This window comes from Chryseobacterium sp. POL2, assembly GCF_011058315.1.
Lineage (GTDB): Bacteria > Bacteroidota > Bacteroidia > Flavobacteriales > Weeksellaceae > Soonwooa.
On sequence record NZ_CP049298.1, the window covers coordinates 2,075,991 to 2,191,333 of the forward strand.

At 36.3% G+C, this 115,343-nt stretch carries 104 protein-coding genes and 1 tRNA gene (1 of these 105 only partly in view); 43 read left to right on the top strand and 62 right to left on the bottom strand.

The features are described from left to right. The 5 genes in view from G6R40_RS09720 to G6R40_RS09740 are tightly spaced (at most 21 nt apart) and all read right to left on the bottom strand, a layout consistent with a single transcriptional unit that may run on beyond the window. Positions 1 to 193, bottom strand: partial view of a c-type cytochrome gene (locus G6R40_RS09720; protein WP_165134642.1) — the start only. The gene continues 503 nt to the left of window position 1, outside the view; 193 of the gene's 696 nt are visible here — the first part of the coding sequence; its start codon is at positions 191 to 193; its stop codon lies off the left edge, out of view. 1 nt (position 194) lies between these two features. Next, the gene (locus tag G6R40_RS09725; protein ID WP_165134645.1) at positions 195 to 716 is read right to left on the bottom strand and encodes a DUF3341 domain-containing protein; all 522 of its coding nucleotides are present in this window, start codon (positions 714 to 716) and stop codon (positions 195 to 197) included. After that, a complete protein-coding gene (gene nrfD, locus G6R40_RS09730; RefSeq protein WP_165134648.1) occupies positions 703 to 2,100 on the bottom strand; it encodes an NrfD/PsrC family molybdoenzyme membrane anchor subunit in 1,398 nt (465 codons plus the stop codon). Before nrfD ends, G6R40_RS09725 begins: the two co-directional genes overlap by 14 nt. Positions 2,101 to 2,118: 18 nt before the next feature. Further along, positions 2,119 to 5,181, bottom strand: a complete 3,063-nt coding sequence (locus tag G6R40_RS09735; protein ID WP_165134651.1) for a TAT-variant-translocated molybdopterin oxidoreductase — start codon at positions 5,179 to 5,181, stop codon at positions 2,119 to 2,121. Between the two features lie 21 nt (positions 5,182 to 5,202). Continuing rightward, the gene (locus G6R40_RS09740) at positions 5,203 to 6,561 is read right to left on the bottom strand and encodes a c-type cytochrome (protein WP_165134654.1); all 1,359 of its coding nucleotides are present in this window, start codon (positions 6,559 to 6,561) and stop codon (positions 5,203 to 5,205) included. 185 nt (positions 6,562 to 6,746) lie between these two features. On the opposite strand from G6R40_RS09740, the gene G6R40_RS09745 reads away from it, so the two are divergent. After that, complete coding sequence (locus G6R40_RS09745; protein ID WP_165134657.1) at positions 6,747 to 7,262, top strand: SPOR domain-containing protein; 516 nt, start codon at positions 6,747 to 6,749, stop codon at positions 7,260 to 7,262. Positions 7,263 to 7,314: 52 nt separating this feature from the next. Here G6R40_RS09745 and G6R40_RS09750 read toward each other — a convergent pair whose 3' ends face one another. From G6R40_RS09750 to G6R40_RS09770, 5 genes are read right to left on the bottom strand one after another with little or no spacing between them, the layout of a single operon-like run. After that, the gene (locus G6R40_RS09750; protein ID WP_228455837.1) at positions 7,315 to 8,589 is read right to left on the bottom strand and encodes a DUF6080 domain-containing protein; all 1,275 of its coding nucleotides are present in this window, start codon (positions 8,587 to 8,589) and stop codon (positions 7,315 to 7,317) included. A gap of 59 nt (positions 8,590 to 8,648) precedes the next feature. Then, positions 8,649 to 10,190 (bottom strand): protein adenylyltransferase SelO, encoded by a 1,542-nt coding sequence (locus G6R40_RS09755; protein ID WP_165134660.1) that lies wholly within the window; start codon positions 10,188 to 10,190, stop codon positions 8,649 to 8,651. 33 nt (positions 10,191 to 10,223) lie between these two features. After that, a complete protein-coding gene (locus G6R40_RS09760) occupies positions 10,224 to 12,593 on the bottom strand; it encodes a penicillin-binding protein 1A (RefSeq protein ID WP_165134663.1) in 2,370 nt (789 codons plus the stop codon). Between the two features lie 7 nt (positions 12,594 to 12,600). Beyond that, entirely contained in the window at positions 12,601 to 13,068 is a 468-nt protein-coding gene (locus G6R40_RS09765) for a gliding motility lipoprotein GldH (protein ID WP_165134666.1), read from the bottom strand. After that, a complete protein-coding gene (locus tag G6R40_RS09770; protein WP_165134669.1) occupies positions 13,061 to 14,431 on the bottom strand; it encodes a stage 0 sporulation family protein in 1,371 nt (456 codons plus the stop codon). Before G6R40_RS09770 ends, G6R40_RS09765 begins: the two co-directional genes overlap by 8 nt. Before the next feature lie 380 nt (positions 14,432 to 14,811). Between G6R40_RS09770 and G6R40_RS09775 the strand changes: the two genes are divergently transcribed. The 5 genes from G6R40_RS09775 to G6R40_RS09795 all read left to right on the top strand — a co-directional run bounded on the left by G6R40_RS09775 (position 14,812) and on the right by G6R40_RS09795 (position 20,957). After that, positions 14,812 to 16,047, top strand: coding sequence for an OmpP1/FadL family transporter (locus tag G6R40_RS09775; protein ID WP_165134672.1), 1,236 nt, complete (start codon positions 14,812 to 14,814; stop codon positions 16,045 to 16,047). A 14-nt stretch (positions 16,048 to 16,061) separates the two neighbouring features. Beyond that, positions 16,062 to 17,597: an SGNH/GDSL hydrolase family protein gene (locus G6R40_RS09780; RefSeq protein WP_165134675.1), complete on the top strand. Its 1,536-nt coding sequence runs from the start codon at positions 16,062 to 16,064 to the stop codon at positions 17,595 to 17,597. 92 nt (positions 17,598 to 17,689) lie between these two features. Next, positions 17,690 to 18,631: a ribose-phosphate pyrophosphokinase gene (locus tag G6R40_RS09785; RefSeq protein WP_165134678.1), complete on the top strand. Its 942-nt coding sequence runs from the start codon at positions 17,690 to 17,692 to the stop codon at positions 18,629 to 18,631. A gap of 64 nt (positions 18,632 to 18,695) precedes the next feature. Continuing rightward, entirely contained in the window at positions 18,696 to 19,310 is a 615-nt protein-coding gene (locus tag G6R40_RS09790; RefSeq protein WP_165134681.1) for a 50S ribosomal protein L25/general stress protein Ctc, read from the top strand. 120 nt (positions 19,311 to 19,430) lie between these two features. Next, positions 19,431 to 20,957: a GH3 auxin-responsive promoter family protein gene (locus tag G6R40_RS09795; protein WP_165134684.1), complete on the top strand. Its 1,527-nt coding sequence runs from the start codon at positions 19,431 to 19,433 to the stop codon at positions 20,955 to 20,957. Here G6R40_RS09795 and G6R40_RS09800 read toward each other — a convergent pair. Further along, on the bottom strand, positions 20,952 to 22,193 hold the full coding sequence (locus tag G6R40_RS09800) for a DUF445 domain-containing protein (RefSeq protein ID WP_165134687.1): 1,242 nt from the start codon (positions 22,191 to 22,193) through the stop codon (positions 20,952 to 20,954). The two genes, G6R40_RS09795 and G6R40_RS09800, sit on opposite strands and share 6 nt — an antisense overlap. Before the next feature lie 135 nt (positions 22,194 to 22,328). Between G6R40_RS09800 and G6R40_RS09805 the strand changes: the two genes are divergently transcribed. The 4 genes from G6R40_RS09805 (at position 22,329) to htpG (ending at position 28,868) form a co-directional block, all read left to right on the top strand. After that, positions 22,329 to 23,549 (top strand): aminotransferase class V-fold PLP-dependent enzyme, encoded by a 1,221-nt coding sequence (locus G6R40_RS09805; RefSeq protein WP_165134690.1) that lies wholly within the window; start codon positions 22,329 to 22,331, stop codon positions 23,547 to 23,549. 190 nt (positions 23,550 to 23,739) lie between these two features. Continuing rightward, complete coding sequence (lon, locus tag G6R40_RS09810; RefSeq protein ID WP_165134693.1) at positions 23,740 to 26,136, top strand: endopeptidase La; 2,397 nt, start codon at positions 23,740 to 23,742, stop codon at positions 26,134 to 26,136. Between the two features lie 229 nt (positions 26,137 to 26,365). Next, on the top strand, positions 26,366 to 26,974 hold the full coding sequence (locus G6R40_RS09815) for a class I SAM-dependent methyltransferase (RefSeq protein ID WP_165134696.1): 609 nt from the start codon (positions 26,366 to 26,368) through the stop codon (positions 26,972 to 26,974). Positions 26,975 to 26,987: 13 nt separating this feature from the next. Next, positions 26,988 to 28,868 carry a molecular chaperone HtpG gene (htpG, locus tag G6R40_RS09820; RefSeq protein ID WP_165134699.1) on the top strand — a complete coding sequence of 627 codons (1,881 nt, stop codon included), beginning with the start codon at positions 26,988 to 26,990 and terminating at the stop codon, positions 28,866 to 28,868. 85 nt (positions 28,869 to 28,953) lie between these two features. On the opposite strand, the gene G6R40_RS09825 is transcribed toward htpG, so the two are convergent. The 5 genes from G6R40_RS09825 to rsfS form a co-directional block, all read right to left on the bottom strand. Further along, the gene (locus tag G6R40_RS09825; RefSeq protein ID WP_165134702.1) at positions 28,954 to 29,607 is read right to left on the bottom strand and encodes a phosphatidylserine decarboxylase family protein; all 654 of its coding nucleotides are present in this window, start codon (positions 29,605 to 29,607) and stop codon (positions 28,954 to 28,956) included. A 21-nt stretch (positions 29,608 to 29,628) separates the two neighbouring features. Continuing rightward, the gene (locus G6R40_RS09830) at positions 29,629 to 30,507 is read right to left on the bottom strand and encodes a phosphatidate cytidylyltransferase (protein ID WP_165134705.1); all 879 of its coding nucleotides are present in this window, start codon (positions 30,505 to 30,507) and stop codon (positions 29,629 to 29,631) included. 17 nt (positions 30,508 to 30,524) lie between these two features. After that, complete coding sequence (locus tag G6R40_RS09835) at positions 30,525 to 31,106, bottom strand: LUD domain-containing protein (protein ID WP_165134708.1); 582 nt, start codon at positions 31,104 to 31,106, stop codon at positions 30,525 to 30,527. A 152-nt stretch (positions 31,107 to 31,258) separates the two neighbouring features. Next, positions 31,259 to 33,256 carry an ATP-dependent zinc metalloprotease FtsH gene (ftsH, locus tag G6R40_RS09840; RefSeq protein ID WP_165134711.1) on the bottom strand — a complete coding sequence of 666 codons (1,998 nt, stop codon included), beginning with the start codon at positions 33,254 to 33,256 and terminating at the stop codon, positions 31,259 to 31,261. Positions 33,257 to 33,289: 33 nt separating this feature from the next. Then, positions 33,290 to 33,667, bottom strand: a complete 378-nt coding sequence (gene rsfS / locus G6R40_RS09845) for a ribosome silencing factor (protein ID WP_165134714.1) — start codon at positions 33,665 to 33,667, stop codon at positions 33,290 to 33,292. An 86-nt stretch (positions 33,668 to 33,753) separates the two neighbouring features. Here rsfS and G6R40_RS09850 point away from each other — a divergent pair, with 86 nt between their 5' ends. Continuing rightward, positions 33,754 to 34,467 carry a biotin--[acetyl-CoA-carboxylase] ligase gene (locus tag G6R40_RS09850; protein WP_165134717.1) on the top strand — a complete coding sequence of 238 codons (714 nt, stop codon included), beginning with the start codon at positions 33,754 to 33,756 and terminating at the stop codon, positions 34,465 to 34,467. A 2-nt stretch (positions 34,468 to 34,469) separates the two neighbouring features. Here G6R40_RS09850 and G6R40_RS09855 read toward each other — a convergent pair whose 3' ends face one another. The 4 genes from G6R40_RS09855 to G6R40_RS09870 are packed head-to-tail and all read right to left on the bottom strand — an operon-like array spanning position 34,470 to position 37,808. Then, positions 34,470 to 35,564 carry an LptF/LptG family permease gene (locus G6R40_RS09855; RefSeq protein WP_165134719.1) on the bottom strand — a complete coding sequence of 365 codons (1,095 nt, stop codon included), beginning with the start codon at positions 35,562 to 35,564 and terminating at the stop codon, positions 34,470 to 34,472. 16 nt (positions 35,565 to 35,580) lie between these two features. Then, on the bottom strand, positions 35,581 to 36,714 hold the full coding sequence (gene tgt, locus G6R40_RS09860) for a tRNA guanosine(34) transglycosylase Tgt (RefSeq protein ID WP_165134721.1): 1,134 nt from the start codon (positions 36,712 to 36,714) through the stop codon (positions 35,581 to 35,583). A gap of 10 nt (positions 36,715 to 36,724) precedes the next feature. After that, on the bottom strand, positions 36,725 to 37,087 hold the full coding sequence (locus tag G6R40_RS09865; protein WP_165134723.1) for a DUF4296 domain-containing protein: 363 nt from the start codon (positions 37,085 to 37,087) through the stop codon (positions 36,725 to 36,727). A gap of 4 nt (positions 37,088 to 37,091) precedes the next feature. Next, a complete protein-coding gene (locus G6R40_RS09870; protein ID WP_165134725.1) occupies positions 37,092 to 37,808 on the bottom strand; it encodes a polyprenol monophosphomannose synthase in 717 nt (238 codons plus the stop codon). Between the two features lie 117 nt (positions 37,809 to 37,925). On the opposite strand from G6R40_RS09870, the gene G6R40_RS09875 reads away from it, so the two are divergent. The 6 genes from G6R40_RS09875 to G6R40_RS09900 all read left to right on the top strand — a co-directional run bounded on the left by G6R40_RS09875 (position 37,926) and on the right by G6R40_RS09900 (position 44,236). Further along, positions 37,926 to 38,567, top strand: coding sequence for a DUF4271 domain-containing protein (locus G6R40_RS09875; protein WP_228455838.1), 642 nt, complete (start codon positions 37,926 to 37,928; stop codon positions 38,565 to 38,567). Between the two features lie 23 nt (positions 38,568 to 38,590). Further along, on the top strand, positions 38,591 to 39,331 hold the full coding sequence (locus G6R40_RS09880) for a uroporphyrinogen-III synthase (protein ID WP_165134727.1): 741 nt from the start codon (positions 38,591 to 38,593) through the stop codon (positions 39,329 to 39,331). Between the two features lie 83 nt (positions 39,332 to 39,414). Then, complete coding sequence (locus G6R40_RS09885) at positions 39,415 to 41,451, top strand: S9 family peptidase (RefSeq protein ID WP_165134729.1); 2,037 nt, start codon at positions 39,415 to 39,417, stop codon at positions 41,449 to 41,451. Position 41,452: 1 nt separating this feature from the next. After that, positions 41,453 to 41,797 (top strand): hypothetical protein, encoded by a 345-nt coding sequence (locus tag G6R40_RS09890; RefSeq protein WP_165134731.1) that lies wholly within the window; start codon positions 41,453 to 41,455, stop codon positions 41,795 to 41,797. A 155-nt stretch (positions 41,798 to 41,952) separates the two neighbouring features. Continuing rightward, positions 41,953 to 43,491, top strand: coding sequence for a sensor histidine kinase (locus G6R40_RS09895; protein ID WP_165134733.1), 1,539 nt, complete (start codon positions 41,953 to 41,955; stop codon positions 43,489 to 43,491). Positions 43,492 to 43,549: 58 nt separating this feature from the next. Further along, on the top strand, positions 43,550 to 44,236 hold the full coding sequence (locus G6R40_RS09900) for a response regulator transcription factor (protein WP_165134735.1): 687 nt from the start codon (positions 43,550 to 43,552) through the stop codon (positions 44,234 to 44,236). Between the two features lie 78 nt (positions 44,237 to 44,314). Here G6R40_RS09900 and G6R40_RS09905 read toward each other — a convergent pair whose 3' ends face one another. Further along, entirely contained in the window at positions 44,315 to 45,505 is a 1,191-nt protein-coding gene (locus tag G6R40_RS09905) for an endonuclease (protein WP_165134738.1), read from the bottom strand. Between the two features lie 244 nt (positions 45,506 to 45,749). Here G6R40_RS09905 and G6R40_RS09910 point away from each other — a divergent pair, with 244 nt between their 5' ends. The 3 genes from G6R40_RS09910 (at position 45,750) to G6R40_RS09920 (ending at position 52,176) form a co-directional block, all read left to right on the top strand. Further along, a complete protein-coding gene (locus tag G6R40_RS09910) occupies positions 45,750 to 48,485 on the top strand; it encodes a TonB-dependent receptor (protein WP_165134741.1) in 2,736 nt (911 codons plus the stop codon). Between the two features lie 12 nt (positions 48,486 to 48,497). Continuing rightward, positions 48,498 to 50,582 carry a DUF5689 domain-containing protein gene (locus tag G6R40_RS09915; protein WP_165134744.1) on the top strand — a complete coding sequence of 695 codons (2,085 nt, stop codon included), beginning with the start codon at positions 48,498 to 48,500 and terminating at the stop codon, positions 50,580 to 50,582. 145 nt (positions 50,583 to 50,727) lie between these two features. Further along, positions 50,728 to 52,176, top strand: a complete 1,449-nt coding sequence (locus G6R40_RS09920) for an IS1182 family transposase (protein WP_165137643.1) — start codon at positions 50,728 to 50,730, stop codon at positions 52,174 to 52,176. A 185-nt stretch (positions 52,177 to 52,361) separates the two neighbouring features. Here the strand turns inward: G6R40_RS09920 and G6R40_RS09925 are convergent, their stop codons facing one another. The 4 genes from G6R40_RS09925 to G6R40_RS09940 are packed head-to-tail and all read right to left on the bottom strand — an operon-like array spanning position 52,362 to position 54,734. Next, entirely contained in the window at positions 52,362 to 52,970 is a 609-nt protein-coding gene (locus tag G6R40_RS09925; protein ID WP_165134747.1) for a DUF4126 domain-containing protein, read from the bottom strand. 53 nt (positions 52,971 to 53,023) lie between these two features. Continuing rightward, positions 53,024 to 53,386, bottom strand: a complete 363-nt coding sequence (gene rnpA / locus G6R40_RS09930) for a ribonuclease P protein component (protein ID WP_165134750.1) — start codon at positions 53,384 to 53,386, stop codon at positions 53,024 to 53,026. A 3-nt stretch (positions 53,387 to 53,389) separates the two neighbouring features. Next, entirely contained in the window at positions 53,390 to 54,115 is a 726-nt protein-coding gene (locus G6R40_RS09935; RefSeq protein WP_165134752.1) for a ThiF family adenylyltransferase, read from the bottom strand. Next, positions 54,108 to 54,734 carry a TatD family hydrolase gene (locus G6R40_RS09940; RefSeq protein ID WP_165134754.1) on the bottom strand — a complete coding sequence of 209 codons (627 nt, stop codon included), beginning with the start codon at positions 54,732 to 54,734 and terminating at the stop codon, positions 54,108 to 54,110. The genes G6R40_RS09935 and G6R40_RS09940 overlap by 8 nt, the downstream gene beginning before the upstream one ends. 74 nt (positions 54,735 to 54,808) lie before the next feature. On the opposite strand from G6R40_RS09940, the gene G6R40_RS09945 reads away from it, so the two are divergent. The 6 genes from G6R40_RS09945 to recN all read left to right on the top strand — a co-directional run bounded on the left by G6R40_RS09945 (position 54,809) and on the right by recN (position 60,901). Further along, the gene (locus G6R40_RS09945; RefSeq protein WP_165134755.1) at positions 54,809 to 55,444 is read left to right on the top strand and encodes a TetR/AcrR family transcriptional regulator; all 636 of its coding nucleotides are present in this window, start codon (positions 54,809 to 54,811) and stop codon (positions 55,442 to 55,444) included. Between the two features lie 144 nt (positions 55,445 to 55,588). Next, complete coding sequence (locus G6R40_RS09950; protein ID WP_165134757.1) at positions 55,589 to 56,578, top strand: outer membrane protein assembly factor BamD; 990 nt, start codon at positions 55,589 to 55,591, stop codon at positions 56,576 to 56,578. A 34-nt stretch (positions 56,579 to 56,612) separates the two neighbouring features. Beyond that, positions 56,613 to 56,936 carry a DNA-directed RNA polymerase subunit omega gene (locus G6R40_RS09955; RefSeq protein ID WP_165134759.1) on the top strand — a complete coding sequence of 108 codons (324 nt, stop codon included), beginning with the start codon at positions 56,613 to 56,615 and terminating at the stop codon, positions 56,934 to 56,936. A 94-nt stretch (positions 56,937 to 57,030) separates the two neighbouring features. Next, positions 57,031 to 58,236 carry a bifunctional phosphopantothenoylcysteine decarboxylase/phosphopantothenate--cysteine ligase CoaBC gene (gene coaBC / locus G6R40_RS09960; RefSeq protein WP_165134761.1) on the top strand — a complete coding sequence of 402 codons (1,206 nt, stop codon included), beginning with the start codon at positions 57,031 to 57,033 and terminating at the stop codon, positions 58,234 to 58,236. An 85-nt stretch (positions 58,237 to 58,321) separates the two neighbouring features. Next, positions 58,322 to 59,224, top strand: coding sequence for a DUF4835 family protein (locus tag G6R40_RS09965; RefSeq protein ID WP_165134763.1), 903 nt, complete (start codon positions 58,322 to 58,324; stop codon positions 59,222 to 59,224). A 24-nt stretch (positions 59,225 to 59,248) separates the two neighbouring features. Next, on the top strand, positions 59,249 to 60,901 hold the full coding sequence (gene recN / locus G6R40_RS09970; protein ID WP_165134765.1) for a DNA repair protein RecN: 1,653 nt from the start codon (positions 59,249 to 59,251) through the stop codon (positions 60,899 to 60,901). Between the two features lie 63 nt (positions 60,902 to 60,964). Here the strand turns inward: recN and G6R40_RS09975 are convergent, their stop codons facing one another. The 15 genes from G6R40_RS09975 to G6R40_RS10045 all read right to left on the bottom strand — a co-directional run bounded on the left by G6R40_RS09975 (position 60,965) and on the right by G6R40_RS10045 (position 77,976). Next, positions 60,965 to 61,375: a BrxA/BrxB family bacilliredoxin gene (locus G6R40_RS09975; RefSeq protein WP_165134768.1), complete on the bottom strand. Its 411-nt coding sequence runs from the start codon at positions 61,373 to 61,375 to the stop codon at positions 60,965 to 60,967. A 229-nt stretch (positions 61,376 to 61,604) separates the two neighbouring features. Continuing rightward, positions 61,605 to 62,051 (bottom strand): GatB/YqeY domain-containing protein, encoded by a 447-nt coding sequence (locus G6R40_RS09980; protein WP_165134771.1) that lies wholly within the window; start codon positions 62,049 to 62,051, stop codon positions 61,605 to 61,607. Positions 62,052 to 62,061: 10 nt separating this feature from the next. After that, positions 62,062 to 63,972: a cell division protein FtsZ gene (ftsZ, locus tag G6R40_RS09985; protein ID WP_165134774.1), complete on the bottom strand. Its 1,911-nt coding sequence runs from the start codon at positions 63,970 to 63,972 to the stop codon at positions 62,062 to 62,064. A gap of 58 nt (positions 63,973 to 64,030) precedes the next feature. Next, positions 64,031 to 65,398: a cell division protein FtsA gene (gene ftsA, locus G6R40_RS09990; RefSeq protein ID WP_165134777.1), complete on the bottom strand. Its 1,368-nt coding sequence runs from the start codon at positions 65,396 to 65,398 to the stop codon at positions 64,031 to 64,033. 23 nt (positions 65,399 to 65,421) lie between these two features. Then, the gene (locus G6R40_RS09995; RefSeq protein WP_165134780.1) at positions 65,422 to 66,366 is read right to left on the bottom strand and encodes a cell division protein FtsQ/DivIB; all 945 of its coding nucleotides are present in this window, start codon (positions 66,364 to 66,366) and stop codon (positions 65,422 to 65,424) included. 27 nt (positions 66,367 to 66,393) lie between these two features. Then, positions 66,394 to 67,758 (bottom strand): UDP-N-acetylmuramate--L-alanine ligase, encoded by a 1,365-nt coding sequence (murC, locus tag G6R40_RS10000; RefSeq protein WP_165134783.1) that lies wholly within the window; start codon positions 67,756 to 67,758, stop codon positions 66,394 to 66,396. Between the two features lie 19 nt (positions 67,759 to 67,777). Further along, complete coding sequence (gene murG, locus G6R40_RS10005) at positions 67,778 to 68,884, bottom strand: undecaprenyldiphospho-muramoylpentapeptide beta-N-acetylglucosaminyltransferase (RefSeq protein ID WP_165134786.1); 1,107 nt, start codon at positions 68,882 to 68,884, stop codon at positions 67,778 to 67,780. Further along, positions 68,871 to 70,106 carry an FtsW/RodA/SpoVE family cell cycle protein gene (locus G6R40_RS10010; RefSeq protein WP_165134789.1) on the bottom strand — a complete coding sequence of 412 codons (1,236 nt, stop codon included), beginning with the start codon at positions 70,104 to 70,106 and terminating at the stop codon, positions 68,871 to 68,873. The genes murG and G6R40_RS10010 overlap by 14 nt, the downstream gene beginning before the upstream one ends. 20 nt (positions 70,107 to 70,126) lie before the next feature. Continuing rightward, positions 70,127 to 71,461 carry a UDP-N-acetylmuramoyl-L-alanine--D-glutamate ligase gene (murD, locus tag G6R40_RS10015; RefSeq protein WP_165134792.1) on the bottom strand — a complete coding sequence of 445 codons (1,335 nt, stop codon included), beginning with the start codon at positions 71,459 to 71,461 and terminating at the stop codon, positions 70,127 to 70,129. Between the two features lie 58 nt (positions 71,462 to 71,519). Further along, positions 71,520 to 72,761 (bottom strand): phospho-N-acetylmuramoyl-pentapeptide-transferase, encoded by a 1,242-nt coding sequence (gene mraY / locus G6R40_RS10020; RefSeq protein WP_165134795.1) that lies wholly within the window; start codon positions 72,759 to 72,761, stop codon positions 71,520 to 71,522. Between the two features lie 29 nt (positions 72,762 to 72,790). Then, positions 72,791 to 74,251: a UDP-N-acetylmuramoyl-L-alanyl-D-glutamate--2,6-diaminopimelate ligase gene (locus G6R40_RS10025; RefSeq protein ID WP_165134798.1), complete on the bottom strand. Its 1,461-nt coding sequence runs from the start codon at positions 74,249 to 74,251 to the stop codon at positions 72,791 to 72,793. A gap of 9 nt (positions 74,252 to 74,260) precedes the next feature. Next, entirely contained in the window at positions 74,261 to 76,255 is a 1,995-nt protein-coding gene (locus G6R40_RS10030) for a penicillin-binding transpeptidase domain-containing protein (RefSeq protein WP_165134801.1), read from the bottom strand. Then, entirely contained in the window at positions 76,236 to 76,604 is a 369-nt protein-coding gene (locus G6R40_RS10035) for an FtsL-like putative cell division protein (protein WP_165134804.1), read from the bottom strand. Before G6R40_RS10035 ends, G6R40_RS10030 begins: the two co-directional genes overlap by 20 nt. 21 nt (positions 76,605 to 76,625) lie before the next feature. Further along, positions 76,626 to 77,519, bottom strand: coding sequence for a 16S rRNA (cytosine(1402)-N(4))-methyltransferase RsmH (gene rsmH, locus G6R40_RS10040; RefSeq protein ID WP_165134807.1), 894 nt, complete (start codon positions 77,517 to 77,519; stop codon positions 76,626 to 76,628). Further along, positions 77,509 to 77,976, bottom strand: coding sequence for a division/cell wall cluster transcriptional repressor MraZ (locus tag G6R40_RS10045; protein ID WP_165134810.1), 468 nt, complete (start codon positions 77,974 to 77,976; stop codon positions 77,509 to 77,511). Before G6R40_RS10045 ends, rsmH begins: the two co-directional genes overlap by 11 nt. Positions 77,977 to 78,284: 308 nt before the next feature. Between G6R40_RS10045 and G6R40_RS10050 the strand changes: the two genes are divergently transcribed. From G6R40_RS10050 to G6R40_RS10060, 3 genes are read left to right on the top strand one after another with little or no spacing between them, the layout of a single operon-like run. Further along, on the top strand, positions 78,285 to 79,046 hold the full coding sequence (locus G6R40_RS10050) for an alpha/beta fold hydrolase (RefSeq protein WP_165134813.1): 762 nt from the start codon (positions 78,285 to 78,287) through the stop codon (positions 79,044 to 79,046). 60 nt (positions 79,047 to 79,106) lie between these two features. Beyond that, a complete protein-coding gene (yihA, locus tag G6R40_RS10055; protein WP_165134816.1) occupies positions 79,107 to 79,724 on the top strand; it encodes a ribosome biogenesis GTP-binding protein YihA/YsxC in 618 nt (205 codons plus the stop codon). A gap of 3 nt (positions 79,725 to 79,727) precedes the next feature. Further along, a complete protein-coding gene (locus tag G6R40_RS10060) occupies positions 79,728 to 80,171 on the top strand; it encodes a GNAT family N-acetyltransferase (RefSeq protein WP_165134819.1) in 444 nt (147 codons plus the stop codon). Positions 80,172 to 80,339: 168 nt separating this feature from the next. Here the strand turns inward: G6R40_RS10060 and G6R40_RS10065 are convergent, their stop codons facing one another. Beyond that, positions 80,340 to 81,005, bottom strand: coding sequence for a response regulator transcription factor (locus G6R40_RS10065; protein WP_165134822.1), 666 nt, complete (start codon positions 81,003 to 81,005; stop codon positions 80,340 to 80,342). Positions 81,006 to 81,014: 9 nt separating this feature from the next. After that, a complete protein-coding gene (locus G6R40_RS10070) occupies positions 81,015 to 82,703 on the bottom strand; it encodes a tetratricopeptide repeat-containing sensor histidine kinase (protein WP_165134825.1) in 1,689 nt (562 codons plus the stop codon). 85 nt (positions 82,704 to 82,788) lie between these two features. Between G6R40_RS10070 and G6R40_RS10075 the strand changes: the two genes are divergently transcribed. From G6R40_RS10075 to G6R40_RS10085, 3 genes are all read left to right on the top strand, one after another. After that, on the top strand, positions 82,789 to 83,376 hold the full coding sequence (locus G6R40_RS10075) for a SprT-like domain-containing protein (RefSeq protein ID WP_165134828.1): 588 nt from the start codon (positions 82,789 to 82,791) through the stop codon (positions 83,374 to 83,376). A gap of 3 nt (positions 83,377 to 83,379) precedes the next feature. After that, entirely contained in the window at positions 83,380 to 84,456 is a 1,077-nt protein-coding gene (locus G6R40_RS10080; protein ID WP_228455839.1) for a mannose-1-phosphate guanylyltransferase, read from the top strand. A gap of 107 nt (positions 84,457 to 84,563) precedes the next feature. Continuing rightward, positions 84,564 to 86,096: a YifB family Mg chelatase-like AAA ATPase gene (locus tag G6R40_RS10085; protein WP_165134831.1), complete on the top strand. Its 1,533-nt coding sequence runs from the start codon at positions 84,564 to 84,566 to the stop codon at positions 86,094 to 86,096. On the opposite strand, the gene G6R40_RS10090 is transcribed toward G6R40_RS10085, so the two are convergent. The 8 genes from G6R40_RS10090 to G6R40_RS10120 all read right to left on the bottom strand — a co-directional run bounded on the left by G6R40_RS10090 (position 86,093) and on the right by G6R40_RS10120 (position 92,968). Then, a complete protein-coding gene (locus G6R40_RS10090; RefSeq protein ID WP_165134833.1) occupies positions 86,093 to 86,488 on the bottom strand; it encodes a hypothetical protein in 396 nt (131 codons plus the stop codon). The genes G6R40_RS10085 and G6R40_RS10090 overlap by 4 nt on opposite strands. A gap of 2 nt (positions 86,489 to 86,490) precedes the next feature. Next, complete coding sequence (locus tag G6R40_RS10095; RefSeq protein ID WP_165134835.1) at positions 86,491 to 87,891, bottom strand: nucleoside recognition domain-containing protein; 1,401 nt, start codon at positions 87,889 to 87,891, stop codon at positions 86,491 to 86,493. Positions 87,892 to 87,958: 67 nt separating this feature from the next. Then, positions 87,959 to 88,471 (bottom strand): DUF6973 domain-containing protein, encoded by a 513-nt coding sequence (locus G6R40_RS10100; RefSeq protein ID WP_165134837.1) that lies wholly within the window; start codon positions 88,469 to 88,471, stop codon positions 87,959 to 87,961. A gap of 33 nt (positions 88,472 to 88,504) precedes the next feature. Further along, positions 88,505 to 89,356, bottom strand: coding sequence for an acetyl-CoA carboxylase, carboxyltransferase subunit beta (gene accD, locus G6R40_RS10105; RefSeq protein WP_165134839.1), 852 nt, complete (start codon positions 89,354 to 89,356; stop codon positions 88,505 to 88,507). Between the two features lie 88 nt (positions 89,357 to 89,444). Further along, positions 89,445 to 90,512 (bottom strand): class II fructose-bisphosphate aldolase, encoded by a 1,068-nt coding sequence (gene fbaA / locus G6R40_RS10110; protein WP_165134841.1) that lies wholly within the window; start codon positions 90,510 to 90,512, stop codon positions 89,445 to 89,447. 220 nt (positions 90,513 to 90,732) lie between these two features. Continuing rightward, positions 90,733 to 91,602: an NAD kinase gene (locus tag G6R40_RS15055; RefSeq protein WP_185670481.1), complete on the bottom strand. Its 870-nt coding sequence runs from the start codon at positions 91,600 to 91,602 to the stop codon at positions 90,733 to 90,735. 3 nt (positions 91,603 to 91,605) lie between these two features. Then, a complete protein-coding gene (locus G6R40_RS15060; RefSeq protein ID WP_185670482.1) occupies positions 91,606 to 92,259 on the bottom strand; it encodes a CBS domain-containing protein in 654 nt (217 codons plus the stop codon). A 175-nt stretch (positions 92,260 to 92,434) separates the two neighbouring features. After that, a complete protein-coding gene (locus G6R40_RS10120; protein ID WP_165134843.1) occupies positions 92,435 to 92,968 on the bottom strand; it encodes an RNA methyltransferase in 534 nt (177 codons plus the stop codon). 193 nt (positions 92,969 to 93,161) lie between these two features. Here G6R40_RS10120 and mutS point away from each other — a divergent pair, with 193 nt between their 5' ends. Genes mutS through G6R40_RS10135 form a run of 3 tightly spaced genes read left to right on the top strand, consistent with a single transcriptional unit; the run spans position 93,162 to position 96,909 of the window. Next, positions 93,162 to 95,750 carry a DNA mismatch repair protein MutS gene (gene mutS / locus G6R40_RS10125; RefSeq protein ID WP_165134845.1) on the top strand — a complete coding sequence of 863 codons (2,589 nt, stop codon included), beginning with the start codon at positions 93,162 to 93,164 and terminating at the stop codon, positions 95,748 to 95,750. A gap of 28 nt (positions 95,751 to 95,778) precedes the next feature. Then, on the top strand, positions 95,779 to 96,273 hold the full coding sequence (locus G6R40_RS10130; protein ID WP_165134847.1) for a TlpA disulfide reductase family protein: 495 nt from the start codon (positions 95,779 to 95,781) through the stop codon (positions 96,271 to 96,273). Positions 96,274 to 96,282: 9 nt separating this feature from the next. Further along, entirely contained in the window at positions 96,283 to 96,909 is a 627-nt protein-coding gene (locus G6R40_RS10135; protein WP_165134850.1) for a thioredoxin family protein, read from the top strand. Positions 96,910 to 96,965: 56 nt separating this feature from the next. On the opposite strand, the gene G6R40_RS10140 is transcribed toward G6R40_RS10135, so the two are convergent. From G6R40_RS10140 to G6R40_RS10155, 4 genes are read right to left on the bottom strand one after another with little or no spacing between them, the layout of a single operon-like run. After that, entirely contained in the window at positions 96,966 to 97,298 is a 333-nt protein-coding gene (locus tag G6R40_RS10140; protein ID WP_165134853.1) for a bacteriophage spanin2 family protein, read from the bottom strand. 36 nt (positions 97,299 to 97,334) lie between these two features. Next, positions 97,335 to 98,240: a YARHG domain-containing protein gene (locus G6R40_RS10145; RefSeq protein WP_165134856.1), complete on the bottom strand. Its 906-nt coding sequence runs from the start codon at positions 98,238 to 98,240 to the stop codon at positions 97,335 to 97,337. Positions 98,241 to 98,247: 7 nt separating this feature from the next. Beyond that, positions 98,248 to 98,883 (bottom strand): DUF2306 domain-containing protein, encoded by a 636-nt coding sequence (locus G6R40_RS10150; RefSeq protein ID WP_165134859.1) that lies wholly within the window; start codon positions 98,881 to 98,883, stop codon positions 98,248 to 98,250. Position 98,884: 1 nt separating this feature from the next. Then, positions 98,885 to 100,087, bottom strand: a complete 1,203-nt coding sequence (locus G6R40_RS10155) for an NAD(P)/FAD-dependent oxidoreductase (protein ID WP_165137649.1) — start codon at positions 100,085 to 100,087, stop codon at positions 98,885 to 98,887. A gap of 229 nt (positions 100,088 to 100,316) precedes the next feature. Between G6R40_RS10155 and G6R40_RS10160 the strand changes: the two genes are divergently transcribed. Together G6R40_RS10160 and thiL are read left to right on the top strand one after the other, a co-directional pair. Further along, positions 100,317 to 100,814, top strand: a complete 498-nt coding sequence (locus G6R40_RS10160; protein ID WP_165134862.1) for an acyl-CoA thioesterase — start codon at positions 100,317 to 100,319, stop codon at positions 100,812 to 100,814. A 4-nt stretch (positions 100,815 to 100,818) separates the two neighbouring features. Next, a complete protein-coding gene (gene thiL / locus G6R40_RS10165) occupies positions 100,819 to 101,880 on the top strand; it encodes a thiamine-phosphate kinase (protein WP_165134865.1) in 1,062 nt (353 codons plus the stop codon). Positions 101,881 to 101,904: 24 nt separating this feature from the next. On the opposite strand, the gene G6R40_RS10170 is transcribed toward thiL, so the two are convergent. Together G6R40_RS10170 and G6R40_RS10175 are read right to left on the bottom strand one after the other, a co-directional pair. Continuing rightward, positions 101,905 to 102,999: a glycosyltransferase gene (locus G6R40_RS10170; RefSeq protein WP_165134868.1), complete on the bottom strand. Its 1,095-nt coding sequence runs from the start codon at positions 102,997 to 102,999 to the stop codon at positions 101,905 to 101,907. Continuing rightward, entirely contained in the window at positions 102,999 to 103,223 is a 225-nt protein-coding gene (locus G6R40_RS10175) for a uroporphyrinogen decarboxylase (RefSeq protein WP_165134871.1), read from the bottom strand. Before G6R40_RS10175 ends, G6R40_RS10170 begins: the two co-directional genes overlap by 1 nt. 163 nt (positions 103,224 to 103,386) lie before the next feature. Between G6R40_RS10175 and G6R40_RS10180 the strand changes: the two genes are divergently transcribed. Beyond that, positions 103,387 to 105,915: an ATP-dependent Clp protease ATP-binding subunit gene (locus G6R40_RS10180; protein WP_165134874.1), complete on the top strand. Its 2,529-nt coding sequence runs from the start codon at positions 103,387 to 103,389 to the stop codon at positions 105,913 to 105,915. An 84-nt stretch (positions 105,916 to 105,999) separates the two neighbouring features. Here G6R40_RS10180 and G6R40_RS10185 read toward each other — a convergent pair whose 3' ends face one another. After that, entirely contained in the window at positions 106,000 to 106,803 is an 804-nt protein-coding gene (locus tag G6R40_RS10185) for a M48 family metallopeptidase (RefSeq protein WP_165134877.1), read from the bottom strand. Between the two features lie 106 nt (positions 106,804 to 106,909). On the opposite strand from G6R40_RS10185, the gene G6R40_RS10190 reads away from it, so the two are divergent. After that, positions 106,910 to 107,440, top strand: coding sequence for a DUF4251 domain-containing protein (locus tag G6R40_RS10190; protein ID WP_165134880.1), 531 nt, complete (start codon positions 106,910 to 106,912; stop codon positions 107,438 to 107,440). A gap of 2 nt (positions 107,441 to 107,442) precedes the next feature. Here G6R40_RS10190 and meaB read toward each other — a convergent pair whose 3' ends face one another. Next, complete coding sequence (gene meaB, locus G6R40_RS10195) at positions 107,443 to 108,429, bottom strand: methylmalonyl Co-A mutase-associated GTPase MeaB (RefSeq protein WP_165134883.1); 987 nt, start codon at positions 108,427 to 108,429, stop codon at positions 107,443 to 107,445. Positions 108,430 to 108,521: 92 nt separating this feature from the next. On the opposite strand from meaB, the gene G6R40_RS10200 reads away from it, so the two are divergent. The 3 genes from G6R40_RS10200 to G6R40_RS10205 all read left to right on the top strand — a co-directional run bounded on the left by G6R40_RS10200 (position 108,522) and on the right by G6R40_RS10205 (position 110,224). Continuing rightward, the gene (locus G6R40_RS10200) at positions 108,522 to 108,815 is read left to right on the top strand and encodes a hypothetical protein (RefSeq protein WP_165134886.1); all 294 of its coding nucleotides are present in this window, start codon (positions 108,522 to 108,524) and stop codon (positions 108,813 to 108,815) included. A 120-nt stretch (positions 108,816 to 108,935) separates the two neighbouring features. Further along, positions 108,936 to 109,364: a hypothetical protein gene (locus tag G6R40_RS15190; protein ID WP_228455840.1), complete on the top strand. Its 429-nt coding sequence runs from the start codon at positions 108,936 to 108,938 to the stop codon at positions 109,362 to 109,364. Positions 109,365 to 109,378: 14 nt separating this feature from the next. After that, the gene (locus tag G6R40_RS10205; RefSeq protein WP_262887643.1) at positions 109,379 to 110,224 is read left to right on the top strand and encodes an IS3 family transposase; all 846 of its coding nucleotides are present in this window, start codon (positions 109,379 to 109,381) and stop codon (positions 110,222 to 110,224) included. Between the two features lie 59 nt (positions 110,225 to 110,283). Here the strand turns inward: G6R40_RS10205 and scpA are convergent, their stop codons facing one another. After that, positions 110,284 to 112,404: a methylmalonyl-CoA mutase gene (gene scpA / locus G6R40_RS10210; RefSeq protein ID WP_165134889.1), complete on the bottom strand. Its 2,121-nt coding sequence runs from the start codon at positions 112,402 to 112,404 to the stop codon at positions 110,284 to 110,286. An 85-nt stretch (positions 112,405 to 112,489) separates the two neighbouring features. Continuing rightward, positions 112,490 to 112,720: a putative signal transducing protein gene (locus G6R40_RS10215; RefSeq protein ID WP_165134892.1), complete on the bottom strand. Its 231-nt coding sequence runs from the start codon at positions 112,718 to 112,720 to the stop codon at positions 112,490 to 112,492. 246 nt (positions 112,721 to 112,966) lie between these two features. Between G6R40_RS10215 and G6R40_RS10220 the strand changes: the two genes are divergently transcribed. Then, positions 112,967 to 113,040: transfer RNA gene (locus G6R40_RS10220), tRNA-Asn, on the top strand. 105 nt (positions 113,041 to 113,145) lie between these two features. Here the strand turns inward: G6R40_RS10220 and G6R40_RS10225 are convergent. Together G6R40_RS10225 and G6R40_RS10230 are read right to left on the bottom strand one after the other, a co-directional pair. Then, a complete protein-coding gene (locus G6R40_RS10225; RefSeq protein ID WP_165134895.1) occupies positions 113,146 to 114,183 on the bottom strand; it encodes a quinone-dependent dihydroorotate dehydrogenase in 1,038 nt (345 codons plus the stop codon). Between the two features lie 71 nt (positions 114,184 to 114,254). Beyond that, the gene (locus G6R40_RS10230) at positions 114,255 to 114,956 is read right to left on the bottom strand and encodes a pseudouridine synthase (protein ID WP_165134898.1); all 702 of its coding nucleotides are present in this window, start codon (positions 114,954 to 114,956) and stop codon (positions 114,255 to 114,257) included. Positions 114,957 to 115,343 lie beyond the last annotated feature (387 nt).

The window sequence follows — 115,343 nt, forward strand, 5'->3', positions numbered from 1 at the left end:
TGTTAGCAACAAAAGCTGGGATTTCGTTTTCGTGTTTAGAATAAGCGTCTTCTGCCTTCATCAATGGATCATAAGCCACTGGGAAGTACATATCAGGGAAATACACCAAAGGTGGATTCTCTTTACTACAAGAAGTTAAAAGAACACTTGCAAAACCTAAAACGGCAGTAATTTTAATAATATTCTTTTTCATCTTAAGCGTCTTTTACTGTTATTTCTTCAACACCAGTATCTACAAGAATCTGTTTGATCGTTTCAACATCATCTGATACAAATTCCATCAGGAACTTATCATCCGTTGTTCTTGGATCTGGATTCTGAGGTTTTGCCCCTGGATACATTTTATTTCTAACTAAATAAGTTAATGACATAAGGTGCGCCGCACAGAATACCATTAGCTCAAACATTGGCACCACGAAAGCTGGCATATTGTGTCCCCAGTCAAAAGCGGGTTTACCACCAATATTCTGAGGCCAGTCACGAATCATAGTATAATACGTTACTAAAGCTCCAATTGAAACACCATAAACAGCGTAGAAGAAAGCAGCATCAGAAATTCTAGTTTTCTTTAAACCTAAAGCTTTATCTAGTCCGTGAACTGGAAATGGAGTATAAACTTCGTTAATCTTGATACCTTTATCAGTGAAGGCTTTAACGCCGTGCATTAAATCATCGTCGTCGCCGTAAAGTCCGTAAATAATTTTAGTGGTGCTCATCTCCTTCTTTTGCTTTATAAGTTTCACCTGAAATTTTCAAAATACTCTTCAATTCTGCCTGTGCAATTACAGGGAATGTTCTTGCATATAATAAGAACAATACAGAGAAGAAGCCTATCGTACCAAGGTATACACCAACGTCAATAATTGTCGGCATAAACATTGTCCATGATGATGGTAAGTAGTCTCTTGATAAGTTGATAACAATAATATCAAAACGCTCGAACCACATACCAATGTTAATAATCAATGCAATAATAAATGTTGCGAAGATGTTTGTTCTAACTTTTTTGAACCAGAACGCAGCTGGCACCACCAAGTTACAAATGATCAACGCCCAGAATGCCCACCAATAAGGTCCTGTTGCTGCACCTGGAGAAAGATATACGAAATCTTCAAATCTAGATCCAGAATACCAAGCGATAAAATATTCGCAAGCATAAGCCACTGTTACCATACCACCTGTTAAGATGATTACGATGTTCATAATCTCAATGTGATACATTGTGATATAATCTTCTAAGTGACAAACTTTTCTTGCAACCAACAACAGCGTTTGTACCATTGCAAATCCTGAGAAAATCGCCCCAGCAACGAAATAAGGAGGATAGATTGTTGAGTGCCATCCCTTAATAACCGACGTTGCAAAGTCAAATGATACCGTGGTGTGTACAGAGAATACAAGCGGTGTTGCTAAACCTGCAAGAACCAAAGATAGCTCTTCGAATCTTTGCCAATGTTTTGCTTTACCGCCCCATCCAAATGAAAGAATTGTATAAATCTTTTTGTTGAATGGTGTTTTAGCTCTATCTCGAATCATTGCAAAATCCGGAATAAGTCCCATGAACCAGAATACAACTGATACTGAGAAATAAGTAGAGATCGCAAATACGTCCCAAAGTAGTGGTGAGTTAAAGTTAGTCCATAAAGACCCGAATTGGTTTGGCAATGGGAATACCCAATAACCTACCCAAACTCTACCCATGTGGATAACCGGGAAAATCGCTGCTTGACAAACGGCGAAAATCGTCATCGCCTCGGCAGAACGGTTAACCGACATTCTCCATCGTTGTCTAAATAATAATAGTACAGCGGAAATAAGTGTACCGGCGTGACCAATACCTACCCACCATACGAAGTTGGTAATATCCCAACCCCAGTTAATGGTTTTGTTTAATCCCCAAGCACCTATCCCCGTTCCGATTGTGTATGCAATACAACCAAATCCGTAGATAAACAGTACTAATGCAGCGTATAGTGATGCCCACCATAGTTTTCCTGCACGTTCCTCGATAGGTCTTGCGATATCTTCCGTAATATCGTGATAAGTCTTATGACCAATAATTAAAGGTTCCCTTATCGGAGCTTCGTAATGTCCTGACATCTTTTACCTATTTATTATTTAAACGTTATTTTCTTTTCTATTTCTAATCTTCGTGTGGTAGAACACGTTTGGCTTGGTACCGATTTCTTCAAGTAAAATATACTTTCTCTTATCGGTGAACAATGTTCTAACTTCTGAGTTGACATCGTTCATATCACCAAATTTCATTGCGCCTGTAGAACAAGCTTTAGAACAAGCCGTTTGGAATTCTCCATCAGCGACTCTTCTTCCTTCCTTCTTAGCTTCAAGGATAACATTCTGTGTCATTTGGATACACATAGAACATTTCTCCATAACCCCTCTTGTTCTTACAACAACGTCCGGATTAAGAACCATTCTTCCTAAATCATTATTTTGATTAAAATCAAACTTATCGTTTAGGTTATATGTAAACCAGTTGAAACGTCTTACTTTATATGGACAGTTGTTCGCACAATATCTTGTTCCAATACATCTGTTATAAGCCATTTGGTTTTGACCTTGTTTACCATGTGATGTTGCCGCTACTGGACAAACAGTTTCACAAGGAGCATGGTTACAATGTTGACACATTACTGGCTGGAAGATAACATCTGGCGTTTCGTTTGGTTCAATTAGAATGTTGTACATTCCTGGAACGTCTAATCCACCATCAACAGCTTCTTGTTGTGATAATTTACCGTCTTGTTTTACTTTATCAAACTCTTTTGGAAGTTTAGAAGTATAGTAACGGTCAATTCTCAACCAATACATATCACGAGACATTCTCACCTCTTCTTTTCCAACAACAGGAACGTTATTTTCTGCTTGACATGCGATAACACACGCGCCACAACCAGTACAAGAGTTAAGATCTACTGACAAGTTAAAGTGTGGTCCATCTGTATCGTCAAAAGCATCCCAAAGGTCAATCTTTCCAATTGGAAGAGCGCCACCAATAGTGTGCATTTCTAATGGTTTATTCCACTCATTAACATCACCTAGGAATTCTGTAAGCGTTGCTTCTTTAGCAATCTCATATCGTCCCATAAGTGTATTTTGAAGCTGTACTCCAGCAAACTCATGCTCTTCTCCAGCATCTTTGATACTTACGTTTGATAAAATCGTATTGTAACCATCAAATAATGGATAAGCATTAATTCCTGTTTCCGCTACTTTACCAGAATCTTTTTTACCATAACCTAAGGCTAAACCTAAAGATCCATCAGCCTGACCTGGCTGAATAAATACGGGAAGAGATTTCAGTTCAACACCGTTAACAGTCAAGTCAACTGTAGAACCATCAAGTTGCATTCTTCCGTTAAGCTCATTTTTGATACCTAAACGCTCTGCATCTTTAGGAGAAATCGTTAAGTAATTATCCCAAGACAATCTTGTGATTGGATCTGGAAGCTCTTGTAACCAAGGGTTATTAGCTTGTGTACCATCACCGATTGCTGTATTAAGATATAATTGCAATTCTAAATCTGAAGCTTTGAAAGCGTTCAATTCAGCAACTGCTTGACCAGCGTTTCCACCAGCATAAGACAATGTACTACCAACCGCAGCAGCATTGAAACCATTATATAAAGCTTTGTTGAACGATGTTCCGCCTAATAATGTCACAGCATTGGCTTTCAAATAAGTATAATAATCATTAGCAGGACTTCCTTTACCGTTGATCCAAACTAATAATGATTCTTCAATTTGTCTTGATTTATAAATCTTTTGAATCGTTGGCTGCATTAGCGCGTAAGATCCAGTTTCTGGAGCGATGTCACCCCAAGATTCTAACCAATGTGCTGCAGGGATAATTGCTTTCGAAGCTTTGAAGATTTCGTTCTTCTTATCTGTAATAGCAATTGTACAAGCTACTTTTGCCATAGCGCTTTTGAAAGCTTCCGCTTTAGCAAAAGAATATAAAGGATTCGTTCTATTTGAAATTAAAACCCCAACTTGACCAGCATTCATTGAAGCGATAAGCTCATTGAATTTTGCATTGTCATAATCCTTAAGAAGATTCGCTTTCCCAGTGAAAGCAACTGAACCTAATTTTTGATTGATTAAATGCGCTAAAACGTAAGCCGCTTTTGATCCATCAGCAAAAACAACCGCTTTGTTTCCTTTAGCTTGAAGTTCTTTAACGATTTCAGCAGCTACTTTATCAGAAGTACCGCCGTTAAGACCATTGTATACTTCAACTAAAGTTTTGTTAACTGCACTTGGTTTAAGTCTAATTCTTGAGTCTGCGTTAGCACCTGTCAAAGACATGTTAGATTCCACTTGGATGTGTCTCAACATATTCTCTCCTGGTTTTCTTGCAGCGGCATAAGAGGTTTCTAAACTACCAGCATTATAATCTGCTAAGAAATCTGCTTGGAAAGACACTACCAATTCTGAACTTGAAAGATCATAAACTGGTAAAGCTCTTTGTCCAAATACTTCTGTTGCGGCATCCAAAGCTGCTGCATAAGGATAAGTATCATAAGTTACTAATTCCGCAGAAGGATATTTTGTTTTAAAATCAGCAAACAACTTTTTGAAAGTTGGACTTGGCATTGAGTGTGACAAGATAACAATCTTTTTACCCGCTGCCTGTGCTTCGTTAAGACCTTTGATAGCATAGTCATCAAGCTGATCGAAAGAAACATCGCTTCCATTAAGTTTTGGCTGCTTTAGTTTATCATTGTCATAAAGGGACAATACACTTGCCTGTGCTCTAGCATTAGTTTTACCCAAGTTACCAGCAGTTGGATTTGGTTCAATTTTGATAGGGCGACCTTCTCTTGTTTTAACTAAAACACTTGAGAAATCGAAACCATCGAAATAAGCTGAAGCATAATAATTAGGAACTCCAGGAATGATGTCATGCGGTTTCACCACATAAGGAATCGTCTTAATAACTGGTGCCTCACAAGCTGCTAAAGTAACAGCTGCAGTCGAGAATCCTAATAATTTAAGGAAATCTCTTCTGGAAGTACCGGAATTATTCATTTTTTCCGCATCTCCTAAGAATTCATCAACTGGAATTTCATTCTGAAACTCCTTTTGAGCCAATTTCGCGTTAAGCGATTGGTCTTTTAGTTCGTGAATACTTCTGAATTGTATTTTATTTGAAGCCATTGATACTTCTAATTTTTGTTATTAATAATGACACTTACCACACTCTAGACCACCGATAGCATCAACCGTAATCTTTGTTCCCTCGCCGTATTGTTTTTTCAACTTATCGTGAAGGTTTTTGAAATACTCTTGGTTGTAACCGTTTGACATATCAACTTCTGTAGTACGGTGACATTCGATACACCATCCCATAGTAAAGTCGTTTGCCATCTGCACAACATTCATCGTATCTACTTTACCGTGACAAGCTTTACAAACAACATCGATTTGGTTGTTAGGATTCTTCTTGTTAAATGCTGAGATAATCGCTTTTTCACCAGCTACAACGTGTTGAGAGTGGTTAAAGTAAACGAAATCTGGCATATTGTGAATTCTTGTCCATTCAATTGGAGTTGTTTTCCCAGTGTACTGTTGCTTGGCTGGGTCCCAACCTGCTGCTGCATAAATCTTCTGAATTTCTCCGTCGTAGAATGCCTTGTCTTTTCCTGGCTCCATGTAAGCACCATTGTATTCGGAGATACTTCTGTGACAGTTCATACAAACGTTAACAGACGGGATTTCTGACACTTTACCATACTTAGCTCCAGAGTGACAAAGTTGACAATCAATCTTGTTATCTCCAGCGTGGATTTTGTGAGAGAAATGAATTGGCTGCTCAGGCGCATAACCTTTGTAAACCCCAATCCACATTAATGAATTCCAAACACCATACAAAGCAAGCATCGCCAAAATTGCTATAACACCCTTACCAACATAGTTGTACTTTTTGTATAACTCGGAGAAAGAATTAATTCTTGTAGAATTAAGATCCGACAATTCTGGTGTCTGCTGAAGCTTCACCAACTGTCTTATCTTCACTAATAACCAAAGTAACAAACCTGCAATAACAACAAAAGCTGCTAAAATCGCCTGCGAGTTAAGTTGACTTTCTTGGGCTTTTTGCGCACCAGCAAGATCACCTCCCGTGGCTGCTGCCGCATCAGCCTTTGGTTCTTCTTTTGGCGGATCTGTCGTATAGGCTAAGATATCATCGATATCCTGATCTGACAAATTCGGGAATGCCAACATTTCTACTTTGTTGAATTCCTCATAGATTTGGTTAGCGTACTTATCACCAGAAGCTCTAAGTGCTTTGTTATCCTTAATCCATTTGTGTAACCAGTCTGTTTCCAGACCTTGCTCCTTTTTCAGTTTATCAACAACTCCTCCCAAAGCAGGTCCAATCATCTGTTTGTCTAAGGCGTGACAAGCCGTACAATTGGCCTTAAAAAGGTCAAGACCTTTCTTTGGATCTCCTTGTGCATTAATAGAAGCGCTAGTCAATAATAGCAAACCGAGTGCTATCAGACTTTTTTTGTAATGCTTTCTCCAACTAATCATTTAATTAATCTTGGGTTAGTAAAAAATATTGAGTATACATTCAATTGCGCAAAAATAAGACTTTAACATAAATTTATGAGAACCTTTATTCTGCTTTTTCTCATTTGCAAACAATTTGTAATGTTTCTAAATAAGAAAGTTTGGCATTTTTTTTATTTATCCTAAATTTGCGAAAAATAAAATAAATGAAAATCCTTTCAAAAGTTTTGTGCTTATTAGTTTTTATAACAGCTTACAACATTGATGCTCAATACATTGTTAAAAAAGACACCATTTCTGGAACTCCAGTTACGATAACTATGGATACGAGAATTGATAACCTTATAACTAAACAAGAAGAAACTTGTGCCCGTCCAAAAGAAAATATTTCTGACAACAACAAGCCAACAAAAATTGTTGTACCAAGCAGAGAACTAACAAATACTGAAATTTGTCGCCAAAATCCTAAAATCATGGGATACAAGATACAAGTTGCCGTTGTTAAAAGCAATGACGAAGCTCGAAAAATTGGCGCAGATTTTAGAAAAAACTTCCCTTCTCTTAAAGTAGAAATCGACGCTTCATTGAGACCGAATTACAAAATTTTAGCCGGAAGTTATTTTAACAAACAAAGTGCATCATCTGACCTCAGCCGCGTAAAATCCGTCTATAGTACGGCCACACCAGTGCAGTACAGAATTTTCTGTGTCGAGGCAAAATAGAAAAAACATCACTTTCAAGAACCATAAAATCCCGAAGCTTTTCGGGATTATTTTATTTGTAGAAAAGGTTTAAAAATTCTATAAATTCTCCTAAACGCCAAACATTATTAATGCCAATATACATCGTAAGAACAATCAAAACACTGGTTAACGCGGAAATTATTTTCGCTTGTTTTCGATAGGCATAAAAAAGCCAGCCGATCATCAATGGGAAAACAAAAACAAAATGTCCTCCATAAATGTAAGACGTATGCAAGCCAAATTTGAGAACACAATGTATTATAACATCGATCATTAAAGACCAAAACAGAATCTGAACAAGTCTGTTTCTAAAATTTTTAATAAAACTCCAAAGAATTAAAACAACAATAATTCCGACAATGATGTAGGAAAAAACACTCGAATACACATCCATGAAAATAGCTTTGTAGTCGAAGCCTTTTTTGTTGTGGTAATCACGTAAAATAAAAGATGGAAACATTATATTTCCTCCAAAAAACCAAGAATAAATCATATCCCAAAGCGGCGTAACTTTCGGGTTAGAAAACTTCTCGTATTGCTCTCCGGTTTTATCAAAAAAATTTTGAAATTTAAAATCAATTCGGTTTAAAAATAATAACGTAAAAACAGCGACGGAAACGAAAACTTTAGAAATTTCTATACTTATTTTTTTCAGATTCCAATACAGTTTTGGTTGGAAAAGCATTGGTAAATAGACTTTAATAATATTTGTAATCGTCAAACCGCCCACACCAACACCAAATAATGTAATCGCTGTAAAAGACAAATCTTTGTCCGCCTGATATTGTCGCGCCACATAATAATTAAACAAACACAGCAAAAACAAGGTGTAGGTATAATTTTCTGGCGTGAAAGACAGCAAAATATTAGTTGTAAACAACGAAAAGAAAAGTGTTATCAGCAGAGCTAAAAACAAAGGAAGCTTGATAATTTCTTTTAAATATTTAAAAATCTGAACGATGCTAAGGCTAATGATAAAACTAGAGCATAACGCCAACACCACTCTAAAATCGGCATTCAGTCTTCCGTTGGAAATCCAAAGTGCAAAATCCCGAATCATATCGAAGAAATAATTGGAAAGCGGATGCCTCTCAAACCCGCCGCCAGTCATAACAATCGCGCGATTATCGAAACTAAAATACGCATCCCAAGGAATTCGATCGTCAAAAACAATTCGGAAATTCTTAGCAATAAAATATGCAAAACTAGAATAACTGATAAACACGATAGAAAAAACAATCCACTCCCATTTTTGGGAAGGGAAAACTAACTTCAAAGTGTTAAAAAAAGTCGTTTTAAATTTCAACTGAAAATTTTTTGCAAAAATAAGAATTCAGAGTAGAAATTGCTTTAGAATTTTAAAAATTACGAACTACACGATAATTGCGAGCAGCCATAGACCATATTATATTTTTGCGGGCGTTTTGCCAAAAGCGCATCATCATGATTTCCATAAGGCGTTTGCAAAGCTTTCCACAACGCATTGAATTTAGTATTATCGCCGTTTTCTAAATCCTGAATCGCTTCATACAACAAATAATTTCGAAGAATAAATTTAGGATTGTTCTGGGACATCAATTGTTGAATTTCTGGACGCGATATAAGATTTTGATTTAGTCGTTTTTGATAATTTTTAATAAAATCAGAAATTCGGGCGACATCTTCGACACTTGGTTGGTGATAAAAACAATTATTAAAATCTTTTGCATCAAGATTTTCTTTTAAAACCAAATCCGTTAAAGTGTTAAAAAATAAAGTATGATCCAATTTTAAATCCTGCATCATTTGTTGCCAAGTTGTAAAAAACGGCTCATCGATTTTTAATAAAGTATCAAAACCAAATTTTTTACACAACATCTCATCATGCAACTTCCAAAAATCAGAAGCGTAATGTTCTAAAATCTCTTGTAAAGCGGTTTCATTTTTAATTACTGGAAACAGCGCATTTGCGAGTTGCAAAAGATTCCAATGTGCGATTTGTCCTTGTTTTCCATAAGCGTATCGACGTCCTGGCAAATCTGTGGTATTGGGAGTGAATTCCAAATCATATTCGTCCAACATCGAGTATGGCCCGTAATCTATCGTTAAACCGAGAATCGACATATTATCGGTATTCATCACCCCATGCACAAATCCAACACGATACCATTCGATAATCATTCTGGCGGTGCGATCCGCGACAGCTTGGAAGAAATCCAAATTTTTTGTTTCTGAGTTGACATCCACTTCTTCAAAATAATTTTCGATGGCAAAATCAATTAATTTTTGAAGCGTATCAACCTCTTTTCGTGCAGCCAACAATTCAAAATGCCCAAACCTCAAAAAAGATTCCGCCACGCGAAGAACAGTAGCGCCTTGTTCTTGTTTTGGGTTTCCATCATAAGCAATATCTCGGGTTACCCATTCGCCAGTTTTCACAAGACTCAAAGCTCTCGTTGTTGGCACACCAAGATAATACATCGCTTCACTCATCAAAAACTCACGGACTGAAGATCTGAGAACTGCACGTCCATCAGCAAAACGGGAATAAGGCGTCGCGCCGACACCTTTCCATTGCAATTCGGAAGTTTGGTTTTTTTCATTTTTAATTTCGCCTGCATAAATGGCGCGTCCATCACCTAATTGTCCAGCCCAATTTCCAAATTGATGTCCCGCGTAAGCTGTTGCATAAGTTTCGATATTTTTTGGTAAATCTTGGGCTGCAAGAAATTTTAAATCATAATCTAAACTCCCAAGTCCAATTTCTTGACTTAACTTTTCATTAAAAGCAATTAATTCTAAATTTTCAAAATGTGCTGCAGAAACTGTTGTAAACAAAAATCCTGGTGTTTGTCTTTGATGTAAATCCCCTGAGAAATCTCCTGGAAACCTATCAACAAAGTTATGTGTAATGTTATGAATATTCATTGTTAAAAAAAGCCCACAAAAAGTGGGCTGTAATTATTTGTTAAAATCTATTTCGTCTCCAGAATTTAGTTTCTCGTTGAGACTCTCTTCTTTCTTGGGACTATTGTTGTTATTGCTTGGCGGTGGCGTTGGGTTTTTAATTTCATCCATCGTTCGGAGTCCGCCTTCGTCACCGTAGCCGCCGCGCAAACCACTCAGATCCGAGCAGCTTCCTGTCCAATCTGTTGGTTTTATAAATTTATCTTCTGGTGAAATCCCTAACGATTTATCAGCATAAACTTTCTTCATAAAAATCGCCCAAATAGGAAGCGCCATTTTGGCACCTTGGCCTTCGCCAGTACTTCTAAAGTGGGTGGCACGGTCTTCCCAACCAACCCATACTCCAGTTGCTAATTTAGGTGTAATACCCATAAACCAACCATCGGAGTTTTTCTGCGTTGTACCTGTTTTACCTGCAATTTCGGCAGCCACGACACCACGACGTTTCAGTTCTCCAGAAGCAGTACCAAATTCGGTTACACCTTTCATTAGGTCAATCATGGTGTAAGCATACATTTCGTTCATCACTTCTTTCACAAGAGGTTTCACTTCTTTAATAACGCGACCATTAGCATCTTCAATACGCCAAATCATCTCTGGTTTGGTATAATTACCGAAGTTAGCAAAAGTACTATAAGCGCCTAACATTTCGTAAATCGTAATATCTGATGTTCCTAATGCCATTGGCAAATGTGTATCAATAGGATCGGTTACACCCAAATCGCGAGCTGTCTGAATAACATTCTTGGTACCAACCATTTCGGCCAAACGAATAGCAACTGGGTTTTTGGAATGTGCAATGGCATCTCTCAAAGTTAACATTGCACCATTACCTGGTACAGACCAATTTCCTTTAGTATAAGTCGCATTAGAAACTTGCGAACAAGGCGTCATCCCCAAATGCATAATTGCTGTTGCATATACAAAAGGTTTAAAAGTTGATCCAACTTGACGTTTTCCTTGTTTTACGTGGTCGTATTGGAAATGCTGCCAATTGATACCACCAACCCAAGCTTTGATATCACCTGTTAATGGATCCATAGACATTAGCCCTGCTTGTGCAATTTGCTTATGATAACGGATAGAATCCCAAGGCGACATTTCTATTTCTTCTTCGCCAGCCCACGTGAAACGTGTCATCTTCGTTGGTGTTTTGAAATCCAGCATAATAGAATCTTCTGGCATACCTTCGGCTTTCATTTGCTTATAACGTCCTGTACGTCTTACTGCAGACATCATAAGGTCATTAATTTGCGTCTTGCTCAAGTTGTAATAGGGCCTATTCGCATTGTATTTCATTTCGTTATCGAAATTTTTCTGCAAACTTGTCAAATGTTCCTTAATGGCTTCTTCTGCATACACTTGCATTTTAGAATCTAAGGTTACATAGATTTTCAAACCATTTTTATAAAGATTTAGCTCTTTACCGGTTTGTTTTTCGTATTCGTCTAAATATTGCTGAATTTCTTTTCTTAAATAAAATTTATAATAAGCAGAATAACCTTCTTCCACCCTTTCAATTGGATGAAAGTCCACAACTATTGGTTCCTGAATTGCTTGCTCATAAGTTTGCTGATCCAGATAACCTGTATCCAGCATTTGTTTTAGAACAACGTTTCGTCTTTCTTTTGCTTTTTCAGGCTTGCGATAAGGATTATTTTTACGCGGGTTTTCTAGCATTGCTACAAAAGTCGCTGCTTCTGGAAGTGTTAAATCCTTTGTTGATTTATTAAAATAGACTTTAGAAGCCATCTCTACACCTTTTGCATTGAACAAGAAATCGAACTTATTAAAATACAAAGTCACGATTTCTTCTTTGGTATAGCGTTTTTCCAAACTAACAGCCACGCACCATTCTTTAAGTTTCTGGAAAGCACGCTGAAATTTGTTTTGAGAAGCCTGACCTGTGAACAAAAGCTTTGCTAACTGCTGAGAAATCGTAGAACCTCCACCTCTATCTCCACCGAAATATATGGCTCTTGCAACCGACTTAAGATCTATCCCAGAATGTTCTTTAAAACGTTCATCTTCTTTAGCTTGCAATGCATAAACTAAATAAGGCGGCAATTGTTTATAAGTAACTGGAATTGTCTTTTCTTTCTCAAACTTCCCAAGCAACTGATTGTCAGAAGAATAAATTTCTGAAGCAACGTAGATATCTGGATTATCCAACTCTTTTACTTCGGGCATATCGCCCAAAAAACCTTGAGAAACTGCAAAAAACAAAGCAGAAATCCCTAAAACGACTGCAATAAGACCTATCCAAATAAATTTAATCCATTTTCTAGTTCCTGAAGAGTTTTTTTTCTTTTTTGGTGGCAATGGAAATCCAGTGGTAGGTTTTGATTTTTTATTGTTTTCCATATTATATTTATGGCTTTACATTTACAATTTTAACTCCGACGTCTTCAATTCCTGCGAGTTGGTCATTTCGCATAGCTTGTATTACGCCAATGCTGTATTTGCCATCTTTTGGAAATTTGAAATCTGTTTTGTATTGGAACATGATTTCTTTAGTATCACCAAAACCACTTCCTAACCATTGTCCATTAGGTTTTGCCAAAACATAGTTAAGAGTATCTTTTGATAAGACTTTGTTGGTGTCATCAAAAATCGTCCCAATTAATCTCAAATTACTATAAGGATAGCTGTCGTTATTTCTAATAACAAAGATAATATTTTTCGGAGTTTGATGATTTTGAACATCAAAACTTAATTCGTACATTTTGTTTTTAGCCCAAGTAGCCTTATCTAAAGACTGCATTGCAATAACCTCATCCGGATTACTACAACTAAAGACAATAAGCACCAAAGTCATTATTCCTAAAAACTTACGCATTGTTGGAATTATTGGAATTAGGATTTGTTGGTTTTTTATTAAATTTCTTCTTATTGTTAAATGGCTTTCTCGGCTTTTTTTGTTCATTAGAGTTACCATCAACATTTTCTTGAGATTTAACTTCTTTTTTTACCTCTCCTTTAGGATTGTTTTGAGATGTTTTTTGATTATTAGCTCTTGCATTCTGCGGATTAGGATGATTAGCATTTCTATTATCCTTTTTATTATCGCGCTCATTACGAGGTCGGTTGTTATTCTTTCTATTATTTGGTCTAGATTTTTTTTCAAATCGATCCAAACTACTTTCCTGAATCAAATCCACCTTAACACTTGGTGAGGTTTGTGCTTTAAAATCTTCAAGCGCTGGCGCAGGTTTTCCTTCGTTATTGATGGCAATCATCTTCTTGACATCGTCAATATCAATATCATACCACGCCATCGAATTTTCCACGTAAGCAAACCACATTTTGCGTTTGAAAACATCTATTTTAATGCAAAAAGCTTTTCCTTTTTCAGTATTTAAAACCGTATTGGTTGCTGGAAAATCCTTCAAAGTATCCACATAACTGTCGAGCTCGTAATTAAGACAACATTTCAGTTTGCCACATTGTCCTGCTAATTTTTGAGGATTGATGCTCAACTGCTGATACCGCGCCGCATTGGTATTAACCGAGCGAAAATCTGTCAACCAAGTAGAACAACACAACTCTCGACCACATGATCCGATACCTCCAACTTTGGCAGATTCTTGACGGAAACCTATTTGTTTCATATCAATTTTGGTACGGAACGCGCCAGCAAAATCTTTAATCAATTGTCGAAAATCGACGCGACTATCTGCTGTGTAATAAAATGTGATTTTGGATCCGTCGCCTTGGTACTCAACATCTGTAATCTTCATTTCCAGATTAAGCGCATAAGCCAATTTTCGGGCTTGGACTTTTATATCGTTTTCTTTTTTACGAAGTTCTTGCCAAACTTCTACATCTTTTTGGGAAGCATGTCTATAGACTTTAAGAAGAACATCTGTAGGGACTTTTTTCTTTTTCATCTGGATTTTCACCAGTTCGCCTGTTAAACTAACTACACCAATATCGTGACCGGGATTCGCTTCTAGTGTAACAATGTTGCCTACCGAAAGGGGCAAGTTATTTGTGTTTTTGAAAAAATATTTTCGGTCGTTTTTAAAACGCACTTCAACAAATTCGTTGGAAGTATTGCCAGGATTTTTAACATCTGACAACCAATCGAAAACACTTAATTTATAGCTATTTCCACAAGTATCTACACTGCTACATCCATTCGAGGATTTTGTTCCACATGAATGTCCTGAATCTCCGGATGTTTTACATCCACAACTCATATTAAAAAATATATTATTCTCGCAAAGTTAACATATTTTTGATTAAAGTCATCTTGAAGACTCTTTAAATGTGAAATATCTTTAATTTTTAAGATTTTACTAAAAAACAAACACTTTTAATAAAGATAAAGCAAAATATCCATGAAAACACAAATGCAATTCATAGGTAATTATTATGGTTCGCATTGCAATGTTTAATATTAAACATTTTTAAAATACAACTTTTAAAAGCTTAAAAAACAGCTATAAAATCAGATTTAAATACATTTATAAAAATTAAACAGATTAAAATATTAAATGATTGTTTAACAAAATTTACAAAATTTTAACATTGATAATAAAATTAATTTTATATTTGAGCATAATATAACATTACTTCTATGAAAAAATTACTTATAACAACGGCTTTAGCAGCAGGTGTTTTATCATACGCAGGTGGATTCCGTGTTTCTTTACAAGGAGTTAAACAACTTGCGATGGCACACACAAGTGCACATGCTGAAGACGCAAGTGTAACATTCTTCAATCCTGCGGGGATGTCTTTCATCCCGGCTAAACTAAGTATTGTTGCAGGTGGTTTCGGAGCATCCAATAAAGTGACATTCCAAAACTTGTCAACCTTAGAATCTACACAAACTGACAATCCACTAGGAACGCCTCTGTACGCAGCGATCGCCTATAAAGTAACCAATGACTTTTCTGTTGGTTTCAATTTCTCAACGCCTTTTGGTAGTACAATCCAATGGCCTGAAACCTGGGAAGGCGCGGAGCTTGTGCAAAAGATGGAACTTAAGAGTTTCTATTTCCAACCTATGGTTTCTGTAAAACTTGCACCTTGGGCTTCATTCGGCGCCAGCTACATCTACGCTAAAGGAAAAGTTGATTGGGACAAAGCGGTTACACAATTTGGCGGAACGCTTAACATCAATGATGAAAAAGCTTCTGGACATGGATTTGGATTTGGTTTTTATTTCCAACCCAATGAAAAATTAGATGTAAGTGTTGCTTATCGCGCACCTATTGACATGAAAGCTAAAAATGGAACGGCTACTTTTAACATTCCTAAATCTCTATATCCAAATCTAGGAGTTGACGCAAATGGTCAGGATAAATTCAAAGCAACATTACCATTGGTTGACGAATACACCGTTGGTGCAACTTTCAAAATTACGCCGAAATGGTTGGTATCTGCAGATTTCAACTACACCGGATGGTCTAGATACGAGCGTTTAACATTAGACTTCGAAAATGCGCCTGTCGGCAACCAACCAACAGACCCAACAATTTTGGTTACACCAAAGAACTTTAAAAACACTAAAACTTTCAGACTTGGTACGCAATATATGATTAACGATATGATTGCTGGTCGCCTAGGTGCATATTATGATGAGTCGCCTTATTCTAATGACTATTTTATCCCAGAAACACCATCATTTAACTCGTATGTTATTACTGCTGGTCTTGGATTCAAATTCAATAAATTGGGCGTAGACATCGCAGGTGCTTACGCAATGCCACAAAGTCGTCAGGTTAATAACACGTATTATAACTTTATTGGACAAGCTAAAGCTAAGGCTTATTACTTTGGACTTGGACTATCTTATAACGCGTTCTAAAATTTTAAACTATTATGAAAAAGATATTATTTTCAATATTTAGCATTTCAGCTTTATTTGTAACACAAAGTTGTAATACAGATTTCGACAACGATGTAACAGATATAAAAGTAACCAACGGAGAAGTAGATTTTACCAGATATGTTGCTTTAGGAAACTCGTTAACATCTGGCTACAGAGACAACGCACTCTATATAGATGGTCAAAACGAATCTTATCCATCGATGCTTGCCCAACAAATGAAATTAGCTGGTGGCGGCGAATTCTTACAACCATTAATGGCTGATAATAATGGTGGTCTTTTATTGGGACCTAACAAAATAGCGGATACAAAACAATACATTAGCGCAATGGTTAATGGTGTGCCTGATATTAAAAACGCTAACGACAACAAACCAACAACTAATGTTCTTAACAAATTAACAGGCAAATTCAATAACATGGGGGTTCCTGGTGCAAAAGTAGCACACCTATTAGCTCCTGGTTACGGAAACCCTTCTGGTATTGGAACAACCGCCAACCCCTATTTTGTAAGATTTGCATCTACTCCAGAAGCATCTGTTATCGGCGACTTCTTATCCCAAAAACCGACATTCTTTTCTTTGTGGATCGGAAACAACGACGCTTTATTATATGCATTGGCTGGAGCTGACAGCAACTTAGAAACACTAACACCGACTGACCAGTTCAAAACATATTACAACTTATTGGTTAGCCAAATTGCAACAACAAAAGCAAAAGGCGTTATTGCAAACATCCCAGATGTCACAACTATCCCTAACCTTACAACTGTACCTTACAATCCTTTAACTGCAGCAGTTTTAGGACAAGGCAATGCGACTATAGGGAATGCAACTATCGATCAATTGAATGCAAATCTTTACGGACCATTAACCCAAATTCTAAAAGCGGTTGGTGCTGGAGACAGAATTCAATTATTAAGCAAAACAGCAGCTAATCCACTTTTAATAAAAGACGAAAGCCTTACAGACCTAAAACAAGCTATTACTTTTGCTGCAGCTAATTCTGGCAATCCAACTTTAGCCGCACTAGCAAATTACCTAGGTGCAACCTATGGACAAGCGAGACAAGCCAAAAAGGGCGACCTTGTCCCATTAACAGCAAAAGCAGCAATTGGGACAATAGAAACTTTGCCTCCTGGTGTTCCTGCTGAATTAGGCGCAAGAGGTATTGCCTATCCATTTGCTGATAGGTATGTTTTGACAAGTGCAGAAGTTACAGAGGTAAACGCAGCGATTGCCAGTTATAACGAAACGATAAAAGCTGCTGCTGCTGCAAACGGCTATGCATTTGTAGATGCCAATGCAAAAATGAAAGAACTAACGCAAAAATCTGGCATCCAATGGAATGGTGTAAAATATACCGCAACTTATGTGACGGGAGGCGCATTCTCATTGGACGGTGTCCACCTAACAGGTAGAGGTTACGCCATCGTAGCCAACGAATTCATGAAAGCCATAAACACCAAATACAAATCAACATTACCAATGGTAGATGTCAACAAGTATTCTGGCGTAACATTTCCTTAATTAAAGAAACACCAATTATTCTTTATAAAAATAAACCACTTGAATTTCGAGTGGTTTATTTTTTATTAAATTTGCACAAAATAAAAAGTAAAATGCTAGATCAACAACCCAGCTATCTATTTTCAACTAGAACAAGTAGAGTTTTAGCTGAAAAAATTGCTGAAAACTACGGCCAAGAATTAGGGAAAATCATTATCCAAGATTTTAGTGATGGCGAATTCGAACCTATTTTAGAACAATCTGTCAGAGGTGGACGTGTATTTTTAATCGGGTCAACTTTCCCTCCTGCAGATAATCTTTTAGAATTACTTTTAATGATTGACGCAGCGAAAAGAGCTTCTGCCAAAAACATTACTGTTGTACTTCCTTATTATGGGCTTGCAAGACAAGATAGAAAAGACAAGCCAAGAGCACCAATTGGAGCAAAACTAGTGGCCAATCTTCTTACCGCCGCAGGCGCTACAAGAATTATGACAATGGATCTACATGCGGATCAGATACAAGGTTTCTTCGAAATTCCAGTAGATCATCTTTATGCTTCAACTATTTTTGTTGATTACATCCAACAACTTAATCTTGAAGATTTAACAATTGCCTCACCAGACATGGGAGGCGCCAAAAGAGCAAAAAATTATGCAAGCCACTTGGGTGCAGAAGTTGTAATCTGCTATAAAGAACGAAAAAAAGCCAATGTTGTTGAGGAGATGCTTTTGATTGGTGATGTTACCAACAAAAATGTTATTCTTATCGATGATATGATAGACACAGCAGGAACATTGTGTAAAGCAGCTGACATCCTTATGGAAAAAGGTGCAAAATCTGTAAGAGCCATTGCAACACACCCTGTGTTATCAGGAAAAGCTTATGACAATATTCAAAATTCAAAAATTTCTGAAGTTATTGTAACTGACTCTATTCCTATCAAACAAGGATTGTCTCCAAAAATAAAAGTATTGACTTGTGCGCCTCTTTTTGCTGACGTTATGAAGAGCGTACACGAGCATCATTCTATAAGCGATAAGTTTATCATATAAATTAAATTTTACAGAACAAAATTTTTCTGTATATTTGCACACTTAAAATTTAAACATTTTTAAAATGAAATCTATTACAATTCAAGGTACAAAAAGAGAAAACGTGGGCAAAAAGTCTACTAAAGCTTTGCGTGATGCTGAATTAGTCCCTTGTGTTGTTTATGGAGGTGCTGAGACTTTGAACTTCTCTACTGAAGAGAAATCATTCAAAAACTTAGTATATACTCCTGAAGCACACACGGTATCTATTGAGGTTGATGGTCAAACAATTGCTGCTGTACTTCAGGACATCCAGTTCCACCCAATTACTGACAAAATTTTACACGTTGACTTCTATCAATTATCTGATGACAAGCCAGTTATCATGGAAGTTCCTGTAAGAATCACAGGTCGTTCTAAAGGTGTTGTTGCTGGTGGTGTATTAAGACAAACTTACCGTAAGTTAAAAGTTAAAGCTATCCCAGCTAACTTACCAGACGAAATCGTTGTTGACGTTACACCTCTTAGAATCGGCAACAAACTTTATGTTGGCGCATTGAAAAACGATAATTACACTTTCATGCACCCAGACAACGCAGTTATCGTAGCTGTTAAGATGTCTAGAAATGCAATGAAAGCTGGCGCATCTGCAGTGCAAGATGATGATGACGATGAAGAAACTTCTGAAGCAGCAGAATAATATTTGCATAACAATATTTATAAAACCTAGAGCATTAGCTTTAGGTTTTTTTGTTTTTAAAACTTAAAAATTGGCAAAACAACTTAGCACAATCTATTCAAAATTATTATATTTGTTGACATGGCAACCAAGGCATTGTTCAACACTGTAGTCAATTGGTTTATTCGACAACGAATAGACCAAATCACCAATTTCATAGACCATCCTATCGAAACCCAAGAAGGTGTTTTGTTTTCACAACTTTTTCATGCGGAAAACACAGTCTATGGAAAATGCCACGGCTTCAAAGATATCTCCAGCTATAGAGATTTCCAAAATAATGTCCCGATTGTTACCTATGAAGATTATGAGCCTTATATAGAAAAATCCCGTCAAGGGATGAAAGACATTATCTGGCCAGGGCAAATTCGACATTTTGCAAAATCTTCGGGAACAACCAATGCGAAAAGCAAATTCATTCCCATTTCTGATGAAAGCTTAGAAGAATGCCACTACAAAGCGGGAAAGGATTTAATTTCTATTTACGTTAATAATCATCCAGATAGCGGCTTATTTCAGCATAAAAACCTAAGACTCGGCGGCAGTGCAGAGATGTATGAAAATTTTAACACCAAATTCGGTGACCTTTCTGCAATATTAATTGAGAACCTTCCTTTTTGGGTAGAAATCATCAATACGCCTAGTAAAAAAGTGTCTTTGATGTCCGAGTGGGAAAGCAAACTAAAAGCAATTGTCGAAGAGGTTACAAAACAAGATGTTGGCAGTTTAACTGGTGTCCCAAGTTGGATGATGGTATTGCTACGCCGCGTTCTTCAAGAATCCAATAAAGAATTAATTACTGACCTTTGGCCTAACTTGGAAGTATTTTTCCATGGCGGAATTAGTTTTAAACCTTACCGCGATCAATACAACCAAATCACAGGAAACAAAATTCGTTACTACGAAATCTACAATGCGTCCGAAGGCTTTTTCGGCATCCAAGATCGTTCTGACAGCGACGAGATGTTGCTGATGTTGGACTATGGAATTTTCTATGAATTTATCCCGATGGACACTTTTGGAACAAGCCACCAAAAGGCTATTCCGCTTTCCGAAGTAGAACTCGGAAAAAGTTACGCCATGGTGATTACGACCAATGGTGGACTTTGGCGTTACATGATTGGCGACACCGTTAAATTCACTTCCCTAAGTCCATTCAGAATTAAAATTTCTGGAAGAACCAAACATTACATCAATGCTTTTGGAGAAGAATTAATGATTGATAATGTGGAGTTTGCAATTGCCAAAGCCTGTCGCGAAACCAATGCTTTTGTATCAGATTTTACAGGTGCCCCAGTTTTCATGACAGATAAAGAAACTGGCGCTCACGAATGGATTTTTGAATTCACATCAAAACCCGAATGCCTGGACAGCTTTGTCAATATTTTTGATGAAACGCTAAAAACACTAAACTCCGACTACGAAGCAAAACGCTACAACAACATCACGCTAAAACGACCTGTTGTTCATGTGGCTAAACCTAAATTGTTCTATCAATGGATGGCAAATCGTGGTAAATTGGGTGGCCAAAATAAAGTGCCACGACTTAGTAATGACCGAGAATATATTGATCCTTTGTTATTATTAAACCAAGAGATGTCATTATAAAAATTGGGCAATGCTATAAATGATTAACCCGACTAATCCACCAACAATTGTCCCGTTAATCCTGATAAACTGAAGATCTTTCCCCACTTCCAATTCTAGTTTTCGACTAAGCTCTTTACCTTCCCAATTTCCGACTGTGCTGGAGATAAGATTACCGGCTTCTTTGGTATTTTTCAAAATATATTTGTAAGCTGTCACACGTATCCAATGGTCAATTTTCTTCTGAAGGCCTTCATCATTTTGAAGATTGGTCGAAAGTTCGTTTAGGTTTTTAAGTATATATTTTTTAAGTCCCGAATTTTCTTCCATCAATTCGGTTTTCAAGGTTTCTTTTATAGAGAACCAAATATCGGCCGCATACTCATTCAGTTTATCAGCATTCAAAAACTCATTTTTTATTGTCTTAAATTCGTTTTCCCACTTAACTTCTGTTTTAATTTCGTCTGCAAAAACCAAGAGTTTCGAAGTAATTTCTTTACGCAAAGGATGATTAGCGTCTTGTTCTATTTCTTCAAAATAATGGCTCAAACCCGATACAATTTTTTCGGAAATTCGTCTATCAACAGATTTAGGAACAAAAAAATAACTTTCTTTTTCGACACGTTCTTCGACCATTTGCTGATTTTCAAGAATATAATTTTTTATTTGACCACTCAGATTTGTCATTAATTGCTGATGATCATTTTTTTCTATTAAATACTCGAGTCCATTTCCAAGAAACTTATTGACTTTAATATTCCCAGTCATTTCTTGAAGTTTTCGTGACACAAAATCAACAACTTCTTTGTCATCCAATTTCAACAAAATATCCAAAGCCATATTGGAAGCTTCGTTCACAAATAGGTTTTGATTTTTCTCTTTCCCAATCCATTCACCAACAAATCCCGATATTTTTAATTTCAAAATATAAGGCCGAATATTTTCTGGCGCTAGAAAATTATCAACTACAAAATTGCCAAGATTGTCCCCAATTTTTTCTTTACTTCTTTCAATAAGATTGGTATGTGGAATTTTAATACCCATCGGATGATGAAACAAAGCTGTAACCGCAAACCAATCTGCCAAAGCCCCAACCATAGCTGCTTCCGAGAACGCCCGAATGTAACCTACCCAATGTGTGGGATTCGTTTTTTGAACATAAGTCATGATTACAAATGTTATCGCCATCAAAATAAATAATCCTGTGGCAAGCATTTTATAGTTACGAAGTTGTATTTTTTTCTCAGAATCTGTCATAGTTTTGATGCATCAAATAGCTTTCCAAACAAATGTAAACCAATTTTCTATTACTATTTTTAAATATGATTTAAAACCAATTTTAAGTTCATTAATAATATTTGCCGTAACTTTGAAACATTCTAAATAAACAAAATGCTAGACATTCAAAATATACGTACACAGTTCCCAATTTTGGCTCAAGAAATCAACGGAAAACCCCTTGTCTATCTGGACAACGCCGCTTCATCACAAAAGCCGATTTCTGTTATAGAAACTTGGGAAAACTATTATAAAACAATTAATGCGAACGTACATCGCGGCATCCATACTTTAAGCCAATTGGCAACAGAAGAAATGGAATTGGCGCGAAAAAAGGTACAGAAATTCATTAATGCCAAACACGATTACGAAATCATTTTTACCAAAGGCACCACCGAAGGCATCAATCTTATAGCCTACGCCATTACGAATTTGATTAAAAAAGACGATGAAATCATCATTTCGTATCTTGAGCACCATTCGAATATCGTTCCGTGGCAAATGCTTTGTGAAAGAACTGGCGCGAAGCTTCGTGTGATTCCTATGGACGACCAAGGTATTTTGCAAATTGATGTTTTGAACACTTGGCTTAACGAAAAAACAAAAATTGTTTCGGTTAACCAAATATCTAACGCGTTGGGCGTTATAAATCCTATTGATGAGATTATTGCTAAAACGCGTCAATTATCCAATGCTTTTGTGATGATAGACGCTGCACAATCTTCACCACATTTAAAACTAGATGTTCAAAAAATGGATTGTGACTTCTTAGTATTTTCAGGTCACAAAATGTATGCGCCGATGGGGACGGGCATTCTTTACGGAAAACAGGAATCTCTTAAGCAATTACACCCCTTCCACGGCGGTGGCGAGATGATTGCGACTTGCAGTTTTGAAAAAACAACTTACGCCGACTTGCCATTTAAATTCGAAGCAGGAACACCAAATGTCGGCGGCAATATTGCTTTGGGAGCCGCTATAGATTTCATGGAAAATATTAGATTGGACAACATCCAGCAACACGAACATGCTTTGATGGAATATGCGACAAGACATCTTTCAGAGATTGAAGGATTAAGAATTTATGCTGAAAAAGCCAATCGTGCAGGTGCCATTTCATTTAATTTGGAAGGCGTTGGCATTGCATCTGATGTTGGAATGATCCTTGACAAAATGGGAGTTGCCGTGAGAACGGGTCATCATTGCACACAACCTATTATGGCTTATTTTGATATCGCAGGAACTGTACGCGCGAGTTTTGCCATTTACAATACTTTTGAAGATATAGACAAATTGGTGGAAGCTGTGCAAAAAGCACAAAGAATGCTTTCTTAAAATTAAAAAATACTACAATTCAAGTCCTCTGATTTTTCAGGGGATTTTTCTTTTTCATGACAAAATTTCGTATGGCATAAGAATTGAGAATTCTAAAGCCACAACTTATAAAACGCTTGTTTTCTGCAATTTAATTCTAGAAAACATTTTTAAACTTAAATCAAATGACAATTTGTCATTCCTATACATTATGACAGAATTCGAAGATATAAATATTGACGCCATTTTAGAAGATGGATTTGGAATCGTTGCCGAAGAAATCAATCTTTCTGAGCCAGAAGAAAAGGATTTTGAACAACCAAGTTACCCCATCTTGCCCGTTCGCAATATGGTGATGTTTCCAAAAGTTGTAACGCCCATAACTGCAGGACGCGAAAAGTCTAAAAAACTTCTGGAAGATGCACAAAAAAATAACCAGTTAATCGGGATTATTGCACAAAAAAACCCTAACGAAGATAATCCAAAAGAAAAGGATCTATACAGCATCGGAACTTTGTCTAAGATTATTAAAATCATCAAACTACCAGAAGGTAATATTACAGCCATTACACGAGGCGTTGCAAGATTCAAGGTTAAAAACTTCCTTGATCATAACGCGTATCTTTCCGCTGAAATTACGATGCTAAAAGACACCAAAACGCGCAATAAAGAAGAATTTTCAGCTTTGATGGAGAACATCAAAGATCTTGCAGGAAAAATTATTGAGCTAGATCCCAATATTCCAAATGCTGCCGGATTTGCACTTAGCAATATTCCAGAAAACGAAGATTTATTAAACTTCATCGCTGCCAATGGCAACTTCTCATATAATCGCAAACAAAATCTTCTTGAGGAAAAAAGTTTGGGCAAACGCGCTGAGCTTCTGTATGAAATGATGCATGAGGATTTCCGTTTATTGGAGTTAAAAAATCAAATTCATCAAAAAACATCACGTGATCTTGACAAGCAACAACGTGAATATTTTTTAAATCAACAAATCCGTACCATTCAGGAGGAATTAGGAGGTGGTCCAGATTCTGACGTTGACGAATTTAAGAAAAAAGCAACCAAACTGAAATGGCCTGCCGAAGTAGAAACGCATTTCCAAAAAGAATTGCAGCGTCTGCAACGTCAACATCCTAATTCACCAGATTACAATGTGCAAAGAAATTATCTTGATTTCTTCACAGATTTACCTTGGCAGAATTATTCCAAAGATGTTTTTGACCTTAAAAAAGCTGAGAAAATTTTAGATAAAGAACATTTCGGATTAGAAGATATTAAAAAAAGAATTTTGGAACACATCGCTGTTCTCAAACTTAAAAGCGATATGAAATCGCCGATACTTTGTCTTTCTGGTCCTCCGGGAGTCGGCAAAACCTCTTTAGGGAAATCTATTGCTGATGCATTGGGAAGAAAATACGTTCGTGTATCTTTGGGCGGCCTTCATGACGAGTCCGAAATACGTGGCCATCGCAAAACCTACATTGGCGCCATGGCGGGACGAATTCTTCAATCTATCAAAAAATCTGGTACGTCAAACCCTGTAATTATTTTAGATGAAATCGACAAACTAGGAAAAGGTATGCATGGCGATCCGAGTTCTGCAATGCTTGAAGTTTTGGATCCAGAACAAAACAGCAATTTCTATGATAATTTCTTAGAAATGGGTTACGACTTATCCAAAGTGATGTTTATTGCTACAGCCAATAATCTTAGCGAAATCCAGCGTCCTTTGCTAGACCGTATGGAGCTTATCAGCATTGCTGGCTATACTTTAGAAGAAAAGATCGAAATCGCAAAACGTCATTTAATAAAAAAACAAATTTCGGAAACTGGTTTAGATGCAAAATCGTTTAAACTTGGAAACGCTGAAATAAAACATATCATCGATGCGCATACGTCAGAAAGTGGCGTAAGAACTTTGGAAAAACGTATCGCTTCCATCGCGCGTTGGGTAGCATTACAAATCGCTATGGAGAACGATTATGATCCCAAAATTTCTATAGAAAAAATTGACGATATACTGGGCGTTCCACGTCCAAGCACTTTATCAGAAGTCAGCAATGTTCCAGGTGTGGTAACAGGCTTGGCATGGACCAGCGTTGGTGGCGATATCTTGTTTATCGAAAGTATTTTATCGAAAGGTAAAGGCACATTAACCATGACTGGTAATCTTGGGAATGTGATGAAAGAGTCCGCCACAATTGCTCTGGAATACATCAAAGCGCATTACGAAGAACTGGGCATCAGTCTGGAAGATTTAGAAACTAAAAACATCCACGTACACGTACCTGAAGGCGCTACGCCAAAAGATGGCCCTTCTGCGGGAATCGCCATGTTGACATCGATGATTTCGAGTTACAAAAACAAAGCTGTAAAACCGCATTTGGCCATGACGGGCGAGATTACACTTCGGGGAAAAGTGCTTCCTGTTGGCGGTATCAAAGAGAAATTGCTGGCTGCTACACGTGCGGGTATCAAAGAAGTCATCCTTTGCGAAGCCAACCGAAAAGATGTTGAAGAAATCAACAAAGACTATCTCAAAAATCTAAAAGTTAACTATGTTTCCCAAATGAGTGAAGTCGTTAACATCGCATTAGATTAAATTTTTCACTATTATATTAAAGAAGGATTCTAAAATTTTTAGAGTCCTTTTTTCTAGGGCGCCATTTCCGCCTTCGTCTCCCACTCTTTTGCTAGGCATAGCCTCTCGCAAAAGGAGTTCCGCCTACGTCGGGGCGCACCCATTTTAGAGATTCTTAGCATTCAAAAGACAAATTGTCACTTTATCTTCGATGGTATTTTTTTTGAGTTTTTAAACCCAAACAAAAGATATGAGTCAACAACATTGGGAGAAGATCTATGAAAACAAAACACCAGATCAAATGAGTTGGACACAAGATGAATATACAAGTTCACTACAACTCCTCCAGTCGATTAATGCTGATAAGAATTCAAAAATAATTGATGTCGGTGGCGGCGATGGAAATTTTGTGAAAAGACTTTTAGAATTAGGATATCAAGACATTACTGTCCTTAACATTTCCAAAACGGCCATCGAAAATGCTAAAAAAAATTTGGGAAAAGATGCTTCAAAAATAAAATGGATAGTTTCAGACATCAAACAATTTCAGCCAACAGAAACTTATGACATCTGGCACGACCGAGCAACTTTTCATTTTTTAACAACAGAAAAAGATATACAGACTTATATTAATTTGCTAAAGAACAATCTCAAAGGCAATCTAATTATTGGAACTTTTTCTACCAATGGTCCATTAAAATGTAGCGGGCTAGACATCACACAATATAGCGAAAATAGTATGCAACATCTTTTGAAAAACGATTTCGAAAAAGTCGAATGTTTTACAGAAGACCATACCACACCGTTTGACTCAACTCAAAATTTTTTGTTTTGCAACTTCAAAAAAATTAACTCATAAAATAAACACAATTATGTCAACAGGAAAGATTAATGTATCTGTGGAAAACATTTTCCCACTTATTAAAAAATTTCTTTATAGCGATCACGAAATATTTCTACGAGAACTTATTTCTAACGCAACCGACGCTACAACCAAACTAAAGCATCTTATTAACATTGGTGAAGCCAAAGTAGAATATGGTAATCCAAAGATTGAAGTTAAAATTGATAAGGATGCAAAAACTATTAGCATAAAAGATCAAGGTCTTGGGATGACAGCTGAGGAAGTGGAAAAATACATCAACCAAGTAGCTTTTTCTGGTGCAGAAGAATTCTTAGAAAAATATAAAGACGCTGCGAAAGACGCTGGAATTATTGGACATTTTGGACTCGGTTTTTATTCTGCTTTTATGGTTGCTGATAAAGTAGAAATTTTCACCAAATCTTTCAAAGACGAGCCTGCCGTACATTGGACTTGTGACGGAAGCCCAGAATTTACATTAGAACAAACCGACAAAACAGACCGCGGAACAGAAATTATTCTTCATATTGCTGAAGATTCAACAGAGTTTTTGGATGATTTCAAAATCCGTGAGTTGCTTTTAAAATACAATCGTTTCAACCAAATTCCAATTAAGTTCGGTACAAAAACTGAAACTTTAGCTTTGCCTGAAGATGCTGCTGAAGATGCTAAACCAGAAACTGTTGAAGTTGACGACATCATTAACAATCCCAATCCAGCATGGACCAAAAGTCCATCTTCTTTAACGGATGAAGATTATAAAAAGTTCTACAGCGAGTTGTATCCAATGCAATTCGAAGAACCATTGTTCAATATTCATTTGAATGTAGATTATCCTTTCAATTTGACGGGCATATTGTTCTTCCCAAAACTGTCGAACAATCTTAATATCGAAAAAGATAAAATTCAGTTATACCAAAATCAAGTTTTCGTAACCGATGAAGTTAAAGGTATTGTTCCCGATTTCTTGATGTTATTGAGAGGCGTCATTGATTCTCCAGATATTCCGTTAAATGTTTCTCGTTCGTATCTTCAAGCTGATGGCGCGGTGAAGAAAATTTCTTCTTACATCACCAAAAAAGTTGGGGACAAGATGGTGGAACTTATCCGTGATAATCGTGAAGATTACGAACAAAAATGGAACGACATCAAAGTTGTTATCGAATACGGAATGGTTACAGAAGATAAGTTTTATGAAAAATCGGATAAGTTTATGCTATATCCAACAACGGATGGCAAGTATCTACTTTGGGACGAACTCATCGAAAATATCAAGGATAAACAAACCGACAAAAACGGAAAAAGGGTTATTCTTTATGCTTCCAATACAGATTTGCAAGACTCATACATTCAAACCGCAAAAGCCAAAGATTATGAAGTTTTGTTATTAGACTCTCCATTGGTTCCGCATTTAATTCAAAAAATAGAAAGCACAAAAGAGAATATTTCGTTGGCAAGAGTGGATGCGGATCATATTAATAAATTAATCGAAAAAGACGAGCCGATTATTTCAAAATTAAATGATGGCGAAAAAGAAAATCTCAAGAAATCTATTGAAGAAGCTGTTAATTCGCAAACTTACACAGTGCAATTAGAAGATTTGGATAGCGAAGATGCGCCGTTTAGCATAACGCAGCCAGAATTTATGCGCCGTATGAAAGATATGCAACAAATGGGTGGACCATCGATGTTTGGAAACTTTCCAGAGATGTACAATCTCGTGGTTAATGCCAATAGCCATCTTGCTTCTGACATTTTAAAAACAGAAAACTCTGACGCTAAAACAGCGAAAATTCAGCAAGCCTTAGACCTAGCAAAACTCTCTCAAAACCTCTTAAAAGGTAAAGACCTTACTGATTTTATCAAACGAAGTTTTGAGCAGTTAAAATAAATTTTCACTTCATATCAACAAAACACCACTTTGGATTTTCAAAGTGGTGTTTTATATTATTTTTTAAATATAATATTTTAAATAATCAATCTCTCAATCTTGCAATAACGTCAAGACCGCCTTTGGTTTTGTCGCCAATTTTACAAAGAATCTCGGTATCGAGTGGCAAGAATACATCCATTCTGGATCCGAATTTTATGAAACCAAACTCATGTCCCGCTTTGGCTTTATCTTCGATATTACAATAGAAAACGATTCTTCTAGCAACATAACCTGCAATCTGGCGGAATACCACAAGATGATTGGTTTCTGACTTAACTGCAACGGTCGTTCTTTCGTTCTCTGTGGAAGATTTTTCATGCCAAGCTACCAAATATTTTCCTGGATGATACTTTTTGTAAGTGACATCACCAGAAACTGGATAACGACAAATATGAACGTTAAGTGGCGACATAAATATCGAAACTTGAATACACTTTTCTCTAAGAACTTCGTCTTCAAAAACTTCTTTTATCATAACCACTTTCCCGTCAACTGGGGCTATCACATTTTCGACATGATCCAGAATATTTCTGTTTGGTACGCGGAAAAACCAAAATACCAAGCCCAAAATAACCAACAACGGAATGATGATGATCAACGACCAGATTTTTAAAAAGTAAATAGAAATACCTCCTATAATAAGGATTGCAAGCAAAGCTACCGTTAAAGTGCCTTTAGATTCTTTGTGAAGTTTCATAGTATTTGGAACTAAAAGTTCTTAAATAAATTTTTCTAAAATAAAATACAAATATACAACAGGCGCGCAAATAATAAAACTGTCTAATCTGTCTAGTACACCGCCGTGCCCTGGAATTATATTGCCGCTATCTTTAACCCCAAAACTTCGCTTAAGCTGGCTTTCCACCAAATCGCCTAAAGGTGCAAATACAGACACCAAAAAGCCTACAATAATCCAATTGCCTCTTAGCTCTGGAAAATATTTCTCAACGAAAAAACCAAGAATCAAAGTAAAAAATACGCCACCAGCAAAGCCTTCCCATGTTTTTTTGGGACTAATTTTGGGTGCCATTTTATGTTTTCCAAAAAACTTCCCTGTGAAATAAGCGAAACTATCGCTGCTCCATATTAAAATAAAAAGCATCATAATTTCTAAAGTGAAAGGCTTATTCTCGGGATCTAAGCTGCTAAAACTCGGTAATCCTAATGCAAAACCAAACGGTAAAGCCGTATAAATTACAGTGAAAATAAATTTTCCATTTTCTTGATAAAGTTCTTTTGGGAATTTGAACAGCGTAATGCACGCAATGAGAATTAAACTCAATGCTAAAATCTCTGATAAATTAAAATTAAAGAAAAAACCGTGGTAGAAAAAACGTTTTGAAAATTGATAATAAATAAAAACCACCAAAGGCAATACCAACCATTTGAAAATTCCATTCTCGAATTTCATAATACGTATACATTCCCAAACGCCGACTAATAAAAAGAAAGACATCAAGCCATAAAACAAATATTGTTGCTGAACTTGTGGAATAATAGGTTTTAACCAAGATTCGCCCAAAGGTGTTGTGCACAAAATAATTACTAAGCCGTAGATAGCTCCAGAAATTAAACGCTGAATGAGATTTTTATCCAAAATTTGAATTTATAAAATTAATCTTCCAGCAAAAGTAAGAAAAGTTTGGTATTGTCTTTATTAGGCGTATCCAATTTGGAACTACTTCCGCTAATTGACGTAAGATTTTTAAGATTTCCGGCACGTTTCACCTTCATCATAGCTTCCCCTAGATTATTAACAATCTGGGAAACATTCGCAATAATAATAATTTTCTCAGGCAAGCGTGACGAGTGATAATGCTGGATATTATTGTGAGATAGCATTATTCTACCATCGAAAGCGATAAGATATTCGCAAGTGATAAAAGCGGCATCGTTGGATTCTATCAGTTGTGGTGTGTATGTCGTTTTCACAACATCTAAAAACTTCTGGAGTTGTTCGTCACAACAAAAAACTGAATTAATACCTTCGATTTTAAGAATCTGATTTAAAGTTTGTAGTGCTTCGCTCTCGTCCGCACAATAATTAAAATACCCACCAGAATGCGTGAACAACTGGGCAAATTTGTAGTCCAAATCCGCATCGCGCAATTCATCAGCCAACTTCGTAATATTAGAGTTTTCGTCCTCTTCGGGCTGATTAAGTATTTTATTTACAATTCTCTTAAAAAGACTCAATTTTTATCAAAATTTTGATACAAATACAAATGTAAAAAATTAATGTAATATTTAAAATTTTACATACTAAAAAATATGAAAAATCCTGATTAAAACACAAACTGCATATTTAATCAGGATTAATTCATTCAATTATTTTAAAAACTCAGAAATTAATGTTGCACTTCTGGAGTTTCGTTGGTTGTATTAACTTCTTCTTCAACCTGTGTTGCTGGCAGTTCTTCTGCATTGCTAACAGGCTTCTCGGTTAATTCGGGATCCCAAGCTCTTTTCCCAAAAATATCTTCAAGATCTTCCCGGAAAATAACTTCTTTTTCCAATAGTTTTTGCGCTAGAGCCTCTAGCTTATCTCTATTGGTAATCAAAATGTCGATAGCTCGTTGATATTGTGTTTCTATCAAAGTAGAAATCTCTTCGTCAACTACTTTCGCAGTTTGCTCAGAATATGGTTTTCCAAAGTTATACTCTTGTTGACCAGAGCTGTCGTAATAAGAAATATTTCCTAATTTTTCGCTCAAACCATAGATTGTAACCATCGCTTGTGCACGTTTTGTAACTTTTTCAAGATCAGATAACGCACCTGTAGAAATGTTATTAAAAATAACCTGTTCTGCTGCACGGCCACCCAAAGTTGCACACATCTCATCCAACATCTGTTCGGTTGTTGTCAACTGTCTTTCTTCTGGAAGATACCAGGCTGCCCCCAAAGAACGTCCTCTCGGGACAATCGTTACTTTTAATAATGGCGAAGCGTGTTCCACCAACCAAGAAATCGTTGCATGTCCTGCTTCGTGGTAAGCCACTCTTTTTTTCTCAGATGGTTTGATGGCCATATTTTTCTTCTCAAGACCGCCGATAATTCTATCAACTGCGTCCAAGAAATCTTGCTTGGTTACCGTTTCGTGGTTATTTCTTGCTGCAATAAGCGCGGCTTCGTTACAAACATTGGCGATATCTGCACCACTAAATCCTGGCGTTTGTTTTGCTAGGAAATCTCGGTCAACACTCGGATCTAATTTGATTTTAGCCAAATGAACATCAAAAATTTGACGTCTTTCATGAAGTTCTGGAAGGTCAACATAAATCGATCTGTCAAAACGTCCCGCTCTCATCAAGGCTTTATCCAAAATATCTGCGCGGTTGGTTGCTGCCATTACGATAACATTGGTATCTGTGCCAAAACCATCCATTTCTGTCAAGAGCTGATTAAGTGTATTTTCTCTTTCATCATTACCACCAGAGAAATTATTTTTTCCTCTTGCGCGGCCAATAGCATCAATCTCATCGATGAAGATAATTGCGGGTGATTTTGCTTTAGCCTGAGCAAACAAATCTCTCACTCTAGAAGCACCAACACCTACAAACATCTCAACGAAATCCGAACCAGACAACGAAAAGAAAGGCACTTTGGCTTCACCTGCAACGGCTTTTGCCAATAGAGTTTTACCAGTTCCTGGAGGACCAACAAGCAATACACCTTTCGGGATTTTTCCGCCCAGTTTGGTATATTTTTCAGAATTTTTAAGGAAATCCACAACCTCCTGTACTTCTTCTTTGGCACCTTCTAATCCAGCAACATCTTTAAAAGTCACATTGATTTTATCTTTATCATCAAAAACTTTGGCTTTTGATTTTCCAATGCTAAAAATTTGTCCTCCTGGACCGCCACCGCCGCCCATTCTTCTGAATAAGAAAAAATAGAAAAGCGCCATAATTGCTATCCAGAATAAAGCTGTTACCAATAAATCTGAGAAAGGACTTTTGCTCGTCCCAAATTCCATTTTTGCTTTTTTATCGGACGGAGCCTCAGCATTGATTTGGTTAAATCTTTCTTGAAAATATCTAAGATCTCCATAGGTCAAAGAATAGTCTGGACCGGGTTTCATGTCCAACATTGACAATGGATTTTCATCTTTTTTTGCAGTGGTTTTCAATTCTGATTTTGCGGCTTTATTCAAAAAAACCTCAGCTTTATAAGAATCTCTAAACACCATAACTTCTCCAACTTTACCAGACTGGACAAGCTTGTAGAAGTCATTCTCATCAATATTTTTAGCATTAGAATCTCCGAAAAGACCAGGTACCAAAAATAGCACCATCACCAAAATTATAATGGGAATAAACCAATTAAAACCTTTATTGTTATTCATTTAATTTAATTTGAAAAATTTGGAAATAATATCTTAGAAGTTGGGCTGTGCATCTTCTATTCTTGTAACTTTTGCATCACCCCAAAGTGTTTCGATATCGTAGTATTCTCTAACTTCTTTTTGGAAAACGTGGACAACCACAGAAACATAATCTAATAACACCCACATATTGTTTTCGCTACCTTCTACGTGCCAAGGACGATCTTTCAATTCGTTTCTGACTTTTTTTTCAACATTACCTGCAATAGAAGAAACTTGCGTGTTTGAACTTCCACTGCAAATGATGAACGTCTCTGCAACAGCATTTTCAATATTGGAAAGGTCGAACACTAAAACGTCTTCGCCTTTTGTATCTTGGATTGCTTCTATTATTTTCTCTACTAATAGTTGTTTTTCTGTATTTTTACTCATTCAAAAATTATATATCTGCAAATTTATTGATTTTAATCTATTTAAGCTTTGTCTTATGAGCTTAGGATGTCTTAAAGTTTTCTTAAATGACCGATTTAATATACAAATCTGAAGTTACCTCAACCAATGAAGTGATTTTGGAACTTCTAAATACCAAACCCGAAATCTTGGCTCTGTACAGTTTTAATCAAACTAAAGGTCGAGGCCAATACGGAAATGTATGGAACATACACGCCGACCAAAATCTCGCCTACACCATCGCTATAAAAGCTGGGATTATCAATCTTGACGATGTGAGCTTCAATTATCATACCGCGTTAATAACAAGTAGTTTTATAGCCAAAATGACCCAAAATGATGTCAAAATAAAATGGCCGAACGATCTTATTATTAATCAAAAAAAAATATGCGGCATTCTTCTCGAGAAGAAAAAAATAAATAACGAAACCTACTACATTATTGGCATCGGTATTAATATTTTACAAGAAAATTACGCCGACCTACCAAAGGCTGGATCTATCCTAACAACGACTGGACAAGCTTTTGACCTAAAAAACTTCGTTCTAGAATTTCATAGTTATTTTAAAAATGAAATTTTAAAACGTGTTTCTAAAAATGAAATTTTGAAACAGTTCAATGACAATTTATTTAGAAAGAACGAAATTTCTGTGTTTGTAAAATCCGACACAAGACAAAATGGCATAATAAAGCAGGCCGATGACGAAGGTTATCTTTGGATAGATTTTGAAAACGACGGCTTACAACGTGTTTTCCACAAGCAAGTTGAATTGCTTTACTAAAATTATTGATTGGCTCTTTTAAGGTACAAATAAATAGCAATTGGTCCAAACACGATATTCGGCAGCCACATCGCAAGAAGTGGTGACATGGTTTTGTTCTCGGAAACCACGCTTAAAGCCTGGAACGAAAACACGAAAACAAACGCCAAAGCAATACCAATGGCCAAGTTAATTCCCAAACCGCCACGTTTTTTTTCAGAAGAAAGTGACAGTGCTAAAAATGTTAAAATAACAATGGATATAGGCATCGAAGTTCTCTGGTGAAGCTCGTTGTAAAAAGTGTTCACATTACTATTTCCTTTTATCTTTTCGCGTTCAATAAGCTTGATAAGTTCTGGCGTCATTTTATTTTGTCCCACCAATTTATCTGGAAAAAGTTCTTCTGGAGGCAAGCCAAAACTTTGTTTCTTTTGCTCGCCGTTCGCTATTTTTTCTGAGTCATCTTTTTGAGGCCAACGTTCTACATAACTTGTTAACAAGAATGATTTTGATTTTGGTTCCCACACAACATCATTCGCAATAATCTGATAAGTCAGCTTTTTGTCTTTATCAAATTTTTGATACATATAGCCAAAACCTTTTTTTTGCTCTCGGTTATAATTATTTATAAAAATATATTCGAAAGGATTAAGATTGGTCGCAATCGTCGTATTACCTAGAAGCGCTTCTTTATTAACTTGATTATAAGTATAGGCTTCGAGTTTATTCTTTTTGATATTAGCCCAAGGCAGAACAAAATGATTGGTCAACAGCGCAAATCCCGCAATAATAAGCGACGCTATTAAATATGGTTTTGCAAATCTATGAAAACTAGCACCACTACTAACAATGGCAACGATTTCGGTATTATTAGCGAGTCTCGATGTGAAGAAAATCACCGATATAAAGACCAAAATGGACATAAAAGTGATGACAAGGTTAAGAATCCAAAATGGATAAAAATTGACTAAAAAATAGCCCACCGTAAAACCATTGTTCTCAATACGAGGCGTTTTACTTTGCACATCAATCACCAAGACAATTATCGACAAAAGCCCTAACATAAAGAAAAGGGTTCCCAAATATTTTTTGATGATATATTTGTCAATAATCTTCATAAATCCAACCGAAGTTTTAAAGTCTTTGTTTTAATTGCGGAATGACAGAATCTTTCCATTCGTAAAAATCACCAGCAATAATATGTTCGCGCGCAACTTTCACTAAATCTAAATAAAATGCTAAGTTATGAATTGATGCAATTTGTTTTGCCAAATATTCTTTTGCTACAAACAAATGTCGAACGTAAGCTTTGCTGTATTCTTGATCTACAAAACTCGTCCCGAATTCGTCCAAAACAGAAAAATCATTTTTCCATTTTTCATTTTTCATATTGATAACACCTTGCCAAGTGAACAACATGGCATTACGTGCATTTCTGGTTGGCATAACACAATCCATCATATCCACACCAAGACCAATACTTTCCAAAATATTCCAAGGGGTACCAACCCCCATTAAATATCGAGGCTTATCGGTTGGTAGTATGTCGGTAACTTCGTTAGTAATACGGTACATTTCTTCCTCTGGTTCCCCAACAGAAAGTCCGCCAATAGCATTACCTTCGGCTCCAGCTTCTGAAATAACTTCAGCCGAAATTTTTCTTAAATCCGAATAAGTAGATCCTTGAACAATTGGAAACAAACGTTGCTTGTGTCCGTACAATTCTTCGTTTTCTTTGGTATAATCCACACAACGTTTTAGCCAACGATGCGTCAGCTCCATGGATAATTTGGCTTGATTATAATCGCAAGGATAAGGCGTACATTCATCAAAAGCCATAAAAATATCTGCGCCTATTTGGCGTTGAATTTCCATTGATTTTTCAGGAGAAATAAAATGATAACTCCCATCGATATGCGACTTGAATTTAACACCTTCTTCGTTCATTTTTCTACTTTTAGAAAGCGAAAAAACCTGATAACCGCCGCTATCTGTCAAGATCGGAAGTTCCCAGTTCATGAATTTATGAAGACCGCCCGCCTGTTGCATAACCTCCATACCTGGACGCAACATCAAGTGGTATGTATTTCCTAGAATAATTTGGGCTTTTATATCGTCGCGTAATTCGCGTTGATGTATCGTTTTGACACTGGCCACTGTACCAACAGGCATGAAAATAGGTGTCTGAATATCACCATGATCTGTATGTAAAACACCTGCTCTAGCTTTGCTTTGGGATGTTTTTTCGATTTCAAAAAACTTCGACATTGTATTTCTTCTAATTCGTCTTTTCTGATTGCGTTACAGGCTGTTCTTTTTTCTTAATATAAGCTTCTAATTTAGGATCTTTAGAAAGTAAAACTTTTTGTGCACGGTCAATAATATTGTCTAGCTCGCCTGTCGCCGTGTAATATGTATAACTATTGTTAAAAGTCTTTGCTGAGACTTTATACTTTTGTAGAATAAATTTGGTTTCGCCTTCTTTATTATCTTTATGATTAACCATATAGCTTTGGTCATTAACGGCAAAGTCTGCCATGATAGCCGCCATATTGTCTTTAGAAATAAGATCTTCTGGCTTATCTATTAATTTAGAACAAGCCATCAAAGTCAACAATAAAAAAAACGCCCATTTTTTCATAAGATTATAACTTATTGAAAATGCTTTTTAATTTTAAATCCAAAACCCCGAAAATGGCTTCTTTGATAATACCACCATTCATTTTGCTTTCGCCTTCGGTACGATCTGTGAAAATAATGGGAACTTCTTTGATTTTGAATCCTTTTTTGAAAGCACGGAATTTCATTTCTACCTGAAAGCCATAGCCTTTTAATTTCACATTATCTAAACCAATACCTTCCAAAACGCGTCTTGAAAAACAAACAAATCCCGCTGTGGTATCATGCACGGGAATCCCTAAAATAAACCGGACATATTTTGACGCAAAATAAGAGAGCAACACGCGTGACATTGGCCAATTAACCACATTAACACCTTTGCTATAACGCGAGCCTATCGTCATATCGGCCTCGAGGCAAGCTTCATATAAACGCGGCAAATCCTTTGGATTGTGTGAGAAATCGGCATCCATCTCAAAGATATAATCGTAGCCATTTTCTAATGCCCATCGAAAACCATGTATGTAGGCTTTGCCTAAGCCATCTTTAACTTTTCTAACACTAAGATGTAATCTATCAAGATATTGCACTTGTAAAGATTTAACAATATCCGCCGTTGCATCTGGTGAAGAATCGTCCACAACCAAAACTTCAAAATCGCCTTCCAAAGCCATAACTGCCGCAATGATGCGCGCTATATTTTCTTTCTCGTTATAAGTTGGGATGATGACAAGTTTCTTCATTAAAAAAAATCAATGTGCAAAGATAGTATTTTCGACGCATACAATAATCTTATGCGACCAAAATCAATTAGCAGTATTTGGCTTTGATTATTTCCTTATTTTTGCAAAAAATCTGCTGTGGTAAGATTGTATGAACAACATGACTGGGTTATATTTTGCATTTTAGGTTGTGTTTTTATCTTCATTTTCAGTTTTATATTCCTGCATCGCGATGCTACGATTAAGGAGTTTTTGCTTTTGAAACAAGATGAAAGCAGCAATATTGTATTGTCTTGGCTGATGACTTCTGTTGCTTTTTCGATAATGGTAAGTGTGACGCTTTCGCAGTTTCTACCTGTTATTCCACAATTTATCGCGGATTTACAACTTGGCGGTTATACTTTAAATAAATTCGGGCTTACACTAATAAGTATATGTTTGTTTTTTACTACTAAAAGTATTCTGACTTACTTTTTCTACACCAGTTTGGGCTACAACAAGTTGTTAGTTAACCTTTATATGTTAGCAAATAAGTTCTATTTTTTGGGAACAATAATCCTAATTATCACCTCTTTTACATTTTTTTATTTCCCAATTGACGGCTTAAAATTTCTTTATATCACAATTATTTCTGGAATATTTTTATTTATTTTAAAATTATTCTTGTATTGGTTTAACAAACCTCAAATAATGCCAAACGAATGGTATTATAAAATTTTGTATATTTGCACCCTCCAAATTGCACCCCTAGTTGTGCTTTGGAAATTTCTTTTTAACTAATTATTAAAAGACTTCAAAAACACATGAAAATTAAGTCTATTTTGGTTTCGCAGCCAGCTCCAAAAGAATCATCCCCTTATTTGGAAATTGCGAAAAAAGAGAAAATAAAAATTGATTTTCGTCCATTTATTCACATTGAAGGCGTTGATGCTAAAGATTTACGAACTCAAAAAATTGACCTTTCTCAATATACGGGTGTTATTTTCACGAGTAAAAATGCGATTGACAACTATTTTCGTCTAGCACAAGATATGCGTTTCACTGTACCAGACAGCATGCGTTACATTTGCCAATCAGAGGCAATTGCTAATTTTATGCAAAAACACATTGTCTATAGAAAACGAAAAATCAGCTTTGGCGAGAAAACATTCTCTGATCTTTTACCATTACTTAAAAAACACAGTACAGAAAAATACCTTCTTCCTTCTTCAGACGTTCTTAACGACGACATCCCAAGAACATTGGACAGCGCAGGTGTAGAATGGACACGTGCTATTATGTACAGAACTGTGTGTAGTGATTTGACAGATATTGATATTAACGACTACGATATGTTGGTGTTTTTCAGCCCACAAGGTATAAAGTCTTTGAAGCAAAATTTCCCCAACTACGAGCAAGGCGACAAAAAGATCGCGGTTTTTGGAACAACCACACAAGCTTCTGCGGAAGAGCACGGCTTTAGAGTAGACGTTATGGCCCCTACGAAGGAAGCACCTTCAATGACGATGGCTATCGAAAAATATATTAGAAGTTTGAATAAATAACAACAAACTTATTTTGAAATCTATAACCACTTGTCCTATTTTGGAAGGTGGTTTTTTTATTAATTTAGAACTTTATTTTCTCTATGAAAGCACCTATAGCAAAGAAAATTAATCATAACATTGAAAAACATCAAGACCAACGTAATGACGTTTATTACTGGATGAATCAGCGTGAAAATCCCGAAGTCATACAATATTTGGAGGACGAAAACAAATATGCGGATTTCATAATGGACGATACGCAGAGCTTCCAAACTGAATTATTCGAAGAGATGAAGGCGCGCTACAAAAAAGATGATGAGTCGTTGCCATATTTTTTCAACGACTATTGGTATATTGTTCGATACGAAGAAGGCAAAGAGTATCCTATTTTCACAAGAAAAAAAGAAAGCCTGGACAATGCCGAAGAAATTCTTTTGGATGCTAATCTTCTTGCAGAAGGTTTAGAATATTTTGAAATCGCAAGCTTAACAGTTAGTCCAAACAACAAACTCCTCGCTTATTCTTTTGATAAAGTTGGTCGCAGAATTTATGAGATTAATTTTAAAAATCTTGAAACTGGTAAAACTTTTGGTGATAAAATTGATAACAATACAGGGAAAATTGTTTGGGCAAACGACAACCAACATGTTTTTTACATCACCAAAGATGAAAGCCTAAGAGCTGATAAAGTTTTCCGTCATCAATTAGGCAACAACAATGATGTTTTGGTTTATCATGAACAAGATGACACTTTTGATGTTGGCCTGTTCAAGACCAAATCTTTAGACTATATTTTCATAGCAACCTCTAGCACCAACGAGGACGAACAACGCTTTATCCCAGCAAACAATGTACACGCAGAATGGACCATTGTACAACCAAGAACAGAGGATTTAGAATACTCGGTGGAGCATTATGGCGATTTGTTTTACATCATCACCAATGCTGATGATGCTACCAATTTTAAAATCGTAACAACCTCAGTTACAAAACCCAGTATCGAAAATTGGGAAGATTACATTCCGCATCGTGAAGAAGTTTTATTGGAGGGTTTTGAAATTTTTAAAAACTTTTTCGTTATTGAGGAAAGGGAGCAAGGTCTTTTACAAATCAAAATCATCGATCATAGCAATAACACATCCCATTATTTAGAATTTTCGGATCCCACATATACGGCTTACATCGGAATCAACCTTGAGTTTGATACCAAAATTTTAAGATATGGTTATACCTCTTTGACCAAGCCCAATTCCACATTCGAATATAATATGGAAACACAAACTTCGACTTTACTAAAGCAACAAGAAGTTTTGGGCGGAACATTTAATTCTGAAAATTATATTTCTGAACGACTTTGGGCAACCGCACGCGACGGCAAGAAAATTCCGATATCGCTAGTATATCATAAAGACACCAAAAAATCCGAAAAAACCCCTCTATTATTATACGGTTATGGAAGTTACGGCGTAACCATCGATGCTAGTTTTTCGAATGTAAGATTATCGCTTTTGGACAGAGGTTTCATCTATGCAATTGCCCATATCCGCGGTGGCGAATATCTTGGTCGCGAATGGTACGAAGACGGAAAAATGCTCCAAAAGATGAACACCTTCACCGACTTTATCGATGCTGGACAATATTTAACCAATATTAATTACACTTCTCCAAAACATCTATATGCCATGGGCGGAAGCGCTGGAGGACTTTTGATTGGCGCTGTGATTAACATGCAAAGCGATCTTTTCCACGGTGTTGTGGCGCAAGTACCTTTTGTTGACGTGGTTACCACCATGTTGGACGACAGCATTCCTTTAACAACGGGAGAATATGACGAATGGGGTAATCCAAACGATGAAGAATATTACCAGTATATGAAGTCTTATTCGCCTTATGATAATGTTGCGGCACAAGATTATCCGCATTGCCTTATCACCACAGGATTTCACGACTCGCAAGTACAATATTGGGAACCTGCAAAATGGACGGCCAAACTACGCGACATGAAAACCGACAACAATATTTTAATCTTCAAAACCGATATGTCGTCTGGTCATGGCGGCGCCAGTGGAAGATTCGAAAGCTTAAAGGAAATTGCATTAGAATATGCTTTTCTACTAAAAATTGATAAAATGAACTAATATGAATGAAGCAGAATATTGGAAAAAAATAGAATCATTTTTCGAGACCCAATTTGATACCGAAAAACATCCACCTATAGAAACCATGCTTTTTTTAATTGGCGTGCAAGAACTTGGCAGTGGGCAACAGAAGTACACCAAAGACGACAAGCTTAACCTTATCCATATCGCGGTTTGCAGACTTTTGGAACCTTTTGGTTATTTTAAGTTCACGCATTACATAGATGGTTGGCCACAATATGACATTTTGGATGATCTTCCAGAGTTAAAACCCAATGAGCAAAGCATTTTAATGAAAAAAGCAATCATACAATATTTCCAAGATGAGGAAATTTTGAATGACTAAGTCACAGTTTTTCAACTCATTCTAATTCGATACATTTACAATTCACGAAAAAATGTTAAAAAAATAAGATTTAAGAAACAAAATTTATTTTTTTAGCACAATATTTGTTATGTCTGTATGGAATCGTTTAATTTTAACTTTTCAAAAACAATTCAATGAACAATAAATTCATTCCGATTATCTCTGTATTTATGACGATTTCTTTAATAGTTTTCGTCTCTTTACAATTGTATTGGATTAAAGAATTATATGGTGCGTTAGAGCAAGATTTTTCCAACAAAGTATATTCGGCTTTAGAAACCTCTTCCCAAAAAGTACAAGAAATCGAGGTTGACAAATATTACAACCAGAATTTCGCCAATTTAAAAAGCGAGATTGTAAGCAGCAACCAACCCACGCAGACCTACATCCAACAGACCAAAGACTCAGCTAACAGAACCTCTATATTGTTCCAAAAAAGCATTATCGAAAAACAGCAAATTCCGATTTCGAAACACGGTGACTCACTTAATATCACCAAGTTGTACAAAGACGAAGGACTTTATAAAATTAAAAAACAAACGCCAGAACCACTGACTTCACAAATTAGTAAAGACCTGGACAACAGCACTTTTCAATTAAAAGAATTTGCAAAACTCAATGGTAATAATCTTCCGATTGAAAAACGAGTTGATAACAAAACAATAGATTCTGTCCTGACAAAAGAACTAAAATTAAAAGGTATCGACACCAAATTTGGTTTCGGTATTATTGACAAAACCAACAAGTTAACAAGCCTTAGTAACAACACCTATCTGGATCAAAAGGACAAAACCAATTACACTTATCCACTTTTTACAGACAGCAAAGATCATACGTTGTACACCTTGGCATTGGTATTTCCAAGAAAAGATTACTCTTTGGTAAGACATAATCTACCGATGTTGGTGGGGACTTTTGTTTCGTTATTAACAATTTTGGGCATTTATATTATTTCCATTAATTATATGATGCGTCAGAAAAAAATTGCAGACATCAAAACAGATTTCATCAACAATATGTCGCATGAGTTCAAAACCCCATTAGCAACGATTTCTGTGGCAACAGACTCTTTATCAAACGACAAAATAGCAACGGATGCCGACAAAGTTAAATACTATGCAGGCTTGATAAAGCAGGAAAATCTAAGAATGAAAAAGCAAGTAGAAAACGTTCTAAACATGTCAAAACTAGAACGCAACGAAATGCAATTGTTTTTAAAAGAAACCAATGTGCGTGAGTTGATAAAAAAAATTACAGAATCTTTTAGGCTAATTGTTGAAGAGAGAAACGGAATTTTGAGCACCAACTTTACCGCCGAACAATATAATTTTAAAATTGATGAATTCCATATTTCTAATGCTTTGATTAATCTCCTAGACAACGCGAACAAATATTCGCCAGATACTCCGAAAATCAACATCAAAACCAGAAACGAAGGCAACTGGTATGTTATCGAAATTTCCGACAAAGGCATGGGAATGGATGCGGAAAATAAAGCTCGAATTTTTGAAAAATTCTTCCGCGAAGAAACCGGAAATATCCACAACGTAAAAGGACAAGGTCTTGGTTTGTCCTATGTTAAAAAGATTATAGAAATCCACAAAGGACAAATCCTAGTGGATTCGCAAAAAGATAAAGGCAGCACTTTCACCGTAAAACTGCCAATGGGTTAAAGAAATAAACAATACAATAAAGGAATTAGTTTTCCAATAACCATTAAATAATAAAGCTATGAGCAACAGAATATTATTAGTAGAAGACGATCAAAGTTTTGGTGCAGTATTAAAAGATTATCTTAGCATCAACAACTTCGAAGTTACATTAGCCACAGACGGCGAGATGGGCCTAAAAGAATTCACAGAAAAAGAATTCGACATTTGCATCTTTGATGTGATGATGCCTAAAAAAGATGGTTTCTCATTAGCAGAAGATGTCAAAAAAATAGATAAAAACACACCAATTATTTTCTTAACGGCACGTAATATGCGCGAAGATATCCTGAAAGGTTATCAGATTGGGGCGGATGATTATATCACAAAACCTTTTGATACGGAGCTTCTTTTATACAAGATTAAAGCAATTCTGCAACGCAGTGCTGTTTTGGAAAACGAAGATCAGGAACAGTTCAAAATCAGTGATATTTTCTTCGATTCTATGTTAAGACAATTGCGTGTAGGCGATAAAGAATACAAACTTTCTCCAAAAGAAAACGAACTTCTTAAACTACTTTGTCTTCACAGAAACGACTTTATGCCAAGAGATTTAGCACTTCGTAAAATTTGGAAAAAGGAAAACTATTTCACCGCCAGAAGTATGGATGTGTATATCGCTAAACTGAGAAAACTTCTTAAAGATGATGAAGGTTTAGAAATCATCAACGTGCATGGTGAAGGTTTCCGATTGCTAGTTAAAAACTAAATCTTTGAAAAAGATATAAAATATAAAAGCCCTATTAAATAATTGGGCTTTTATATTTTTGACATTTATACTAAACTATTAAAGTTCTTTTTGCAATACAACAAATGCGGGGAAGTGGTCACTATAACCGCCTGTAAATCTATCGCCATCCCAAGATCTCAAAGGGTAACCTTTCCATTGTCCTTCGGTAGTGATTAAGTATGAAGGCGCATAAACTTCTGTTTTGAAAATTGAGTAAGTTTTTGTAAACTTCTCTGGTGAATAAACATTTCTTGAAACAATAATCTGGTCAAACAAGTTAGGAGCATCACGATATGCCAAAGATGCTACACCTGCTTTGTAAAGTCTATACATCAAGTTATAATAAGGCTTGCTTTCTGAAAGATCGCTTGGATTTTCAACAGCGCCTAAGTGTTTTTTCAAACTTGGGCTAACAGGATCATCATTAAAGTCACCCATCGCAAACAATTTAATTCCTGGATTTTCTGCTGCAACTTTATCCATTTCTGCTTTTAAGGTTTGTGCTGCTGCGTTTCTTTTTGCCTGAGAAGCCGCTTCACCACCACTTCTTGATGGCCAGTGATTCATAAAAACGGCGATTTGCTCACCATCAAGATAACCAATAGCTACAACTATATCACGGGTGTACTGACGACTTCCATTATCGTTATAAGCTTTTATCTCTCTTTTATAAGAATTGCTTAATGTAAATCTATTTTTCTGATAAATAATAGCAACATCAATACCTCTGGCATCGTAAGAATTATAATGCACAATTTGATAATTGTCTTTAGCTAAAGCTGGTTCTTTAATAAGATCTTCGATAACTTGTCTATTTTCCACCTCAATAAGTCCAACAATGGCAGGGTTGGTATTGGTAAACTTACGACCAAGCTCAGAAATGACTTTTGCTTCGTTGGCTAATTTTTGTTTGTAAAACTTAGTTCCCCAATTTTTGGAACTTTTCGGTGTGAAATCATCTGACAAAATCTGGTTACGAACAACCTTTTTCCCTTTTAATAACTCATCACTCCATTCACCTTTATAAACTTCTGTCGTTTCAAGATGTTTGATGGAATCAATTGGTATACTTCTATGGAATGCAGGATTGGATTCTGCTAATGTTCCATTTATGTAATCAGCAGATTGGATGGTATCCCAAAGGTTTTCCACATTTAGGAATCCTATTGCTGCTCTTTTAACTTGTTTCTGTTGCGCATAATTTAAAACAAAACAAAATAGAGTTGTAACGAATAAAAACTTTCTCATTTTTTCAAAAAATTTTGGGAGGTAAAAATAGATATTATTTTTTATATAAAAATTATATTCCGTTAATATCGACACAAAATGGTGAATTTATCATGTTTTGAAAAAGCTTCCCTACCTCTTCGAAACAATTGATTATGAATTTATTAACAATTAAAAGTTAAAATGGTTAAATTTGTCAAAAATAAGATTAAATTTGTTGCCCCTTTTAAAATTATCAAAATAGGGAAGAATTAAATAGTTTGCTATGATAAAAAAATTATCCTTAATCTCATTGTTTACATTGCTTCCTGCATCTTTTTACTATGCCCAAACAACGGTTTTTGCATACGTAAAAGACCAGGACGGAAAACCACTTGAGAGAGCAGATGTTGATCTTGCGCAGTCTTCTGATGACTTGACAGCTGATAAAATTGGATATTTCCAATTTGTTGATCTTCAACCAGGCCATTATCAAATTACAGTTTCAAAATCAAGCTACGAAACTAGAGTAATCACTTTTGATGTGGCATCTGGAGAAAAAAGAAAGGACCTTGGTGTTATAAAATTAAACTATGCGCCTAGCAGTGATGCGGGTATTATGGTTATTGATGATTCTGCAGGTGATTCTGATGACAGCGGATCGTCTATGCAACCCACTGTTGGTTTGCTTAATTCTGGTAGAGATGCTTTCCAAAGTGTTTCTGCATTTGAGCTTGGTGCATATTGGTTCCGCCCGAGAGGTGTAGATAACCGTTATGAAGACATCTACTTCAACGGTGTTTCTATGTCAAAAAACGACGATGGTAAAATTGATTTTAGCAACTGGGGAGGTCTTAATGATGTAACAAGATATCCTTACGAAAATGCCGATAATATTACGCCTTCAGAATATACATTTGGTAATTTGGGCGGTGTTGTATATTATAACACAAGAGCAAGTTCGTATAGAAAACAAACATCATTAGCTTATTCTTTCACTAACAGAAGTTACCTTCATAGAGCAATGGCAACTTATTCGTCTGGACTTTCAAAAAGCGGATGGGCATTTACCTTCTCTGGAAGTAGAAGATGGGCGGAAGAAGGCTCTATTGATGGCACACAACAAGATGCTTACGCATACTTCGGATCCATCGAGAAGAGATTCTCTGACAGACATGCTATTAACTTAACGGCATTCGGCGCGCCTACAATGCGTGCTTCTAATGCTCCAAACACGCAGGAAGTCTATGATCTTATGGGTAAAGATTACAACTCGTATTGGGGATGGCAAGATGGTGAAAAAAGAAATTCTAGAATTAGAAAAGTATTTGAACCAATGTTTATGTTAACCGATTATTTAAAAATTGGCAAAAATTCAAATTGGGTTAATACAGTATCTTACCAAATTGGTAGCGATGCTAGAGGGCGTCTGGACTGGTTCCGTGCCGCTGACCCTAACCCAACTTATTATAGAAAATTACCAAGTTATGGTGTCTATACAGCAGACGAGTTCAGAAATAACGCTCAGATAGATTGGATGTCTTTATACAGTGCCAACTACCTTAACCGTCAAGACATGGCAGGTGTTGATAGAGGAGCTGTATACTCAATCGTTGAGGACGTTAACAAAGACAAAACGTTTAACTTCGCATCACACTTTGACACCAAATTATCTGGAAACTGGAAACTGAATGTTAACTTCAATTATCAAAATTTAAGATCTGATAATTTTAGAAGAGTTAAAGATTTATTAGGTGCTAACTATGCTAATAATCTTAATGCTTTTGATAACGATGTAAGATATAATATTGATAATGAAAACACCCAAGTTAAAGAAGGTGAAAGAACTCAATATTCTTATAAATTACTAAGAGATTCATACGCGTTGAATATTTCTTCTGAAGTTGACTTTACAAAGTGGAACGTGGTAGCTTCAATATTCTCTTCATATAACGAATCTCAAAGAGATGGTGATTACAGAAGTAATAGATTCCAAAATAATTCTAAAGGAAAAAGTGCAAAGTACACTTCTTTAGATGCTGGTATCAAAGCTAAGATTACTTACAAAATCAATGGTAAAAACTTTATCGTTTACAACGGAGCATTCTTTAGTTTAGCACCAACGCTTAACGAAATATACATCAACCCAAGAGTTGTAGACTTCCTTACGCCAGGTGTAGAAAATCAAATGATCAACTCTAATGATTTGAGTTATATTTTGAGAGGTCAAATTCTTAAACTTAGATTGTCTGCTTATCATACAACGATTAATAACGCAACTGAAATCTCTAGATATTATGCCGACGTTAATAGTGGTACGGGTACATCGCTTAGTACACTTGTAAACGAAGCCATGACTGGTGTTAACAAACGCTATATGGGTGCAGAACTTGGTTTTGATGTTAAAATCACACCAACCCTTAATGCATTAGGTGTTGCCAGTGTAGGAGAATACAAATACACGAACAATCCGAATGTTGCGACATTTGACGATATTAACGAATTTAGAGGTCGTTCGGTTTGGGGACAAGCAAATGTTAAAGACTATAAAGTTGCTGGCACACCACAAAAGGCCTTCTCTTTTGGTCTAAAATATAACTCACCAAAATTTTGGTGGATTGGTGCATCCGCGAATTATCTAATGGATCAATACCTTGATTTCTCTGCGCTTAACAAAACGCCTTACATGTACACAAACCCAGAAACGGGTGACAATTATGAAGGTGTAACACCAGAGAGCATCCAATTAATCACAGCACAAAAGAAATTTGACAATCAGTTTATGTTAAATGCTAATGCAGGAAAATCGTTCCGTTTTGGAAAATACAGAATGGGATTAAGTGTTTCTGTTAACAACATTCTTAATAACAGAAACTATGTAACTGGAGGTTTTGAGCAAGGTAGAAACGTTAACTTCGTAGACGCACTACAAGATACACAAAGAACAACACCTTTCTTCGGTCCAAAATTATGGTATGATAGAGGAAGAACTTTCTTTGCTAACGTATATTTAAGATTTTAATAAGATTTAGATATGAAAACAAGTACTAAATACATAAAACACATATTCTTCATGGTTTTTGCAACGTTCATACTTGCAAGTTGTGTCCATGATGATAAATATGACAATCCTGACATGTCAAATTACCAATGTCAAGATTTAACAAAGACCATGACTTTAGCAGAACTGAAAGCTAAATTCACAGGAAACGCTAATAAAACCTATTATTTCCCTAAGGATTCAAAAGACATTATCGAAGGCTATGTATCTTCAACTGATGAGACGGGTAATATTTATAAAACCATCTACATTCAGGACGCACCAGAAAACCCAACTCATGGTTTTACAATTAGCGTGAATGCAGTAAGTACATATACCAACTATCCTCAGGGCTCTAAAATTTATATTAAACTAGCAGGTTTAGCTGTAGGAACTTACGGTGGCGTGGTACAGCTAGGTGTTAAAGATGCAACTGTTGCAGATCCAGCCAATACAAACATTGTAGCAAGAATTCCTGAAACAAGTGTTCCAAAAAGCATTATAAGATCTTGCGCAGCCAAAGTTAACATCGTACCGAAAGTGATAAAATTCACAGACATGAAGGCGGATAACGACAACTTAATCGGTTGTTTGATCCAAGCAGACAATGTAGAATTTGACAGTAAAGCCTTATGTACAAGCTTTGCCCCAAATGGACAAACTGTTGACAAAGCGATCAATCAAAAAGATGGCAATACAGTTACATCAAGAATTGTTAGAAACAGTGGTTACGCATCATTTGCCAACTTAACAATCCCTGCAGGTAACGGTAAATTCGTGGGTATTTTAAGTAAATACAATACGACCTATCAAATGTATATCAACAAGGTTACTGATTTAAAAGAGATGACCGAATTCCCTCGCATTGACGGGATGACTTCTGATCCTTGTCAATTCAACCCAACCAACTTAACTGCAAAAACTGTTGCAGAAGTTAAAAGACTTATTTCCGGAAATGCACTTACAGAAATTAAAGATGATATTTATCTTAAAGCTAAAGTAACGACAAGTGATGCTACAGGTAACTTCTTTAAATATATTTATGTTGAAGATGCTACAGGAGGTATTAGAGTTAACATTGACAAATCAAATATATACCTTGATCCAAGATTCTACATCGGCAAAGATGTTATTATTAAACTAAAAGGTCTTTATATTGGAGATATTTCTGGAGAACTACAACTAGGCTCACCGTTTGATGGAAAAGTTGGTAGAGTTGCAGAAGTTGATATTTACAAATATTTCTTCGATTCTAAAGAGCAAGCAACTGCTGTAACACCCACAGAAAGAACAATTACACAATTAACAGCTGCAGATGTTGGTAAATGGGTTAAATTAAAAAATCTTGAATTTATAGACGCAGATTTAGGTAATACTTATGCAGCGGGTTCTGTAACCAATAGAACACTTCAAGATTGTAATGGCAATAAAATCTTATTAAGAACAAGTAATTTTGCAGATTTCGCTGGTGTTCCTTTAGATGAAGGTAAAGGTGACGTTTATGCAATTGTAAGTGTTTTCAATGGTGTGTATCAATTATGGATCAACAATCTTTTGGGAGCTGACCTAGACGACCCACGTTGCGACGGAACTGTCCCAGTGAAGTATAACACGGTTTTCGCAGACGGTTTCGACACTTTAGCTAACTGGACTGCGGTTAACGTAACAGGAAGCCAAGTTTGGACAACAACAACTTTTGGAAACCCAAGACCAAGTGCTTATATGGATGGAAACAGACAACTTAACGAAGACTGGTTAATTTCTAAAGCAATTGCAATTGATAATTTCAGTGATGTTTTCTTCACCTTTGAAACAGATGGTAGGTTTTCTGGTAATCCTCTGGAAGTATATGTAACAGAAAACTACACAGGTGATGTTGGTACAACAACTTGGACAAAATATCCAGGAGCAGTCTTTGATACAGATCTTAGCAACTTCTCTGGTTTTGTAAATTCTGGAAGATTAAGTTTGAACGACTTTAAAGGTAAACAAATCAGAATTGCATTCAAATACACCTCAATTAGTGGTTCTTCTACAACTTGGGAACTAGACAATGTAGCAGTTAAAGGTACAAAGTAAGTTTTTGAATCCTTAAATTCTAATAAATAAAAACTCCCTCGAAAATTCGAGGGCACTGAAAAAGTTCAGTAAAAAAAGAGTAAAAACTATAATGTTTTTGCTCTTTTTTTTTTGTATCTTAAATGAGTATTTCAAGAGTTAAATGATGTTATTACAGCAACAAAAAATGCAATTGAGTTCCTATACTGAGTTGTATGATCTAGTCGTTCCAAAGGAAAATCTACTTCGTAAAATTAATGAACTGATTGATTTTTCCTTTATCTATGAAGAGCTTTTGAATAAATATTGTTTAAACAATGGGCGCAATGCAGAAAGTCCAGTTCGGATGTTCAAATATCTGCTTTTGAAAAGCATTTACACCGTTTCTGATATGGATGTGGTGGAGCGATCTAGATATGATATGTCGTTCAAATATTTTTTGGAAATGACGCCCGAAGAAGATGTTATTAATCCCAGTTCTCTTACAAAATTCAGAAAATTACGCTTGAAAGACACCGATTTATTGAACCTTTTGATTGGTAAAACCGTAGCGATTGCTATCGAAAAAGGCATCATCAAATCCAAATCCATTATTGTAGATGCTACGCATACTTTGTCGAGAAGCAACCCATTTTCTAGGATAGAAGTGCTTCGGGAGCGCTCCAAACTGCTTCGCAAAACCGTTTATCAGTTTGATGAAGAATTTAAAACCAAAATGCCCTCAAAAAATATTGAAAATGATGTAAAGAAAGAATTGGAGTATTGCCGAGAACTTGAAAAGCGCATTAAAAATGAAGCCTCTATCAGTGAAATCCCTGCAGTAAAGGAAAAATTAAATCTTTTGAAAGAATTAGTGGAAGATACTGATGAGCAAATGATTTATTCAAAAGATGCAGATGCTAAAACAGGTCATAAATCTGCTGACAGTTCATTTTTCGGTTACAAAACACATATTGCAATGAGTGAAGAGCGGATTATTACGGCAGCTGTGGTAACTTCAGGAGAAAAAGGTGATGGTCCAGAATTGCCACAATTGCTAGAAATAAGTCAAGAAAACGGAATGGAAGTGGATACGGTTATTGGAGATTCTGCCTATTCTGGAAAAGAAAATCTGAAAATAGCCAGTGCGCAAAACATCAAAGTAGTCGCTAAATTAAATCCCTCTATTACTCAAGGTTTTCGAAAAGATGAGGATAAATTTGATTATAATAAAGATGCGGACAGATTTGTATGTCCTGCAGGGCATTTGGCGATACGAAAAGCCCGACAGAACAGAAAAAATGTAGGCAAAAACCAGGTTGACACCTATTATTTTGATACCGAAAAATGTAAAGTTTGTCCTCTAAAAGAGGCTTGTTACAAAGAAGGAGCAAAATTCAAAACCTACTCGGTTTCCATTAAATCAGACTTGCATCAAGACCAAATGCTTTTTCAAGAAAGCGATGAATACAAGGAAAAATCGAAACATCGCTATAAAATAGAAGCCAAAAACAGCGAGCTGAAAAATGTACATGGTTACAATAGAGCCATTGCATATGGCATCGAAAATATGCAAATGCAGGGAGCAATGACTATTTTCGCCGTTAATTTGAAGAGAATACTAAAATTAATGTAGAGCAATGGTCTCTTAATGCTGTCATTTTATTATAGATCATCATCGCATTGAAATTAGCGGTAAAAAAATTCCAAAGATTTGAAATCGAAAAAAAATAAAAGAGTTTATTGCGCCGCAATAAACTCTTTTATTTAACTCAAATTAATGAGGTTTTTCAGTGCCCTCAAAAATTCGAGGGAGTTTTTTTATATATAATCAGCATCTTCAAGATTAGGCGCTTTCTTTCGAAATTTATTCCATATTTTCCTACCATAAATGATGACTAAAATAACCAAACCAATCGCGAAAATAAATGCTAAAACAGGTAAGGCCAAAGCAAATATCGACATCACACTTGCACCTGCGGTTTCTGTCGTAGCAACTAGGTGATTTCCTACACCACCCGTTGTTGCGGTCGAAGCGACACGCGTGCCAGCAAACCCAGAAGCTATCGTGGCCGCCGTTCCCCCACCTGCTATCAAAGCCAAAGCCCATTCTGAAACACCTCCAATTTCCATGAACTGCGAAGCAAACAATACCGAACCTGCAACAGTCGCCAACGGTATGGAAATACTATCCAAAACATTATCAATATAAGGAATGTAATAAGCCAATATTTCAACTATTGTGGCTACGCCAGTCGTGATAAGCGCAGGCAAAGAAGCCAACCATTCAAAATTATCGTTGGCAGGAATCCAATGAAAATAAGATGCTAAACTTACAGCAAACATCGGTAGAAAAACCCGGAACCCCGTTGCTGCAGCCAAACCAACGCCCACAAAAGCACTGATGATATAAGGGAAAATGTCGGACATAGTTTTATTTTTAAGATTCTAAATCTACAAAAACTATGCAAAGTTTTTCAAAATTATTTTTTGGAATTGAGTAAAGTATTTAACTCTTGTTCAAGCGATTGGTATTTATCTGGCATATTTCTAGACACCCAAAACAACATAATAGAAGCTTTCTCTCCGAACAATTCTACAAACAGACTTTTGTTATGGCGGTAGTATTCTCGCAATAATCTTTTTAGTCTATTGCGGTCAACTGCACTTTTAAAAAACTTTTTTGAAACAGAAACACCAACTTTAGTGTTAGAAAAATCGGCGTTAGATTTTAACACAATTAACCTTACACTTCCAGAAGATATCCATTTACCTTTATTAAAAAGTGAATCGATTTCGGATTTCGATTTTAATTTCTCCGATTTTGGATATTGGAAGTTTGTCATATATTATTTTCGTCCTGTTAAACTGTTGATTACTTCTGCGGCTGCATAGAGTCCAAACAACGCTGGAATATAACTTATGGTGCCATAAAAAGATTTTTTAAAATTGCTTCCGTCTGTTAGTTTTAGGCTGTTTTCATCCTGAATTTCTGTCGAGAAAACACATCGAAAACCTTTGGTAACACCTTCTTTTTTTAAGCGTTTTCTAACTTGCTTGGCGAGAAGACAATTATTGGTTTTGCTGATATCGCGCACCATGACTTTGCTGGGATCCACCTTACCTCCAGCACCCATCGCAGAGACTAATTTAATTTTATTTCGGCGACAGGTTTTTATTAAACTCAATTTAGGTGTCAGCGAGTCGATGCAATCCAATACATAATCAAATTTCTCCGAAACAACAAGCTCTTCCATTCGTTCTGGACTAAGAAACTCGTTGATACGAACTAAATCCAGTTTTGGGTTAATATCCATAAGTCGGTCGCCTACAACATCTATCTTGTGCTTCCCAACTGTCGAATGCAGAGCTGGCAATTGCCGGTTAACATTTGTAATATCAACAGTATCGCCGTCTGCAATATGCAAATGTCCAACACCCGCTCTGGCTAAAAACTCCGCTGCAAAAGACCCTACGCCTCCTAATCCTACAATCAATATTTTTGCATTATTCAGAAGATGGAGACCTTCCTCTTTCAATAAAAGTTCTGTCCGTTCTAGCCAAATTTCACTCATTTTTAAAAATAAAATTTAAATTCTTCTGTATTAGATTTTGTAATTCTGAAATCTCAATATTTTTCAGCAAAGCGGCTTGTTGAAAAATTTCAGAAATACCGATATCCGAAATATCCGTTTCAAGAAAAAAACGATCCGCGGGACAATCTCTAAAAACAGATTGCAAAGATAGGTTTTCCAACAAAGATTTTCCAAAACTTAGATAAAAACCATGAGTTAATAATGATTTAGCGATATTTTCTTTTTTATTAAACCCATGGACAATCATTGGTACTTTTGCATATTTTGAAAACCGCAACAATTCGGCATGTTTTCGAACACAATGGATAATGACGGGTTTTTTAATATCATTTGCAATCTGTATCTGAGTTTTAAAAACCTTTTGTTGCAACTCCTCATCAATCTTTACCAAAGCATCTAGCCCACATTCGCCAATCGCAAGACAATTTTTATCTTTTGCTTTTTCTTTTATCCAGTCCAACAATTTGGGATAATCTTTGTCAATGTCTTTGGGATGAAGTCCTACGGAAAAACATTTGAAATCGTCATTAGAAAACAAATCCAAATTATAAATCCCGAAGCGCCCCGAATGATGGTGATGAAAATCAAAAAAATCCATAATTCAAAGATAATTTAATGAATTGAAACCGAACTTGTTCCAATCAAAAAAAATAACTTATTTTTACAATCAATATGGTTAAGAAGAAATTCACGGATAAGCAGAAAAAAATCTTGGATGTCGCAGAAGAACTTATCGCGATAAAAGGTTTTGACGCCACTTCTGTGCGTGACATATGCAGCAAGGCAAACATCAATGTGGCGATGATTTCGTATTACTTTGGGTCCAAAGAAAAAATGATGTCTTTTTTATATCAGTACCGCGTGCAACGATCCAAAGAAAATTTCTCAGAATTTGCCGAAACCATCAAAGATGGTAAAGCGGAAATGCAAATGAAGGAGATCATTAATTATATTGTCGGATTATTTTTCAAATACAATTATTTCCACGGTTTCGTAACACAAGAGATTCGCGTCAACGATTTAATAAAAGACGACTTATTAGACTTTTATAACATTTGTGTCACTCGATTTGAAGACATTATAAAAAAAGGTATTGTGACAGGAGTTTTCCATAATGCACCAAAATCCGAAGACATTCTTACAAACATTATCGGCTCCACACTTTTTGTGATTCGTAATAAAAATTTTTATGAGTTATATTTACCTAGCACCACAGAAAAAAACTATTTAATTGAAGCAGAAAAAAAAGTAAAATCCAATCTTTTGCAAACAACTTTTGCACTTCTAGGCTATGAGTTGTATGCATAATTATTTTTAATCTAAAAAATTCTGTAAATAAAGATAATTTCTGAGCGTCAAACGTTAATATTATCATAATAATAAATCCTGTTATCAAAAAAGTTTTATTTTTGCAAATCGTAACGTTGAACTTGTCAACATTACATCATCCTTATGAAGAAATTAATTATTGTTGCGCTAGCATCAAGCCTTATATTATCATGTAATCGCGAAATGGATCGTGCGCTAAAAAGTGCCGACAAAGATTACATCTTGAAAACTGCAAATGAAAAATTTGCAAAGAAAAAATGGAGCGATGCTATTGCTTTATACGAGAGGGTTTCTAACCTTGTCGCTGGTACAGACGAATTCCCGAATGTAGGATTCAACACCGCATTTGCTAATTATTACGACAAAAATTACAAATTGGCTGGACATCAGTTCAAAAACTTTGCCGTATCTTTCCCACAAGACCCACGTCGTGAAGAAGCCGCTTACATGTCCGCAATATGCTACTATCAGGGCTCTTACGACTACAACTTGGACCAAACCAATACGCAATCAGCAATTAATGAACTTCAGGAATTCTTGAATAATTATCCAGATTCTGAACGTTCTAAAAACATCCAAACCATGTTGGACGAATTAGGCTATAAGTTAGAGTTCAAAGCTTATGAAAATGCACGTCAGTATTTCAAAATGGGAGAATATCTTGCTGCAGACGTTGCATTTGACAATGTTTTGGAAGATTTTCCAGCAACAAAACTTAGAGCAAAAATTTTAGATTTTAAAATGAAGTCTAAATATGAACTGGCCTTGTTTTCAATGCCAGAAAAAAAGAAAGATCGTTTAGACAATGCAATTGCCTATACCAAAACAATTGAAAAAGAACTTCCCAATACCGATTATGCTAAAACAGCTTTAGCTTTTAGACCAAAATTGGAGGAAGAAAAAGTAAAATTCGAAAAATTGGTTGCAGATGCTGAAAAAAGACAAGCAGAATTCGCGGCCAAACAAAAAGCTGAAGAAGAAAAAAATGCCGCTAAAGACCAACTGAAAAAAGAAGAAAAAGAACAAGATGCTACCCAAAGAAGCATCGAAAAAGCGAGAAAAGACAGCGCTACAGTTAGTGATCCTAACTCGACTTTCAGAATAAGAAGATAATTCGTATATTTGCAAATCTAAATAATTTCGCACAATGAGTGTAAAAGATACTAATGCGCAGGTTAATACCATTACCTACGACAGAAACAAAATCGAAAACAAAGTAGGCAGCATCTACGAAGCCATCGTTATTATGGGCAAAAGAGCGGAGCAAATAAATGCTGAAATCCGCACGGAGCTTCACAATAAACTGGATGAATTTGCAGTGCACAACTCTACTTTGGAAGAAGTTTTTGAAAATAGAGAACAAATCGAAATCTCTAAACATTACGAAAAACTTCCGAAACCTACATCTATCGCTATTCAAGAATGGCTAGATGATGAAATCTACTTCAGAGAAACTGGAGAGAAAAACTAAAAGAATACATCTTTAGATAAACAAAAACCACAGAATATTCTGTGGTTTTGCTATTTTATTTTTTGATATTTTTGTTAAGTTAAAAATCACGGATATGACTCTTTCTGGAAAGAAAATTTTACTCGGAATTACTGGTGGCATCGCAGCCTACAAAATGAATTATCTTGTAAGAGAACTCCTAAAAAAAGGAGCAGAAGTACAAGTTGTTTTAAGCCAAGCCGCAACAGATTTTGTAAGCCCTTTGACACTTTCCACACTTTCCCAAAAGCCAGCATTGGTCGATTTTTACAACCAAGATAAAACATGGAATAATCATGTTGATTTAGCACTTTGGGCAGATCTTCTTTTAATTGCGCCTTGTACAGCCAACACAATGGCGAAGATGACAACTGGCCTTTGCGACAATCTTCTCATGGCGATTTATATGTCCGCAAAATGCCCTGTAATGATAGCACCTGCTATGGATTTGGATATGTATCAACATCCTTCTACGCTTAAAAATATGGCAACATTAGAAAGTTTTAATCATACAATTATTCCTGCTGAATTTGGTGAATTGGCGAGCGGTCTAGTTGGACAAGGCCGTTTGGCAGAAAACGATACAATTTTAAAACATATTCAATCTATTATTGAAAAAGAATCTGAAGATCAAAAATTAAAAGGAAAGATTGTCCTTATCACCGCTGGTCCAACTTACGAAAACATTGATCCAGTCCGTTTCATCGGAAACCACTCATCAGGGAAAATGGGTTATGCCCTGGCCGAAGAAGCGGCTTCCCGTGGTGCAAAAGTGATTTTAGTTTCGGGACCATCCCAACTAAAACCACAACACGACAATATAGAACTGCATCGTATAACGTCGGCTCAACAGATGTACGACGAAGTTTTCAAATATTACGAAAAAGTCGATATTGCCATTGCCAGCGCTGCCGTTGCAGACTATGCGCCAAAAACTATTGCTAAAGAAAAAATCAAAAAAAGCGACTCGGAATTTAGTATTGAATTGGTCAAAAATAAAGATATTCTTTTGCAAATGGGAAAAGAAAAACACCATCAGTTTTTGGTTGGTTTTGCTTTAGAAACTCAGAATGAAGAGGAAAATGCTTTAGCAAAACTGGAGAAAAAAAATCTGGATATGATTGTTCTTAACTCATTAAGAGATGAAGGTGCAGGTTTCCAAAACGACACCAACAAAGTCAAAATTTTTACAAAAGATGAAAAAAAGGTATTCGATCTCAAATCTAAAGAAGATGTTGCGGTCGATATTCTCAACTTGGTGGAAGAAAAATTAAAACTTTAAGCTTTTTACATAAGAAAGCCTTGTTTTCAGCGTTTTTTATTCAATCTAAAAGTGTATTTTTACGTTTCAAAGTTTAATTATCAGAATGAAAAAGTTATTCAGCATATTTATTTTATTAATATTTTCAAGTTACGGACAATCTCAGGAGTTATTAGCCAACGTGCAAATCAACTATCAACAAATAGGAGGAAGTAACGTACAGACCTATAAAACATTAGAAAAATCTTTAAAAGATTTCATCAACAATACCTCTTGGACTGGAAAAAGACTTCAAAATTTTGAAAAAATAAAATCAAATTTTGCAATTGTAATTTCGGAAAGAGCAGGAAGTACTTTTAAAGGAAGTATCGTTGTACAAGCGACACGCCCTATTTTTAACTCACAATACGACTCACCGCTTATTAACTTTAATGATACCAATTTCGGGTTTGAATATAACGAAAACGAAAACCTGGTGTTCAATGAAAGACAGTTTTCTGGGAAAAATTTAATTGACGTAGTAAGTTTTTATGTGTATGTAATTTTGGGTTATGATGGTGATAGTTTTAAAGTAAAAGGCGGTCAACCATGGTTTGATAAAGCTTTGAAAATCTCCCAAAATTCGATGAATAACAACTATGCAGGTTGGTCGCAAGTTGAAGGTCTTAGATCTCGTGGCGCATTGATTGATGCCATCCAAAACGAGAACAACTCTACTTTGAGAAATGCATTCTATACCTATCACAGAATTGGTCTTGATAATTTGGCTAAAACCGACCAAACGCCCGCTAAGAAGAATATTGCTGATGCGTTGCTGACGTTGAAAGTTTATGAAAACAACTTCCAAATGAATCCTGCTTTCAACCTTTTTATCGATACCAAGAAAAACGAAATATTCAGCATTTTTGACAGCAACAACAACGGCTCTGTCAATATGAATGATCTAAAACAATTGATGTCGATGTTCGCACCAAATGAAATTGACACAAAATGGAATAAGTGGAAATAAGCGTTCACAGACGAAAATTATTTTATGCTTTCAAGAATTATAATTCAGAATTTTGCGCTGATTGACCATCTTGACATCCAGCTTCACAAAGCAATGGAAGTCATAACAGGAGAAACTGGTGCGGGAAAATCTATTATACTGGGTGCTTTGCGCCTTATTATGGGCGAACGCGCCGATCTAAAATCCATTAGCAACACCGACAAAAAATGTCTTGTAGAAGCACATTTCAGCATTAAGGAAGATTTTAAAAGCTTTTTTGATGAACAAGATTTGGACTTCGATGTTGACACCATTATTCGTCGTGAGATTTTGGCAAGTGGAAAATCACGCGCTTTTGTCAACGACGTTCCTGTAACGTTGGATATTTTGAAAGACTTATCTTCGAAACTTATTGACATCCATTCTCAGTTCGAAACGTCGCAATTATTTACCGAAGATTATCAGTTTCAAATATTAGATTCGGTATCAAAGAATCAAAAAGAGCTAGAAATTTATCAATCAAATTTCAGTCAATATCAAGCATTAAAACGTCAACTTCAAACGCTGAAACAGCAATTTGCGGAGGCACACAAAGAGGCAGATTATAAAAATTTCTTACTCAATGAGCTGAACGAATTGCAGTTGGATCAAATTGATTTTAAACAACTTCAAGATGAATTAAGCCTGCAAGAAAATGCAGAATTTATATCGGAAAATTTAGGTCAAATCATCCAGAAGTTCCATCAGGAAGAACTTGGTGTACTTTCACATTTTTTGGAAGCGAAACAAAAACTTCAAAAAATAAGCGATGTTTCACCAAAGTTTGAAGAACTACAAAAACGTTTTGACGAATCTTATTTTGAAATTAAAGATATTCTTCAAGACTTAGAATCAGAGCTTGAAAAAGTTGAGATAGATCCTGCAGCTTTGGCAGAAATGCTACAACAAACCAATCTGATAAACGCTTTATTTCTAAAACATCAGGTTACAGAGGTCGAAGCTTTGGTAGGAGTCCGAAACCAATTGGAAAAAGAGCAATCGGGTTTTCAGCATTTGGAGGAAGAAATCGCAGAAATAGAATCCAAGATTTTAAAACTCGAAAAAACTTTAGAAAAAGAAGCTAAAGAACTTTCGAAACTGCGGGAAAAAGGCACCCCGAATTTGGTTGAACAAATCGAAACTTTATTAAAACAATTAGGTCTGGAAAAGGCGAAAATCGGCATCGAATTAACTGAATCTTCCCAATATAATGTTTTCGGAAAGGAACATATCCAAATCCTTTTCCAAGCCAACTCTGGTTTTCCTATGAAGCCTATCCATACGGCCATTTCTGGTGGAGAACGTTCTCGCGTGATGTTAGCCATTAAGAAAGTCCTGGCAGAACATAGCAATTTACCAACTTTAATTCTTGATGAAATTGATACGGGTGTTTCTGGACGTGTTGCGGAAGAAATTGGAAAAGTAATGTACGATATGGGTAAAAATATGCAACTAATTGTCATAACACACCTTGCACAAGTAGCGGCAAAAGCCGACCACCATTATAAAGTCACCAAAATGGATGTTGACGGATTGACGCGTTCTAACATCATACCACTTAGCGATGACGAACGTCTGCATGAAATTGCACAACTACTTTCTGGAAGTACTGTAACGCAAGCGGCTATTTCCCAAGCCAAAGAATTAATGAATATCTAAATTTATTCACAATAAAAGCTTCCAAAATTTGGAAGCTTTTTTATGTTACTATAGCTTTTATTCTTAACAATATTCGTTATAAGCAGCTTGCAAGTTAGCAGCAATTGCTCCTGCTGGATTACCTTCGATATGGTGACGCTCTAACATGTGTACCAGTTCTCCATCTTTAAACAATGCGATGCATGGTGACGATGGTGGAAATGGTGCTAACAATTTTCTAGCTTCTGCAACAGCTTCTGTATCGAAACCTGCAAAAGCAGTTACCAAATGATCGGGCTTTTTGTCACCTGTTAAAGAATAAACTGCTCCTGGTCTTGCTGCTCCTGCTGCACAACCACAAACAGAATTAATCATTAATAATGTTGTCCCCGACTGCTTAAGCGCTTGGTCAACTTGTTCTGGTGTTGTTAAATCTTCAAAGCCTTTATCGGTAAGCTCTGCCTTCATTGGCATTACTAAATCTGCTGGATACATAATATTTATATTTTAGTTTAACAAAGATATTGATTAATATCGAATTTTAATATTGACTTAGGTTATCAAAATAATGCCAAAAATCTATTGCGACAAAATGGCGTAAAAAACCCAATTCTAAGATTTAGAATTGGGTTCCATTAATCAAATCGATATGCAAAATTTGGATATCCTTATTTTAGTTGTTGGTTGATAATTCTGTTAATTACCAATAAACCAACAAGGCTTTTTAGGAAAGTAATTTTTTAGCCATAGTCGAGATGCTTTTCCCATCTGACTTTCCGGCTAGCTCTTTGGATGCAACACCCATTACTTTTCCTAAGTCTTTGGCACCTTCGGCACCTGTTGTAGCGATAATACGCTTGATTTCAGTTTCCAATTCTTCTTCGGAAAGCTGTTCTGGTAAAAACTTCTTAATCACTTTGGATTGTTGTGCTTCTACTTCTGCTAGGTCCATACGATTTTGCGCTGAAAATTGATCATAAGAATCTTTTCTTTGTTTAATCATTCTTTGCAAAATTGCAATTTCTTGTTCTTGGGAAACATCTGCACCTTTGTGCTCTGTTTTTAGCAAAAGAATCTGTGCTTTCACTGCGCGTAAAGAATCCAGAGCAACTCTGTCTTTCTCTTTCATCGCAGTTTTCATCGCGTCTGTTATTTTTTGTTCTAAACTCATTGTTATGAAATTAGTCAACGTCTTTATTCAAAAATTTGTTTTCACGAAGCTGTACTCTCCCATTGTTATCGCTCAAAAAATTGTTGATACTGTTATCGGAGGCATTGTTGCCATCGATATCAATATTTTTTCTTTTGAATGCCGGAATGCTCTCAAACTCTTCAGCATAGTCAAATTTTTGGTAACGAGAGTTAAACTCTTTCAGTTTGTTTCTTCTCTCCAAAATTTTATTCGATTCTGCTGTTTTGTTGATGAAAGTGAATTCATCTTCCTGCTCTTCCACAAATGGTTTTTCGGCAGCTTTTGGTTCTTCAAAATTGTAGAGCATTTCTGGTTGAGGAACTTCTATTTTGAGCTCTTCCTCAATTGCTACTATCTCTTGTACAACTTCAACTTTTTCAACTTTATTAATGATTGGCTCCGCTTCTTCTTCTTGATGTACAAACATCTCTTCATTCTGAATCGGCTCATTAATTACAAAATTAATTTCAACTGGTTTTTCTTCGTTATTAACTTGGATACTGTGTTGATTATTAATTTTATTTTCGATCTCAAAAGTAAAAGCTTCCGCTTCTAAATCCTCGATAGGACTAAACTCTTCCTCCTCGTCATAGTTGAAAAGGTTAAAATCCTGAGGTGCTTCTGATTGCTCCCAATTTTGGTTGAAGCTTTCGGATTCTTCTTTTTCGAAAAACTTAACTTCCTGAGGAACTTCTTCTACAGCAGTTCCGGCGAAAGTATTAGTTGGAAAATTGGGAGTTGAAAAATCCTCATCATCTTCTAGGCGGAATACGTTGCGTCCTGTGCTAACGCCATCTTCTGCATCTTTTTCAGCTCTTGTTTTGAAAGGCGAATCTGTGCGTTTTGGCAAAGAAGATTCTCGATCTTCAAGAAGGTTATATTTGATGGTTTCTGTTGTGCCAGAGTGTTTGATGTTATCATTAGAAAAACCTGTTGCGATAACCAATACGCTGATGCTCTCACCCAATTCTTCATCCGACCCAACCCCGAAGATAATCTCTGCTGTGTTGCCGGCTTCTCTCTGGATATAATCGTTGATAAGTCCGATTTCGTCCATTGTTGCTTCTTCGTTTCCAGAACGAATCAATAGTAAAACGTCTTTGGCCCCAGTGATTTTGTTGTCATTTAATAACGGAGAATCCAAAGCTTTTTTAACCGCTTCTTCTGCTCTATTTTCGCCTTGTGCCGCGCCTGTTGACATCAATGCAGTTCCTGAATTCTGAAGGACAGATTTCGCATCACGGAAGTCGATATTGATATCGAAATAACCTGTAATAACTTCTGCCATACCTTTTGCAGCGTTGGTCAAAACTTCATCGGCTTTTAAAAATCCTGTTTTGAATCCTAAGTTCCCGAACTGTTGTCTTAATTTATCATTATTAATAACAATCAACGAGTCAACGTTATTTCTAAGTTTTTCTAAACCTTGTTCTGCCTGATCAAGTCTTCTTCTACCTTCAAAACTAAAAGGCACCGTCACAATACCTACGGTAAGAATTCCCATTTCTTTTGCAACTTTTGCAATAACTGGCGCCGCACCTGTACCAGTACCGCCACCCATACCCGCTGTAATAAAGACCATTTTGGTATTTTGTCCCATTGCAGCTTTGATGTCGTCGATACTTTCGATAGCTGCTTTTTCGCCAACTTCTGGATCAGCTCCAGCACCCAATCCTTCGGTTGTAGAAGTCCCTAACTGTACTTTGTTAGCCACTGGGTTATTATCGAGAGTTTGTGAATCTGTATTGCAAATAACGAAGTCTACGCCCAAAATACCTTTCTCGTACATGTGCTTCAGAGCGTTGTTACCTCCGCCTCCAACACCAATAACTTTGATGATCGAGGAGTTGCCTTTTGGCAGGTCAAATGAAAATCCTTGGTTGTTATTTATATTTTCCATTGTTACAATTTTTATAATGTTCCGCTTGATTATTTAAAAATAAAATTAAGCTCCTAATTTATTCTACTTCTTCAAAGAATTTTTTAACTTTTTCTAAAATCGATTGCCCGAAAGTTTGTTTTCCTTCGTTAGATTTTTGCTTAGGTTTTTCGATTTCTTCTACATCTGGCAGTTCCATATTTTGGATTGGTACTTCGACTGTTGTCTCGTCAACCTTGACTGTTGCAACCACTTCTTCCACCTCTTCATTCGATGATTTTTTATCACGAATTTTAAGACTTTCCATCAACAATCCTATTGAGGTTGCATATTCTGGACCTTTTAGTTGTTGATTTTTATCATTACTAACATACTCGTTAGAAAAACCAATTCTGGAATCAAAACCTGTGATATAATTTGCTAATTGTCTCAGGTGTTTTAGGTTGGACCCGCCACCTGTTAAGACAATACCGGCAATCAATTTCTTTTTCTGTTCGAATGCACCGTAAGCTTTTAGTTCGGTATTTACCATTTCTAAAATTTCTTCAACGCGAGCATTAACAATCTGCGCCAAAACTTTCAGTGAAATTTCTTTATCTGGACGCCCATGCAAACCAGGAATGGTTACATAGGTGCTATCTTTTTCTAATTCTGGAACTGCAGATCCGAATTTAACCTTTAGTTGTTCTGCATGTTTTTCGATGATAGAACATCCTTCTTTGATATCGTCTGTAATAATACCACCTCCGTAAGGGATAACACAAGTGTGGCGGATAATATTATCTTTAAAAATAGCGATGTCTGTAGTACCACCACCGATGTCAACAATCGCAACCCCCGCTTCTTTTTCTTCTTTGGTAAGAACAGCTTCCGAAGATGCCAAAGGTTCTAAAGTTAATGCCTCCATCTCTAAACCAGCTTCGCGAACACATCTTACAATATTACGAATAGAGCCCATCTGGCCGACTACCACATGGAAGTTAGCTTCTAAACGTTTGCCATGCATACCGATTGGCTCTTGGATTTCTCCTTCAGAATCGACTTTGTATTCTTGTGGAAGAACATGAATGATTTCTTCACCTGGAAGCATAACCAACTTACGAACTTGATCCTTAAGTGCTTCGATATCATCGTCTGTAATGTACTTATCCGGATGTTCTCGCATGATATAATCCGAATGTTGTAAAGAACGGATATGTTTTCCAGCAATGCCAACTGTAACTTTCCGAATAGAAACACCAGAGCTGGTCTCCGCCTTTTGTATCGCGGCTTTGATAGAGCCTATCGTCTGTGCAATGTTGTTAACAATCCCTTTGTGAACGCCGAGACTTTTTGCTTTTCCTACGCCGAGGATCTCAATCTTTCCTCGGTCGTTGCGTCTGCCAACAATGGCGACAATCTTAGTTGTCCCAATGTCCAGACCTACTGAATACTCGTGATTTTCCATTTTTTATGCTCGATTTGATTTTTTTATTCTACTATTACTTTTGCTTTTTTCTTAGGTTCTTCTTTTTTAGGAGAAGCTTTTTGTTGTGTTTTTTGTTTTTCTTCTTTTTTAGGTTCTTTTTTTGGCTTTGCAACTGTTGCCTTTGGTTTGGCTTCAGGCTTCGCGACTTCTTCTTTTTTTTCTAATCTTGCCAAAGGTTTTTCCAAAGCTTTTTCTTGTGCTTTAAGAACACTATCATTTTCTTTAAAATAAGGATTGAGTGTTGCTACAATCTGATTATTGTATTTCACAGAAATTCTTTTGTACTTTTCTGGATTCTGATACACCAAATATTTTTCAACAAAAGTTTTGAAACCCTTTACTTTAAAATCGATATTATTAAGATCGCCAATCTCAACTTTATAATGACCTTCGCTGGTCAAAAGACTGTAATCGCCATCGTATTTTGAGATTCCTATAAAATATTTTTTACTAAAATCATCTTTGTTGATCTTTTCTACAAGATTGCTCAGCGCGGCGTATTCATCTTTTTTCACGTTCCCTGAAACCAACAAACACGGATAGGAATAATTTCTTGAAATCGGAAACTCTACACCTTTAGCATCTACGTAAAAATCTCGTCCTTCTTTCTGCAGTCTAAACACAGGAACCCTTTGTTTAACATCAACATTCAAAGTACCATTAAGATCCAAATAAACATTGGCGCTATCTACAAAATCGTTTTTGTTAAGTTTTTCCTCAAGTTTTGGGATGTCCAATGTTCCTATTTTATTTTCTGGATTGTATTTTTTGATTAAATCCGAAACTTCATTTTCTGAAATAAAATATACAGAAGTCGCATCGTTATTCAGCTTAATTTTAGACTCAGACACAGATTTTTCACTGAAACGTTTCAAAGAGAAACTCAGCAGAAAAACCAGTATTCCTACGGTTACTAAAATTTTTAATATTCTGTATTTATTCTTCATTCTATTTAGCTTAATGCATGTAAAAAATTACACTTTTACATTATTAATCCATTCCATAATTGGATCGTACAAAGTGTCGATATTCCCAGCACCAACGGTCAATAAAATATCGAAATCTCTTTCTTTAATTTTGTCAAAACTTTCAGCAAGGCTCACCACTTCTTTGTTGTGTGTATCTACTTTTTCCGCCAACCAAGAAGACGTCACACCGGGATAATTCTCCTGAAGTTCGCGTGCTGGATAAATCTCTAACAGCAAAAGATCGTCACCATTCGCCAAACTTTTCGCAAAATCATCAGCAAAATCTCTTGTTCTGCTGAACAAATGCGGTTGGAAAGCAATCAACAATTTTTTGTTGGGGTAAAAGGTTTTAATAGAACCAATTACGGCATTCAGCTCCGTTGGATGGTGCGCGTAGTCGTCGATATAGATTTTTCCGTTGTCAAAAATATGTTTGGTATAACGTCTTTTGATGCCTTTAAAATCGGTTATTGCGTTTTTCAAAACATCGAAAGAAACGCCCATTTTGCTCAAAATCGCTAGCGACACTGTCGCGTTTTCAACATTGTGAATACCTGGAATTTCCCAAACAAAATCTGCAATCGTTTCTGTCGGCGTATGGAAATCAAAATAAATTTTGTCGTGATCCATTCGCAAATTATCCGAATAGTAATCGGCCTCTTCATTGACTGCATAGGTTACATGCGGACGACCAATATCCAATCCTTTTCTCGCAAAAATCTGTTGGTCTTCTGGCACCAAAGCGGCAAACTCGCGGAAGCCTTCTTCGATATGACTACGGTCGCCGTAAATATCCAAATGGTCAGCATCCATGGACGTTACAACCGCCCAATCTGGGGAAAGATTGAGGAAGCTTCTATCATATTCATCCGCTTCTACAACAGACAATTCATTACCGTTGTACAGAAAATTGGATTTAAAGTTTTCTGAAATTCCACCCAGAAAAGCAGAAAAGGGCAAATCTGCTTCTTTACACAAATGCGAAATTAGAGTTGATGTCGTGGTCTTACCATGTGTCCCTGCAACGGCAATACACTGCGTATCTTCGGTTACCAGACCTAAAACTTTTGCCCGTTTATGAATCGTGAATCCGCTTTCTTTGAAATAATCTAAAATTCCCAAAGTTTTAATCGCGGGCGTGTAAATCACCAATGTATCTTGACTAGACAATTGTTTAATTCTGTCATCGATGTTATCTTCAAAACTAATGTCAATACCTTCTGCCATTAGTTGTGTCGTCAATTTGGTATTGGTTTTATCGTAACCCAAAACCTCTCTGCCAGAAGCATGGAAATATCTCGCCAAAGCGCTCATCCCAATACCTCCGATACCGATGAAATAAAAATGTTTGAATGTATTTAGATAATTCATTTTATATTTTGTCCGAAGACTATTTATTTATCGTTTTTAAAATTTCGTCTACAATCTCGATTGTTGCATTTGGTTTTGCAAAACTTTTGATATTGTTTGACATGTCTGTTCTTAGTTGCTCGTCTTTGCAAATAGACATCAATGTTGACCAAAACAGATTTTTCATTTCGGAGTCTTTCACCATTTTGGCTGCATTTTGTTGCACCAAATTAAGGGCGTTTTTGGTTTGATGATCTTCTGCCGCAAATGGGAAAGGCACCAATAATACGGGTTTCCCGGCTACCGACAATTCTGAAATCGCAATAGCGCCCGCTCTCGACACAATAACATCCGCTGCCGAATACGCCAATGGCATATCGTAAACAAATTCTTTCAACTGAATTTGATTTTTTAAATCTGAGATTTGAGAATCTTTATTTAAAGTTTCAAAATCCAATTTTCCTGTTTGCCAGATAAGCTGCAAATTTTCTTTTGCAAAATTTTCAAGATTATCTTTCCAGCCGTTATTTAAAGTTCTTGATCCTAAAGATCCACCAACCGATAAAATACAAAGCTGATCTGGGTTGAGGCCCATTTGTTCTTTTGCAGTTTTAGAATCTATTAAATCTGAAACTATCGTTTGCCTGATGGGGTTTCCAGAAAAAATAACTTTCGTTTTCGGAAAATCTTTTTCCATGTTTGGATAAGCTGTAAAAACCGCTTTTGCCTTTTTGCTCAGTAACTTATTGGTCACACCAGGATAGGCATTTTGCTCCTGTATAAAAGTCGGAACGCCTTGTCTAGCCGCCGCCCACAAGGCAGGACCACTTGCAAAACCACCGGTACCAATTGCAAGATCAGGTTTAAAATCTCTAATAATTTTTTTCACTTTGTTAAGACTTGATATTAACTTGAACGGTAATTTTAAATTGGCTAACAAATTACCTCTGTCTATTCCAGCGATGTTTAATCCTATAATATCAAAACCTGCCTGAGGCACTTTCTCCATCTCCATTTTGTTTTCTGCTCCTATGAACAAAAACTGAGCATCAGGATATCGTTTTTGGATTTCCTGTGCTATGGCAATTGCTGGGAAGATGTGTCCTCCAGTGCCCCCGCCGCTTAATAATACTCTAGGCGATGTCATTAATTTCTTCTATTGTTTGTTTTTTTCCTAATCCTTCTTCATCATATACCTGAATTCTTGAGCTGATGCTAAGAATAATTCCTAACTGAATGTATGTTACCAACATCGACGTACCTCCGTAACTGATGAGTGGCAAAGGTTGTCCTGTAACCGGAATTAGATTAACTGCAACAGCAATATTAACAGCTAATTGCACAAAAATCATAAGCCCAATTGCGAGGACGAGTAAGGACCCAAAGAATGCTGGCATTTTACTGGCAATCATCACAATCCTAATTATCATAATCATGTACAGACTGATGAGCACCAAAGCGCCGAGCCAGCCATATTCTTCTACTATAATGGCAAAAATAAAATCCGATACCGACTGTGGAAGTGTCTGCTTCAGCGCACTTTTTCCTGGACCGATACCATAAAAACCTCCATGTACAATGGCCGCTTTAGCCTGCATGACTTGGTAGTTTTTAGCTTTTACCGCTTCGTCTTCAACGTCGGCATCTTTTTTAGCATTGGTAAATGTTTCTACGCGACTCATCCAAGTATGTACACGGTTGTTATTAATCATACTTGTATTAAGCGCCACCAATAGGAACATTACAACTAAAATGACCGAAGTTGAAATAAATCCTGCAATGTATTTCCAATGTAATTGTCCAAAAACTAATACACCAATGGACACCATCAAAATCATCAAACCTGTAGAACCATTGTCTTTTGCAACCAAGAGAAACACCAACAAAATAGGTCCGAAAATATAAATTACATTTTCTATAGGCAGCCTTTCTCTTGATATTTTCTTTGTTAAATAACGGCACAAGTAGATGATTAACATTAAATAAGCAAAAGACGACGGCTGGAACGAAATCGGAGTTCCAGGGATTTTTAACCAACGCGAAGCACTAGCACCGTCAATCGTCTGCCCCGTAAACATCGTAATGCATAACAAAATAACTGTTACACCTAGCAATATGGAACTTAGCTTTCCAATATACTCATATTTGATAGCGCCAATACCTCGCATAATTCCGAGACCTATGACTAAGAAAATCATGTGTTTCAAAATATGGCTCGTCGTGGTACCGTTGTTAGCAATATACTCCAAGTTGGAACTTGCCGAATATACAGGAAATATCGACAGAAAGGATATCAAAATGATAACCATCCAAAGAACTTTATCGCCCTTCAGTAGCTCGAATTTATTATCTGTCGTTTGGTTTTCCATCTTCTGTTATCTGCTTCTTTTTATTTCTCTAATTTTAAAACTTCTTGTTTAAACTGATTGCCACGATCTTCATAACCGTTGAACAAATCAAAACTTGCACAACAAGGCGACAAAAGTACCGTATCGCCTTCCTCGGCCAGCTGTGAACAAACCTTTACCGCATCCTCCATACTTGAGGTGTCGTAGATCTGCTCTTTATCATTTTTAAAGAAATCGATAATTTTTTGATTATCAACACCAAGGCAAACTATCGCTTTCACTTTCTTTTTCACGAGTTCTTCAATCTCGGTGTAATCGTTGCCTTTGTCTTTTCCACCCACAATCCAAATCGTTGGTTGTTTCATACTTTCTAGAGCGAAGTAGGTGGCGTTGACATTGGTTGCTTTGCTGTCATTGATGTATCGCACACCTTGGATATCCGCAACATTTTCCAGACGATGCTCCACAGCTTGGAAAGTCATCAGCGAATTGCGAATACTTTCATTGCTGATATTCAATAACTTACTCGCAATACTTGCTGCCAGACTGTTGGCAACATTATGTTTTCCTAAAAGTGAAAGCTCATCGATTTTCATTTCGAAATGCTCATTAGTATTCACAGAAATATCATTATCCGTAGCATAAGCACCATAATCTAAACTTTCGGTCATAGAGAAGGGTACTTTTTTCACTTTGAGATCCAGTTTGTCCAGAATCCTTTGGCTCATTTCGTCATCTTTATTGTAGATGAAAAAATTTTGTTCATTTTGATTTTCTGTAATTCTAAACTTTGCTAAAGCATATTCTTCGTAATTGTAATTGTATTGATCCAAATGATCTTTTGACAAATTCAACAACAATGAAATATAAGGTCTGAAAGTTTGTATGTCATCTAGCTGAAAGCTGCTAACTTCCAAAACATAATAATCGAAATTATCTTCTGCAACTTGCTTTGCAAAGCTTTTGCCGATATTTCCACCCAAACCAACATTGAAACCGTCTTCTTTAAGAATATAATAAATCAACGACGTGGTGGTCGTTTTACCATTGCTTCCTGTGATAGCTATAATTTTGGCATCTGTAAACTCGGAAGCGAATTCTATCTCGGAAGATAGTCTGATGTTTTTATTTTTAATTTTAAGAACGATGTCGGCCTTCTTAGGAATTCCAGGACTTTTTATAACCCAATCTGCTGACAAAATACGGTCTTCAGAATGTTGTCTTTCCTCAAAATCGACACCTAGATCTTGCAATTCTTTTTTGTAGTTGTCACGGATTTCTCCCATATCGGATACGAAAACCTCGAAGCCTTTTTTCTTTGCTAAATAAGCGGCACCCACGCCACTTTCTCCACCACCTAGAATAACTACTTTCATCTGTTATATCATTATGAGATTTTGAAATTTAAAAACTTCTTAATCTTTGTATTTTAAGTTATCTAATTTTTAATGTTATCAAACAAATAATCGCCAATAACATTCCCAAAATAATGGCACGGTTTACGATTTTGCTTTCATGATAACCTTTCTTCTGATAATGATGGTGCAAAGGCGACATCAAAAACAGCCGGTTATTTTGTGCATATTCTAATCCGTATTTTCGTTTTCTATATTTAAAAACAATCACCTGCAACATTACAGAAAGGTTTTCCACCAAGAAAACGCCACACAATACAGGAATTAATAATTCTTTTCTTAAAATAATTGCTAAAACGGCAATCACACCGCCTAACATCAAACTTCCGGTATCCCCCATAAAAACTTGCGCTGGATAAGTATTGTACCAGAAAAATCCGATAACTGCTCCAACCAAAGCGAGGGCAAAAATGGTTGTCTCTCCCATATTGGGTAAAAACATGATATTGAGGTAATCCGCAAAAATAATGTTACCCGACAGATATGCAAAAAACGCGAGTGTCAGCAATATGACGACGCTGGTTCCGGCGGCGAGCCCATCGATACCATCAGTAATGTTAGCTCCGTTGGATACAGCCGTTACAATAAAAATAACAATGGGGATAAAAACAACCCAAGACCATTCGTGTGCTTCATCTGGACTCATCCAGAATAAAAGTCCACTATAGTCAAACTCATTATTTTTTGTGAAAGGCACTGTCGAAACAGGGATTCTTTCTTCTGGCATAAAATTCTTTTCGACATTGTTACGGTTGACAACTTTGGCATCAGAATATTTTCTTTTGACCTCGATGTCTGGATGGAAATACATCGTCACCCCTACAATAAGTCCCAAGCCAACCTGTCCAATAACTTTGAATTTGCCTTTCAGGCCGTCTTTATTTTTTTTAATTTTCTTTAAATAATCATCCAAAAAGCCAATAGCGCCCATCCAAAACACAGAAATGATTAACAAGACAATATAGACATTGGTGATTTTTGTAAACAAAAGAACCGGAATAATGGTCGCCACAATAATGATGATACCTCCCATTGTTGGCGTGCCTTCTTTTTGTTTTTGCCCAGCCAGACCGAGATCTCTCACCAATTCTCCCATCTGTTTTTGACGAAGATAATTGATGATTTTCTTACCGTAAGCTAAGGCAATAATCAATGAAAACAACACCGCCATTGCAGCTCGAAACGAAATGTATCGGAAAAGATTCATCCCTGGAACATGAATTCCGTGGCTAATAAGATATTCGTTTAGGTAGTATAACATTTTCTTTTATAATCTTTGGTTATAAAGGTTTATTTCCCCATTAAGTTTAACAATTCTCTAATGACTTCCTTATCATCAAAATGATGTTTGACACCGTTAATCTCCTGATAAGTTTCGTGTCCTTTTCCTGCAACCAAGACAATGTCTTTAGGTTCAGCAAATTTTATCGCCATTTTAATAGCTTCTTTACGATCCGGAATCGAAATATATTTATTAAAATTTTGCGGTTCCACGCCGGTTTCTATTTCTTTAATAATTGCGGTAGGGTCTTCTGTTCTTGGATTATCCGAGGTGATAATTGCCACTGTTGCTTTCTGAGAAGCTATTTTTCCCATTTGCGGGCGTTTGCCATGATCTCTGTCGCCACCACAACCGAACACACAAATTAATCTTTCATTTTTTGTACGAATCTCGTTGATGCTGTCCAGAATATTTTCTAAAGCATCTGGCGTATGTGCATAATCTACGACGAAAAAAATTCCACTGTCTGATTTAAGAGTTTCGAAACGCCCATTAACACGGTGAAGTTTTGAAATCGCTTGTAAAATTTCGTTTTCTTTCATGCCCAATTCCATGGCGATGCCATAAGCCAACAACAAATTATAAACATTGAACTTCCCTGTTAAAGTCGTCCAAAATTCTTTCCCATTAAAATTCAGCAACATCCCGTTGAAGTCAACTTCCAAAAGCTTTCCATGAAAATCTGCCATCGTCTTCATCGCAAATGACTTTCTGGCCGCTTTGGTATTTTGCAACATGACATTGCCATTCTTATCATCCGCGTTGGTTATTGCGACAGCGGAAGCTTCTAACTCATCAAAGAAACGTTTCTTCGCTGCTAAATAATTATCAAATGTTTTATGGTAATCCAAATGATCTCTTGTGATATTCGTAAAACCTGCAACTTTGAAGTGTAATCCTTCGATGCGATCTTGTACAATTCCGTGAGAACTCACTTCCATGAAGGCATATTCGCAGCCTTCTTCGACTGCTTTTGCCATCATTTCGTTAAGACGAATGACATCTGGTGTGGTATGTGTACTTGGGATAACCTCATCGGCAATACGATATTCCACCGTAGAAATAAGCGCAGACTGGTATCCTAAATTTTTAAAAATATCAAATAACAAAGTCGTTACAGTGGTTTTTCCATTGGTTCCTGTAACACCTACTAAGTTTAGCTTTTGGGATGGGTTATCATAGAAATTAGAAGCTAAATGTCCTAATGCTTTTGATGAGTTTTCCACCAAAATATAAGTCACATCGTTTTGTGAAATTTCTGGTAATGTTTCGCAAACAATAACATTCGCGCCTTTTTCAATTGCTGAATTGATGAATGAATGTCCATCTGCAAGCACACCTTTTATCGCAACATACAGCGAATTTTCGACAGCTTTTCTACTATCGAAAGCAAGCATAGAAATCTCTTTATCCAAAGAGCCTTTGGTTTTTAAAACTGGAATGTTTGCTAATAATTTCTCTAAATTCATTTTCACCAATTATTTCTGTAAAGTCAGATATATTTTTTGATTTTTTCCAATCGTAGCTCCTGCAGAAGGAAATTGCTCCATGATTTTCCCAACCCCTTTGAAGTCCACGCGATAACCTAAATTCTCTAACTGCGGAATAGTGCTTTTACCAATCATCCCAACAACATTTGGCATCACGCGATTTTCAACTTTTAATTTTCGATTGGGTTCAATCATTTTATCCAATTTTACTGGATGTTCTACTAGCATTTCCTTTTCAATGTTCAAAGGTGTTTTAAGGAAAGTTTTTCCAGCAATCTCTTTAAACACTGGCGCCGAAACCGATCCACCATAAAATCCTTTTGAAGTATCTGGCTGATTAATCATTACGATACAAGTATATTTCGGATTATCTGAAGGATAAAATCCAGCAAATGACGCTTGGTATTTTCTTGGACCAGGTTTCCAATATTCGAATCTGGCCGTTCCTGTTTTGCCAGCAATTTTAAGATTCGGTGTATAAATACTTTTCGCGGTACCTTTTTCTACGGCTTTTGTCAAAGCATCTGTCATCATTTTGATAGCTTTGTCCGATGCCATTTTATTCACCAACACTTCTGGTTTTGCATTGTATAAGACCTTTCCATCTTTCATGACTTTATCAATAAAAAGTGGTTTTACCATTTTCCCATGATTAGCAACGCCATTGTAAAAAGTCGTCAATTGTAACAAACTAAAACTAGAAGAATAGCCATAGGCTAAAGAAGCCAAAGTCGCTTTGTTCCAGCGTTTACTTTTTGGTGTTTGGATAGAAGGTTTGGCAATACCCGGCAACTCAATGTCCATTTTATCAAACATTTTCCAACGTCTCCAGTGGTCTAGGAAAACCTCGGGTTTGTCTGCATAATGTTGTGTAATAATCTTAGCAGCACCCACATTGCTCGATTTCGCCAAAACATCACTCACGTCGTAAGTGCCGCCGCCATGACCATCTGTAATTAATTGTCCTGCATAATTCCAGTTGCCATTTCCGATATTAACTTTCGTATTTTCATCTACAAAACCATCGTCCATTGCCGCCAAAATTGACATTGTTTTGATAATAGATCCTGGCTCTTGCGCATCTTTAACAGCAAAATTGTAAGCATCAACATAAATACCTGGGTCGGTTCTTCGGAGGTTAACCATCGCGCGAACCTTTCCGGTTTGTGTTTCCATAACGACGACACAACCATGATCCGCATCAAAATTAATCAACTGATTTTCTAAAGCTGTGTGTGCAATATCTTGAATTCTTAAATCTAAAGTCGTGTATACGTCTTCGCCATCAACAGGCTCCTGAACTTTCCAATAATCAATTGGCTTCCACTGAGATGAGTTAATTTTTTGTTCAAGACGCTTCCCATCTGTCCCTGTCAAATATTTGCTAAAAGCGCCTTCTAATCCTGATTTTCCGTTTTCGTTATCTGCTCCGATGGTCCCTGCTCCAATTTGGGTCGTTGCGAGTTCTCTTTTATAATTTCTATCAACAATAAAACCACCTCTGTTTTTTCCTCTATTAAAAATTGGAAATTTTCGGATTCTATCATATTCATCAAAATCAAGGCCTTTTACTAATGCATAATATTGATTTTTCTTTTTCTTTTGTTCATCAAATTTTGCGCGAAAATAGCTTCTCGGCTTGTCAAACATTAAACTTAAAGAATCGGTTAAATCGCTGATATTATTTTGATAAATCGTATCGCGCATCGTTTTGAAATCCAAATAAATATCATAACGCATCACCGTAGTTGCCAAAATAGAACCATCCGAAGCATAAAGATTTCCGCGCGCTGCTTTCAGGGTTGCCTCGCGGTAATTTTTGTTGATGTAATTGTTCTGAAATTCCTCAACATTGGTATTTTGCAAAATCAAAATCCTTCCCAAAAATATCGTAAAGAGACCAAAAGCTACCAATGTAAAAAGGTAGCCCCATCTCAATGCTTTGGAACGCTCTTTTTCGAAATCAGTGCTTTGTTTTGACATCCGTACTATCTAGTTTTATAAGGAGTTTCATAGGGTGACTTTCCAAAGTCATCAGCGAGTCGCCAAGCATCTCTTTCCCCAACTCCGATTCTAATTTTATCTTTATCAATCGACTTTGCGCGTAGGCATTTCTCGATTTGTATTCTTCGGTTTCTTCTTTTAATTCGTTAACGCGTTCGATTTTTTTACCTACCAAGTGGTTGCTGTATATCATCACCATTAATAATCCGAACACCATCAAAAAATATCTGTAATGTACCTTAACTTCGTCGCGATTAAGAAAATTCCCCTTGATAATATCTATCAGAGTTAGTTTTTTCTTAGGTCGATTAAGGATTTTTTTTGCCAATTTGTGTTTTTATTTATTCGATTATATTTTGCTTCCTATTCTCATTTTTGCGCTTCTAGCACGAGAGTTTTCTTCAATCTCAGCATCATCTGGAACAATAGCTTTTGTCTTTACGAGCTCAAAAGATTTTTTGTAATTACCGTAGATGTCGCGCTCTGGTTCTCCTTCGAACATTCCGTTTTTCAAAAAGCGTTTTACCAAACGATCTTCTAAAGAATGGTAAGAAATCACCACCAATCGTCCTCCAGGTTTTAGAATTCGATAAGATTGCACCAACATTTCTTTTAATACGTCTAGCTCTTGATTAACCTCAATTCTTACCGCTTGGAATAACTGCGCAAAAAACTTGTTGCTCTTATGTGGCGGCATATAACTAAAGACATCTTTAAGATCTTGCGTTGTTTCAATAACTTTATTTTTACGTTTATGAACAATTTCGCGCGCCAATTTTCGAGCTTCGCGCAATTCTCCGTAGTAATAAAAAATATCTGCTAAAGCTTCTTCTTCATAATCATTAATAACTCTTTTTGCATCCAAGCCTTGCATAACATTCATCCGCATATCCAAGGGCGCATTACTTCTGATGGAAAAACCTCTTTCGGCCTCATCAAACTGATGCGATGAAACACCCAAATCTGCCAAAATACCATCAACTTGAGAAATACCATATATTAATAAGGAATTCTCTAAGAATCTGAAATTTTGATTAATCAAAGTGAATCGAGGATCATCAATCGCATTTTTTAAGGCATCCGTATCTTGGTCGAAAGAAAACAAACGACCTTCTGGCGACAATCTTGACAAAATCTCACGCGAATGCCCGCCACCACCAAATGTGCAATCCACATAGATCCCCTCTGGATTTGTGACCAATGCGTCAACACTATCTTTTAATAATACAGGATTATGATACATCTTCGTTATTAATATTTCCCATTACTTCTTCTGCTAAACTTGCAAAATCAAGCGTTGCCGCATTAATAATTGCCTCGTAATCGATTTTATCCCAAATCTCAAACATTTCACCTGCGCTTGTTATCACAATATCTTTTTTAAGATTTGCGAACACTACCAGATCTTTCGAAATTTGCAATCGCGAATTCGAATCCAGTTCCACAGCCTTAACACCGGCGGTGAAAACCCTTATGAACTCGACATTCTTTTTCACAAAACGATTCAATGAATTGATTTTTGTCATCACCTTATCCCAAGACTTTTTAGGATAAACCTCAAGACAATTATTAAACACCGAACGTTTAACAACAAGCGTCTGGTCATCAAAGACTTCCATCTGCTTTGCTAGAGAAGATGGTAATTTGATGCGACCTTTGTCGTCAATTTTACATTCGTATGTGCCTATGAAATCATTCATTTGGGACAAATTTATATAATTTTTTTCCACTTTTTACCACTTTCTACCACAATTTTACTTAATGTTCATAACTTTTGATGCTTAAAAACCAATATTTAAAAGTTTGATTTTAAACACTTTATCAAAATCACATTCATAAACCATGATAAATCCAAGCATTTTCATAAATCCAATGAAAAATCGACAACAAAACGATATGAAACAAAATTTTAGTTAAACTTTTTTAATATTTTTGAAATAAGACACGATAAAAAGGAAATTTTATCTTTTATTTGTATTTTTGCAAGGCTTATTTGCGAAGCACCTCTATGATATTCAAAAAGAAAAATAAAAAATTCAATTACATCGAAGCTGGTAGCGGTCATCCAATGATTCTTTTACACGGATTAATGGGTGGTCTTAGCAATTTTGAAGACACGGTAAACTTTTTCGCAGAAAGAGATTATCAAGTTTTTGTACCTGAATTACCGATATACGATTTGCCGATTCTTAATACGAATCTTACAACAATCGCAAAATACGTCATCAAATTTATTGAAGACCAAAAAATAACAACACCTGTCACTATTGTTGGGAATTCTATGGGTGGTCATGTTGGTCTTATCCTAACTTTGGCACGTCCAGATTTGGTTAAAAACCTAGTTCTTACAGGAAGTTCGGGTCTTTACGAAAGAACTTTTGGAGATAGTTTTCCAAGAAAAAGCGATAAAGATTATATTAGAAAAAAAACCGAAGAGGTTTTCTACAATCCAAAGATTGCAACAGAAGAATTGGTAGATGAAGTTTTTGACGTGGTTAACGACCGCATGAAAGGCATAAAAACGGTTATGCTAGCCAGAAGCGCCATCAAACATAATATGTTAAACGATCTTCCAAAAATCACATGTCCCACTTGTCTTATTTGGGGAAAACAAGACAATGTAACGCCTCCCGATGTAGCTGAGGACATGCACAAATTCATCCCAAATTCAGAGTTATTTTGGATTGATGAATGTGGACACGCCGCGATGATGGAAAAACCTAAAGACTTCAATGAAATATTGTATTCTTGGTTACAAAAAGTAATGTAAATAAAAAATAACAAACCATTAAGAACTCAAAAATCTTAATGGTTTTTAATTAATACCATCATGCTCATAAAAACAGCTGAATTCGTAAAAAGTAGTGGCAAATGGCAGGAATGTCCAGAGCCTACATTAGCAGAATATGCTTTCATTGGCCGATCGAATGTTGGAAAATCTTCGTTGATCAACGCCATGATGAATCATAAAGACCTTGCCAAAACCTCACAAACGCCTGGAAAAACACAACTCATCAATCACTTTTTGGTGAATGAAGAATGGTTCTTAACCGACCTTCCAGGTTATGGTTATGCGCGTGTTTCCAAATCTACTCGTAAAGATTTTGAAAAATTAATCACCAACTATATTCTTAACAGAAAAAATCTTGTCAACCTCTTCGTTTTAGTGGATGTACGTCACACACCTCAAAAAATTGACATCGAATTTATGCAATGGTGTGGTGAAAGCGGCATACCATTCTCTATTGTATTTACAAAAGCTGACAAGATGAAACCTGGTGGTGCACAAAGAAATATCGAAGCCTACGAGCAAGAGCTTTTTAAATCTTGGGAAGAACTTCCGCAGATGTTTTTGACGTCTGCAGAAAAAAAACAAGGCGGTGACCAAATATTAGATTACATCGAACAAACCAACCTATATTTAATTAAAAATAAAATTAAGTTTTAGAAAATGATTCTTTGGAAAATTAAAGCATTTGAGGATATTACAAGAGATGAGCTTTATGCAATCCTAAAAGTTAGACAAGAGGTTTTCATTGTGGAACAAGAAACCTATTATCTTGACACCGATGATACCGACCAAAAAGCCTTGCACGTTTGGGCAGAGCTGGACAACAAGGTAGTTGCCTATTGTCGCGTTTTCAACAAAGCTATTAAATACGATGAAACAAGCATTGGCCGTGTCTTGACACATCCTGACTATCGTGGGCTAAAACTTGGACGAACTTTGATAACCTACGCAATACAATGTATAGAAACCCGTTTCAAAACCTCAAGTGTAAGAATCTCTGCACAAGATTATCTACTTAAATTTTATGGTGATTTTGGTTTTATAGCAACAGACAAAAAATATCTCGAAGACAATCTTCCACATACTGAAATGTACAGAAAATAAAAAGAGGCCTTATTCTACTGAACAAAACCTCTCGCAAAAAATGTAAAGTGTGTGTGTATTTTAAATGTGTTTTTGGCTAGAAAAAGATATTCATCATTTCCTTATCGCAAAACTACATTGCTTTTAATTATAAAAAATACGGTAAACCGTAAAATACTAATTTATTTTTTAAATTATTCCTAAATCTTTACAAAAAGCAACCAATTGTGCATTATTAGGAAGATCCAAGGAATCTTTAAGAAGACTAATCCTTTTTTCGACACTGCTAAGTCCAAAAGGTTTTATCTTTTTTTCTTCGAGAAAAGCTGGAATCTCTTTTACCTTCACGCCTTTTGCCAATAAGTCAATCAGATAAATATCATAAGTGCTAAACTCAAAAGTATTGAGCTTTCTCACCGAATGCCTTACATTTTCCGAGAAGAATTTTTCATTCTTCTGAATCGCTTGCAAAGCATGTTTCAGATTTTTAAAATCCGATCTGGCTTTTCTTACAAAAGCATCAATATCATATTGTTTAACAAGTCGATCAACAACACCCGATTTATCATTTGCAGAAAACACCAAAACTTTAAGATTTTCTTGCAGTTTTTTGGAAGCATCAATCAAAGCTTCACCATCTTTCAGTGTTTGGATATAATGATCTTCTTCAAAATTAAGGTCGGTGACAAGAAGTTCATACGCCGCATTATCATCAATAGCCTTTCGAATTTTTGAATAGGCATCGTCACAATAGTACACAAAATCAACATGTTGCACACCAAATTCTTCCAATATTTTTTGTAAAGAAAAATTAGTCGATTCAAAATCTTCAGCGATTAAAACACGATTTAACATGAACAATATTTATGATTGATGAGGGATTTCCAAATTAACTTTAAGACCTTCATTTTTTGAACTTTCAAAATTAATTTTTCCGTGCATTACCGCAATACGGTTTACCGTATTTTTGAGACCATTTTTGGGTTGGTTGTCTTGCAAACCGACGCCATTGTCTTTATACCGAATATTGACATACTTGGTTTCATTATCAAATTTTAAAACCACGCGACTCGCATTACTGTGTTTTCGCATATTGACCAAAAGCTCCTGTATTACCATGAAAATATGAGTTTGTGCTTCTTTTGAAAAACACTCCCAAAGCTCCTCCGAATTTCCAACAATAAAAATCTGAATATTTTCATTATCAAAAGAACTTATCATTTCTGATAATTTGTCATGAAAACTTTTGTCCTCAAGGATTTTTTCATCATACGAGATATTTCGTGATTTTTCGTACATTTCTTCCAACTTGTAAAGAATGCTGTTTTTGTCGAGATCTTCCTTATTTTCGATCTCCTTCATCACACGATAAAGCCCGTTGGCTACAACATCATGGACTTTTTTGTAGGTTGTTAATTTATTGGTTTTGATGAGATTCTCCGCTTCTAATTTTAGTTTTAAGCGTTTTCTTTTTAATCTAAAATACGTAATTCCTAATATTGAAATACTGATAAATATAAATCCTCCCGTCAAATATTGCTGTTTGCGAATTCGGTATTCTTTTTTAATATTTTCTAGCTTAAGTTGTTCGTTTTCGAGTTTGCTTTTCTCACTTTCATAGCGGATTAGCGCAAATTGATTTTTAGAAAGCGTCGTTGCTAAGTGCAAGCTATCATCAATTCTATGAAATTCTTCAAAGTAAGCTTGTGCTGTTGATGGACTTCCTACTTTTATCATTTTTTGCAAAGCCTCCATCCGGTCTTGTGGCGCATCCAGAATTTTCGACTTTTTATGCATTAATTGTGCAAAATAATAAGCAGAGTCTTTATTTTTGTACAAATAATAATCGGACAAATAGGAATATCCAGCGTCCAAAGCCCAATCGTTATTAGTACTTTCTGATATTTTTAGTGCCTTATCAAAAAGTCCTCGAGGGTTAAAACGGGCGTCTAAATAGGATTGGGTTCTCGCAAAATTCATTAAAATCCGGGCATAGATATCATCATCTTTGGGCACTTCTTTAAGTAGATTACTGTAAATATCGAGTGCTTCCTGATATTTTTTTTGATTAAAATAAGTGTTCGCCAAGTTGCTTTCTAGCATAAGTTTTTCGTCCTCATCATCCGAAAACAACAAGGCTTTATTATAGAATTTTATGGCGTTGTTATAATCTTTTAAACTGTTGGACACGACTCCAAGATTGTTGTAATTGCTCGCCAGAAAACGGTGTTGCGCGGTGTCCGATTCTTTAAAATAAGGAAGCGCCGACAAGCTCGTTTCCAAACTTCCGTAATTATCACTTTCTTCTTCTTGGATGATTGCCATGTTAACAAGGCTTTTCACAACACCGACACTGTCATTTTCTCTCATGGCTAAATCTTTCGCTTCGTTGAGATAGTAGTATGTGCTATCTTTTTTTCCTTGATCCAGAACTTCCCAAGCTTTTATATAAAAATGGTTATCTTCCCTACGGCTTATCGTTTCTGGACTAGATTTTTCACAAGAATTAATGATTAAAAGAACAAGTGTAAAAAAAATAAATTTGGATTTCAATAGGTTATTAGTTTTAATAAATAAAATTACAAATTCTTTTTAGGATAATTCTTTATTTTTGTAATGATAAATGTCTGCCGTTTTTATGTCCATTGAAACATTAAAATCTTACTTGCCAGAAAACAGCTTAGCTTTTTTAAAGTCTTGGTTTTCGGACTATTATATCCATATCAAAATAACCCGTAACCGCAACTCGAAGCTTGGCGATTATCGCAAAATGCCCGATAATTCGCATACGATAAGTATTAATTCTACTTTAGAACCTTATTTATTTTTCTTTGTATTAACACACGAGTTGGCACATCTTATCGCCTTCGAAACCTACGGAAGACGAATTTCCGCCCACGGCACAGAATGGAAAACCACATTTTCTAGAATGCTAATTGAAAGTTTGGCCATTTATCCTGAAGATTTACAATTAATCTTAAAAAAGTTTTCTAAAAGTCCAAAAGCCAATTTTATGTCAAGCTCGGATCTGGTTAGATATTTTAACGTTGACAACCTCGAAGAAAATGAGTTTTTTGTAGAATCATTGGATATTGGTGATAAGTTTCATTACCGCGATGAGGCCTATAAAATCGAAGAGAAAAGAAAAAAACTATATCTTTGCGTTAATTACAAAAATGGTAAAAAATATTTGTTCAAACCATTAGCAAAAGTTCAAAAATTCTAAATCATGAACAATCATTATTGTGTCATTATGGCTGGCGGCATCGGAAGTCGATTTTGGCCGATGAGCACTCAAAAATTTCCGAAACAATTTCAAGATATCCTTGGTACAGGCAGAACGATGGTACAACAAACATACGATCGTATCAGCCAAATTATTCCAAACGAAAACATATTTGTCATTACCAATGCGGAATATACAGATCTTGTTTTTCAGCAGCTTCCCGAAATCCCTAAAGAGAATATTGTAGGAGAACCCGTTATGAAAAATACTGCGGCCTGCAATATTTATATGGCAAAAAAAATCGAGGCGGTTAATCCAAAAGCCAAAATGGTCGTTCTCCCAGCCGATCATCTTATCTTGAACGAAACGACTTTTTTAAAGAAGTTAGAATATGCTTTTAGTGTTATTGAAGATAAAGATTATCTTGTAACATTAGGCATCACCCCAACCAGACCCGATACAGGCTATGGTTATATTCAATTTATTAAAAAGGATAAAGAAGAAATTGCCAAAGTTAAAACTTTCACAGAAAAACCAGATTTAGAAATTGCAAAAACATTTTTAGAATCGGGAGATTTTCTTTGGAATGCGGGAATTTTCATATGGAGTACCAAAAGCATTATTTCATCTTTTGAAAAATACCTGCCAGAAATGACTCATCTTTTTGATAGTTGCGATTATAACGCTACTAACGAACAAGATTGTATCGCGCTTATCTATCCAAAAATCAACAAAATATCGATAGACAACGGCATATTAGAAAAAGCGGACAACGTCTATGTTATCCCATCCAATCTTGGTTGGAGCGACCTTGGTACTTGGACATCGGTCTATGCCAATGCACAAAAAAATGATGAAAACAATGCCATTAATTCCAAAAATGTCTTAACCTATAACACAAAAGGAAATGTGATTCGTGTTAAAAATCAAAACAAAGCCGTGGTGATTGATGGTCTCAAAAATTACATTGTTGTTGACACCGATAAAGCCCTATTAATTTGTCCTAGAGACCACGATCAATTAATTAAAGATTATGTCCTTGACCTAAAAAATTTAAAGAAAGGCGAACGCTTCATGTAAAAATACAACGAAACAAATAATCAAATGCTTTAGAAATTCTAAAGCATTTTTTTATGAATTTAAGTTTGAATTAAATAAATTATTAACTTTAATAAAAACAAATGCACATGTTGACTAAAATTTATGGAAGTACCATTCATGGCGTTTCTGCAATTACAATTACTATAGAAGTTAATGTTGATCAAGGTGTCGGCTATCACCTTGTAGGACTTCCCGATAATGCGATTAAAGAAAGTAGTTATCGGATTTCTGCAGCACTCAAAAATATTGGCTACAAACTTCCCGGAAAAAAAATCACCATCAACATGGCGCCCGCCGACCTCCGCAAAGAAGGTTCTGCCTATGATCTCAGCATTGCAATTGGTATTTTAGCAGCTTCCGGAATGATAAATTCGGAGAATGTCAGCAGGTACATCATTATGGGTGAGCTCTCACTGGATGGAGGATTACAACCGCTGCGTGGCGTTTTGCCCATTGCCATCAAAGCTCGGGAAGAAGGCTTCAAAGGAATTATTCTTCCAAAGCAAAATACGATGGAAGCTGCAATTGTTGACAACCTAGAGGTTTTGGGTGTCGAAAATATAAAAGACGTCATCGACTTTTTTAATAATGAAAAAAACATCGAACCTACAATTGTCGATACCCGTCAAAAATTTTTTGATAAAATAATAGATTTTCCTTTTGATTTTTCTGAAGTTAAAGGTCAAGAAATGGCAAAGCGGGCGATGGAAGTTTCTGCTGCGGGCGGCCATAACATCATCCTAATTGGGCCACCAGGAAGCGGAAAAACCATGTTAGCCAAACGCGTTCCGAGTATCCTTCCGCCTTTGACTTTACGAGAAGCCTTAGAAACGACCAAAATTCATTCTGTTGCAGGAAAAATGGGCGCTGAAACGTCATTAATGACCATTCGCCCTTTTCGCTCGCCCCACCATACGATTTCGGATGTTGCTTTGGTCGGCGGCGGAACAAATCCACAACCTGGCGAAATCTCTTTAGCACATAATGGTGTTTTGTTTTTGGACGAAATGCCAGAGTTTAAACGTAGTGTTTTGGAAGTCATGCGCCAACCTTTGGAAGATCGTGAAGTCACCATTTCCAGAGCACGTTTTACTGTAAACTATCCTGCAAGCTTTATGTTGGTTGCAAGCATGAATCCTAGCCCATCTGGCTATTTTCCCGACGACCCGAACAACACCTCATCTGTTGCCGAAATGCAACGTTATATGAACAAACTCTCGGGACCTTTGCTGGATAGAATTGACATCCATGTAGAAATACCGAAAGTGGAATTTGAGCAATTGACAGACAAACGAAAAGGTGAAACAAGTTCCGAAATAAGAACACGGGTTATCAAAGCACGAGAAAGACAGGCTTTAAGATTTGAAAACGAAAACATCAACTACAATGCGCAAATGTCTCCAAAACTGATTGAAAAACATTGTCAGCTGGATGATATGTCCCAGACTCTCATCAAACTTGCAATGGCAAAACTGAATCTTTCTGCACGAGCATATGACAGAATTTTAAAAGTTTCCAGAACAATTGCTGATCTTGACGCTTCAAAAGATATCCAAAGTCAGCATATTTCTGAAGCGATACAATACCGAAGTCTCGATCGCGAATTTTGGAATGTTTAATCTTTCAAAATCTTCTTCAATACAGAAATTCTATTGATAATTGGCAAAGCAAAAATTCCACTTTTATGGAGATATCGTTCATAAAAATATTTCGTCTTCTCAGCAAAGTCCAATTGTTTTGTTTGATTAAATTTAAACTGAAAAACATTACCCAACATTTCGTAATAATCGACATGATCTTTACTTTCTCCATCTTCCACCAAAGCGTCAATCTCCGAAATTGATTTTGATGATAATTCTTTAAAATCAAATTTAAAAATATCTTTCATCAAAAAATCCAAATCCAAATCTTTTTGCATCAAACTTTCTTCGGGTTTTCCTAACAAAATTTTCTCTAAAGCTTGTGTCAACTGACGAATTAATCTTAGTGTAAAATCTTTATCCTGAATCATATTTAACCAAAAAATAAATAAGCTAAAGTAACCGCAGTAATTATCCCAACCAAATCTGCCAATAACATGGCGCCAACTGTATAACGCGTGTTTTTCACCGCTACAGAACCAAAATAAACGGCTATCACGTAAAATGTTGTGTCGGAGCTGCCTTGTAAAATCGCTGACAATCGGCCCGCAAAACTGTCTGGTCCAAAGGTCGCCATCGTATCAACCATCATACCGCGGGCTCCAGAACCTGACAATGGTTTTATCAAAGCTGTTGGCAAACCATCGACAAATCTTGTGTCCATATGTGCTGATTGTGCAAGCCATTTCATCCCATCAATAATCACTTCAAAAACACCGCTAGTTCTTAATAACGAAATCGCTATGAGCATTCCCACCAAATATGGAATAATCTTAACGCAGGTTGTAAAACCTTCTTTGGCACCGTCGATAAAGGCATCGAAAATATTAATCTTTTTATAAATGGCTCCTAAAACTATCCCAAAAAAAATCAATAAAATAAGTCCGTTGCTTAGAACTTTAGAGAAAACATCCAATTCGTCTTTACTTAGTTTTACCAAATAAATCACCAACAAAGCAACCAAAGCAGAAATTCCGCCAACATAAGCCAATACGATTGGTTGGAAAAGATTAATTTTTTGTTTAATGGAAACAATAATCATCGCAGCCATCGTCGCGACAAATGTCGCTATCATACACGGTAGGAAAATATCTGTTGGCGTTTCTGAACCCATCGACGACCGAATCGCAATTATGGAAACAGGAATCAAAGTCAAACCACTTGCGTGCAAACACAAAAACATAATCTGTGCATTGCTTGCGCGGTCTTTATCAGGATTCAAAGTCTGTAAGCTTTCCATGGCTTTTAGTCCGAATGGTGTTGCGGCATTATCCAAACCGAGAAGATTCGCACTAAAGTTAAGCATCATGTGTCCAAAAGAAGGGTGGTTTTTAGGAATTTCTGGAAAGAGTTTTGAAAAGAAAGGCTGAATCAAACGACTCAAAAGACTAATGCCACCAGCTTTTTCAGCAATACTCATAAAGCCCATGAATAAAGCCATAATCCCAATAAGTTTTAAACAGATATTGACGGCCGTCTCGCTGGTTCCAATGACGCCATCTGTTGATTGTATGCGATAAACGCTAACATTATTAAGTGAATCTTTTTTGTATTGAATGTGAGATTCTTCAAAATTAGGCGATTTCTGAAGATTTGCCTGAATTTCTGGAGAAAAACTTGCCAAAGGTTGTTGATAGATTTTGATGGTGTCACCACCTTTTCCCACAACCATATCGTTGAAAATCTCTTTATAATTATCGGACGAAATGTATTTGATTCCTGCAACCACTATCGCAATAATGATAAAGGCAGACCAGATGCGGCTAAGTACCATGCATGTATAATTTTAGTAAAAATAAAAGTTTTAATTAAAAATCGAGATAGAAATTTAATATTTAAAATCATTCTTTTAAAAACACCAATCTATCGTCTAATTTTTGATCGAGGTTTTCTAGTACGATGGCTTCTTCGGTCTTCTTCTGTAATTCTTCAATAAAAAAGGATGTTTCAAAAAACTGGCGGTGCGTTCCCGGTAACAAACTCATAAAATACTGCATACCAACTTCATTATTATGTCTATCCATCATGGTTTCTAGCGCTTCGTTAGGGAAAAGATCTTCGTGCAGATTGGTTAATTTTTCACAGTATTTTTTTGATTTTTCTGGAGAAGAAACTTTGCAGAAATACATCATAATGATACATACCCAAAACGAATGTCTGAAAGCATTACCGCGACCATTGGATGAGCTCGTATTAGGATAAAGATTTTTTGCTATGCTAAAAGCCCGAAAACTCGCATAGAAATAAAGAATCGAAAAAATAGGATGTCCCATACCGATGCCCAAAACAACGCCGATCTTTTTAAAGGATAAAGACCTAAGCGCATTAAAAAAAATGACTATAAATTTCCTCATACAAAAAACTCCCACTTTAGTGAGAGTTAGTTTTTATCCGTGCATCAACAAGTTTATCGTTTTTGCGAGCACTTCTTTTACTTCTGTTCTTTTAACAATGAAATCTACAAAACCTTTCTCTTGAAGGAATTCTGCAGTTTGGAAACCTTCTGGCAAATCGCGGCCAATAGTTTCACGAATAACACGCGGCCCTGCAAAACCAATCAATGCGCCTGGCTCTGCAATGATGATATCTGCGGTCATCGCGAAAGACGCCGTTACACCCCCGAAAGTTGGATCCGTTAAATAAGCAATATAAGGTAAGCCAGCATCGGACAATTGTGCCAATTTAGCTTGTACTTTTGCCATCTGCATTAATGAGTAAGCTGCTTCTTGCATACGTGCACCACCCGATTGACAGATTATCATAAAAGGTAATTTGTGCTTCATCGCATAGTCGATACCTCTTCTGATTTTTTCGCCCATTACCGATCCCAGAGATCCACCAATAAAGGCAAAATCCATACAAGAAACAACCATCTCAACCCCATTAACTTTTCCTGTAGCATTACGCACAGAATCATTAAGTTTTGTTTTGGACTTAACTTCTTTCAGACGGTCTGTATAAGCTTTTGTATCTTTAAATTTCAGAATATCAATACTTTCTACATTGGCATCTAATTCTTCAAATTTTTGATCATCAAACAAAATCTCAAAATATTCTCTACTTCCGATTCTTACATGGAAACCATCTTCTGGCGAGACGTAGTTGTTTGCTCTCAGCTCTTCTGCTTCAATAATTTTCCCAGTTGGTGTCTTGTGCCAAAGTCCTTTTGGAAGGTCTTTTTTGTCCTCTGTAGAGGTTGTAATATTTTGCTTTTTTCGTTTAAACCAATCAAATGCCATAATCTATTATAAATATGATATAAAAGACAATTGATGAACGCGGCAACTTAAAAGAAGTCGTCATTCATCAATTATCATTTATGAATTATTAAAGTGTATTAACGTTGTTAAGATCTTCAAATGCTTGTACCAAACGTGTAGAGAATGTATCTTCACCTTTTCTTACCCAAACTCTTGGGTCATAGAATTTTTTGTTAGGAGCGTCTGCCCCGTCTGGATTACCAATTTGCGTTCTTAAATAATCAATTTTTCCTGTCATATAATCTCTCACACCTTCTGTATAGGCGAACTGAAGGTCTGTGTCGATATTCATTTTGATAACTCCGTAGCTGATAGCTTCTCTAATTTCTTCCAATGTTGAACCTGACCCACCATGGAATACGAAATTAATAGGCTTAGCTCCTGTACCAAATTTTTCTTGTACAAATTTCTGTGAGTTATCTAGAATTTTTGGTGTAAGAACCACATTTCCTGGTTTGTAAACACCATGTACATTACCAAATGCCGCAGCAATAGTAAAGTTGTCAGAAATTGCTTTTAGCTTTTCATAAGTCAAAGCAACATCTTCTGGTTGTGTATATAGTAAAGAGTTGTCAACGCTAGAATTGTCAACACCGTCTTCCTCACCTCCTGTTACACCAATCTCAACCTCAAGTGTCATGCCTATTTTTGCCATTCTTTCGAAATACTGAGCAGAAGTAGCTAGGTTTTCATCTAATGATTCTTCAGAAAGATCCAACATGTGAGAAGAATATAGAGACTTCCCTGTTTCTTTATAGAAAGCTTCGTTAGCATCCATCAACCCATCGATCCAAGGCAATAGTTTCTTTGCACAGTGGTCCGTATGCAAAATAACTGTTGCACCATAAGCTTCTGCCAATGTGTGGATGTGTTTTGCACCTGCGATAGCGCCTAAAATTGCCGATTTTTGACCATCGTTAGAAAGTCCTTTTCCTGCATTGAAAGCCGCCCCGCCATTAGAAAACTGAATGATAACTGGCGCATTTAGCTTCGCCGCAGTTTCCATCGTTGCATTTACGTTGCTTGAGCCAATAACATTAACTGCTGGCAATGCAAACTGATTCTCTTTTGCGTAATCAAAAATTTCTGTTACCAAAGACCCTGTGGCTACTCCAGCCGGAAACTTTCTACTCATAATTATGTTTTTATTAGATTTATATAATTGGCGATAAAGTTACAAAATATTCACAAATCTGAAACGATGATTTTTATGGGCAATCCGCTATCGTCGCCCTTGCAATTCCTTCGGCTACGACGCGTCGGGCTGTCCGCTGTATCTTTTTCTAATCGAGGCTTCCGCTCCGCTCAGCCATCTTCTAGAAAAAGGATGTCGCTTCCATCCCTATTGCGGAAGTCTAGTTTCTTTTATCAATTCCCCAAAGTAGCTTTTGACGGATCGTTTCGTAAAAGCTAAAATTATTCGGAATAATCAGATTAAGATAAAAATCGCCTTTTTCAAGATAGATTTCATTCCCAATATCCATATAATAAAGCCGAGAATCCAAAGACAGCGTAAACTGTGTTGATCTGCTTTCAACATTTAGCTTAATCTGTGCATCATCATTAACAATCAAGGGGCGAACGTTAAGATTATGTGGCGCAATTGGCGTGATAACAAAATTATCATTGGTTGGCGAAATAATCGGTCCGCCACAACTCAAAGAATAAGCTGTTGAGCCCGTTGGCGTGGATATAATCAAACCATCACCCCAAAAGACATTTAGAAAATCATCGTTGATATACGAATCTATCGTAATCATGGATGTTGTTTCTTGTCTTGATAAAGTGACATCATTCAAAGCGTACGGAAAATCAATCGAGTTTGGCTTCGTCGTGCTTACTTTTATGATACTTCTTTTGCTGACGGTGTATTCTCCATTGAGGATAGAATCTATTTCTTTAAAAATTTCATCTTTTTTAAAATTCGCCAAAAACCCCAAACGTCCCATATTGATGCCCACAATCGGAATTTCTAGCTCTTGGATAAAAGCCATCGCACTCAAAATTGTACCGTCCCCTCCAAAGCTAAAAAAGTAATCTACATTTTTGTTCTTGAGATCTGCTTTGTCTTTGAAAGTCTCATAGCTGCTAGAGAATTTCATGTTTTTAGCCATGGCTTCGTGCAGCACAAACGGAATTTTTCTCAGCTCTAATTCTGAAATAAATTTGTTGAGATACAAAAAACTGTCGAAGTCTTTTTTCTGAGAATATATTGCTGCAACCATAGATTAAAATTCCAAATATTTCTGGAAAAACCCAAACCGATCTTTCAGAAGTTCTTCTTTTTGATCGTTGTAAAATTTATTAATAACATGATAACCAAAACGCTCGAAAGTCTCATCAATAGAGCTCAGATTATTTTGGCTAATTTTTAAAGTCAGTTCGATGTGGTCTTCTTTAACAGCGGTGATGAAACAACCATAAAGTTTTGAATTGTTACTCTCAATAATCTTCGCAACTTCCACCATCGAGTAATGCAAACTGTTGGTCTGTACTGTTAATATCGCGCCATTTTCTGAGAAAATAGGATATTTTGAAAATTCGTTGAAAATATCATCACAAGAGATATATCCTAGAAATTTTTCATCGGTATTAATAACCGGAACAACATTCGAATTATAAGTATGAAACAATTTTATCGAATCCCAAATATTGCTGTCTTCCGAAATGGCAAACTTTTCAAAATGTATCGCTAGACTTCCCAATTGTCCTTCTGGACTGTCTTCCAAAAAAGATTGACTAAGTGCACCTAGATAAATACCTTTCTTTTTTATAAAAACATGAGAATATCCAAATTCTTTCGCAAGCCCACATGCTTCCTCAATAGAATCGGAAAGATGAAACGCTGGAAAATCTTTGGACAAATAGTCTTTTATATACATACTGCTAAGTTAAAAAAAGCGATTGAATTTGGATTTAATATTATAAAAATAATTTTTTTGATAAATTATTTGGTTATTTAAAAACAAAATGCTTATCTTTGTCGCCTTTCATTTTTACTTTTTATTAGATTTATTTCGAACTGCACTGGCAATTGCTAATGCAGTTTTTTTGTTTTTATAGACCTAGCGCCTTAGCAAACTCCCACATTACAATACCTCCACAAACGCTTACGTTAAGAGAATGCTTGGTCCCCAATTGTGGAATTTCTAGTAACACATCACAATCGGACACGATTTCATCGCTAATGCCATCGACTTCGTTACCCAATACCAAAGCATATTTTTTATCAGCATCGATGGTGAAATCGGTCAACAAAAGGCTATCTGTAGTTTGCTCTATCCCACAAACAATGTAATTATCTTGCTGAAGCTGTTTTACCACAGAACTCACTTCTTCAACATATTCCCAATCCACACTTTCTGTCGCACCCAAAGCCGCTTTGTGAATTTCGCGGTGTGGTGGCTGCGGTGTAATCCCACACAAAATAATTTTTTCTATCAAAAAAGCATCTGCTGTACGGAAAGCTGCTCCTACATTGTGCATACTTCTCACGTTGTCCAATACGACAACCAATGGTATTTTGGGAGTTTCTTTGAAGGTTCCCACATCAATTCTCCCTAACTCTTCAAGTTTTAATTTTCTCGTCATCTATTTTAATATTGAATCTTTATCGGAGTCATAAAACACGTCCTAATCGGATGTATCAAACTATTCGAAAAGATTAGATCTGCAAAGATAAAGATTCTATGATTTCCTTTTTTAAAAACAATTTTCGCATTAATCGGAACGAAATTTTAAAAGCCTATTCGAAATTTGTACTTTTGAAGTCCAAAATTCAGTTATGGCGAAGGCAAAGAAAGAAACTCCATTAATGGGACAATACAACTCGATAAAAGCTAAATATCCTGATGCTTTATTGCTGTTCCGCGTTGGCGATTTCTACGAAACCTTTGGACAAGATGCCATAAAAACTTCTCAGATTTTGGGTATTGTTTTAACCAAACGTGCCAATGGTGAGGGCCACATCGAGTTGGCTGGATTTCCGCACCATTCCATAGATTCTTATTTACCAAAACTCGTAAGAGCAGGCATGCGCGTTGCCATTTGTGATCAGCTAGAAGATCCCAAAACAGTAAAAGGCATTGTGAAACGTGGTGTTACCGAATTGGTTACGCCGGGTGTAACATTTAACGATCAGGTTTTAAACTCAAAAAGAAACAATTTTTTGATGTCGCTTCATCGTGAGAAAGAAAAATTCGGACTGGCATTAATTGACGTATCCACGGGCGAGTTATTGATAACCGAAGGACCTTTGGAAAAAATATTGCATATTGTCCACACCTTTGACCCCAGCGAAATTATCTATCAAAGAACAACAGAACTTCCTACTCAGCTTAAAAACAAAAATGCTTTTAAACTCGAAGATTGGGCCTATCAATACAATTACGCTTACGAAAAACTAACGACACATTTCAAAACCAAATCACTAAAAGGCTATGGAATAGAAGATCAAAAATTAGCAATAACTGCTGCAGGCGCTATTTTCGCTTATCTCGTGGAAGACACACACCATGCGCTGCTTCAGCATATTACTAAAATCCAAAATATCCCGCAAGACGATTATTTGATGATGGACAATTTCACACTCCGAAATTTAGAAATTCTTTTTTCGTCAAACCATCAAGGAAAATCGCTGTTAGACATTATTGATAAAACCGCCACGCCAATGGGTGGAAGACTGTTACGTCGCAGACTTATTTTGCCTTTAAAAAATATCGGCGATATCAACAGACGTCTTAGTCTTATTGAGTTTTTAAACAAAGAAGATCATTTAAAATTCAGTATTGAAGAACTCTTGAAAGGCATCTCAGACTTGGATAGATTGGTTGGTAAACTAGCTGCCGAAAAGATTTCACCGAAAGAATTAGGTCATCTAAGACAATCGATGATTAATATCCAGGAAATCAAATCGTTGCTACACAATTTCCCTGACGCATTGGCTTGGATTGATCCGTTCCATAATTTGGAAGACCTCATCAACCTGATGAAGTTAGAGCTTAACGACGAGCTTCCTGTCAACATCAACAAAGGGCATGTAATAAGAGAAAGCGTTTCGGAAGAACTGGATTATCTCCGTGGTTTACAAAGTAAAGGTCGCAGCTTCTTGGACGAGATGTGCGCTAGAGAAATAGAACGCACCGGAATTTCGAGTTTAAAAATTGATTTTAATAATGTCTTCGGTTATTATATCGAAGTGAGAAATACGCATAAAGACAAAGTTCCTGAAGATTGGATCAGAAAACAAACTTTAGTAAATGCCGAACGTTACATCACCGAAGAACTGAAAGAATATGAAAATCAAATTCTTGGCGCAGAAGAAAAAATATCGAGCCTGGAATACCAACTTTATAAAGCACTTTGCGAAAAAGTCTTAATCTATATCGACCAAATACAAGATAATTCTAAACTAATTGCCGAACTGGACTGTGGCGTAGGCTTGTCCAACCTAGCTATCGAGGACAATTATACAAAACCTGTTCTCAACGAAAGCTATTCTATCGACATCAAAGAAGGCCGCCATCCTATTATCGAAAAATCTTTAGCCTTGGGCGAAAAATACATCCCGAATGATATTTTTCTTGATAAAGACTCGCAACAAATTATCATGGTAACCGGTCCCAACATGGCTGGTAAATCAGCAATTCTTCGTCAAACAGCGATTATATCTTTGCTCGCACAAATCGGGAGTTTTGTTCCCGCAAAACATGCTGAAATAGGAACTTTGGACAAAATTTTTACGCGGGTTGGTGCAACGGATAATATTTCTGCCGGCGAATCCACTTTCATGGTAGAAATGAACGAAGCCGCCAATATCCTCAACAATATATCCGACAGAAGTCTTATCCTTTTGGATGAGATCGGTCGCGGAACGTCTACCTACGACGGCGTATCGATTGCTTGGGCAATTGCAGAATATCTGCACCAACACCCAACGCAAGCCAAGACGCTTTTTGCGACGCATTATCACGAACTAAATGAAATGACATTGAGTTTTGAGCGCATCAAAAACTTCCATGTTTCGATACAAGAAAATAAAGGAAACATTATCTTTCTAAGAAAACTTGTTCCTGGCGGAAGTGAGCACAGCTTTGGTATACATGTTGCGAAATTGGCGGGAATGCCTGCAAAAGTTGTGAATCGCGCTAATGATATTCTTAAAACCCTAGAAGCCAATCGCACCTCATCTGACAACTCAAGCGAAAAGATAAAGCGCGTTACCGAAGAAAATATGCAATTGTCTTTTTTTCAATTGGACGATCCTGTTTTGGAAAATATCCGCGAAGAACTTACGAAAATTGACATCAATACTTTAACGCCAATAGAAGCTTTGATGAAACTCAATTCAATTAAAAAAATGATTGGAGGCTAAGTTATAATCAAATTTTATATATTTGATTATGAAGTTTTTATTAGTCTTATTGTTAAGCTTTTCGAGTTTTCATTTATATTCTTCTCAAGTTCAGAAAGATGTTTCTTTGATTAACTATGAAGAACTCGAGAAACGTATTGAGCAAGAAAAAGACAAATTTTTGGTTCTTAATTTTTGGTCAACAACTTGTGGTCCTTGCGTTAAAGAACTGCCACATTTTGTAGCAATTAATAAAGAACTTAGAAAAAATTCTAATTTCAGAATGCTTCTCGTGAGTCTTGACAGAGCCGCTGACAAACAAAAAGTTATCAATTTTATCAAACAAAAAAACATCGAAGCCGACGTTGTTATTTTGGACGATATTAAAAGAATGAACACCTGGATTCCGAGATTTCAAGAGGATTGGGAAGGCGAAATTCCAGTCACTTTATTTTATGATAAAGGACAGAAAGTATATTTCCACAATGGCGATTTTACATTGGAACAGCTTAAAAATACACTACAACAATTCTATAAGCTTTAATTTATTGTTATGAAAAACTTATTATTTACCTTGTTATTAAGCTTTTGTTTTGGCTTAGTTTTAAATGCACAAAACAATAATTCGATTGCGAAAAAAGGCTATCAAGTTGGTGATGTCGCAACAGATTTTAGTCTTAAAAATATTGATGGAAAAATGATTTCGCTTAAAGATTTTCCAGATGCTAAAGGCTTTATCGTCATCTTCACTTGCAACCATTGTCCGTATGCAAAAAAATATGAAAATCGCATCAACGAACTGGATAAAATGTACAAAAGCAAAGGTTTTCCTGTGATCGCGATCAATCCGAATGATCCAGAAGTGCAACCAGAAGATAATTTTGACCAAATGAAAATTCGCGCCAAAGAAAAGAATTTTAGCTTTCCATATCTTCTTGATGAAGGACAAAAAATATATCCGCAATATGGTGCTACAAAAACGCCACACGTCTTTTTACTACAAAAAGAAAACGGGAAAAATATTGTAAAATATATCGGTGCTATCGATAACAACTACGAAAATCCAAAAGAAGTTAGCGCGTTTTATGTGCAAGATGCTGTTGATGCTTTACTAAAAAATGAACCTATTAAAACGACAAAAACCGTAGCTATCGGATGTAGTATTAAGGTGAAGAAATAAACATAAAAAAGGCTTGAAGGAAATATCTTCAAGCCTTTTTTAGTTTGCCCAATGATTTAGATCGGAATAAAAATAACCGCTGCTATTGCTGCAAGAGCAATAAGTATGGTTGAAAGATAATCTGTTTTCTTTATTTCGTAGATTTCATTTCTTTCTATTTCTTTTTGTTCGCCATTGTTAAGTTTTCCGTAGATCTTGTCAGCATCTACTTTCAAAATTTGCATCTTTAGAGTTTTGGCATCTTTAGTTTTGATCGAATAGTTTTTATAAAGCTCTAATGTATTGTCATGCAAAGGCTTGTGCCCATCAACAACTCTTGTTTGACAAGAAGTTACCAACAACAACGTCAAAATTCCGATAAAGCTAAAGTATTTAGAAAGTGATTTCATTTTAAAATTTTTTCAAAAATAATAAATTAGTCTTATTTAACGTCCAAAAGTATCATAATTATCTTCGGCATATTTGATAAAACGATTAAGAAGCGCCACATTTTCTTTTTCTAAGGGCGACAAATCATTATCTACATTATTAGAAACAGGGACATACCAATCTTGATAATTGAAAAACTGACGGTAGGTTTCTTTCTTAAATGAATAACCATGTCGTGCAAATACAGCGTTTTTAATGATTTCCATGTCGAGTTTCTTCAAATTTTTCAAATCTTTTTCGGTAAGTTTTTCCTTGGACGCATTAACGGTGAAAATCGCATCGGACGCATAACGTTGCTTTTCCACATCATAAGTTATTTTTTTACCATTTTCGTCCTCGTAACTTCCTTTTCCCATTTTGGTTGTTGTCCAGTCAACAATATCCGAATTGTCTTTATCTAGCATAAAATTCGCGTTATAGACAAAGTCTTTTTTCAGAAGTCTCACCATTTTCTGAGGTGATTTTACCGCTTGCGTGTTGAAGGCTTTCCAATTACCAACCAAGCTATCTTTTCTCAATGTTACCTGAAAACGTCCGTCGGTCTTGTCATCTCCAGGTTCGTCTAGGACAAATGTGTTGGCGTTTTCATTATAAACCCCACGAAAAGGGCGTTGATTGCCATTAACAACACTATAACCGTAGACACTGTCTTTAGTAATTTTGTTGAGTTTTATGGAGAGCTTCTTTATCATATAATTATCCTTTACATGGTCTGCATTCGGATTATATTCTGTTTCAAAATCACCCGAGTAGATGCCATACAATTCTTTATGAATCTCTGGAAGGGCAACCACAACAACTGAGTCTGTCTTTTTATCGTTTTCTTTAAGTTCATTATCTTTTTTGCACGATCCTAAAGCAAGCACTAACACAGACATGCCAAGAATAAAATTAGTTTTCATATTATTATTATTTTTTATTTTTTAAAATTAAATATTCTACAAACAAAATATTAGGAATCCAACCCAACCAAGCAATAACTTGATAAACATCCATAGGATTGGGATGAAATAAATATACTAAAATAACTTTCCACAAACGTAAAGTCACTGCCGAAAAACACAACGCATAACTTCGCCACATCCAATGCCTATGATTCATGATATTTCGGTTTCTTACTTCTTGGTAAGCTCTGTACGTCGAATAAAACCAAAGCAATCCCAATATCACAAAAGATATCTTGGCAGGAATTCCGCCATTAGCAAAGAAAGCCATGTAAATTCCTGATATTGATGAAAAAACCAAAGTCAAAATCACATAAACTCTTCCCGACCAACGATGAATTTTTTTTAAACTTTTATTAAAAAACAAAGCGATAAAACCCGCCACCAACACAAATATACTCGTGTAAACATGGATGTGAAAAATCGTCAAATACTCGGGTCTTTCCTCAACTTCGGTTTGTTTGATTGCTAAAAAATTGGCGGTAGAGTCCAACGGAACATAAAACAAAGTTATCCGCAACATCAATACAAAAAAATAGGTGAACGCTAAAAATATTAAGCCTTTAAAAATCTTATGTTGTATGTTTTTGCTAATCAGCATTTTATTTAGAATTAAGTTCCTGCGCAATGAGCCAAGCTTCGCTCCAACAAGCTTGAAAATTGAATCCTCCCGTTATCGCATCAATATTGAGAACTTCTCCAGCCAAATAAAAGTTAGGAACAATTTTACTTTCCATCGTTTTAAAATTGATTTCTTTAAGATCCACTCCACCCGCAGTGACAAACTCGTCTTTGAAGGTGCTTTTTCCATCCACGTTTAATTTCAATTGACAAAGATTTTCTAACAAAACCAGCATTTCTTTCTTGCTGACATTGGCGATATGTTTTTCTGAATCGATTTTAGAAAATGTCAACAGGCTATTCCAAAAGCGATTGGTCACATTAAAAATCTTGCTTTGACCAATGCTTTTCTTTGGATTGTTTTCTTTAAAATTTACAAAATCTTCCTCCGCGTCTTCTATAGATTTGGAAATGAAATTAATGAAAATCTCAAATTTATAGCCTACTTCAGCCAACTTTCTAGCACCCCAGGCGGAAAGCTTGAGAACCGCTGGTCCACTAAGTCCCCAATGTGTGATGAGCAAAGGTCCACTTTCTCCAAGTTTTAGTTTTGGGATATTGACTTCTGCCCACTCAAAGCTTGTTCCTGGATGTTCGCTAAGCAAAGGATGTTTGATATTGAAGGTAAATAATGAGGGTACAAGGCTTACGATTTTATGTCCCAATTGCTCGACCAATTTCAGAGATTTTGGTGCGCTTCCCGTAGCGAAAACAACATAATCTGCCGTATATGTTCCCGTTTTTGTTGTGATGACAAAAACCTCACCTTCTTTTTCGATGCTAACAACGGTTGTTTGTGTAATAACTTCAACATTATTTTTTTCTGTTTCAGAAGTTAGTGTATCAATAATACTTTGCGATTGATTGCTTACTGGAAAAACACGGTTATCATTTTCGATTTTAAGTTCTACGCCGCGTTGCTCGAACCAATCCATCGTATCGCCTGGCTGAAACTTGCTGAAAACACTTCGGAGTTCTTTCTCGCCCCTTGGATAAAATTTCACCAAGTCACTAGGGTCAAAACAAGCATGTGTCACATTGCAACGTCCACCTCCAGAAATTTTAACTTTCTGAAGAACGTCTTTATTCTGCTCCAAAATACGGATGTTGTATTTATTTTTATCCAAATTGGCAGCGCAAAAAAATCCTGCTGCACCACCTCCAATGATTATGACTTGCTTCATCAACCTTATGCTATAGATTCCAATTTTCAAAAGTACGATTTTTATAAACCATCTTTTTGACCTAATTTTGAAATCTGAAAATAAATGCAATAGGGATGGAAGCGGCATCCTTTTTCTAATGAGGAGGCGGAGCGGAGCCGAAGCCCCGAGTGGAAAAAGATACAGCGGACAGCCCGACCCGAGTGTTGGCCTATGGCGGCGGCGAGGGAATTGCCCAAAAAAACAAACAATGGAAAAATTCTTTTATAAATTCGATGTCCGTTGGGGCGACATCGATGCGAACCGACATCTCGCAAACTCATCGTACATGGCCTATTGTGCACAAGCAAGAATGGCTTTTATGAACAAGGAGAAAATGGGTCTTGGACAGCTTAATCGTTGGGGTGTTGGACCTGTAATTTTGCACGAAAGATTTTCGTTTTTTAAGGAAATCTATGCCGATCAACAAGTCTATGTCAGTGTGGAAATTGCTGGAAGCTCAGAAGATGCATCCATCTATCAGTTTGTGCATAACTTCTATCTGCCAGATGGAACCCATTGTGCTGTTGCTGAAGCGACGGGCGTTTGGATTGATATGATGTTACGCAAAACCACAACGCCTCCAGATGATGTTGTGATGGCTTTGGACAAATATAAAACGCCTGAAACTAAGCTCTTGACAAGAGAAGATATTAAATCTCTACCTTTCCGACCTGGAAATATAGATCCAGAAATTTTTAGTATTTAAAATTATGTTTGAAGATAAATCTCAAGAATTAACGCCCATTTCTAAATTGGGAGAATTCGGTTTGATAAAACACCTTACCGAGCATTTTCCGTTAGGAAATCCTAGCTCAGAATTAGGCGTTGGCGATGACGCTGCCGTTATAAATCCTGATGGAAAAAAACTCGTTGTTTCCACGGATGTTTTGGCAGAAGGTGTGCATTTTAACCTCGGCTACGTCCCGTTAAAACATTTGGGTTACAAAGCTGTTGTGGTTAACTTAAGCGACATTGCCGCCATGAATGCCACTCCAACACAGATTTTGGTTTCTTTGGCGATTTCTAATCGTTTTCCTGTGGAAGCTTTGGAAGAAATATATGCAGGAATTCAACTGGCGTGTCAACATTACAAAGTTGATTTGGTTGGTGGCGATACGACAAGTTCTAATGCTGGTTTGGTAATGAGTATAACAGCTGTTGGTATTGAAGATTCTGAAAAGATTATAAAAAGAAATGGAGCAAAAGCTAATGATCTTCTTGTGGTTTCTGGCGACTTAGGTGGGGCTTATCTTGGACTTCAAATTTTGGAGAGAGAACATGCTGTCTATTTAGCAAATCCAAATATGCAACCCGAAATGGAGGGCTACGACTATATTCTTGAACGTCAACTAAAACCTAAAGCGCGTACCGATGTTAAAGCAACTTTGACAGAATTAGGCATTCTGCCAACATCTATGATAGACATTTCGGATGGTTTGGCATCGGAGATTTTACATTTGTCCGACCAATCGAAAGTTGGTTTCAGAGTTTATGAGGAAAAAATACCCTTGGATAATTTGACAATAAGTACCGCTGACGAACTTAATCTAAATCCTGCAATGGCTGCTCTTAACGGTGGTGAAGATTACGAATTGTTGTTCACAATTTCGCCTAATGATTTTGATAAAATTGTTGGTCATCCCGATTTCAGCGTTATCGGGCATGCGACCGATCTTAATGAAGGCAACTTCCTAGTCGCACGCGGTTCCAACCAATTGGTGCCGTTGAGTGCCCAAGGCTGGGATGCTTTTTTGAATAAAAATAAAGAATAAGACAAAGACCTCGCACGAGGTCTTTTATTTTTTGTGAATCGCTTGTTCTAGAACTTTAATAATCTTTTGCTCTTCATGTTCCCAAGAAAGCTCTTGTGCAGCTTTGTCCAGATTTTTTTTATAAAAAATTTTCCCTTTATTTAAAACCAAATTTATTTTTTCGGCTAAATGTTTGGGATCGTGATTTTCGATTGTTTCGCCGACTTGATAGCCTAGGGCAATCTTTTTTAGTTCTGGAAAATCAGAAACAACAACAGGAACTTTTGCCTGAATGTAATCTGAAATTTTATTAGGAAGCGAATAGTAATAACTTAAGCCCTTATTCTCTTCGATGCTTAAGCCAACATCAGCCGTTGGGGTAATTTTGCGTAAATCCGAAGGATATAACTTTCCTAAAAATTCGACTTTATCCAAAACATCATACTGCTTTGCAATGGCACGAAATTCTGCTTCCATTGGACCACCTCCAGCGATTTTTAGAACGGCATTTTCCACATATTGCATTGCCATAATGGCTTTATCAATACCTCGTGAATAATTGAGCCAACCTTGATACAAAATAATTTTTTGAGATTTGGATTCTTGTTGCTCTCTATATTGTTGTCGTGGTAAATTCCGCACAACCATCGGTCTTGCGATGTCATATTCTTTTACAAACCAATCGGCGTAAGAATCGCTCGCAGTAATTATATTGTTGAGCTTAGGGAAATAATTTCGTTCGACCCATTTCCAAATTTTTTGAGAAATTTTTCCTTGTACAGAAGGCATTTCGCTAAACATTTCGTGGCTGTCGAAAACCAAAGGAATATTAAGCTGTTCTGCGATCTTGAAATTCGGGATTAATGTTTCTAAATCATTAGAATACAAAACGGAATTTTTGTCAGTTCTTTTCTTTAATTCTTTATAAAGTTTGAACATAAATTCTGGATAAGCGAATTTTAAACTTTTAGAAGTCAAAGAAATGCGTGTTATTGGATAATGGCGCTGCATCTCTAGCGCACCGCCCCAATTGTTGCCAATAAGTTCCACATCGTAACCTTGATCGATAAGTGTTTGACAAGTTTTTTCAACCCGTTGGTCTGTAAAAAGATTACTAAAAACACTAACAATTACGCGCATTAATTTAATTTTTTAATAAAAACATGATAAAGTTGAACCAAAGCTAAAATCCCATTAGGAATAATAACTGGCCACAACATTCCGTTGAAAATACCATAGATAACGAAGCAGATACAACCAAAAAAATTGATGATTCTAATAATTCTGACTTTATTGGTTAAAAAACTTCCAATAATAAATACAGAAGCCAGATAGCCAACATATTCTACCCAATTATTACCCATGATTTCTAGTTTTTACAAACTTACAGAATTTTGAGATTTGAGAGAAAATTAATGTCATAAAGTCCATTTTTTTAGAATGGTAACAAATTTGCAAAACAAAAAATGTAAAATTCAATAATATTTGTTGTAATTTTAAAATAACTTATTAACACGGAGATAAAAAATGGATTATAAATTTTCAGATGGCTTGAACCGCGTGTTCAAACAGAGTAAAAACGAAGCAAGGCGTCTCCAAAGCGAGTTTCTTAATACCGAACATTTTTTGCTAGGAATTATTAAAACTGAAAACTCTGCTAAAGAAATCCTTGAAGGTCTTCATGCTGACCTTACACAAATCCGAAGAAAAATAGAAACAATTAGCACAGCTAACAGTAATCCTTTTGTGAGCAATATGGGAAGTATTTCGCTGACCAAAATGGCTGACCAATCGGTAAAAAGATCAGAGTTGGAGTGCAGACAATATCAATCTTCGGAGATTAATACAGTACATTTGTTATTAGGCATTTTGTATAAACAGGAAGATCCAACTTCAAATATTCTGCAAGCTTACGATATCGATTACAAAAGCGTACAAAACGAATATCAAAAGATGTTGAAAAATACAGATCAGCTTCCACAAAATAGCGCCTATGACGATGACGACGAAAGAGAAGATTTTTCACAAATGAAAAAACCGACCGGAAATCTAGGAACAGGCAAAAGCAAAACACCAACACTTGATAATTTCGGTAGAGATTTGACAGCCTTAGCCAAAGACGATAAGCTAGATCCTGTTATCGGTCGCGAAAAAGAAATTGAACGCGTTTCGCAAATCTTATCAAGAAGAAAGAAAAACAATCCACTTCTAATAGGTGAGCCTGGCGTTGGAAAATCTGCGATTGCCGAAGGTCTTGCGCTTAGAATTCATCAGAAAAAAGTATCGCGTGTTCTTTACGGAAAACGTGTGATTACTTTGGATTTGGCGAGTTTGGTTGCTGGTACAAAATACCGAGGACAATTCGAAGAACGCATGAAAGCCATCATGACCGAGTTGGAGAAAAACCGCGATGTCATCTTGTTTATCGACGAGTTGCATACCATTGTTGGTGCGGGAAGTTCTACAGGAAGTTTGGATGCTTCTAATATGTTCAAACCAGCATTAGCACGTGGCGAAATTCAAGTAATAGGCGCAACAACTTTGGACGAATACAGACAGTACATCGAGAAAGACGGTGCATTGGAACGTCGTTTCCAAAAAGTAATGGTCGAGCCTACGTCGGTTGAAGAAACCATTCAGATTTTGCATCAGATTAAAGATAAATACGAGGAGCACCACAATGTTCATTATTCTGATGAAGCCATTAATGCTTGTGTTAATTTAACTTCTCGATATATCACAGATCGTTTTTTACCAGACAAAGCGATTGATGCGATGGACGAAGCAGGATCTCGTGTTTACATCAAAAACATGAAAGTTCCTACCGAGATTATTGACTTTGAAAATAAAATCGAGGAAGTTAAAGAGCAGAAACAACAAGCGGTTAAAAAACAAGATTACCTTGAGGCTCGAAAACTGAAAGATGAAGAAGAACGTCTCCAGATAGAGCTTAATCTGGCTCAGGAAAACTGGGATAAAGATGTTAAAGAAAAGAAAGAAGAAGTTACCGAAGAAAGTGTTGCAGAAGTTGTATCCATGATGAGTGGCGTCCCCGTAACTAAAGTTGGTAAAAACGAACTTGACAAACTTTCTGCAATGGATAACAAGCTTAATGGTAAAGTTATAGGGCAAGAAGAAGCAGTTAAAAAAGTGGTAAAAGCCATCCAGCGCAACAGAGCTGGACTTAAAGATCCTAACAGACCTATCGGGACCTTTATATTCTTAGGAACAACAGGCGTTGGTAAAACCGAGTTGGCAAAAGTGATGGCTCGTGAACTTTTCGATTCTGATGATGCGTTGATTAGAATTGATATGAGTGAATATATGGAGAAGTTTGCGATATCAAGATTAGTTGGTGCGCCTCCAGGTTACGTTGGATATGAAGAAGGCGGACAATTAACCGAAGCGGTAAGACGTAAGCCTTATGCTGTAATCCTGCTAGATGAAATCGAAAAAGCACATCCTGATGTATTCAACATTTTATTACAAATTTTGGACGAAGGGCATGTTACCGACAGCCTTGGTAGAAAAATTGATTTCAGAAATACCATTATTATTTTAACTTCCAACATTGGGACAAGAGATCTTAAAGACTTTGGTGACGGTGTAGGATTCGGGACTTCTGCAAAGAAAACTACGTCGGACGCAAGAGCGAGAAGCACTATTGAAAATGCTCTGAAAAAAGCTTTTGCTCCAGAATTCTTAAACCGTATTGATGATATTATTATTTTCAATTCATTAGAAAAAGAAGACATTAAGAAAATTATCGATCTTGAACTTAACAAGCTTTATTCAAGAATTGAAAAACTTGGTTATAAAGTACAGTTAACTGACGAGGCTCGTGACTTCATCGCGGAAAAAGGTTGGGACAAAGATTTTGGAGCTAGACCTCTGAAACGTGCTATCCAAAAATATATTGAAGATCTACTTGCCGAAATGCTTGTCAACAAGCAAATGAAAGAAGGTCAACTAATTACATTAAAACTTAATGATACCAAAGATGCTTTGGAGAACGAAACGCCTAAGAAAGAGCGTAAAAAAGAAAGTGCTGACTAAGCATTATTTCATATCTGCAAAACAACGCGACATCCAATTTTTGGATGTCGCGTTGTTTTATACAGATTTCAAAAATATCTTTATCTATTTACCTCCTGCTGCTTTGTAATATTGCAAAGCTTCTGGCATTGCAGCATTAATATCAGCTATTCTACTTTCTGGGTTGGGGTGGGTTGATAAGAATTGTGGTGTAGAACCACCTTTGGAAGACGCCTGCATTCTTTCCCAAAAAGAAGGTGCTGTTCTAGGATCATAACCCGCCATAGCCATTAAGATTAATCCCATTTTATCCGCTTCTAATTCTTGTTTTCTACCATAAGCCAAAAGTCCAACTTGCGCACCAACAGGGTAAACTTGTTGAAAAATACTCGCCCATTGCGCATTATTGATAGTGCTTCCCAAAATGGCCCCACCATATTGTGCTAACATAGCTTGAGAAATACGCTCATTACCATGTCCTGCCAGGGCATGTGATACCTCGTGGCCCATAACCACAGCCAATCCATTATCATCTTTCGTTACAGGAAGAATTCCAGTATATACCGCAACTTTTCCACCCGGCATACACCAAGCATTAAGTTGTGAATCTTGTAACAGATTGAATTCCCAATTATAATTAGCTAATTCCGATTGTCTGCCGATACTTGTGTAATACTTCTCTGCAGCCGTTTTTATATTCATTCCAACACTTTTTACTCGATTAGCGTCGGCAGTGCCAGTAACAACTTTTGCTTTAGAAAGTGTTGTTTTATATTCTTGCGAAGCCATTGTAGCAATCTCCGAATTGTTTGCAAACTGAATAGAAGAACGTCCTGTAATAGGATTTGTAACGCAGCCCATTAAACTTAATGAGAATAAACCTAGCCCTAATATGTGTTTTGATTTCATAGTCAATTATTTATAGATAATTTTTCAATTAACAATTTTTATTCCAAATATCTTAATTAATCTTTAGCTTTTGCATTAATTTTGCTTTCATTCAAAAAAAAATGAAATGAAAAATATCATTCTTATCATAGCAAGCGCTGCAACATTGCTTCTAAGTTCTTGTAGCACACAATCTTATATGGAACCTACCGCCATAAATACTGTTGTAGAACAATCGGAATTTAATTTTAATGCCAAATCAGCTTTACCCACCAACATCGATGTTCTCAATGTTATGAACTCTTTACCAGGCACAACATCTAACAGGATTACAACGCTTGATAGCGGTTATGGCTTTGAATTAAAAACAGGGAAATTTGAGGTAATACTTCCCTATTTCGGGAGATTATATAATCCGTCATTAGGCGATCTTAACAAGAATTCATTCAGATTTGAATCGACTGACTTTAAAGTTTCAAAAACGAAAAATAAAAAAGGAAATTGGATTGTAACCATCAATGTTAATGACAAACAAAATATGCCAACTTTTATTTTAGAAATTTTTAAAACTGGAAGCGCTTTTTTATCAGTAAGTGCTAACGACAGACAACCTATTAGTTACGATGGCTACATTTCTAACTTATCTGCGGAAAAATAATTTTAAGAATTCAATAATTTTTTTACAAAATCTCGTGCCTCGGAGCTTGGATTAGCCAATAATTCTGAGGCATTTTTTTGATGTGTTTTAAAGGCTTCATCGAGGCTTTCATTCTTTTTAGTTTGTTCCAAAATATAAGCCTGTACCCAATATTGAAATCGTTTTTCGGCTTGTAATTTGCGCACCGTTTCGAAGCGTCCTGTTTTCTTTTTAAGATTTATAAACTCATCGATTTTTTCGTAAACTTTCTCCAAACCTTCGTGATAAAGCGCCGAACCGAGCATCACAGGAACTTTCCAATCTTTCTCTTTGGATGGAAGAAATTGAAGCGCGCGCATCAACTCCAGCTTGGTGTTTTTGGCTTGTTGAAGATTCTCTTCCGAAACTTTATTAATAAAAATAAGGTCAACCATTTCCATAATACCTCGTTTGATACCTTGCAATTCGTCGCCGCCACCAATAATTTTTAAGAATAAAAAAACATCCGAAATATCGGCTACCAATACTTCGCTTTGTCCTACACCAACGGTTTCGATTAAAATATAATCATAACCAGCCGCTTCACAAATCAACATCGTTTCAAAAGTCGCATTAGCAACGCCGCCTAAAAATCCCGAACTAGGACTTGGTCTGATAAAAGCATTAGGCTCTTTTGCCAAATCTTCCATCCTGGTTTTATCGCCCAAAATACTTCCTTTATTAAGCGCAGAACTAGGATCGATAGCAAGCACAGCAACGCGTTTTCCGTTTTTTATGGCAAGTTGTCCAAAACTTTCTATAAAAGTAGATTTTCCGGCACCCGGAACACCTGTAATCCCTACACGAATCGATTTTCCTGTGAGTGGCATAATGGCGTTCAGCAATTGTTCTGCTTTTTCGCGATGTTCTGCTTTTTTACTTTCAACCAAAGTTATTGCTTTGGCAATCAATCGTTTGTTGCCTGATCTTATGCCGTCAATTAAAGTTTCTAAAGATAATTCAATGCTCATCTTCCGAATTTGGAATGTTTACAAATTGTTTTAAACTTGGCTATTTTGATTTATAAATTTATAAATTTGGGTTAGCTCAGAATTCAAAATTAATGAAAAAATACCTATATACAGCAGTTTTTGCAATGACTTTGGTCTATTCTTGTACATCGCAAAGTAACGTCAATACCCAAGGAAACTCTTATGGTGCAACTACGGAACAACTGGCTACAGCCAAAACACTCTATGATGCACGTTGTGGAAAATGCCATGATCTACCGGCTACAACCGACCATACAGCCGAAGATTGGAAGCCAATTATTGAGCGAATGACGCCAAAAGCAAAATTAACCGCCGAAGAAGGCAATTGGATATTGGCTTATGTAAGCACCAATGCAAAACAATAAAACCCATTCACATTTTTATATTAAACTAAACAAGCGTGCCGTTCATAAATGAACGGCGCGCTTTATTTTTATGTTTTTGTCCCGTCCTGAAATAGCGATACAAAAAAAATAATCGTTATTATGGAAGAAAGAAACAATTATGTCAAACGCACTCAGCGAGATTACAGTATGTCTTTTAAGTTGAGTGTTGTAAAAGAAATCGAGTGTGGGGAGTTATCTACTGTGGGTGCTTGCCGTAAGTATGGCATCCAATCTCGAAGCACAGTTGTGAGTTGGCTCAGAAAATTTGGTACCTTTGATTGGGAGAACCAAACACCTTCGAATATGCCAAAGTCACCACAACAAAAGATTATGGAGCTTGAAGCTCAAGTAAAACTTTTGCAAAAACAGAAGACCTTTCTTGAAAAACAGGCTTATGTGGCTGATAAAAAAGCCATTATTTTCGATATGATGATTAACCTTGCCGAAGAGGAATATCAAATTGATATACGAAAAAACTCACCACCCGAACTATCGAATCTTTCCGAAGGGAACAAAAAGAAACTATAAGTTTCTCCTGTGAATTGTTCGGGGTTGACCGACAGGTTTATTATCGTCATTTGAAACGAAGAGCAAAGCGGCAACAAAATGCACAGCAGGTTGTGGATTGGGTAGCAGAGCTGCGAATGATTCATCCAAAAATGGGTGGAAAGAAACTGTATTTTCTTTTGAAAGAGAAACTTGAAAATTTAAGAATTGGCAGAGACAAATTCTTTGACTTCTTAAGGGCTAACCATTTGTTAATCATTCCCAAAAGAAGTTATCACAAAACTACCAATTCGTATCATCGTTTTAAGAAACATAAAAATTTAATTAAAGATTATCAATGCAGAAAACCAAATAATGTATGGGTGTCGGATATCACCTACTTGGGAAACAGAGAAAACCCAGCCTATTTAAGCTTGATAACCGATGCTTATTCTAAGAAAATCGTAGGCTTTGATGTGTCGGATTCTTTGGCTACAGCATCTTGTTTAAATGCTTTAAAAATGGCATTGAAAAAAGAAAACCCGAAGAGTCTTATTCATCACTCGGACAGAGGTTTACAATATTGTTCCGATGATTATCAAAAGCTATTGAAAAAGCATAAAATCCGTTGTAGTATGACACAAGAATCAGATCCTTATGAGAATGCCATAGCCGAAAGAATCAATGGAATTTTAAAACAGGAATATGATATTGATAAATTTAATGTAGATTTGAATACAAGAAAGATTTTGGTCAAACAAACCGTAGAGATTTATAATGAGTTAAGACCGCATTTGTCAAACTATTATTTAACACCGATGCAAATGCACCAGCAACAAGATTTAATACCAAAATCGTACAAAAAGAAAAACAGTACAAATACGAATATATGTACTGTTTAAAATAAAATTTTATTGGTCTAATCCTGTATCATTTTTTCAGGACGTTACAAGGTTTAAAACTATTTACCCAACATCTTTTCCAAAATTTCTACTGCAGATTTTGGAAGATTCGTTCCTGGACCGAAAATGAAATCGGCTCCGTTGGCGTACAAATAATCGTAATCTTGTTGTGGAATAACACCACCTACCACGATGGTAATATCTTCTGCACCCAATTTTTTCAATTCTTCAACCACTTGTGGAACCAAAGTATTATGACCTGCAGCCAATGACGAAACACCCAAAATGTGGATGTCATTTTCTACGGCTTGTTTTGCTACTTCTTCTGGAGTTTGGAATAAAGGCGCCACATCTACATCAAATCCCATGTCTGCAAAGGCTGTTGCTACCACTTTTGCACCACGATCGTGACCGTCTTGTCCCATTTTTGCCACCATAATTCTTGGACGACGTCCTTCTTCTTCCTCAAATTTTTGCGCCAACTGAACGGCTTTTTCGAAATATTCATTTTTATTGGCATTCATAGCATAAACTCCTGAAATGGTTTTAATATTAGCCCTGTAACGTCCGAAACTTTCTTCCATCGCATCGCTCATCTCGCCTAAAGTTACTCTTCTACGAGCAGCTTCAATACACAAAGCAAGAAGATTTCCTTGTCCAGTTTTTGCCGATTCGCGGATTTGATTCAGAATTTCGTTTACAGAATCTGGATTTCTGTCGGATTTTATTTTGTCTAATCTTTCGATTTGTTTTCTACGAACTTCAGTATTATCGATGGCTAGAATTTCAATTTCTGGTTGTTTTAATTCAGATTGGAATGAATTTACACCGATAATAAATTCCTCACCACTGTCGATTTTTGCTTGTTTGATGGCTGCAGCTTCCTCAATTCTCATTTTTGGAATTCCAGCTTCGATGGCTTTTGTCATTCCGCCTTCTTTTTCCACCTCATCGATGAACTTCATGGCTTCATCAATCATTTGCTGGGTTAAAGATTCCACCAAATGACTTCCTCCCATTGGATCTACAACATCGCAGATATGACTTTCCTGTTGCAAAATAATTTGGGTATTTCTAGCAATTTTCGCTGAATAATCTGTTGGTAAAGCAATGGCTTCATCCAAAGCATTGGTGTGTAAAGATTGTGTTCCACCTAAAGCTGAAGAAAGCGCTTCAATAGCCGTTCTGGTGATATTATTGAAAGGTTCTTGTTCGGTTAAAGACCAACCCGAAGTTTGGGAATGCGTTCTCAAAGCCAAAGATTTAGGGTTTTGAGGATTGAATTGTTGCAATAAATTCGCCCAAATATAACGTGCAGCACGCATTTTTGCGATTTCCATGAAGTGATTCATCCCAATTGCCCAGAAAAAAGACAAACGTGGAGCAAAATCATCAATGTTCATTCCAGCTTTAATCCCTGTTCTCACATATTCCAAACCATCAGCAAGTGTGTAAGCCATTTCTAAAACGGGCGTAGCTCCCGCTTCCTGCATGTGATAACCCGAAATAGAAATCGAGTTGAATTTCGGAATATTTTTAGAAGTATATTCGAAAATATCAGCGATAATTTTCATGGAAGGTGCAGGTGGATAAATGTAAGTATTACGTACCATAAATTCCTTCAAAATATCGTTCTGAATAGTTCCTGAAAGTTTGTCTTGAGAAACACCTTGTTCTTCTGCAGCTACGATGTAGAAAGACAAAATTGGTAAAACCGCACCATTCATCGTCATGGAAACCGAAATTTCATCCAAAGGAATTTGATTGAACAAAATCTTCATATCCTCAACAGAATCGATGGCTACACCTGCTTTTCCAACATCTCCAACAACACGAGCGTGATCGGAATCATAACCTCTGTGGGTTGCCAAATCAAAAGCTACTGAAAGTCCTTTTTGTCCAGCTGCAAGATTTCTTCTATAAAAAGCATTGGATTCCTCAGCGGTAGAAAATCCTGCGTACTGACGAATCGTCCAAGGTTTTTGAACATACATGGTAGAATAAGGACCACGCAAATATGGTGCGATTCCTGCGGAATAAGATTTCTCTGTAAAAGAAACAGCATCGGATTGTTTGTACGAAGATTTTAGGTGAAGTCCATCTTTTTCGAAATGATAAACTTCTGGCTCTGTAAATTGGATATTAAAATCAGGCTTTTCCGCCTTTATGACTTGTCGCATATTGGGATATTTATCCCCGTAAATTTACGACTTTTGAAGGAATTATTCTAAATCAGACGCTTAAAATAGAAATTATCCCCAAAAATTAGTTATCATCATCCTTTTTATAAAATTGATTAAGAAGTTCTGTCGCTTTTTCAAGATGTTGTTTCGCAACCTTTAACTGAACGCCTCCCGATGTCAAATTAAAAACATTATATGTATTCGCAAGCACATTCCCGAATACAAAGCATTCGATATCATTAGTTTCTAAGAAAGCTTTTATCATTTGTGCTTCTGGCTCTGTATTGAAAACTTTAAGTGTAATGAGTTCCATATTTTTCTATTTGCAATCGTTAATATAATAAATTCACAAGTTAAGAAGAAATTACGCGCCAAAGACGATTAGCGTTTCAAAGCAAATAACATTATTAAGAAATAATTCAAAATTTTTATTAATTCAAAATCAAATAGATAAAGAAATTTTGATCAAAAAAATGATTTTTTTCTATATTTGGAGGTTAACTGGCTTGATTTGATAAAAATTAATCTTTATATTTGCACCACTTTAAACAAAGGACATTCCTCCTTAGCTCAGTTGGTTAGAGCATCTGACTGTTAATCAGAGGGTCGCTGGTTCGAGCCCAGCAGGAGGAGCTTTTAAAAGTAAAACACCTACATTCATCTGTAGGTGTTTTTTTATTAAAAAGAATCGAACAAATAAAAAATCATATTTTATCTATTCGATTGATATGTAAAAGTTTATCTCGGCAATCGGCTTGCTCTTTTCAAAAGTTCGTTGTTAATATCGTTGATGAGTTGCGGCCCTTCGTAAATAAATCCTGTATAAAGCTGCACCAAAGAAGCTCCAGCATCCAGTTTCTCCATCGCATCTTTCGCTGAATGAATTCCGCCTACGCCAATAATCGGGAAAGCGCGGTTGCTTTTGTCGGCCAAATATTTAATCATTTTTGTAGAACGTTCTCGAATGGGTTTTCCGGAAAGTCCACCGTTGCCGATTTGATCCAAAACTTCTTTTGTGGTTTTTAAACCTTCTCGGTTAACAGACGTATTCGAAACAATGACTCCTTCTATTTTAGTTTCAGCGACCAAATTGATAATTTCATCCAACTGACCGTCGTTCAAATCGGGTGCAATTTTCAAAAGAATAGGTTTAGGATTCGCTTTTGTCACATTAATTTTCTTCACTTCCGTTATCAGTTCTCGCAGATAACCTACATCTTCCAATTTCGCATGGCTGCTTACATTCGGACAACTTACATTCAGCACAAAATAATCAACGTGTGGATGAAGTCCTTCGAAACAATCCAAATAATCTTGGGTATAATTTTCGGGTTTTGTATCGGTATTTTTACCAATATTTCCGCCAATGATAATTTTTCCTTTATTGGATTTCAATTTTTCAATCGCAGCTTCTAATCCATCGTTATTAAAGCCCATTCTGTTGATAATTCCGCCATCTTCAATCAGTCGAAACAATCTTTTTTTAGGATTTCCCGCTTGCGCTCGGGGTGTAACTGTCCCAATTTCCACAAAACCGAAACCTAAATCCGCCAATTCATTAAAAAGCACCGCATTTTTATCAAATCCTGCTGCTAAACCCACTGGATTTTTAAATTTCAGACCAAAAACTTCCCGTTCCAAACGTTTGTCTACAACAGGTTTTGGGAGAAACATCTTGGTTAAAAAACCAAAGTTCTTAAGCATTGAAAATGTAAAGTGATGAACTTCTTCGGGATCGAATTTGAAGAGAATAGGTCGAATGATACTTTTGTACATTGGATAAAAGTTTTACAAAAATACTCATTTTAAAACAAAGCTTCTATTGATCTACGGTAATTTCTGAAAATTTATAAATAATCTTTTAAATCGAAGCTTAAAATTTCTCCAATTTGCAAGAACTCAGGATTCACGTTTAAACTCGCATTAATGGATATATTTTGTTGCGTATAAGGATGTTTAAAATTCAATTGATGCGAATGTAAAGGCATTGCGGTAATTTCAAAAGTATTCCTCCACAATTTGTTCTGCTTGTTGCAACCGTGTTTTCTGCAACCCAAAATAGGATGCAAAATATGCTTGAAATGCTTTCTTAACTGATGAAATCTACCAGTTTCGGGAATTGCTTCCACCAAAGAATAACGCGAAGTTGGATGTTTGAGAAAAGCCAAATCAATTTCAGAAGTTTGAAGTCGGCGATAGTAAGTTATTGCATTTTGAACGATTTGGTTTTCGTTGGTTAAATCATAATCGATGGTTTCTTCCTCTTTGGTCCAACCACGAAGAATGGCGATGTATTTTTTCTCCACCTCGCGGTTCATGAACTGATCGCTCATTAATTTAAGCGTTTCCTTATCGAAAGTAAACAACAAAACACCCGATGTTTTTCTGTCCAAACGATGAACAAGATGCACTTTTCTATCCATTTGCTGTGTTAATTTTTCCACGGCATATTCATCGGCTTCGCCAGCGTAATAGGATTTGTGCACCAAAAGTCCACTTGGTTTGTTGATGGCGATTAGGTTCTCGTCATGATAAAGGATTTCTAACATTCCGCAAAAATACTGTTCTTTTGTCTTGGTACGAGAATCAAAAGATCAAGACTTGGAATATGAGCCTAAAATTCAATATAAATTCCTAAAAATTTTAAAACTTGCTGCGCTCAAACATTAGAATTTTCTTAACGTAATTTCTATTTCATTTTTTAACGGTTGCAATTCTGAGGTCGATAAATATAACAGGACACTTTTTCTTTTCTGACATAATCTTTAGCCCCAATTGACTTAAAGCTTATCTATTGTTTTTTAGAATCGTCGAAACTCATAGCCCTGATTGAAGCGGCATCCTTTTGCGGAGCGAAGCGGAGCAAAAGATATAGCGGAAAGCAGGTTCCCGGCTCCAAATAAATTAGAAGTATCTAACTAAAATTCTCTATTTTT

What these genes read in the sequence shown, in the direction of transcription:
- G6R40_RS09725 (WP_165134645.1), bottom strand. Translation starts at nt 716, where the DNA reads ATGAGCACCACTAAAATTATTTACGGACTTTACGGCGACGACGATGAT.
- nrfD (WP_165134648.1), bottom strand. Translation starts at nt 2,100, where the DNA reads ATGTCAGGACATTACGAAGCTCCGATAAGGGAACCTTTAATTATTGGT.
- G6R40_RS09735 (WP_165134651.1), bottom strand. Translation starts at nt 5,181, where the DNA reads ATGGCTTCAAATAAAATACAATTCAGAAGTATTCACGAACTAAAAGAC.
- G6R40_RS09740 (WP_165134654.1), bottom strand. Translation starts at nt 6,561, where the DNA reads ATGATTAGTTGGAGAAAGCATTACAAAAAAAGTCTGATAGCACTCGGT.
- G6R40_RS09745 (WP_165134657.1), top strand. Translation starts at nt 6,747, where the DNA reads ATGAAAATCCTTTCAAAAGTTTTGTGCTTATTAGTTTTTATAACAGCT.
- G6R40_RS09755 (WP_165134660.1), bottom strand. Translation starts at nt 10,190, where the DNA reads ATGAATATTCATAACATTACACATAACTTTGTTGATAGGTTTCCAGGA.
- G6R40_RS09760 (WP_165134663.1), bottom strand. Translation starts at nt 12,593, where the DNA reads ATGGAAAACAATAAAAAATCAAAACCTACCACTGGATTTCCATTGCCA.
- G6R40_RS09765 (WP_165134666.1), bottom strand. Translation starts at nt 13,068, where the DNA reads ATGCGTAAGTTTTTAGGAATAATGACTTTGGTGCTTATTGTCTTTAGT.
- G6R40_RS09770 (WP_165134669.1), bottom strand. Translation starts at nt 14,431, where the DNA reads ATGAGTTGTGGATGTAAAACATCCGGAGATTCAGGACATTCATGTGGA.
- G6R40_RS09775 (WP_165134672.1), top strand. Translation starts at nt 14,812, where the DNA reads ATGAAAAAATTACTTATAACAACGGCTTTAGCAGCAGGTGTTTTATCA.
- G6R40_RS09780 (WP_165134675.1), top strand. Translation starts at nt 16,062, where the DNA reads ATGAAAAAGATATTATTTTCAATATTTAGCATTTCAGCTTTATTTGTA.
- G6R40_RS09785 (WP_165134678.1), top strand. Translation starts at nt 17,690, where the DNA reads ATGCTAGATCAACAACCCAGCTATCTATTTTCAACTAGAACAAGTAGA.
- G6R40_RS09790 (WP_165134681.1), top strand. Translation starts at nt 18,696, where the DNA reads ATGAAATCTATTACAATTCAAGGTACAAAAAGAGAAAACGTGGGCAAA.
- G6R40_RS09795 (WP_165134684.1), top strand. Translation starts at nt 19,431, where the DNA reads ATGGCAACCAAGGCATTGTTCAACACTGTAGTCAATTGGTTTATTCGA.
- G6R40_RS09800 (WP_165134687.1), bottom strand. Translation starts at nt 22,193, where the DNA reads ATGACAGATTCTGAGAAAAAAATACAACTTCGTAACTATAAAATGCTT.
- G6R40_RS09805 (WP_165134690.1), top strand. Translation starts at nt 22,329, where the DNA reads ATGCTAGACATTCAAAATATACGTACACAGTTCCCAATTTTGGCTCAA.
- lon (WP_165134693.1), top strand. Translation starts at nt 23,740, where the DNA reads ATGACAGAATTCGAAGATATAAATATTGACGCCATTTTAGAAGATGGA.
- G6R40_RS09815 (WP_165134696.1), top strand. Translation starts at nt 26,366, where the DNA reads ATGAGTCAACAACATTGGGAGAAGATCTATGAAAACAAAACACCAGAT.
- htpG (WP_165134699.1), top strand. Translation starts at nt 26,988, where the DNA reads ATGTCAACAGGAAAGATTAATGTATCTGTGGAAAACATTTTCCCACTT.
- G6R40_RS09825 (WP_165134702.1), bottom strand. Translation starts at nt 29,607, where the DNA reads ATGAAACTTCACAAAGAATCTAAAGGCACTTTAACGGTAGCTTTGCTT.
- ftsH (WP_165134711.1), bottom strand. Translation starts at nt 33,256, where the DNA reads ATGAATAACAATAAAGGTTTTAATTGGTTTATTCCCATTATAATTTTG.
- rsfS (WP_165134714.1), bottom strand. Translation starts at nt 33,667, where the DNA reads ATGAGTAAAAATACAGAAAAACAACTATTAGTAGAGAAAATAATAGAA.
- G6R40_RS09850 (WP_165134717.1), top strand. Translation starts at nt 33,754, where the DNA reads ATGACCGATTTAATATACAAATCTGAAGTTACCTCAACCAATGAAGTG.
- G6R40_RS09855 (WP_165134719.1), bottom strand. Translation starts at nt 35,564, where the DNA reads ATGAAGATTATTGACAAATATATCATCAAAAAATATTTGGGAACCCTT.
- tgt (WP_165134721.1), bottom strand. Translation starts at nt 36,714, where the DNA reads ATGTCGAAGTTTTTTGAAATCGAAAAAACATCCCAAAGCAAAGCTAGA.
- G6R40_RS09865 (WP_165134723.1), bottom strand. Translation starts at nt 37,087, where the DNA reads ATGAAAAAATGGGCGTTTTTTTTATTGTTGACTTTGATGGCTTGTTCT.
- G6R40_RS09870 (WP_165134725.1), bottom strand. Translation starts at nt 37,808, where the DNA reads ATGAAGAAACTTGTCATCATCCCAACTTATAACGAGAAAGAAAATATA.
- G6R40_RS09880 (WP_165134727.1), top strand. Translation starts at nt 38,591, where the DNA reads ATGAAAATTAAGTCTATTTTGGTTTCGCAGCCAGCTCCAAAAGAATCA.
- G6R40_RS09885 (WP_165134729.1), top strand. Translation starts at nt 39,415, where the DNA reads ATGAAAGCACCTATAGCAAAGAAAATTAATCATAACATTGAAAAACAT.
- G6R40_RS09890 (WP_165134731.1), top strand. Translation starts at nt 41,453, where the DNA reads ATGAATGAAGCAGAATATTGGAAAAAAATAGAATCATTTTTCGAGACC.
- G6R40_RS09895 (WP_165134733.1), top strand. Translation starts at nt 41,953, where the DNA reads ATGAACAATAAATTCATTCCGATTATCTCTGTATTTATGACGATTTCT.
- G6R40_RS09900 (WP_165134735.1), top strand. Translation starts at nt 43,550, where the DNA reads ATGAGCAACAGAATATTATTAGTAGAAGACGATCAAAGTTTTGGTGCA.
- G6R40_RS09905 (WP_165134738.1), bottom strand. Translation starts at nt 45,505, where the DNA reads ATGAGAAAGTTTTTATTCGTTACAACTCTATTTTGTTTTGTTTTAAAT.
- G6R40_RS09910 (WP_165134741.1), top strand. Translation starts at nt 45,750, where the DNA reads ATGATAAAAAAATTATCCTTAATCTCATTGTTTACATTGCTTCCTGCA.
- G6R40_RS09915 (WP_165134744.1), top strand. Translation starts at nt 48,498, where the DNA reads ATGAAAACAAGTACTAAATACATAAAACACATATTCTTCATGGTTTTT.
- G6R40_RS09920 (WP_165137643.1), top strand. Translation starts at nt 50,728, where the DNA reads ATGTTATTACAGCAACAAAAAATGCAATTGAGTTCCTATACTGAGTTG.
- G6R40_RS09925 (WP_165134747.1), bottom strand. Translation starts at nt 52,970, where the DNA reads ATGTCCGACATTTTCCCTTATATCATCAGTGCTTTTGTGGGCGTTGGT.
- rnpA (WP_165134750.1), bottom strand. Translation starts at nt 53,386, where the DNA reads ATGACAAACTTCCAATATCCAAAATCGGAGAAATTAAAATCGAAATCC.
- G6R40_RS09935 (WP_165134752.1), bottom strand. Translation starts at nt 54,115, where the DNA reads ATGAGTGAAATTTGGCTAGAACGGACAGAACTTTTATTGAAAGAGGAA.
- G6R40_RS09940 (WP_165134754.1), bottom strand. Translation starts at nt 54,734, where the DNA reads ATGGATTTTTTTGATTTTCATCACCATCATTCGGGGCGCTTCGGGATT.
- G6R40_RS09945 (WP_165134755.1), top strand. Translation starts at nt 54,809, where the DNA reads ATGGTTAAGAAGAAATTCACGGATAAGCAGAAAAAAATCTTGGATGTC.
- G6R40_RS09950 (WP_165134757.1), top strand. Translation starts at nt 55,589, where the DNA reads ATGAAGAAATTAATTATTGTTGCGCTAGCATCAAGCCTTATATTATCA.
- G6R40_RS09955 (WP_165134759.1), top strand. Translation starts at nt 56,613, where the DNA reads ATGAGTGTAAAAGATACTAATGCGCAGGTTAATACCATTACCTACGAC.
- coaBC (WP_165134761.1), top strand. Translation starts at nt 57,031, where the DNA reads ATGACTCTTTCTGGAAAGAAAATTTTACTCGGAATTACTGGTGGCATC.
- G6R40_RS09965 (WP_165134763.1), top strand. Translation starts at nt 58,322, where the DNA reads ATGAAAAAGTTATTCAGCATATTTATTTTATTAATATTTTCAAGTTAC.
- recN (WP_165134765.1), top strand. Translation starts at nt 59,249, where the DNA reads ATGCTTTCAAGAATTATAATTCAGAATTTTGCGCTGATTGACCATCTT.
- G6R40_RS09975 (WP_165134768.1), bottom strand. Translation starts at nt 61,375, where the DNA reads ATGTATCCAGCAGATTTAGTAATGCCAATGAAGGCAGAGCTTACCGAT.
- G6R40_RS09980 (WP_165134771.1), bottom strand. Translation starts at nt 62,051, where the DNA reads ATGAGTTTAGAACAAAAAATAACAGACGCGATGAAAACTGCGATGAAA.
- ftsZ (WP_165134774.1), bottom strand. Translation starts at nt 63,972, where the DNA reads ATGGAAAATATAAATAACAACCAAGGATTTTCATTTGACCTGCCAAAA.
- ftsA (WP_165134777.1), bottom strand. Translation starts at nt 65,398, where the DNA reads ATGGAAAATCACGAGTATTCAGTAGGTCTGGACATTGGGACAACTAAG.
- G6R40_RS09995 (WP_165134780.1), bottom strand. Translation starts at nt 66,366, where the DNA reads ATGAAGAATAAATACAGAATATTAAAAATTTTAGTAACCGTAGGAATA.
- murC (WP_165134783.1), bottom strand. Translation starts at nt 67,758, where the DNA reads ATGAATTATCTAAATACATTCAAACATTTTTATTTCATCGGTATCGGA.
- murG (WP_165134786.1), bottom strand. Translation starts at nt 68,884, where the DNA reads ATGACATCGCCTAGAGTATTATTAAGCGGCGGGGGCACTGGAGGACAC.
- G6R40_RS10010 (WP_165134789.1), bottom strand. Translation starts at nt 70,106, where the DNA reads ATGGAAAACCAAACGACAGATAATAAATTCGAGCTACTGAAGGGCGAT.
- murD (WP_165134792.1), bottom strand. Translation starts at nt 71,461, where the DNA reads ATGAAAGTAGTTATTCTAGGTGGTGGAGAAAGTGGCGTGGGTGCCGCT.
- mraY (WP_165134795.1), bottom strand. Translation starts at nt 72,761, where the DNA reads ATGTTATACTACCTAAACGAATATCTTATTAGCCACGGAATTCATGTT.
- G6R40_RS10025 (WP_165134798.1), bottom strand. Translation starts at nt 74,251, where the DNA reads ATGAATTTAGAGAAATTATTAGCAAACATTCCAGTTTTAAAAACCAAA.
- G6R40_RS10030 (WP_165134801.1), bottom strand. Translation starts at nt 76,255, where the DNA reads ATGTCAAAACAAAGCACTGATTTCGAAAAAGAGCGTTCCAAAGCATTG.
- rsmH (WP_165134807.1), bottom strand. Translation starts at nt 77,519, where the DNA reads ATGTATCATAATCCTGTATTATTAAAAGATAGTGTTGACGCATTGGTC.
- G6R40_RS10045 (WP_165134810.1), bottom strand. Translation starts at nt 77,976, where the DNA reads ATGAATGATTTCATAGGCACATACGAATGTAAAATTGACGACAAAGGT.
- G6R40_RS10050 (WP_165134813.1), top strand. Translation starts at nt 78,285, where the DNA reads ATGATATTCAAAAAGAAAAATAAAAAATTCAATTACATCGAAGCTGGT.
- yihA (WP_165134816.1), top strand. Translation starts at nt 79,107, where the DNA reads ATGCTCATAAAAACAGCTGAATTCGTAAAAAGTAGTGGCAAATGGCAG.
- G6R40_RS10060 (WP_165134819.1), top strand. Translation starts at nt 79,728, where the DNA reads ATGATTCTTTGGAAAATTAAAGCATTTGAGGATATTACAAGAGATGAG.
- G6R40_RS10065 (WP_165134822.1), bottom strand. Translation starts at nt 81,005, where the DNA reads ATGTTAAATCGTGTTTTAATCGCTGAAGATTTTGAATCGACTAATTTT.
- G6R40_RS10075 (WP_165134828.1), top strand. Translation starts at nt 82,789, where the DNA reads ATGTCCATTGAAACATTAAAATCTTACTTGCCAGAAAACAGCTTAGCT.
- G6R40_RS10080 (WP_228455839.1), top strand. Translation starts at nt 83,380, where the DNA reads ATGAACAATCATTATTGTGTCATTATGGCTGGCGGCATCGGAAGTCGA.
- G6R40_RS10085 (WP_165134831.1), top strand. Translation starts at nt 84,564, where the DNA reads ATGTTGACTAAAATTTATGGAAGTACCATTCATGGCGTTTCTGCAATT.
- G6R40_RS10090 (WP_165134833.1), bottom strand. Translation starts at nt 86,488, where the DNA reads ATGATTCAGGATAAAGATTTTACACTAAGATTAATTCGTCAGTTGACA.
- G6R40_RS10095 (WP_165134835.1), bottom strand. Translation starts at nt 87,891, where the DNA reads ATGGTACTTAGCCGCATCTGGTCTGCCTTTATCATTATTGCGATAGTG.
- G6R40_RS10100 (WP_165134837.1), bottom strand. Translation starts at nt 88,471, where the DNA reads ATGAGGAAATTTATAGTCATTTTTTTTAATGCGCTTAGGTCTTTATCC.
- accD (WP_165134839.1), bottom strand. Translation starts at nt 89,356, where the DNA reads ATGGCATTTGATTGGTTTAAACGAAAAAAGCAAAATATTACAACCTCT.
- fbaA (WP_165134841.1), bottom strand. Translation starts at nt 90,512, where the DNA reads ATGAGTAGAAAGTTTCCGGCTGGAGTAGCCACAGGGTCTTTGGTAACA.
- G6R40_RS15055 (WP_185670481.1), bottom strand. Translation starts at nt 91,602, where the DNA reads ATGGTTGCAGCAATATATTCTCAGAAAAAAGACTTCGACAGTTTTTTG.
- G6R40_RS15060 (WP_185670482.1), bottom strand. Translation starts at nt 92,259, where the DNA reads ATGTATATAAAAGACTATTTGTCCAAAGATTTTCCAGCGTTTCATCTT.
- G6R40_RS10120 (WP_165134843.1), bottom strand. Translation starts at nt 92,968, where the DNA reads ATGACGAGAAAATTAAAACTTGAAGAGTTAGGGAGAATTGATGTGGGA.
- mutS (WP_165134845.1), top strand. Translation starts at nt 93,162, where the DNA reads ATGGCGAAGGCAAAGAAAGAAACTCCATTAATGGGACAATACAACTCG.
- G6R40_RS10130 (WP_165134847.1), top strand. Translation starts at nt 95,779, where the DNA reads ATGAAGTTTTTATTAGTCTTATTGTTAAGCTTTTCGAGTTTTCATTTA.
- G6R40_RS10135 (WP_165134850.1), top strand. Translation starts at nt 96,283, where the DNA reads ATGAAAAACTTATTATTTACCTTGTTATTAAGCTTTTGTTTTGGCTTA.
- G6R40_RS10140 (WP_165134853.1), bottom strand. Translation starts at nt 97,298, where the DNA reads ATGAAATCACTTTCTAAATACTTTAGCTTTATCGGAATTTTGACGTTG.
- G6R40_RS10145 (WP_165134856.1), bottom strand. Translation starts at nt 98,240, where the DNA reads ATGAAAACTAATTTTATTCTTGGCATGTCTGTGTTAGTGCTTGCTTTA.
- G6R40_RS10150 (WP_165134859.1), bottom strand. Translation starts at nt 98,883, where the DNA reads ATGCTGATTAGCAAAAACATACAACATAAGATTTTTAAAGGCTTAATA.
- G6R40_RS10155 (WP_165137649.1), bottom strand. Translation starts at nt 100,087, where the DNA reads ATGAAGCAAGTCATAATCATTGGAGGTGGTGCAGCAGGATTTTTTTGC.
- G6R40_RS10160 (WP_165134862.1), top strand. Translation starts at nt 100,317, where the DNA reads ATGGAAAAATTCTTTTATAAATTCGATGTCCGTTGGGGCGACATCGAT.
- thiL (WP_165134865.1), top strand. Translation starts at nt 100,819, where the DNA reads ATGTTTGAAGATAAATCTCAAGAATTAACGCCCATTTCTAAATTGGGA.
- G6R40_RS10170 (WP_165134868.1), bottom strand. Translation starts at nt 102,999, where the DNA reads ATGCGCGTAATTGTTAGTGTTTTTAGTAATCTTTTTACAGACCAACGG.
- G6R40_RS10175 (WP_165134871.1), bottom strand. Translation starts at nt 103,223, where the DNA reads ATGGGTAATAATTGGGTAGAATATGTTGGCTATCTGGCTTCTGTATTT.
- G6R40_RS10180 (WP_165134874.1), top strand. Translation starts at nt 103,387, where the DNA reads ATGGATTATAAATTTTCAGATGGCTTGAACCGCGTGTTCAAACAGAGT.
- G6R40_RS10185 (WP_165134877.1), bottom strand. Translation starts at nt 106,803, where the DNA reads ATGAAATCAAAACACATATTAGGGCTAGGTTTATTCTCATTAAGTTTA.
- G6R40_RS10190 (WP_165134880.1), top strand. Translation starts at nt 106,910, where the DNA reads ATGAAAAATATCATTCTTATCATAGCAAGCGCTGCAACATTGCTTCTA.
- meaB (WP_165134883.1), bottom strand. Translation starts at nt 108,429, where the DNA reads ATGAGCATTGAATTATCTTTAGAAACTTTAATTGACGGCATAAGATCA.
- G6R40_RS10200 (WP_165134886.1), top strand. Translation starts at nt 108,522, where the DNA reads ATGAAAAAATACCTATATACAGCAGTTTTTGCAATGACTTTGGTCTAT.
- G6R40_RS15190 (WP_228455840.1), top strand. Translation starts at nt 108,936, where the DNA reads ATGGAAGAAAGAAACAATTATGTCAAACGCACTCAGCGAGATTACAGT.
- scpA (WP_165134889.1), bottom strand. Translation starts at nt 112,404, where the DNA reads ATGCGACAAGTCATAAAGGCGGAAAAGCCTGATTTTAATATCCAATTT.
- G6R40_RS10215 (WP_165134892.1), bottom strand. Translation starts at nt 112,720, where the DNA reads ATGGAACTCATTACACTTAAAGTTTTCAATACAGAGCCAGAAGCACAA.
- G6R40_RS10225 (WP_165134895.1), bottom strand. Translation starts at nt 114,183, where the DNA reads ATGTACAAAAGTATCATTCGACCTATTCTCTTCAAATTCGATCCCGAA.
- G6R40_RS10230 (WP_165134898.1), bottom strand. Translation starts at nt 114,956, where the DNA reads ATGTTAGAAATCCTTTATCATGACGAGAACCTAATCGCCATCAACAAA.